This window comes from Microbacterium neimengense, from assembly GCF_054782995.1.
Window position 1 is genome coordinate 279369 of record NZ_BAAGRK010000015.1, and the last position, 113819, is coordinate 393187.

The following is a 113819-nucleotide window of genomic DNA, read 5'->3' on the forward strand; positions in this document are numbered from 1 at the left end:
CGGGAAGGCGACGCCGAGCGGGTAGTCGGAGTCCGCGACCTCGAGCGTGTCGAGCACGCTGCGCACCGCATCCAGAACGTCCTTCGGTTCTGCGCCCGAAGGTGTGGACACCTTGATCCGGTCGCTGATCAGCTCGCCCTTCTCGAGGTCGACGATTCCACCCTTGATGCCGGTTCCGCCGATGTCGATACCCACCGCGCGAGACTTCTCTGCTGCCATGAGTTCAGCCTATCCAGCACACGGGTCACGATCAGTAGGATCGTCTCGAGAGCGATGAGGAGTCTGCCGTGAGCGAAGACAGCGAGAAGTATTGGTACAACCTCACCACCGGCGAGGTGGAGCGAGGTTTCGAGTCCCCGGCGATCGACCGCGCCGGCCCGTTCGACACCGCCGAAGAAGCGGAGAACGCCCCCGAACTGATCAAGCAGCGCTCCGCGCAGTGGGCGGCTGACGACGCCCGCGAAGACGACTGACGCGCCGCTCGGAGCGCACCCCCACCACGTGATCGGGCCCCGCGGGGCCGGGAGGAACAGCATGGACAAGCAGCGCGATTTCGTACTGCGCACGATCGAAGAGCGCGGCGTCAAGTTCATCCGGCTCTGGTTCACCGATGTGATCGGAACGCTGAAGTCGGTGGCGATCGCCCCCGCAGAGGTCGAGGGTGCCTTCACCGAGGGACTCGGCTTCGACGGTTCCGCGATCGAGGGCCTCACGCGCACCTTCGAATCCGACCTGCTCGCTCATCCGGATCCCACGACGTTCCAGATCCTCCCGTGGCGCGGTGAGATCGACCCGACCGCGCGCATGTTCTGCGACATCACGACCCCCGACGGGCAGCCCGCGGTCGCCGATCCGCGCCACGTCCTCAAGCGCACGCTCGCGAAGGCCTCGGACGCCGGATTCACCTTCTACACGCATCCCGAGATCGAGTTCTACCTGCTCAAGTCCTCGACCTACGGTCCGGGCGGGCCCGAGCCGGTCGACTCCGCCGGTTACTTCGACAACGTGCCCGGGGGAACCGCCCACGACTTCCGTCGCCGCTCGGTACGGATGCTGGAAGACCTCGGCATCTCGGTCGAGTTCAGCCACCACGAGGGCGGTCCGGGTCAGAACGAGATCGATCTGCGCTACGCCGACGCGCTGGCCACCGCCGACAACATCATGACGTTCCGCACGGTCATCAAGGAGGTGGCGATCGAGCAGGGCGTCTACGCGACGTTCATGCCGAAGCCGCTCAGCGGGCAGCCCGGTAGTGGCATGCACACGCACATGTCGCTGTTCGAGGGGGACCACAACGCCTTCTACGAAGAGGGCGCGCAGTACCAGCTCTCCAAGGTCGGCCGTCAGTTCATCGCCGGCCTGCTGCGTCACGCCAACGAGATCTCGGCGGTGACGAACCAGTTCGTGAACTCCTACAAGCGCCTGTGGGGCGGCGACGAGGCGCCCAGCTTCATCAGCTGGGGCCACAACAACCGCTCTGCCCTCGTACGCGTGCCGCTGTACAAGCCCAACAAGGGCGGTTCGTCGCGGGTGGAGTACCGCGCCCTCGACTCGGCCGCCAACCCGTACCTCGCGTACGCCCTCATGCTCGCCGCGGGTCTCAAGGGCATCGAGGAGGGCTACGAGCTGCCGCCCGAGGCCGAGGACAACGTGTGGTCGCTGACCGATTCCGAGCGCCGCGCGCTCGGATACGCGCCGCTGCCGGCGAGCCTCGACCAGGCGCTGCAGTACATGGAGGAGTCCGAGCTCGTCGCCGAGACCCTGGGCGAGACCGTCTTCACCTATGTGCTCGCCAACAAGCGCCGCGAGTGGGCGGGCTACCGTTCGCAGGTGACGCCCTTCGAGCTGCAGAGCAACCTCGAGATGCTCTGAGCCGGCGATGGCCGGCACGGAGCGCTCCTCGAGCAGAACGGACCTCGTCCGGCTCGGACTCGGTGACCTCGAAGCGGCCGAGCAGGCGTTCGACGAGCTCGTCGAGCTGCTGACTCTGAGTCGCGCAGAGGTCATCACCGACCTCGGCCTTGCCGCCGACCCCGACGGCGCGCTGCGCAGCGCGAGCAGGATCGCACGACGAAACCCGGACGCGGTCACGGCGACGCTGCGCGATCCGCACGCGCGCCGGGTGTTCTGGCTGCTGCTGGGCGCGTCGGACGGCTTCGGCGAGTTCTACCTGCGGCACCCGGAGGAGCTCGCAGACCTCGCGACGGCGGGAGAGATCCTTCCACGGGCGGATGAGATGCAGCGGGAGCTGCAGGAGTCGGTCGGCGCCCAGGACGGCTTCGCCGCATCCGGGGACGAATCCGCCTGGGTCGCGCTGCGCGTTCGTTACCGTCGACTGCTGGCCCGCATCGCGGCATTCGATCTGCGGGCGTCGGATGCGATCGATGTGCTCCCCGAGGTCGCTGCGGCACTCGCGGATGCGGCAGGCGCCGCCCTCGAGGCGTCGCTCAGCGTCGCCCGCGCGCGCATCTCGCAGGGCCGACCGGGAGGGCTGTTTCCTCGGGATCAGGTCGCGGCCACGCGCCTTGCGATCATCGGCATGGGAAAGACCGGCGCCCGTGAGCTGAACTACGTCAGCGACGTCGACGTCATCTTCGTCTGCGGTGCCGCCGAGGGCGCCGAGGAGGAGTGGGGTGCGAGTCGCCTCATCGACATCGCGACGCGCCTCGCCGTGCAGACGATGCAGGGAATCTCGGGGATCGAGGTCGAACCGCCGTTGTGGGAGGTCGATGCGAACCTGCGCCCGGAGGGCAAGCAGGGGGCGCTGGTACGCACACTCGAGTCCCACCTCTCGTACTACGACCGTTGGGCGGGCAGCTGGGAGTTCCAGGCGCTGTTGAAGGCGAGGCCGCTCGCCGGCGACTTGGCACTCGGACGCGACTACGTCGCCGCTGTGCAGCCGAAGGTGTGGACGAGCGCGGCGCGCGAGAACTTCGTCGACAGCGTGCAGCGGATGCGGGAGCGCGTCACGGATCACATCCCCGCGCACGAGGTGCCGCTGCAGATCAAGCTCGGGCCGGGCGGTATCCGCGACATCGAGTTCACCGTTCAGTTGCTCCAGCTCGTGCATGGGCTCACCGACGACCGCATCCGCCAGCGCGGCACGCTGGACGCGTTGGATGCACTCGTCGCAGAGGGGTACATCGGACGCGCCGAAGCCGCTGCCTTCGCCCGCGACTATCGGTTCCTGCGTGTGCTCGAGCATCGGCTGCAGTTGCGCGGGCTCCGCCGCACGCACCTCATGCCGGAGAAGGACGATGACCGCCGTGTGCTCGCGCGCGCCAGCGGCGTCGCCGATAGTGCCGCCGCCGTCACGGCGGAGTGGGAACGGGTCAAGCGGGAGGTGCGCGACATCCACGTGCGCCTGTTCTACCGGCCGCTCCTCTCCGCCGTTGCAGCGCTCCCGGAAGGCGAGCGCACCCTGTCCGCCGCTCAGGCGCACGATCGTCTGGCAGCGATCGGTTTCCAGGACCCCGCAGGTGCGCTCCGACACATCGCGGCGCTGACGAGCGGTATCAGCCGCAAGGCGACGATTCAGCGGCATCTCATGCCGATCATGATCCGGTGGTTCGCCGACGGGGTCGACCCCGACTACGGTCTGCTCGCCTTCCGTCGCATCAGCGAGCGGCTGGGGGACACCCCGTGGTTCCTGCGACTGCTGCGCGACTCGTCGGCCGCGGCTGAGAGCCTCACCCGCGTGCTGTCCGGCTCGCGCTACATCGGCGAGCTGATGGAGTGGATCCCAGAAGCGGCGGCCTGGCTGGACGACCCCGAGTTGCTGCGCCCGCGCAGCGGTGTCGCACTGCAGACCGAGGCCCGCGCGATCCAGACACGGCACGACAGTCTGGATGACGCGATGCCGTTCGTGCGCGCCCTCCGACGTCGCGAGCTGCTGCGCACCGCAATGGCCGCCGTTCTGGGTGTGCTCACGATCGAAGAGCTCGCCGATTCGCTCAGCACGATCACCGAGGTCACGATCCAGGCGACGCTCCGGGCCGTGCGCCGTGAGGTCGTCCCGCCGGAAGACGACGCCCTCGACTTCTCGGTCATCGCTATGGGGCGCTTCGGCGGCCGGGAGCTGGGCTTCGGCTCGGATGCGGACGTGCTGTACGTGTACCGGCCGAACGGCATCGACCCGGAACGCGCGCACGCACTGTCGCTCAAGCTCGTCCAGGGGCTGCGCACGCACTCCGAAGACCACCGCCTTCCGCTCGATCTCGACGCAGACCTCCGCCCCGAGGGGCGCAACGGCCCGCTGGTGCGGTCGCTGGACTCGTACGCGGAGTACTACGGCCGCTGGTCGCTGTCGTGGGAGGCGCAGGCGCTCCTGCGCGCGCGGGGCGTCGCGGGCAGTGTGAAGCTCATCGACGCGTTCACGGAACTCGCCGACAAGGTGAGGTATCCCGAGCGTGCCGATCCGCAGGGTGTGCGCGAGATCAAGCGCATCAAGGCGCGCGTCGAGAGCGAGCGGCTTCCGCAGGGCGTCGACCCCTCGCGTCACCTCAAGCTCGGACCCGGCGCCCTCAGCGATGTGGAGTGGCTCGTGCAGCTGCTGCAGTTGCAGCACGCCCATGCCGTGCCGGCGCTGCGCACGACCTCGACGACGGATGCGCTGCGCACCGCCGGAGAGGCGGGGCTGCTGCCGGAGAGCGCGGTTCCCCGCCTCCACGAGGCCTGGCGTCTCGCCAGTCGCCTGCGTTCGGCGAATACTCTGCTGTCGGCGCAGACGAGTGACGTCCTCCCTGCGGACCGCCGGCGCTTGGACGGCATCGGTCGTCTGTTGGAGTATCCGCCTCGCTCCGCCTCCCGCGTCGAGGAGGACTGGATGCGGGTGGCCCGGCTCTCACGTCGCGTGTTCGAGAAGCAGTTCTACGGGTGAGCGGCGGCGCGGGTCGAGCGACGCGTCGAGGGCTGCGACAATAGGGTCGTGCGTCGCTCCCGTCTTCCCCGCCTGCTGCGCGGGGCGACGTCTGCGGCCGTGGCGACCTTCGTTGCGTTGCTCTCGCATGTGAGCGCAGGCGGGGCCGTGCCGGGCTTGCTCGGCATCGTGATCCCCTTCGTCCTCTCGCTCGCCGTCTGCACGGTCCTCGCGGGCAAACGCCTCTCGGTATGGCGCCTGTCGGTGGCTGTCGTGCTCAGTCAGGCTCTGTTTCACACCCTCTTCGTCGTGGGCTCGTTCGCTCTGCCTGGCGTGGGGCAAGAACATCACGCGATGCACGGCATGGGTGACGCGATGCCATCGGCGAGCGTCGGTATGGCCGATGCGCTGCACGCCGATCCGGCGATGTGGCTCGGCCACGCGATCGCCGCGGTCGTGACGATCCTCGCGCTGCATCGCGGTGAACGCTGCGTGCGTGCACTGATCGAGCTGACCCGCACTCTGATCGGGCGCCTCCGCATCCGCTTGGCGCTCGTCGTCGCGGACGTCGACGTCGACGCTCCGCGCTTCCCGTCTGTCGCCTGCGCACGGCAGTGTCCGCCCCGTCAGAGACTCTTCCTTCGAGACATCGCCCGCCGCGGCCCGCCGCGACTGCACCCGGTCTGATCACGCTGTCACGACGCGCTCGCGTCGTGTGCTGCGCTTCCGCCTGTCGTTCCAGGCGTCCCGTGTGGTGCGGCGCGTCCGCGCGCCGCTGTCGAAAGGTGTCCCATGTCCCTGTCGCGACGTATCGTCGCGGGGATCGTGGTGGCGTTCGCCGCAGTCTTGGCGGTGGCCGCTCCCGCGTCCGCTCACGATGAACTTCTCTCTTCCACGCCCGAGACCGGGCAACGACTCACCGAGGCTCCGACGCAGGTCACGTTGACCTTCTCCGCCGACGTGCTCGACACCGGTGCGGCGCTGATCGTCGCCGATGCCGAAGGGCACGACTGGGCGGCCACCGAGCCGGTGCTGGACGGCCCGACCGTCACCGTCGAGCTGCAGCCGGACATGCCGGCCGCAGGGTACGAGGTGCGGTGGCGCGTGGTGTCGTCGGACGGGCATCCGATCGCGGGCACCGTCCCGTTCACGATCGGCGATGGAACGCCTCTCGAGCACACGGCGCAGCCGACGGCACCGAGTGCCGACGGCCAGACAGCCCAGTCAGACGAGCCGACGGCCGATGAGGCCGGTCAGGAGAACGCCGGAGCGCTGCGTATCGCGTTCGTCGGCGTCGCCGGCGCCGGCATCGCCGTCGCGGTCTTCGCACTCATCCTCTTCCTTCGCCGCCGCTCTGACGCGCGCGGCTCGGACGACGCCGAGCACTGAGCTCGCTCGTCCCGCTTTTGAAAGGCACAACCCCGTGAACATTCCCACCACCCGTATCCGCTTCACCGCAGCTCTCGCTCTCACGGCACTCGCCCTTGCGGGCTGCGCCGCCCAGAGTCAGTCGACCTCGAGCTCCGTCGCCGCCGCTGAGGCGATCTCCGTCTCCGACGCCTGGGTCAAGTCCGCCGACTCCGGAATGTCGGCCGCGTTCGGCGAACTGAACAACGACGGCGACGCCGACGTCACGGTGACATCCGCGACGACGCCCGCATCGTCCGCGGTCGAGCTCCACGAGACCGTCGAGAACGAGTCGGGGCAGATGGTCATGCGTCAGATCGAGGGCGGCTTCGTGATCCCCGCGCATGGCAGCCTCACCCTCGCCCCCGGCGGCAACCACATCATGCTCATGGACCTGACCGCTCCGCTCGTCGCGGGCGACGACGTCACCCTCACCCTCACGTACTCGGACGGCACGAGCTCCCAGATCACCGCTCCGGTCAAGGACTACGCCGGGGCGAACGAGAACTACGAGGGCGGCGACATGGACATGAGCGGCGACAGCGGGATGAGTCACTGATGGCGCGGCGCGAATCCGACGACGCCTCCGTTCGATCTCGCGCCACCCGGCGACAGTTCCTCCTCGGGGGAGCTGTCGCCGGTGTGGGCGCGGCGGCCGCGATCGCCTTCGATACCGCCCTTCAGACGTCGCCGTCGGCTCCCTCGTCCGTTGCGCCGCTCAACGGCGATGCCACCGTGCCGTATTACGGTGTGCATCAGGCCGGGATCGACACGGATGCGCAGTCGCACGCGGCCTTCCTCGCCCTGGACCTGAAACCTGAGGTCGACCGCGACGGCCTGCGGCGGTTCATGCGCACGCTGAGCGACGACGCCGCTCGGATGACGCAGGGGGAGCCGGCCCTCGCCGACTCCGAGCCCGAGCTCGCGCTGGCACCCGCCCGCCTCACCGTGACGTTCGCGTTCGGCCCGCGCTTCGTCGCGGTGGCGGGCGGGTCCGCTCCCGCGTGGCTGGCGCCTCTACCTGCTTTCGGGATCGACCGCCTGCAGCCGGAGTACTGCGATGGGGACCTGCTGATCCAGGTGGCATCGGACGATCCGGTGACCCTCGCCCACGCGTCGAGGATGCTGCTGAAGGATGCGCGCAGCTTCGCGACCGTCCGGTGGACGCAGAACGGGTTCCGCCGTGCACACGGCACGGTGAAACCCGGCACCACGATGCGCAATCTCTTCGGACAGGTCGACGGCACGGCCAACCCCGAACCCGGAACGGCCGACTTCGACGAGCTCGTATGGCATCAGCGCGGATGGCTGGCCGGCGGCACCGGGGTGGTCGTTCGTCGCATCGCAATGGACCTCGACAAATGGGACCGGCTCGATCGTCCCGGGCGCGACCAGTCCGTCGGGCGATTCCAATCGAACGGCGCGCCGCTGACGGGGACGAACGAGCACGACGAGCCGGACTTCGAGGCGAAGACACCCATCGGCTTCCCCGTCATCCCGGAGTTCTCGCACATGCGCCGTGCGCGCAGCGATGACCGCCGGGAGCGCATCTTCCGGCGCGGCTACAACTACGACGACACTCCCGCGGGTGGCGAGATCTCGCGCGCGGGCCTGGTGTTCGTCGCCTTCCAGGCGGATGTGGCGAGTCAGTTCGTTCCGCTGCAGCGGCGTCTCGACGAGCTCGACCTGCTGAACCAGTGGACGACACCCATCGGCTCTGCGGTGTTCGCGGCACCGCCTGGTTGCGCCGAGGGCGGGTTCATCGGCGAGACCCTGCTGTCGTGAGGAGCGAAACGGTGACCGATACACTCGTCCCTCCGCAGCAGGCCCGCCCGCGCTCGGCCCGTTCCCGCGGCGGCTGGTTCGGCTCGCTGCTGCTGCGTCTCCACTTCTACGCGGGGCTGTTCGTCGGCCCCTTCATCCTCGTCGCGGCGACGAGCGGGGCCCTGCACGCGACCGCCCCGACGCTCGATGAGCTCTTCTACGGGCATGAGCTTCATGCACCGGCGACTGCCACGTCGCTGTCGCTCGCGGAGCAGATCACCGCGGCGGAGTCGTATGCCGGCGAGAGGGCGGTCCTGACGGCCGTACGACCCGCTCCTGAGTCGGGCGATACGACCCGTGTCATGTTCGCCGGGGATGACCTCGGGGCCAGCGAATCGCGCGCCGTCTTCGTCGACCCCGGGACAGGGGAGATCCGCGGAGACCTCACCGCGTATGGCACAAGCGGCTCGCTCCCCGTGCGCACGTGGATCTCCAACCTCCACCGCAATCTGCACCTCGGTGAACCCGGACGCCTGTACAGCGAGCTGGCCGCATCCTGGCTCGCGATCATCGTGCTCGCGGGGGCGGCGCTGTGGATCCAGCGCATCCGCAAGGCGCGCGTCAAGCGGGAGCTCGTGGTGCCCGCCGTGCGACGAACCGGGTACCGGCGGCTGTTCAGCTGGCACGCATCCGTCGGTATCTGGGTCCTTCTCGGCGCTCTCATGCTCTCGGCGACGGGCATCACATGGTCGACCTACGCCGGCGCGAACGTCTCCGCGGCGCGTGCGGCGGTCGGCGGTGCCACGCCGGTGCTGCAGACGGATCTCTCGGGTGCGCAGGAGGCGCCGGACGACCACACTGCGCACCACGGTGGGGCAGCGCCGATGCCGACGGGGGAGGCGAATCCCGCGACGTTCGACGCCGTGCTCGCGATCGCGCGCCGGATCAACGTCAACACGGGCGAAGTCGAGATCAAGCCTCCCGCCGCGCCTGGGCAGGCGTGGACGGTGACCGAGATCAAGCGCTCTTTCCCGACGGCGGCGGATGCGGTCGCAATCGACGGTGCGACGATGCAGATGGTCTCGCGCGTGGACTTCGCCGATTTCCCGTTGCTGGCCAAACTCGCCCGCTGGGGCATCGACCTGCATATGGGAGTGCTGTTCGGGTGGGTGAACCAGCTGGCGCTTCTGTTCATCGCCATCGGCATCGGAACGCTCGTGGTGCTCGGCTACGCGATGTGGTGGAAGCGGCGACCGACGCGCGGCGGAAGGCAGATGGGCTCTGCGCCAGCGCGTGGCGCGTTGCGCGCGGCTCCCTGGTGGGGCCTGCTCTTTGTCGTCGCGGCTGCGGGTGTGGTCGGTTGGTGGCTCCCGCTGGTCGGCTATCCGCTCGTCGCATTCGTGGTGGTCGACATGCTGTTCGGTTTGCGGGTGCGACGGCGAGCTCGCTGAGTCGACCGTCGGCGTCTCTGGTGGCCGTGGTGCGCGCCCACGGCCCCCAGAGAGACCTTCGTCCCCGTCTGTCTGCAAGGGCCGGTCGTCCCCGCATCCTCATCCGTATGCTGGACGGCAACCGCTGAGCGCGCTCGCGCGCCTCGGCGCGATGCACAGCGACACGATGAAGACCGGGGAAACGATGTCCGATCCGCAGCAGCCGTCCGAGCCGCACGTTCCGACGCCCGACGCCGTGGCCCAGCCCGGGCCCGTCGCGAGCGAGCAGCCGGGGGCGCCGCAGCCGGGCGATGCGCCGCAGCCGCCCGCCGCAGCGGTACCCCAACCGAGCTATCCGTCGTACGGTGCCCCGCCGCAGCCTTACGGCGTCCCGCCGCAGCAGGGCTACCCCGGATACGCGCAGGAACCGGGCTACCCGCCGGCCCCACAGGGGCACGGCCAGCCGTCGGCGCAGGAATACGCCCTGCCGCCGCAGCAGGGCTATCCCTCGGCGCAGGGATACGGTCAGCCGCCGCAGGCGCCCGGATGTCTGCAGCAGCCCGCCTACGCGCCGCATCCCGGCTACCAGCCTCCGCTCCCCGGACAGCAGCCGGCCGTCGCGTCGTCGACGGCGGGAGCAGCGCCGGTTGTCGCGGGCCCACGCACCAACAACCCCGCGTTGTGGTCGATGATCCTCGGCGCGATCTCCGCCGCATCCCTGCTCAGCCTGCTGATCCCCTTCTTCGGGTTCTTCATCGTGATCATGACGTTCCCGCTGAGCATCTGCTCCGTCGCACTCGGCTACGCGGGGCTCTCGAAGGCGAAGCGCTCGGGCGGTGTCGGTCGTACGAACGCGATCATCGGCATGATCCTCGGCCACATCGTGCTGCTGCTCGCGATCGCGGTCGGCATCTTCCTGCTGGTCGCGCTCGTTGCGGCCATGAGCAGCGGCTCGTTCGGCTGACCCGTACACACGAAGAACCGCCCCGGCATTCGCCGGGGCGGTTCTTCGTGTGGAGCGCGAGGCTCTCGGCGTCAGACGCCGAAGTAGAGCTCGTACTCGAAGGGGTGCGGGCGCTGAGCGATCGGCTGGATCTCGTTCTCGATCTTGTACTCGATCCAGGTCTCGATGAGCTCCTCGGTGAAGACGCCGCCCTGCAGCAGGAACTCGTGGTCGGCGCGCAGCGCCTCGAGCGAGTCGAGCAGCGAGTTCGGCACCTGCGGGATGCCCTTGGCCTCCTCGGGGGGAAGCTCGTAGAGGTCCTTGTCGACAGGCTCGTGCGGCTCGATGCGGTTCTTGATGCCGTCGAGGCCGGCCATGAGCTGCGCGGCGAAGGCGAGGTACGGGTTGCCCGAGGCGTCGGGTGCGCGGAACTCGATGCGCTTGGCCTTGGGGTTGGTTCCCGTGATCGGGATGCGGATGGCGGCCGAACGGTTACCGGCCGAGTAGACCAGGTTGACCGGAGCCTCGAAGCCCTTCACCAGGCGGTGGTAGCTGTTGAGCGTGGGGTTCGTGAACGCAAGGACGGCGGGCGCGTGCGCGAGGATGCCGCCGATGTACCAGCGGGCGATGTCGGACAGCCCGCCGTAGCCCTTCTCGTCGTAGAACAGCGGCTTGCCGTCGTTCCACAGCGACTGGTGCGTGTGCATGCCGGAGCCGTTGTCACCGAAGAGCGGCTTGGGCATGAAGGTCGCGACCTTGCCCCACTGCTCGGCGGTGTTCTTGACGATGTACTTGAACTTCAGGATGTCGTCGGCCGCGTGCACCATGGTGTCGAAGCGGTAGTTGATCTCCTGCTGTCCGCCCGTGCCCACCTCGTGGTGCGCGCGCTCGAGGATCAGGCCCGCCTCGATGAGACGCAGGCTGATGTCGTCGCGCAGGTCCGCCGTCTTGTCGACGGGGGAGACGGGGAAGTAGCCGCCCTTGTACGGGGTCTTGTTGGCAAGGTTGCCGCCCTCTTCGGTGCGGCCCGTGTTCCAGGCGCCCTCTTCGGAGTCGACCGAGTAGAAGCTCGAGTTCTGCTTCACCTCGTAGCGCACGTCGTCGAAGATGTAGAACTCGGCCTCGGGGGCGAAGAATGCGGTGTCGGCGATGCCGGTGGAGGCGAGGTACTTCTCTGCCTTCTTGGCGACCTGGCGGGGGTCCTTCGAGTAGATCTCGCCGTTGCGCGGGTTGTAGATGTCGAAGACCATGACGAGGGTCTTCGCCTCGCGGAACGGGTCGAGGTACGCGGTCGACACGTCGGGGATGAGCTGCATGTCCGATTCGTGGATGTTCGCGAACCCGCGGATCGACGAGCCGTCGAACAGCTGACCGACGGTGAAGAACTCCTCGTCGACGGTGGAGGCGGGGATGTTGAAGTGCTGCTGCACACCAGGGAGATCCGTGAAGCGGATGTCGAGGAACTTGACGTCCTCGTCCTTGATGAACTTCAGCACCTCGGATGAATCACTGAACATGGAGACTCCAGAGGTAGGGCATTTCGGGAAGTTCCGCCCGCCACGGCGGGCTGATCCGACGCTATCGATCGAGCGTTGCTCGCCAGTGTCCCATATGTTTCCGGGATGTTACGGGTCCCCGATTAGGGTTGATGCATGTCCGAGACCCCCGTCGAGTCCAGCTATCCCGGTGAGCGCCTCGGGCTGCCCCGCACCGGATCGACGTCGGTTGCGCGTGTCGGCAGGCGCCTGCTCGCACTGCTGATCGACTGGACGTGCGCCACGATCCTGGCGGTCGCATTCCTCCGGTACGACCCGTGGGCCCTGCCGGGGGAGGCGGGGTTGTCGGCCTTCGCGCCGATGCTGGTGTTCGCGCTGGTGCAGATCCTGTTCATCCCGCTGATCGGCGGGAGTCCGGGGCACCGCATCCTCGGGATGCGACTGGTTCTCGTCCGCGGCGGATGGATCGGTCTCTGGCGGCCCATCGTCCGCACGGTGCTACTGCTGCTCGTCATCCCCGCGGTGGTCTGGGACGCCGATCAGCGGGGACTGCACGATCAGGCCGCGGGCAGCGTCCTCATCCGCGGCTGAGGATCAACGCGGGCGCTGGGCGCGCACGCGGTTGGGGTCGACGCCCTTCGGGATCGGCAGCGACGTCAGCGACTGCGACACCGACTCGATGCGCTTGATGACGGCGGCCATCGTGGTGCGGTCGATCTTCTTGGGGAGAGCCTTGATCGTGCTCGCGAGCTTCGCGATCGGAACCTCGTCCTCGCCGTGGCCGACGTAGAGCACGGTCACGGGCACGCCGGACGCCACGCGCTGCGCCTTCGAGCGCTCGTCGGCGATGAGACGCGTCAGACGACCGCGCGCTCCCTCTCCCACGAGGACGATGCCGCCGCGGCCGACGGCACGGTACACGGCCTCCTGGGTGCGGGGGTTGATGCCGACGGGCATCTCGCTGGCCTGCCAGCGGCGTCCGAGCGAGACCGACATCACGCGTCCGGCGGCACCTGGCATGCCGTCGATCTGCTTGTACATCGCGGTGGTCGACAGGCGGGTCGTCAGGATGAGCGAGCCCAGGATGCCGGCGAACAGGCCCGTGATGCCCCAGAGGATCACGCTCCAGACAGCGAACGGCGGGATGAGGAAGCCGACGCCAGCGCCGAGCGCGATGCCGAGCAGCACGATGCCGATCAGGGCGTACGGCAGCCAGGAGTACGCGTCCTTGGTGTAGCGGTACAGGGTCTTCAACTGCGAGAAGAATCCGGGGCGCTTCTCGGGGGCGGAATCGCGGGCTGCCATACCCTCCAGCCTACCGGTGCCGTCCGATCTCTTCTCCCCACCTCGGGGCAGTGCACCGAGCGTCCTCCGCTCTGGGAAACGCGGCGGTGCCTGCCGCTCCGGCGGACACGATCAGAACATGTCCTCGTCCCTCCTGCCCGCCCCGCCGCCGCTGCGTTCGCTCCTGGAACCCGTCGTCCTGCGCTCCGTCGGAGCCGATACGGCCCCGTTCGGCGGGGACATCGTGGTCCACGAAGGTGAGCCGGTACTGGCGGTGCCGGTCGCCGCGGTCGAGGGCACGGGGATCTGGGCGGCCTCAGGCGAACACGTCCTGGCCCCACTGGATGTCGTCGGTACGGCCGAGGGGCCGCTCGTCCTGCTCCCGGCGGTCCGCTGCACACTGGAGTCCCTGGTTCGTCGGCGGGCAACGGTGGCACCCGGTGAGGCCGTCACCATCGCCGTGAGCCTGCTCCGCGGCGTCGCGGCCGAGACCACCGCGCATCCGCGAGGCACATGCGTCGGAAACTGGTGGCTGGATAACGCCGGTGCGCCGCTGTTCGTCCACGGTCACGAGGGGGCCGCCGCGGCGGCCGGAGCCGCGGATCTGCTGACGATGCTGGATAGCGGTGACCACGATGTCGCCGCACGCGCGATCGCCGCCGCCGCCGTCGCCGTTCGCGACACGAGACGTCTGCTCGGAGGGCTCTGCGCCCTGGAGGACGACTTGTTCGCTGCGGCGCGGCCACAGGCGGTGCGCATCGAGGAACCATCCATCGCGACCTCGATCACCCGCGCGCAGGCGCGTGCGGAAGTGAACCGGCCGACACCGACGTGGCGCCGATTGACCGTCGCGATGGACGGTTCGCTCAGCGACCTGGTCGCAGAGCGTGTCGACGCCCTGCGTCAGCGCTGGCGGCGCTCGACGCCGGCGCAGAAGCCGCCGCGCTCTCGTCGTCCCGTGCTGCTGGTCGGGCTCGGCGTCGTGGCTCTCGTTCTCGCCGTCGGGCTCCTGTGGCCGGAGCCCGGAGACACGGCACCGCTGCCGGCGTCGTCGGGAGCTTCTCTCCCCGCGGAGGTTGCCGGCACCATGGCGCCACCCGTCGAATCTCCTGCCGCGCCGGTGCGGGACGACCCCGTCGACGCGGCGCGCGCATTGCTCGCCGAATGGAAGGCGTGCGAGGAGGAGTCCTGTCGGCAGAAACTCCAGGAAGCGCGGATCGACGCCGACCCAGCGGGTGCGGCCATGGTCGCGGACGTGGCACTGACGCTCATCGACGATCTCGGCGGTCTTACGCTCGTGCGCGCCGACGACCCGAGGGGTTCAGCGGCGTCGCAAATCGTTGCGATCGTGCGTCAGAACGACGAATGGGTGCTGCGCGGCATCCATGATGTCGCGCAGCACCCATAAGGTGCGGGAGGGTCAGATCCCGAGGTCTCCGGCGAAGTCGGCCGTCTCGAGGCGCGTCTTCATCGCTGAGAGGAAGCGTGCCGCGTCCGCGCCGTCGATGATCCGGTGGTCGTACGAGAGCGCAAGGTAGACGTAGGAGCGGACGGAGAATGCGTCCTTGCCGTCCACCGTCACGACACCGGGGCGCTTGACGACCGTGCCGGTGCCGAGGATGGCGGACTGCGGCAGGAACACGACCGGGGTGTCGAACAGCGCACCGCGCGAGCCGGTGTTCGTGACCGTGAACGTTCCGCCGGCAAGCTCGTCGGGCTTCAGCTTGTTGTCACGCGTGCGGGCCGCGAGGTCGGCGATGTCGTGGGCGATCTGGGCGAGGTTCTTCTCGCCCGCCTCGCGCACGACAGGCGTCAGCAGACCGCGCTCGGTGTCGACCGCGATCGAGATGTTCTCGCTCGGCGGGTAGACGATCTGGTCGCCATCGACGGTCGCGTTGATGACGGGGTAGGTCTTCAGCGCCTCGGCGGCGGCCAGCACGAAGAACGGCAGGAAGGAGAGCTTGTCGCCCGTCTTCTGCTGGAACTCGTTCTTGACGCCGTCACGGAACAGCGCGACCTTCGTCACGTCGACCTCGACCACGGTCGTGAGCTGAGCGGTGGCCTGCATCGACTCGACGGCGCGCTTCGCCAGCACCTTGCGAAGACGCGACATCGGCTGGGTCGTGCCGCGGAGCTCGGACACCTCGACGGGAGCCTTGGCCGCGGCCGGAGCCGCGGGTGCGGATGCCGCGGCGGGGGTGGCAGCAGCCTCTGCGGCCTTCAGTACGTCCTCCTTGCGGATGCGGCCGCCGACGCCCGAACCGGTGACGGTGGCGAGGTCGACACCCTGCTGAGCGGCGAGGCGGCGCACGAGCGGCGTCACATACCCCGAGCCCTCGTCGCCGGAGATCTCGGCCGCGGGGGCCGGTGCCGGAGCAGCGGCGGGGGCCGGTGCGGGTGCCGGGGCAGCGGCCGGAGCCGGCGCGGCAGCGGGGGCGGGCGTCGCGGGAGCCTCGGCTTCGGTCTCCTCGACCTCGACGGGCTTCTCGGTGGACGGAGCCTCCGGAGCGGCCTCGGCGGCCGGCGCGGCGCCGTCGCCGATGCGTGCGAGCGGGCTGCCGACCGCGACCGTCTCGTCCTCCTGGACCAGGATGGCCTGCAGGGTACCGGCGAACGGCGCGGGGATCTCGGTGTCGACCTTGTCGGTGGAGATCTCGAGCAGCGGCTCGTCGACGGCGACCTCGTCGCCCACGGACTTGAGCCAGCGGGTGACGGTGCCCTCGGTGACGCTCTCGCCGAGCTCCGGCAGAACGACGTCACGGCCACCGGATGCGGCGGGCGCCGCTGCGGGCGCGGCCTCTGCGGCCGGTTCGGGTTCGGCGGCCGGAGCAGTCTCGGCGGCGGGCTGCGCGGCCGCAGCCACCTCGGGCTCTGCGGCGGGAGCCGCTGCTCCCGAGCCGTCGCCGATCTTCGCGAGGACGGCTCCCACCTCGACGGTGTCGTCCTCCTGGAAGAAGATCTCTTCGATCACGCCGCTGACCGGCGAGGGGATCTCGGTGTCGACCTTGTCGGTGGAGATCTCGAGCAGACCCTCGTCCGCCTCCACCGTGTCACCCACATTCTTGAGCCAGCGGGTGACCGTTCCCTCGGTGACGCTCTCGCCGAGAGCGGGGAGGACAACGGAAGTGCTCATGGGATTTGCTCCTTCGAACTGCGATATCAGTGTCTAGCTTAGTGAAGCCGAAGCCTCATAGCGTGTGCAGGGGCTTGCCTGCCAGGGCCAGGAACGCCTCGGACAGCGCCTCGCTCTGCGTGGGGTGCGCGTGGATGAACGGGACGACATCCTCGGGGTGCGCTTCCCAGCCGATCACCAGCTGGGCCTCGGTGATCAGCTCGCCCACTCGCGGACCCGCGAGATGGACGCCCACCACGGGACCGTCGATACGTCGGATCACCCTCGCGACGCCGCCGCCGCCCAGGATCTCACTGCGTGCATTGCCCGCGAGGTTGTAGTCGACGACGCGGATGCCGTCGGCACCGTAGCGCTGCTCGGCCTCCTGGCGCGTGATGCCGACCGACGCGAGCTCGGGCGAGCTGTACACGACGCGCGGCACGAGTTCGTCCGACACGATCGTCGGCTCCTGACCTGCGATCCGCTCGGCGACGGCTATGCCGTGCTGGAACCCGCGGTGCGCGAGCTGCGGGCCCGCGACGATGTCCCCGACGGCCCAGATTCCAGGGACGGACGTGCGCAGCCGGTCGTCGACGACGACGAAGCCGCGGTCGAGGACGACCCCGACCTCTTCGAGTCCGATCCCGTCGGCCGCGGGTTCACGCCCCACGGCCACCAGCAGGTAGTCGCCGGTGAGGACGGTGCCGTCCGCCAACTCGACCCGCACATGCTCCGCATCCTGCGTGACGGCGGAGAAGGGAGAGCCGAGCCGGGTCTGGATGCTGCGGCGGCGGAAGGCGCGGGCGAGCTGCTGGCGCAGGAGCTCGTCCTCCGCGGGTACGAGGGTGTCGGCGGCCTCGACGACTGTGACTTCGGCTCCGAGGGAACGCCACAGGCTGGCGAACTCCACGCCGATGACTCCTCCGCCCAGCACGATCACCTGCGACGGCACCTCGTCGAGCTCGAGCGCCGTCTCGCTGGAGAGGATGCGGCCGCCGAGCTCGATTCCGAGAGTGCGGGTGCGGGCGCCGGTGGCGACGATGATGTCGGTCGCTGCGATGGTGTCGCTGTCGACCTCGACGACGCCGGGGGAGGCGATCCGGCCGCGGCCGGGCACGATCTCCACGCCGCGTGCCGCGAGCAGGCCCTGCAGTCCCTTGTATTTCTTTGCGACCAGATCGGTACGGAATGCGTGCATCGCGGGGACATCGATCGCCTCGAGCGTCGCCTTCACGCCCAAGGACGGCCCTTCACGGACCGCATCCGCCGTCTCGCCGACGTGCAGGAGCGCCTTCGTGGGGACGCATCCCCGGTGCAGGCATGTGCCGCCGACCTTGTCGGCTTCGATGACGACGACCTTCTTCCCCAGCTCCGCGGCGCGCAGCGCGGCCGCGTAGCCGCCGCTGCCGCCGCCGATGATGGCGACGTCAGTGCTGCGGGCGGTCACCGCGAAGATCCGGTGACGAGGTCGATGAGGCTGCGGACGGTGGCAGCCGTGGGGCCCTTGTCGGTGAAGCCGTAACCGGCGCCCTTGTTCATTCCGACACCAGCGATGTCGAGGTGCACCCATGGGATGCGGGGCGAATCCGGGCCGTCGGTCCTGCCGACGAACCGCTGCAGGAAGAGGCCCGCGAACAGGGAGCCGGCCGCGGGGTCACCGATCTTGGCATTGACCATGTCGGCGATCGGGGAATCGAGCTCCTCCTCCATGTGCGCGGGGAGCGGAAGGCGCCAGGAAAGCTCCGAGACCCGCTCGGCCGACGCGAGGTACTCGGCGACCGCGTCGTCGGAACCCATGACGCCGGTCAGACGGTTGCCGAGCGCGACGGTGATGGCGCCGGTGAGGGTGGCGACGTCGACGATCAGGTCGGGGTTCTCGCGGCTCGCGGCGACGAGGCCGTCGCCCAGGACGAGGCGGCCCTCCGCATCCGTGTTCAGCACCTCGACGGTCGTGCCGTCGGCCATGCGCAGCACATCACCCGGGCGAGTCGCGCGGCCGGACGGCATGTTGTCGGCGATGCAGAGCCACGCGGTGACGTGGACGTCAGCGGAGAGCTGCGCCGCCGCTCGGACGACCGCGAGCACGGTCGCGGCGCCGCACATGTCGTACTTCATGCCGACCATGGAGGCGGCGGGCTTGAGCGAGAGGCCGCCGGTGTCGAAGGTGATGCCTTTGCCGACGAGCGCGATGTGACGCTTCGCATCGGCGGGGGAGTAGTCGAGGCGGACGAGTCGGGGCGGGCGGTCGGAGCCCTGACCGACGCCGAGGATCCCCCCGAAGCCCTCTTCGCGCAGCCGCACCTCGTCGTAGACCTCAACCGAGATCGGGAGATCGGCGACGAGCGCGGTGGCCTGGTCCGCGAGATCGGCAGGCCCCAGCCACTCGGCGGGCGTGGAGACGAGATCCTTCACCACGGCGGCGGCGGACGCGTTCGCCCGCGCGGCGGCGAGGTCTGCCTCGGAACCTTCGGCGTGCACGGTCACCGATTCGGCGCGTGTCTTGCCCACCGAACTCTTGTAACCCGCGAAACGGTAGCCGCCCAGGCCCGCACCTTCCGCGAGCTCACGCGCCCCGCCCTCGACCGACGGTGCGGCGACCGAGAGCGAGGCGAAGCCGACGAGGGTGCGCACGCCGGCGCCCGCGGCGAAGCGCAGTGCGCCACCGTCCGGCGAGGCTCCGGTGCCGACGACAGCGACCGGAACCGAGGGAAGCTCGCTCGCTCCCGGGAAGACCACGCGCTGCACGGCCCCGGCAGCGCCGGTGAAGCTGACCGCCTCCAGCGTGTCGCGCATCGCGGCGCCGAGCCCGTCCTCGTAGAACGCGTCGTCGAGGGGAGGCAGCGCCAGCAGCAGCGCGTCCGCGGTGCTGTCGGTGAGGGGGGCCGAGGTGAAGTGCAGATCCGGGAACGGCATGACTCCATCCTAAGGACGCCGACGCGAGTAGAGACGGCCCACACGGGCCTTCGCGTGTTCGAGGCCTCGTACCATGGAGGAATGTCCTGGACCCCGCCGCTGTATGAGAGCGTCGACGACGCGCCCGCGGTGCCCACCGGGTTGCCGCTCGTGATCCTGCTCACGGGTTTCACGGATGCGGGCTCCGCCGTGTCGCAATCGATCGGGTATCTGCGTGACGAGGCGAGCCCCACCGTGCTCCTGCGCTTCGAGAACGACGTCCTGCTCGACTACCGCGCGCGCAGGCCCCAGATCACCTTCGACGCCGACCACCTCACCGACTACCGTCCGGCGCGCCTCGAACTCTCACTCGCCTATGACGCGCTCTCGCGTCCCTTCCTGCTGCTGGCCGGCTACGAGCCCGATTTCGCGTGGGAGGCGTTCGCCAACGCCGTGCTGGGCGCGGCGACGGCCTTCGCGGTCTCATCGGTCACGTGGGTGCACGCGATCGGCATGCCTGTGCCGCACACGCGCCCCCTGGGTACGACGGTCTCGGGAAACCGCTCCGCGCTCACCGAGGCGCATTCGGTCTGGAAGCCGCACACGACCGTGCCCGCGACGGTGGGACACCTACTCGAGTACCGCTTCGTCGCATCCGGCCACTCCGTCGCCGGTTTCGTCCTGCTGGTGCCGCACTATCTGAGCGACACCGAGTATCCGGCGTCGGCCATCACCGCACTCGACAGCATCACGGCCGCCACGGGCCTCGTGTTCGCCGTCGACGATCTGCGCGAACAGAACGAGGACTTCCTGTCGAAGGTCGGCGAGCAGGTGAGCGCGAGCGACGAACTCACCACGATGCTCACGGGCCTGGAGGAGCGTTACGACGCCTACATGGCAGGCGCGACGCTGGCGACACCGCTCCTCCACGAGGCGGATCTGCCCAGCGCCGACGAGATCGCGGCGGAGCTGGAACGCTTTCTCGCCAACGGCTCCCACGACGACGATCAACGAGGACCGAGTTTCGGCTGACGCCAGGCGTCTGGGGAATGCAGGGGGATTCGGGGGCGTTGTCAAGAGGAACAGGCCGCGTGTGCAAAGCCGCGGCCGGGGGTATGAGACAATAGAGCACCGGCCCGTTGTCGATCAAGGAGTTTCCCGCTCCGGACTTGACAAGGGTCTTACTCGTGTTCGAGAACGACCGGCGTGATCGCGTCGGTGAAAGGTGAACCGTGACTCCTGGCACGAAGACCGAATCCCGCTCGCGGAAGACCGCGGCGCCGGGTGACGAGGAGGTCGTCGACACGGCGACCGAGACCGCGGCGCCGGCCAAGAAGGCGCCCGCGAAGAAGGCTCCGGCCAAGAAGGCTCCGGCGAAGAAGGCGCCCGCCAAGAAGAAGGCAGCGGCCGAGGACGAGGAAGAGTTCGAGGACGACGTCGATGTGGACGTCGAGGTCGACGACAGCGACGACAGCGACGACGCCGAAGAGGGCGACGAGCAGGAGGCCGCGGGCGACAAGAAGACCGCCAAGGCTTCTGACGACGATGCAGACGACGAGGATGGCGAGAACACCAAGCCCGCCTTCAGCGAGCCGCTTCCGACCGGCGCGATCGTCATCTCCTCGAGCGACGAGGACGACGTTCCCGTCTACTCGACCCAGATCACTGGCGCCACCGCCGACCCCGTCAAGGACTACCTCAAGCAGATCGGCAAAGTCCCGCTCCTGAATGCGGCCGAAGAGGTCGAGCTGGCCATGCGGATCGAGGCGGGTCTGTTCGCCGAGGAGAAGCTGTCGAAGATGTCGGCGGCCGAGAAGTCGACGCAGCTCGGGCTGGACCTGCAGTGGGTCGCACGCGACGGGCAGCGCGCCAAGAGTCACCTGCTGGGTGCGAACCTGCGCCTGGTCGTCTCGCTCGCAAAGCGGTACACCGGACGCGGCATGCAGTTCCTGGATCTCATCCAGGAGGGCAACCTCGGTCTCATCCGTGCCGTTGAGAAGTTCGATTACACCAAGGGCTTCAAGTTCTCGACGTACGCGACGTGGTGGATCCGTCAGGCCATCACCCGCGCCATGGCCGACCAGGCGCGCACCATCCGCATCCCGGTGCACATGGTCGAGGTCATCAACAAGCTGGCCCGCGTTCAGCGTCAGATGCTCCAGGACCTGGGTCGCGAACCCACGCCCGAAGAGCTCAGCCGCGAGCTCGACATGACCCCCGAGAAGGTCATCGAGGTGCAGAAGTACGGACGTGAGCCGATCTCGCTGCACACGCCGCTGGGTGAAGACGGCGACAGCGAGTTCGGCGACCTCATCGAGGACACCGAGGCCGTGGTCCCCGCCGATGCGGTAGGTTTCACCATGCTGCAGCGCCAGCTCGAGTCTCTGCTGGACTCGCTGAGTGAGCGCGAGGCGGGTGTCATCCGCATGCGTTTCGGCCTCGGCGACGGCCAGCCCAAGACCCTCGACCAGATCGGTGACACGTTCGGTGTGACCCGCGAGCGGATCCGCCAGATCGAATCGAAGACCATGGCGAAGCTGCGGCACCCCAGCCGCTCGCAGTCGCTGCGCGACTACCTGGAGTGATCGGGGCGTGAGCGGCAGCATCCGTTATGTCCCCGCGGTGCTCGCAGGCAAGGCCGCCCGTTTCGCCACGCGTCTGCGTGGCGGCGGGTCGGCCTTCCCGGGCTACCTCGCCAACCGGCTCGCGCCGACTCTGCTGAGCAGTCTGGCGGCGCAGTTCCCGTACGGTGTGGTCTTCGTCCTCGGCTCCAACGGCAAGACGACGACCACGCACATGGTCAGCGAGGTGCTGCGCGCCCACGGTCTGCGCGTGTTCACCAACCCGACCGGCGCGAATCTGCCCCAGGGCGTGACCAGCGCGCTCCTGGCCGAAGCGACGCCCACCGGCAAGGTCCGGGCCGACGTGGCCGTGCTCGAGGTGGACGAAGGGTACGCGGCGGATCTCGCCGACATCCTCTCGCCTCGCGTCATCGTCGCGCTCAATGTGCAGGTCGACCAGCTCTACCGTTTCTACGAGACGGAGCGCGTTGCCGACATGATGCTCGACGCGGCGACCCGCGCGTCTGTGCGCGTGGTGGTCAACCGCGACGATCCGTACCTCAGCAAGATCGACGCTGCGGCACTGCGGTCGCCGGTGTCGTTCTTCGGCGCGTCGAGCGAGGTCGTCGCCGCGTCGGCGCACGGACTGAACAACGCCGCCGACACCCGTAGCGGCATGGTCGGTGCACTCGATCATCCGGCCGAGAGCGAGGTCACCGCGGTGGCCGGGCGCAATGTCGAGATCACCCTCGACGGTCGGCCGATCGCTGTGACATTGCCTGCTCGCGGGCTGCACTACGCCGTGGACGCGGCAGCCGCGATCAGCACCGCGCGCCATGTTCTCGGCGAGGACTTCCGTGCAGATGCGGCCGCTGCGGGCTTCTCGAAGATGACCCCGGCCTACGGCCGAGGCGAGCTCGTTCCGCTACGTCGCGATCGTTCGGGCGAACAGGTCGAGTTCGTGATGTTCAAGAACGGTCCCAGTCTGCAGCTCAACGTCGATGCGCTCGACGGCGCGCCCGAGCGCATTCTCATGGCCATCGACGAAGGCACCCCCGATGTGTCGTGGCTCTACGACGTCGATCTCAGCGCGTTCGATCACGTCGACGTCGTCACGGGGGAGAAGGCGCACCAGATCGCGACGCGACTCGCGTACGCGGGCATCCCGATCGGCGTAGTGGAACCTGATATGGAGAAGGCGGTCGAACTCATGCGGGCATTCGCTCCCACCTCGGCCGGCCGCCAGATCTGGTTCGTGAACTACGAGCTCATGATGATCGGTCGCCGCATCCTCGGCTATGGCGACCAGGAGGTGGCTCGACGATGACGGCGCTGCGAATCGTTCAGCTCTACCCTGATCTGCTCGGCGTGACGGGCGACCGCGGGAACGTGGAGGTCCTCGCCGCACGTGCGTCGCTGGCCGGCCACGAGACCGAGGTGACTCTTGTCGGCCTCGGCGAAGACGCTCCGGCGGAAGTCGACATCGTCGTGATCGGCAACGGTCCGCTCTCCGCGCTGCGTGTGGTGCGAGACGACCTCGAGAGCCGCCGAGAGTGGCTCGCGGCGCTCATCGGAGCGGGGGCGGTCGTACTCGCCGTGGGTGGGGGATCCGAGCTGCTCTCGGAGGGCATCGATCTCGTCGACGGCACGCACCTCGACGGGCTCGGACTCATCCCTGCCCGCGTGGGCCGGACCAAGCAGCGCCGTGTGGGCTATGTCGTCGCCGATACCGCCGATGGGAAGCTCATCGGATTCGAAGACCACGCGTCGCTGTGGCGTCTGGGCGACCCCGGCTTCGCGTACGGGACCGTGACTGCCGGCAACGGTGGCATCGAGGGCGGTTTCGAGACCGTCCGCATGGGCACGGTCTACGCGACGAATGTTCAGGGGCCGGTGCTGCCGCTGAATCCCCACCTGGCCGATGCACTGCTCTCCCAGGCGTTCACGCGCCTGGACACCACATATTCGCCGGGGCCGGCGCATGCCGAGATCGACGCTCACGCCCTCGCGGCGCGCGCAGAGATCGAGCGCCTGGCTGTCGACAAGCGCTTCACCGCCATCCAGCTCTGACCGTATGAGCGACGACGGCGCACCCGTGGCACGCATCCGCACGTCGGCCATCGTGGCCAACGTGCGATCGGCCGGTGTCACCGTGCCGGTCGTCGATCTCCGACGCGATGCCTATGGGCACGGGCTCATTCACGTTGCCGACGCGCTGCGGGCAGGCACGGACGCCCTACTTCTCGTCGATGAGACCGCCGAGCTCATCGATCGCGATCGCACGGTGACGGCCGGAGCCGCGACCCTCGCGCCGGACGTCGTGTTCGGATGGGCGCAGACTCTTCCGGCAATGACACTCGTGGGTACCGTTCTGTCCACCAAAGCTCTGCGGGCGGGTGAGGGCGTCTCGTACGGCTACCTCCACCGTGCGTCGGAGGACACGCGCGTGGCGCTCGTCACGGGCGGCTATGCGCAGGGCGTGGTGCGCGAACTCGGCAATCGAGCGTCTGTCGTCATCGGTGGTTCCTCGTATCCGATCGTGGGTCGTGTCGCGATGGATGTGTGTGTCGTCGACATCGGCGCCGCGTCCGTCGCGAGAGGCGAGCGCGCAGTGTTCTTCGGCGACGACGGACCGCGTGTGGCTGACTGGGCGCACGTGACCGGATGGCGAGCGGACGAGATCGCCACTGCCGTGGGACTGCGAGCCCGTCGGGTGGTGACGACGTGAGTTCTGTGCTGCACGTCGACCTCGATCGACTCGCCCGCAACATCGATGTCGTGCGCGCTCGCGTGGAGCCGGCCGCTCTCATGCTCGTGGTCAAGGACGACGCGTACGGGCACGGTGTGGCGCAGGTGGTCCGCCGCGCCGTCGCCGAGGGCATCGGCTGGATCGGCGCCTTCGACGTGGCGACGGCGCTCGAGGTGCGGCGGGCCGTGGGGCAGGAGGCACGTGTCTTCGTCTGGATGATCGCGGGCGAGGGCGCGATCCGCTCGGCGCTCGATGCCGACCTCGACCTCGGCGTCGGCGATGCGGCCCTTCTCGAGGAAGTCGCGGAGGTCGCCCGCGTGCGGGGCCTTCGCGCCCGCATCCATCTGAAGATCGACACCGGTCTGCACCGCAACGGCATCCGGCCCGAGGAGTGGACGGATGCGGTGAGCCGCGTCGTCGCGCTGGCGCGTGAAGGCGTCGTGCAACTCACCGGCGTGTGGAGCCACATCGCCGAGGCCTCCGACGAGGAGGACGATCTGTCGCGGGCCGCCTTCGAACAGGCGGTTGCGGCCGTGACGGCTGCGGGATTCGACCGCCCGCTCCGCCATCTCGCCGCGAGCGCTGCGTCGTCGGCCCGCGCGGAGTTCCGGTACGACCTCGTCCGGGTGGGGGCGTTCTGCTACGGAATCCGCCCCGCGGGCGGGCCGGCCGACGCCGAGCTGGGGATCGCGCCGATCGGCTCGTGGGAGGCAGAGGTGCTCTCAGTGGACGGCGACCGGGTACGCATCGGTGCGGGAGCGCTCGACGGGCTGGTCTCGGCGCTGGCGGGGCGTGTCGACGTTACGACGCCCGCAGGGCCTCGGCGTTTGGTGGCGGTGGATGGCGTGAGCGCACTTGTCAACGGATGGGACGGTGCGCGCGTGGGGGACGTGGTGCGCATCTATGGCACGGATGCGGCGAGCCCCACCGATCTGGCCGAGGCGATCGGCACGATCGGTGAGGAGATCGCGCTGCGGGTATCGCCGCTCGTGGAGCGGCGATACCGCTGAAGCGGATCAGACCGCGTCGACCAGGCGAGCAGTCTCGTCGTGCCAGCTGGTGGCGACGGCGCGAAGCTTCTCTTCGTACTTGCGGCCATGGTGCGCGCAGAACAGCAGTTCACTGCCGTTGACCTCGGCGGCGATGTAGGCCTGCGCTCCGCATGAGTCGCAGCGGTCGGCAGCAGTCAGCCGGTGTTCCAGTACGGCGGACTGCTCGGTGGGTGTCGACATCGTGCTCATCGGAGACCTCCTCGGTGCGTCGGGCGAGTACGGATATGACATGTAACCATGCGCACCTACGACCCATGCCCGCTGTGCGGCGTGTTTCGCTGACCGCGTACGGCGGCCCTGGCGATGTCGTGTCTGTGCAGAGCCGCGGGGGTGGCCCCGGATACCCTTGAGGATTGTGACTGCCGAGTACTCCGCCCACCATCTGCAGGTCCTCGAAGGCCTCGAGGCCGTCCGCAAGCGCCCGGGCATGTACATCGGCTCCACCGACTCCCGCGGACTGATGCACTGCCTGTGGGAGATCATCGACAACTCCGTCGACGAGGCCCTGGACGGGCACGGTTCGCGCATCGACATCCTGCTCCACGCCGACGGCAGTGTCGAGGTGCGGGACCGCGCGCGCGGCATCCCCGTCGACGTCGAGCCGCGCACCGGACTGACCGGCGTTGAGGTCGTCTTCACGAAGCTGCACGCCGGCGGCAAGTTCGGGGGCGGCTCCTACGCCGCATCCGGCGGTCTGCACGGTGTCGGCGCGTCCGTCGTGAACGCGCTCTCGGAGCGCCTGGACGTCGAGGTCGACCGCGGCGGCAAGACCTACGCCATGTCGTTCCACCGGGGCGAACCCGGTACGTTCGCCGGCGATTCGCCGGACGCGCCGTTCACTCCCTACCAGCGCTCGTCGGAGCTGCGCGTCGTGGGCAAGGCGCCGCGCGGAGTGACGGGAACCCGCATCCGCTACTGGGCGGACCGGCAGATCTTCACGAAGGACGCGACGTTCGGGCTCGACGAACTCGTGCAGCGCGTGCGCCAGACCGCGTTCCTGGTGCCCGGGCTCGAGATCGTGGTCGACGACCAGCGCGGCGAGGAGCGGGTGGAGACCAGCTACCGCTTCGACGGCGGCATCTCCGAGTTCGCCGAGTTCCTGGCGCCCGATGCGCCGATCACCGATACCTGGCGTCTGGCCGGCGAGGGCACGTTCACCGAGACGGTTCCCGTGCTGCAGCCTTCGGGCGCGATGGTGCCGACCGAGCTCGAGCGCTCGTGCGAGGTCGACGTCGCGCTGCGCTGGGGAACCGGCTACGACACGACCATGCGCTCGTTCGTGAACATCATCTCGACCCCGAAGGGCGGAACGCACCAGGCGGGCTTCGAGGCCGGCCTGATGAAGGTCGTCCGCAGCCAGGTCGAGCAGAACGCCCGTCGGCTCAAGGTGGGCAACGACAAGCTCGAGAAGGACGACATCCTCGCGGGGCTCACGGTCGTTCTCACGGTGCGTCTGCCGGAGCCGCAGTTCGAGGGTCAGACGAAGGAGATCCTCGGCACGCCGGCCGTCCGCCAGATCGTGGCCAACGTGGTCTCGCGTGAACTCACGGCGAAGTTCACCTCCACGAAGCGCGACGACAAGAACCAGACCGCGCAGCTGCTGGAGAAGGTCGTCTCGGAGATGAAGGCGCGAATCTCCGCACGCACCCACAAAGAGACGCAGCGTCGGAAGTCCGCTCTCGAGTCCTCGTCCCTGCCCGCGAAGCTCGCTGACTGCCGTACGAACGAGGTCGCCGACTCCGAGCTGTTCATCGTGGAGGGCGACTCGGCCCTCGGTACCGCGAAGCTGGCCCGCAACAGCGAGTACCAGGCTCTGCTGCCGATCCGGGGCAAGATCCTCAACGTGCAGAAGGCATCGATCAGCGACATGTTGTCCAACGCCGAGTGCGCCGCGATCATCCAGGTGATCGGTGCAGGTTCCGGCCGCTCCTTCGACATCGACGCCGCGCGTTACGGCAAGGTCATCCTGATGAGCGATGCTGATGTCGACGGCGCCCACATCCGCACCCTTCTGCTCACGCTCTTCTTCCGTTACATGCGTCCGCTGGTCGAAGCCGGACGCGTCTACGCCGCCGTGCCTCCGCTGCACCGTGTGGTCGTGATGAACCCGGGCGCGAAGCCGAACGAGACGATCTACACGTACAGCGAGAAGGAGCTGCACACGCTGCTCGCCAAGCTGCAGAAGGCCGGCAAGCGCTGGCAGGAGCCTGTCCAGCGTTATAAGGGCCTGGGCGAGATGGACGCCGACCAACTCGCGACCACGACGATGGACCGCGCCGGTCGCATGCTCCGTCGCGTGCGCGTGGAGGACGCGGATGCGGCGAACGCGGTCTTCGAGCTCCTGATGGGCAACGAGGTCGCCCCGCGCCGCGACTTCATCGTCACCTCGAGCGACCGGCTCTCTCGCGACGCCATCGACGCCTGACCCGCCGCATCCGACCGGTCTCGGGTTCCTTTCCCGCGAGACTGCATTCGCGCCACGAGATCACGGGTAATACCCGTGATCTCGTGCGGGAGATGCAGTCTCGCGGGGCGAACGGGGGAGGTTAGGCGATGACGGTGCCGACGGCGCCGATCACGTCGTCGAAGGGCTGACCGGATGCGTCGCGCTTCGCGCCCGCCTCGGGGAGCGTACGCACAGCGCCGTCGGGACCGACGGCGCGCGGCTGGTCGCCGACCCACGCGAGCATGAGGGTGTCCTCGCCCTTCAGGAAGCGCTGCGCACGCACTCCGCCGGTCGCGCGCCCCTTCGCGGGGAACTCGGAGAGGACGGAGACCTTGCCGCTGCCGCCGGCGGTGCCCGCGAGCGCCTGCGAGGAGTCCGCGATCGTCACGACCACGGACTCTTCGGATGCGGTGACGGCGGTGAACATGATCACCTTGGCGCCCTCGGCGAGTCGGATGCCGGCCATGCCGCCGGCGCTCTTTCCCTGCGGACGCACCGCGGTCGCGTCGAAACGCAGCAGCTGCGCGTCCGAGCTCACGAAGACGAGTTCGACGTCGTCGGGTGCCATAGCCGCGCCGACGACGCGGTCGCCGGGCTTCAGGGCGATGATCTCCGCATCCGGCTTGCCGGGCGCCAGCTCGGTGACGGCGACGCGCTTGACGACGCCCTGGGCGGTGCCCAGGGCGATCGGGGCGGCCGCGTCGAGCGGGACGAGCGCGAGGACATGCTCGTTCGCGCCGAGACCGAGGTACTGATCGGCCTTCGCGCCGGCCGCGGGCTGCACGCTGTTGCCGGGGACCGAAGGGAGGTCGACCGGCGAGAAGCGCACGAGGCGTCCGGCGCTGGTGACGGCCCCCAGATCGCCGCGGACCGTCGCATCCACCGCGCTGCGAATGGCGTCGTGCTTGCTGCGCCGCGCGGGCGGGACGATGCCGCCGTCGAGCGCATCCGCGACGAGCTCGGCGCGCAGCATCCGGCCGGTCGCCGTGAGGAACACGCGGCACGGTGCATCGGCGATCTGCAGGTCAGCGGAGGCCGCGGCCTTCGCGCCGCGGGGGGTGACAGGACCGCCGTTCAGCAGCAGAGTGCGACGCGGCGTGCCGTACGTGTCGGATGCGGCCTCCAGCTCGCGAGCGACCTGGGCGCGCAGGAGCACATCGCTGCCGAGCAACTCCTCGAGTGCCGCGATGTCCGCGTGAAGCTGGTCGCGCTCGGTCTCGAGCTCGATGCGCGAGAAGCGGGTGAGGCGTCGCAGGCGCAGCTCGAGGATGTACTCCGCCTGCAGCTGCGAGAGGTCGAACACTTCGATCAGGCGTGTGCGCGCCTGCTCGCTGTCGTCCGAGGACCGGATGACCTGGATGACCTCGTCGATGTCGAGGATCGCGATGAGCAGGCCCTCGACGAGGTGCAGTCGTTCCTGCTTGCGTGCGAGACGGTAGCGACTGCGGCGCGTGACGACGGAGATGCGGTGGTCGAGATAGACGCGCAGCAGCGGCTTCAGACCGAGCGTCTGGGGCTGACCGTCGACGAGGGCGACGTTGTTGATGCCGAACGAGTCCTCCAACGGCGTCAGCCGGTAGAGCTGGTCGAGGACGGCCTTGGGATCGAACCCCGTCTTGATCGTGATGACCAGGCGCAGCCCGTGGTTGCGATCGGTGAAGTCCGCCACATCCGCGATGCCGGTGAGCTTCTTCGCGTTGACGGCGTCCTTGATCTTCTCGATCACGCGCTCCGGACCCACCATGTACGGCAGCTCGGTCACGACCAGGCCGGTGCGACGGGGGCCGAGCGACTCGACCGACACCTTGGCTCGGGTCCGGAAGCTCCCGCGGCCCTGGGCGTAGGCGTCCTTGATGCCGTCGAGGCCGACGATGACTCCGCCACCGGGCAGGTCAGGACCCGGAACGAACTCCATGAGCTCTTCGAGCGTCGCATCCGGGTTGTCGAGCAGGTGAATGGCGGCCGCGACGACCTCGTTGAGGTTGTGCGGCGCCATGTTGGTCGCCATGCCGACCGCGATACCGGTCGTGCCGTTGACGAGCAGGTTGGGGAAGGCGGCGGGGAGGACTTCGGGCTGCTGGAACTGGCCGTCGTAGTTGGGGATGAAGTCGACGACGTCCTCGTCGAGGTTCTCGGTGAGCGCGAGCGCGGCCGGCGCCAGACGCGCCTCCGTGTAGCGGGCGGCGGCGGGACCGTCGTCGAGGGAGCCGAAGTTCCCGTGTCCGTCGACGAGCGGCACCCGTAGCGCGAAGTCCTGGGCGAGGCGCACGAGCGCGTCGTAGATGGGGGAGTCGCCGTGGGGATGCAGCTTTCCCATGACCTCGCCGACGACGCGTGCGCTCTTCACATGTCCGCGGTCGGGGCGAAGCCCCATGTCGGCCATCTGGAACAGGATGCGTCGCTGCACGGGCTTGAGTCCGTCGCGCGCGTCCGGGAGAGCACGCGAGTAGATGACCGAGTACGCGTACTCGAGGAAGGACCCCTGCATCTCGGCAGACAGGTCGATGTCTTCGATGCGGCCTTCCTCGGCGGGCGCAGAATCGGACGTGGCTCGGGACATGCAGAACACCTCGGGTCGGAAAGGGCCTGGCGCGGGTATGCGAGACTGGGCCCGATGACCCTCAGCCTACCGGCGGACCCCTCCGGCGCCCCGAGGCTCACCGGTGTGCTGCCCGACGCGATCGCGGCCCTGGACGGCGGCTCGACCCGCTGGCCCGCCGTGCAGAGCCTCATCGTCTTCGTCGTCGACGGACTCGGCGCCGCCAACCTCGCCGAGAACGTCGCCTATGCGCGCTTCCTCGCGGAACATCGCGGCAAGAAGCGGGTCGCGACATCGGTGTTCCCGAGCACGACGGCGGCCGCTCTGACGAGCCTGCTCACCGCATCCGAGGTCGGCCAGCACGGACTCGTCGGCTACCGCGCGCGCGACCCGCTGACGGGACTCGTGCACAACCAGCTCACGGACTGGGGCCCTCGCGCGCTCGACCCGCTCACATGGCCTCAGATCGCCCCGCTGAGCGCGACCGACACCGCGCACCGCTGGGTCGTGGCCTCCAAGCCCGAGTACGCCGGCACGGGTTTCACGGAAGCCACGCTCCGCGGGGCGGAGAACTTCGGCGAGAAGCGGCTGGACGACCGTGTCGAGCGCGCGATCACCGAGGCGCGCAGCGCGCCGGGAACGATCGTCTACCTCTACGCGCCCGAGCTCGACGCGGCCGGTCATCGGCACGGCGTCGCCTCAGATCGGTGGACAGCCGCGCTCGAGGCCGTGGATGCGGCCGCCCGCCGCCTGCACTCCGGTGCCGGTGCGGGTGTCGGGGTGATCCTCACCGCGGATCACGGGATGGTCGACGTCCCGAGACACCGTCAGATCGTCATGACGGAGGGCGATCCCCGACTCGAGGCGGCTGCCGTGGTCGCCGGGGAACCTCGGATGCTGCATCTGTACGCGCATCCCGGTGGCGAAGCGTCCTTGATCCGTGCCTGGCGTGAGGAGCCGACGGCTTGGGTCTTCACTCGAGAGGAGGCGATCGCCGCCGGCCTGTTCGGGGGCCCCGTCTCCGCCGCGGTAGCCGCGCGCATCGGTGACGTGATGGTCGCTTCGCGCGGGCGCGTCGCCTACTACGACGGCCGCCTCGCTGACACGTCTGCGCAGCACATGGTGGGCCAGCACGGCTCGCTCACCACGGAGGAACGGGTCGTCCCCCTGATCGGACTGGGGGGCTTCGCCGGCTGAGGGCGCTCAGCTCTCGTCGGAACGGGCTCCGAAGACGATCTCGTCCCATGAGGGCATCGATGTCCGCCCCTTGCGGCGCCCCGCGTCGGAGGCGGTTTCGGTGCGGGAAGGCTCCGTGGGTGTGGATTCGTTCGACTCGCTGTAGCCCGGCTCCAAGGCATCGAAGAGCGCGACCGGCGCCGGCGAGCGGGTGGGCTCCTCGGAGCTCTCTGCCGTGGGAGCGGCCGTGCGCTGACCGCGTCGGCGGCGCAGCGCCTCCAGCAGATCCGCTGTCTCCGCGGAGGTCTGCACGGCTTCTGGCGCACGCTTGATCGCGGCATCCTGCACGGCCGGGCTCGCCGGTGCCGGCAGGGTCGGGCGTTCCGTCGCGTCGTGGCGGGGTCCGAACGCGCCGCTGTCGAAGCGCGTGTCGTCCTTGATCCCGGGGGTGTCGAGTGCGCGCAGGCGCGGGATGAGTCCCTCGGGGAGCGAACCCTGACGGGAAAGCTGCGTGGCATCGGCGTTCAGCGGCGACAGCGAGCTGCGGCGCGGCTCGAAGCTCCAGCGTGCATCACGTTCGACCTCACCGGCGACGAAGCCCAGCTTGACGACCCACCCGGTGGGCTCCTTCCAGCTGGTCCACCGCTCGCCCGTCGCGCCCGCTTCCGCCAACTTGGCCCGCACTGCGTCGCCGAAGCTGGTCTGGTTGTCGCCGTCGAAGTCGGATCCGAGCAGCACAGGAACCGCGAGCGCCTGTCCGACGATGAACTCGCGTTCGGCGAGCACGGGCGGCTCGAACCGGACGACGTCCTCGAGAGTCGCTCCGAGCACCTCGGCGACCTCGCGTGCCGACAGGCCTGCGCGGATCTGCGCCTGGATCTCGCGGGGGCTGGGGCGGTTCGCCTTGGCGGGCTCTTCGCGCTCCTTGCGCGCCCGACGAAGCTCTGCGCGCAGCACTTCGTCGACGGCCAGGGAGTAGCGCTGCCCGGATTCGGTGGAGACCACCAGCACACCGTCTTCGGTGCCGATCACTCTGAGTTGTTCCATGCGACACACGCCTCCCATCCGCCGTGTGGGCCCATGCTGACACAGGGCATCGCCGCGGGCGGGAATATCCGGGGCGTGGCGCGAGTTTCGATGCGTGCCGACCCCGATGAGAGCACCATGCATCCGCATTTGCTAAATGCCACCCGGTCATGCAAACTATCGCCGCCTGCCCGACGGCGGGAGATCCACAACGCGACAAGAGACACGAGAAGAATGGCTACGGACTACGACGCCCCCCGCAAGACCGAAGACGACAGCGAGTCCATCGAAGCGCTCAAGGAGCGCGTTCCGGACAAGATGTCCGGGGCCGTCGACGTCGAAGACGCCGACAACCCGTCGGGCTTCGAGCTGCCCGGCGCCGACCTTTCGGACCTGGAGCTCGACGTCGTCGTGCTCCCCGCGCAGGAGGATGAGTTCACCTGCGTCAGCTGCTTCCTGGTGAAGCACCGCTCACAGATCGACCACGAGGAGTCGCTCGGCGCTATCTGCGTGGAGTGCGCTGCCTGACCTGCGCTCTGCGCACAGCCGCGGCGAGTCGGTCGGGGGTCCGAGAGGACACCACCCACGCCGGTGTCGGATCGTCCGCATCCTCGACAGGAATGACGACCGCCCCACCGATTCCGCCGCGCACCAGCATCCATGACCGAGGGTCAGCATCCCGGCCACGCGCGAACCGCGCGTCCTCGCCCGTATAGGCGACCGGCGCTCCCAGAAGGTCGACCGGGATGTGGGCGCGACCCGCGCGAAGCTCTCCTTCGCTGACCTCGACGCGAGGAGCGGACGCCATCAGCGCCCAGATGATCAGCGCCGCGACCGCGGCACCCGCCACCAACGCGATCGTGGTGTCGACGGGAGAGAGGGCGAGTGCCACCATCGGAGCGCAGACCGCGGCGGCGACGAGCGTCCGAAGCGAGGGGCTCAGGCGTTCGCGATAGACAACGTCGGAAGTCATGTTCTGCATTACCCTCGTGAGGTGGCCGAAAGCGTGGACATCCCCATTATCGCGCCCGTCGTCCCTGCGTTCGCTCATCCGGGCGACGCCGGGGCCGACCTGATCGCCGCAGAGGGGGTGCGACTCGGACCGGGCGAGCGTGCGCTCGTGGGAACCGGTGTGCGCATCGCGCTGCCCGAAGGGTACGCGGCTTTCGTCATGCCCCGTTCCGGGCTTGCGGCCAAGCACGGGGTCACGGTGGTCAACGCGCCCGGGACCGTCGATGCGGGCTACCGTGGCGAGATCAAGGTCGCGCTCTTGAACACCGACCGCACCGAGGCCTACGAGGTCTCGGCCGGGGATCGGATCGCACAGCTGGTGGTTCTTCCCATCCCGCCGGTTCGCTTCTTCCCGGTCGATGAGCTGCCCGCCAGCGTGCGCGGCGAAGGGGGCTTCGGCTCCACCGGATACGACACTTCTGCGAGGACGACCCGATGACCGACGCATCTCTGGAACCGAGCGGCAAGAGCGCTCCGATCGACCGCGAGACCGCGGGGCCCTTCGACGAGTCCGAGGTGAACCCGGTCCGTCCCTACATCGACCTGGGCGCGATCAAGGTGCTTCCGCGAGAGGGACTGAACCTGCGGCTCGAAGTCGAGGAGCAGACCAAGCGCATCGTCGCCGTCGGACTCGATTACGCCGACTCGACACTCCAGGTGCAGCCGTTCGCCGCACCCCGCTCGAGCGGGCTCTGGGAGGAGACGCGCGAGCAGATCCGTCAGCAGGTGCGCCAGCAGGGCGGTCGGGTCGAGGAGCGGGAAGGTCCGCTCGGTCCGGAGCTCCTCGCCGAGGTTCCGGTCGTCGTGGCCGGTGACGCCGGCAGCGGCGCCAAGCGACTCGCACGCTTCGTCGGGGTCGACGGCCCCCGTTGGTTCCTGCGCGGCGTGATCGGGGGAGCGGCGACGTCCAACGTCGAAGCCGCTGCTCAGATCGAGGATCTGTTCCGCTCGCTGGTGGTGGTGCGAGGCGGCACGCCGATGCCCCCGCGCGATCTGATCCCCCTCAAGATGCCGGCGACCCCGGGCGCGGCGTGAGCTCCGACGAGACGCACGGCGAACGGCCGTCGCTGGAGCCGCCCGCTCCCGCCGAGCCCCGCGCGTCCGAGCTCATCGGTTCCGCGCTGGGCGCGGCCGCGCGACGCGCGGGGATCGATCCTGCGCAGGAAGCGAGCACCGGCCACGTCGTGTGGCACGCCATGGGCGGTTGGCGCGGTGTCGTCGAGTCCGTGCTCCCGAGCCTCCTCTTCGTCATCGTCTACACCGCGACGACGAACCTCGTTCTCTCCCTCGCGACCTCCGTCGGCATCGCCGTCGTGTTCACTGTCGTGCGCTTGCTGCAGAGGTCGCCGGCATCCGCCGCGCTCGGCGGACTGGTCGCAGCCGGTGTCGCCGCTGTGCTGGCTCTGATCACGGGCAATCCCTCCGACAACTTCGTGCCGGGGCTGCTGACGAACGCAGGTTACGGTCTGGCGATGCTCGTCTCGGCACTCATCGGCTGGCCGATCATCGGGCTGGCAGCCGGATATCTGCTGGGCGAGGGCACCTCATGGCGGCAGCTCAAGGCGAAGCGCCGCGCCTACTTCTGGCTCACCATCGCCTGGGCGGCGCTCTTCTTCCTGCGGTTGGGGGTGCAGCTCCCGATCTACTTCTCGTCGCTCGATCCCGCGAATCGGGAGAGCGCGGTGGCGCTGCTGGGAACCCTCAAGATCGCCATGGGCCTGCCGCTTTTTGCGCCTCTCGTGGCAGTCACCTGGCTGACCGTCCGCGCCGTGCACGCGCGGGCCTCGCAGGGCAGCGCCCCCGTCGAGGAGTCCGACGCCCGGTGATACCATTTATCTCGACATCGAGATAAATTTCCGGGCGACGGGGTAAGGCTTACCTTCCTAGCAACCCCTTCCGGACGCGGGGAAGATGGGCAGATCGGGCCCCGCGACGACGCCCGTGAACGCCGACGAAGGAGACAGACGTGTCCACGGTTGACAGCTTCGGTGCGAAAAGCACCCTGACGGTCGGCAGCACCGACTACGAGATCTTCCGTATCGACACGGTCGCCGGTTACGAGAAGCTCCCCTTCAGCCTCAAGGTGCTCCTGGAGAACCTGCTGCGCACCGAAGACGGCGCCAACGTGACAAAGGAGCAGATCCAGGCACTCGGGTCATGGAACCCGGATGCGGAGCCCGACACCGAGATCCAGTTCACGCCCGCGCGCGTGGTGATGCAGGACTTCACGGGTGTGCCCTGCATCGTCGACCTCGCCACGATGCGTGAGGCCGTCACCGCACTCGGCGGCGACCCGAACCGCATCAACCCGCTCTCGCCCGCGGAGATGGTCATCGACCACTCGGTCATCGCGGACCTGTTCGGCTCCGAGAACGCACTCGAGCGCAACGTGGAGATCGAGTACGAGCGCAACGGAGAGCGCTATCAGTTCCTCCGCTGGGGGCAGACGGCCTTCGACGACTTCAAGGTCGTCCCGCCGGGCACCGGCATCGTGCACCAGGTGAACATCGAGCACCTCGCCAAGGTCATCTACGACCGCCCGGTCGACGGCGTGCTGCGCGCGTACCCCGACACGTGTGTCGGCACCGACTCGCACACCACGATGGTCAACGGCCTCGGCGTGCTCGGCTGGGGCGTCGGCGGCATCGAGGCAGAGGCCGCCATGCTCGGTCAGCCCGTCTCCATGCTCATCCCGCGCGTCGTGGGCTTCAAGCTCACCGGCGAGATCCCGGCGGGTGTGACCGCCACCGATGTCGTCCTCACGATCACCGACATGCTGCGCAAGCACGGCGTCGTCGGCAAGTTCGTCGAGTTCTACGGCGAGGGTGTCGCCTCCGTGCCGCTGGCCAACCGCGCCACCATCGGAAACATGAGCCCGGAGTTCGGCTCCACGGCTGCCATGTTCCCGATCGACGACGTGACCCTCGACTACCTGCGCCTCACCGGCCGCAGCGACGAGGCGATCGCCCTCGTCGAGGCGTACGCCAAGGAGCAGTCGCTCTGGCACGACCCCTCGCGCGAGCTGGTCTTCAGCGAGTACATGGAGCTCGACCTCGGGACCGTCGTCCCCTCGATCGCAGGTCCCAAGCGTCCGCAGGACCGCATCCTGCTCTCCGAGGCCAAGGCGCAGTTCGAGAAGGACATCCTGAACTACGCGGCGGCGTCCACCTCGGACTCGATCGTCGACCTCGAGGGCGACCAGTCGTTCCCCGCCTCCGACCCCGGTCCCGTGCCCGGCGACGAGCACGTGCACACAGGTGAGATCCTGATCTCCAGCGGAGGACCGGCGGCGGCGTCCAAGCCCGTCAAGGTCACGCCTGCCGAGGGAGCGCCCTACATCCTGGACAACGGCGCGGTCACCCTCGCGGCGATCACCTCCTGCACGAACACGTCCAACCCGTCGGTCATGATGGCGGCGGGCCTGCTCGCGAAGAAGGCCGTGGAGAAGGGCCTGACGCGCAAGCCCTGGGTCAAGACGACGCTCGGCCCCGGCTCGAAGGTCGTGACCGACTACTACGAGAAGTCGGGCCTCGACAAGTCGCTCGAGGGTCTCGGCTTCTACACCGTCGGCTACGGCTGCACGATCTGCATCGGCAACTCGGGTCCGCTCATCGAAGAGGTCTCCGAGGCCATCAATGAGAACGACCTCGCCGTGACGGCCGTCCTCTCGGGCAACCGCAACTTCGAGGGTCGCATCAGCCCGGACGTGAAGATGAACTACCTCGCGTCGCCGCCCCTCGTGGTGGCCTACGCGCTGGCGGGTTCGATGAACTTCGACTTCGACAACGACCCGCTCGGCAAGGACCAGAACGGCGAGGACGTGTTCCTCAAGGACATCTGGCCTTCCACCGAGGAGGTACAGGCCGTCATCGACACCTCGATCTCGCGTGAGCAGTTCATCAAGCAGTACGCGACCGTCTTCGACGGCGACGACCGCTGGCGGAACCTGCCCACGCCCACCGGTCCGGTCTTCGAGTGGGATGCGGACTCCACCTACGTGCGCAAGGCGCCCTACTTCGACGGCATGTCGATGGAGCTGACTCCCGTCACCGACATCACCGGTGCGCGCGTGATGGCGACTCTGGGCGACTCCGTGACGACCGACCACATCAGCCCGGCCGGCAACATCAAGGCGGGCACCCCCGCCGCGCAGTACCTGACTGAGCACGGCGTCGCGCAGAAGGACTTCAACTCCTACGGCTCGCGCCGTGGAAACCACGAGGTCATGATCCGCGGGACGTTCGCGAACATCCGCCTCAAGAACGCGATCGTCAGCGCGGTCAACGACGGCGCTGTCGTCGAGGGCGGCTACACTCGCGACTTCACGCAGCCCGGCGGTCCGCAGTCGTTCATCTACGACGCCTGCCAGAACTACGCCGCGCAGGGCACGCCTCTGGTCGTCTTCGGCGGCAAGGAGTACGGCTCCGGCTCGTCGCGCGACTGGGCGGCAAAGGGCACGAGTCTCCTGGGCGTGAAGGCCGTCATCACGGAGAGCTTCGAGCGCATCCACCGCTCGAACCTGATCGGCATGGGCGTCGTCCCGCTGCAGTTCCCCGAGGGAGAGAGCTGGTCCTCGCTCGGTCTCGACGGCACGGAGATCGTCTCGATCACGGGCCTGGAGAAGCTCAACGAGGGCGTCACGCCCAAGACGGTGACCGTCACGGCCGAGCCGAGCGAGTTCTCGCCGGAGGGCAAGCAGACGATCACGTTCGAGGCGAAGGTGCGCATCGACACCCCCGGCGAGGCGGACTACTACCGCAACGGCGGCATCCTGCAGTACGTGCTGCGTTCGCTCGTCTGAGCGTCGGCGCCGCAGACGGGTCGGTCCTGGCAAGGGACCGGCCCGTCTTCTGCTGCAGCGGCTAACCTGTGGAGATGAGCCGGATCTTCGCGACGCCGTTCGCCGACATCTACCCGCTCTACGTGGCGAAAATCGAGCGGAAGGGGCGCACGAGCGCCGAGCTCGACGAGGTCATTCGATGGCTCACAGGGTTCGACGACGAGGAGATCTCCCGTCACCTCGCCGAGCGGACGAGTCTCGAGGACTTCTTCGCGCAGGCTCACCTGAACCCGCGTGTCAATCGGATCACCGGCGTGATCTGTGGCATCCGGGTGGAGGAGATCGAAGACCCTCTGATGCAGCAGATCCGCTACCTGGACAAGCTCGTCGACGAAATCGCGAAGGGGCGCCCGATGGCGAAGGTGTTGCGGCAGGAGCCCGCGTACGCCCGGGGGACCCGACCATGACCGCCTCGCCCGAGAGCAAGGGAGACGATATGTCGCTGTTGTCGCAGGTGGCACAGCCCAGCGATCTGCGCACCCTCACGACGGCTCAGCTAGAGGAGCTCGCGGGGGAGATCCGCGCCTTTCTTATCGAGAACGTCGCCCGCACGGGCGGGCACCTCGGACCGAATCTCGGGGTGGTGGAGCTGACCATCGCGTTGCACCGCGTCTTCGACTCCCCGAACGACCCGATCGTCTTCGACACGGGGCACCAGTCGTACGTGCACAAGCTGCTCACCGGGCGTCAAGACTTCGCTGCGCTGCGCTCGCGCGGGGGTCTGGCCGGCTATCCGCAGCGTTCGGAGAGCGAGCACGACATCGTCGAGTCCTCTCACGCCTCGAGCTCGCTCAGCTGGGCGGACGGCATCTCCCGCGCTTTCGCGCAGACGGGGCGTCGGGATCGACACGTCGTCGCCGTCGTCGGAGACGGCGCGCTCACCGGCGGCATGACCTGGGAGGCGCTCAACAACATCTCCGACGACAACGACCGCAACCTGGTCATCGTTGTCAACGACAACGGCCGCTCCTATGCGCCGACGATCGGCGGGATGGCACGCTACCTGAACCGCGTACGCACCGCCGACGCCTATCAGAGCCTGCATCGTGGCTCGCGGAATCTCATCACCCGTCTCGGGCCCGCCGCACGAGCGTTCTACCGTGGTGTGCGCGGCGGAACCCGCGGGTTCCTGTCGAGGTTCACCAACAACGAGGCGCTGTACTCCAATCTCGACATCAAGTATCTGGGCCCGATCGACGGTCACGACATCCGGGCGCTCACGGAGACGCTCGAGCTCGCGAAGCACTATGGCGCCCCCGTGATCGTCCACACCATCACCGAGAAGGGCCGCGGCTACCAGCCCGCCGTCGAGGACGAGGCCGACCAGTTCCACGCGGTCGGCCGCATCGACCCGGTGACCGGCGCGACGCTCGGCACGGATGCAGGAACCGCGTGGACCGATGTGTTCGCGGAGGAGCTCACGCGCATCGGAGCGGAGCGGTCCGACGTGATCGCCGTCACCGCCGCCATGCTGCGCCCGACGGGTCTCCTGCCTTTCGCGCAGCAGTTCCCCGACCGGGTCTACGACGTCGGCATCGCCGAGCAGCACGCGGCCGCATCCGCGGCGGGTCTCGCCTATGGCGGGCTGCACCCCGTGGTGGCCATCTACGCGACGTTCATGAACCGCGCCTTCGACCAGGTGTTGATGGATGTGGCATTGCATCGCGCCGGCGTCACGTTCGTCCTCGACCGCGCCGGCGTCACGGGCCCCGACGGCCCGAGTCATCACGGCATCTGGGACCTCGCGATGCTGCAGCTCGTGCCCCGCATCCGGATCGCCGCTCCACGTGACGCGGCGCGGCTGCGTGAGGAGCTGGCGGAGGCCGTGGAGGTCGCGGATGCGCCCACCGTCCTGCGCTATCCGAAGGGAGCCGTGGGCAAGGAGCTTCCCGCCGTCGAGCGTCTGGACGACGGCGTCGACGTTCTCGTGAAGCCCCAGGCGGCCGATGTGCTCATCATCGGCATCGGACCCATGGCACACACAGCCGTGGAGGTCGCCGATCGACTGTCCGCGCAGGGCATCGGCGCGACAGTCGTCGATCCGCGCTGGGTCGTCCCTGTGGCCGGCTCTCTCGTCGAGTTGGCCGCCGCGCACCGACTGGTGATCACGATCGAGGACGGTATCCGGGTGGGTGGCATCGGTACCCGCATCCGTCAGGTACTCCGCGAGAACGGCGTCGATACGGCTGTCGACGAACTCGGAGTCCCGGACGAGTTCATCGATCACGCCTCTCGCGACCAGATCCTCGTGGACGCGGGGCTGACCGCCGCCAAGATCGCGCAGGATGTCGTCGCGCAGGTGCTGGGCACCCGGGTCCCCGTCGCTCGAGGATCGAAGGATGCGGCCGATCTCCGTGTTCCGGACGACGAAGGCGTCGGCTCGCACAAGGCGTGACGTACCGGAACGACGAAGGGGTGGCCCACCGATCGGTGAGCCACCCCTTCGTCGTTCGTCAGTCGCCGACGCCGCGGATCGGGGGATTGTGGAATGTCGCGCCGAACACGCGCTCCGAGGCGCCTTCTCGGTCGAGGTAGGGTGATGCCCCTCCGTCGATGAACGGCCAGCCCGCGCCGAGGATCAGGCACAGATCGATGTCCTGCACCTCTGGCACGACCTCGTCGTCCAGCATGATGCGGATCTCCTGAGCCAGACCGTCCTGCACGCGGCGGAGGATCTCCGCCTCCGCGACGGGCGTCGTGCCCACGGCAGGCTTCAGCACCTTCTCGGCCGCCTTCGTCCAGCCGGTGACCCGTCCGTTCTTGTCCTTCTCGACGATCTCCGGCAGCTCGGCGAGCTTGTGGAAGTTCTCGGACGCGAAGAACCGGTCGGGGAACGCGTGCGCCATCGTGTCCTGGACGTGCGCCGCTACCTTCCAGCCGACGAGATCGATCAGCTGGAACGGTGTCATCGGCAGGCCGAGAGGGGCGAACGCCTTCTCTACGGTCAGTAGCGGCGTGCCCTCGTACACGGCGCGCGCCGCTTCGCCCATGACCTTGGCCAACAGTCGATTGACGACGAAGCCAGGAGCGTCGGCGGTCAGTACCGCGTTCTTGCCGAGCCCCTTTGCCACGACGAAGGCCGTGGACAACGCCGCATCCGAGGTCGCATCCGTCTTGACCACCTCGATGAGCGGCATGACGGCCACGGGGTTGAAGAAGTGGAAACCGACCAGACGCTCGGGGTGGGCGAGCTTCGACCCGATCTCGGTGACCGGCAGCGATGAGGTGTTCGTCGCGAGGATCGCGTCGTCGGCGACGATCGACTCGATCTCCGCGAACACCTGCTGCTTGACGCCGACCTCCTCGAAGACCGCCTCGATGACGAAGTCGCAGTCCGCGTACTGCGACTTGTCGGTCGTGCCGGTCACGAGCCCGCGCAGCTGGTTGGCGGCGTCGGCGTCGAGCCGACCCTTCGCCTCGAGCTTGCCGATCTCCTCGTGGATGTGCGCGACGCCCTTGTCGACCCGAGCCTGGTCGATGTCGGTGATGAGTACCGGCACTCGGAGCTTGCGCACGAAAAGCAGCGCGAACTGGCTGGCCATGAGGCCTGCGCCGATGACGCCGACCTTGGTGACCCTTTTCGCGAGCGCCTTGTCGGGTGCGCCGACCGGGCGCTTGGCGCGCTTCTGCACGAGGTCGAACGCGTACATCGACGCCGCGAACTGGTCGCCGACGACGAGGTCGGCCAGCGCCTCATCCTCTCGCGCGAAAGCTTCGGCCTTCGTGCCGCCCCTCGCCTTGTCCAGCAGCTCGAGAGCGACATACGGAGAGCGCGGAACGGTGCCGATGCGGCTCTCGAGCATGCCGCGCGCCATCTTGATCGCGATGGGCCACTTGGTGAGGCGCTCGATCTTGCCGGGCTCGTTCTTGCGTTCCACCCTGATCGTGCCGCCGATGACACCGTCGGCCCAGACGAGCGACTCCTCGAGGAAGTTCGCCGGCGAGAAGATCGCGTCGAACATGCCGAGCTCGTACGCCTGGCGGGGCTTGAGAGTCCGGTTCTGCTTCAGCGGGTTCGAGATGACCACCTCGAGCGCCTTCTCGATGCCGATGAGGTTGGGGAGCAGGTAGGACCCGCCCCAGCCCGGGATGATGCCCAAGAACACCTCGGGCAACGCGATCGCGGCCGCGGACGCGTCGACCGTGCGGTAGGTGGAATTGAGCGCGATCTCCACGCCGCCACCGAGCGCCAGACCGTTCACGAAGGCGAAGGAGGGCACGCCGAGCTCGGAAAGGCGGCCCAGCACCTGATGACCGCGCTGCGCGATGAGCTTGGCGGCATCCCGAGAGGGGACCTTCGAGACATCGGAGAGGTCGGCGCCTGCGGCGAGGATGTACTGCTTGCCCGTGATCCCGACGGCCTGGATCTCGCTCGCGGCGGCGCGCGAGGCGAGGGCCGTGAGAGTGTCGCCGAGCTCTTTCAAGGTCGCCGGTCCGAGGGTGTTCGGTCGTGTGTGGTCCCGGCCGTTGTCGAGAGTGATGAGCGCGAGCACCTTGCCGGAGGGTAACCGGATGTCGCGCACGGGGGAGTGCGTGACCACTTCGTCGCCGCTGAACTGGTCGAGCGGGGAGAAATCGATCGCGTCGTAATCGGTCATGGTCGCACTCACTTCCGCTTCTTGCCGTCGAAGAACGGGTTCTCCCAGATGACCGAGCCGCCCTGCCCCAGTCCCACACACATCGCCGTGAGCCCGTAGCGGACATCCGGCCGTTCGCGGAACTGCGCGGCGAGCTGGATCATCAGACGCACACCGGATGCGGCCAGCGGGTGGCCGAGGGCGATCGCGCCGCCCCACGGGTTCACACGCGGGTCGTCGTCGGCGATCCCGAAGTGGTCGAGCAGCGAGATGACCTGGATCGCGAACGCCTCGTTCAGCTCGAACAGGCCGATGTCGTCGATCGTCAGCCCCGCCTTGCGCAGGGCCTTCTCCGTCGCGGGGATCGGCCCGATGCCCATGATCTCTGGTTGCACGCCGGCGAAGGCGAAGGAGACGAGACGCATCTTCGGCTGCAGGCCCAGCTCCTTCACCGCGCCGCCGCCGGCGAGCAGACCCATCGTCGCGCCGTCGGTGAGCGGCGACGACGTACCAGCCGTCACGCGGCCGTGCGGGCGGAACGGGGTCTTCAGAGTGGCCAGCTGCTCGAGCGTCGTCTCGGGGCGGCGTCCCTCGTCCTCCGTGGCCAGGCCCCATGCCCCGTCGGCGTCCTTGATGGCGACCGGAACAAGGTCGGGCTGGAACTTGCCGTTCTCGTACGCAGCCTGCGCCTTGTGCTGGCTGAGCATGCCGAACATATCGCTGCGTTCGCGGGTCAAGTGGGGGAAGCGGTCGAAGATGCGCTCCGCGGTCACGCCCATGTTCAGCGCTCCCGGGTCCACCATCCGCTCGGCGACGAATCGTGGGTTCGGGTCCGCGTTGGCGCCGATGGGATGACGCCCCATGTGCTCCACGCCGCCGGCCAGGGCGACGTCGTACATGCCGACGCCGATCGAGCCCGCCATCGTGGTGACGCTCGTCATCGCTCCGGCGCACATGCGGTCGATCGCGAAGCCGGGAACCGTCATCGGCAGGCCCGCCAGGATCGCCGCCGAGCGGCCGAGGGTCAGGCCCTGGTCGCCGGTCTGGCTGGTCGCGGCGATGGCAACATCGTCGATGCGGTCCGCGGGGACCTGCGGATTGCGCTCCATGACGCCGATGATCGTCTTGACCACCAGATCGTCCGCGCGGGTGTTCCAGTACATGCCCTTCTCGCCGGCGCGCCCGAAGGGCGTACGCATGCCGTCGACGAAGAAGACGTCCGAAATCTCGGCCACTCTGCCTCCAATGATCGGGGTTTCCTCCAACGTAGGAGGGGCTCGTGGCCGGAAAAAACCGGTTGGATCGAACCTACGAAGCGTTCTCCGCCGCGTTCTCGACCGATTGCATGGAAGCCACAAAAGCATCGGCGATCACCTGTGCGGTCTCTCGCACTTGCCAGTGCCGAGCGCCGAGCGCCAGCAGGGCCGCTCCTACCGTGTCCTCGGCGATCGGGGCCGGCGGCTCCCACGCCACGCGTCGTAGGAGTTCTGGCGTCAGCAGGTTCTCCGTCGGCATCGTCAACTCTTCGGCACGCGCCTCGACGAGCGGGCGCGCGGCCTTCAACCGGGCGTCGGCCTCGGGGTTGCGGTCGATCCACGCGCGGGGCGGAGGCAACGCGTCGCTGCCGACGCGCTCGAGGGGAAGATCCGTCGTCGCGCGCCCCTGCTCGATGGCTGCCCACCAGCGATCGAGCTCAGACCGGCTGGCGCGACCGGTGAACTCCTTCACAGCGGCGAGGGCGCGCTTGCTCTCGGGGGCGGCCGCGACAGCCGCCACGAGCGCGCGGTCCGGTACCAGCCGTCCCGGGGACACGTCCTGCGCGATGGCGAGTTCCTCGCGTGCCTCCCAGAGAGCGCGCGCCACGGCGAGATTACGGCGCCCACGGAGCGTGTGCAGCCCGCTCAACCGTCGCCACGGATCCGTGCGCGGCGGCTTCACCGGCCGATCGAGGACGGCTTGGAACTCCTCCTCGGCCAGTTCCGTCTTGCCCTGCTCCGCCAGCTCCGACACCAGTGCGTCACGCACATCGATCAGATGCACCACATCCAGTGCGGCGTACTCGAGCCAGGACTGGGGGAGCGGACGCGTCGACCAGTCCGCTGCGGAGTGCGCCTTGGCGAGGGCGATCCCGAGCGTGTCCTCGACGACAGCCCCGAGCCCGACGCGCGCATGTCCGAGCAGCCGTGAGGCGAGCTCGGTGTCGAAGATGCGCGGCGGCTCCAGTCCCAGCTCACGCAGCGAGGGCAAGTCCTGGCTGGCAGCGTGGAGCACCCAATCCGCCGTGCCGAGAACGGCCTGCAGTGGGGAGAAGTCGGAGAGTGCCGGCGGGTCGATGAGGAACACACCCGCCCCGCGTCGATAGATCTGCACCAGGTAGGCGCGTTGCGAGTAGCGGAAGCCGGATGCGCGTTCCACGTCGACAGCGAACGGACCTTCACCCTCGGCGAGTCTCTCGATCGCCGACGTGAACTCTGCTTCGTCGGCGATGACGGAGTACTCAGGCACGGGATGAACCCCTTCCCCGGATCTGTGTGATCCCTTCCGAGCCGGGTGGGAGCCCGGCGAGCATGCATACCAATTCTGCCCACGCTTCCACATGCCGTTCGATCTCGCCCTCCGGAGACCACGACGCGCGCAGCTCGATCTGGGCGCCGTCTCCCTCCGCCGCGAGCGAACCGAACCCCTTGGACAGGGTCTTCGTGGCGGTGCCGGAGGCAGCGTGGTAGCCGGCTCCGCGCGTCTGCAGTGCGTCGACGAGCCACGACCAGGCGACATCCGCGACGAGCGGATCCGCGCCGATATCGGTGTCGAGAGGCGCTTGTGCGAAACACACGATGCGCCACGGGGAGCCCCAGGGCTCGGGCTCGCTCGCATCGTGCAGGAGCAGGAAGCGACCCGTACCGAAGGCGGACTCGTGCTCACCGGGTTCGGGGCGTACATCTCCTGCCAGCGCGAAAGAGGCGGGGGCGATTCCGGACGGAGCGGGAATCTGACGCACGACGAGGTCCTCGCGAAACGACACCTCGAGGATCCGCGCGACGGCGTCATCGAGTGCAGACGCGGGTGCGGCTGGGTCGGAGGGCACGGCGACAGACTAGAGTGAAGCCACGATGTTGGACTCCAGGCGCGCCGCCCGCCATGGCGCCTCACCCACCGCCTTCGCCCTCTTCCGCGGCGCAGCCGTCGCTCTCGCGACCGCGACCGCGCTGTGCTCCGCGCTGATCGGAGCCGTCGCCATCCGGGTCGCGCGTCAGGTCGTGACGCCCGCCGGACGTCGCGCCGACACCCGCATCCTCGCGCTCGATCCGGCGTCGCAGACGATCACCCTGGAGCGCAACGAAGACACCGAGCTGCCGGGGCGCTACGGTCTGTTCACGCGCGGCACTGAGGATTACGTCAAGCTCGGCAGCGTCCTCGCCGAGAACGAAGCGGGCGTCAAGCGCAAGTTGCTGACGCACGTCGGTCAGGACGCACGGCTCTCTGCCGAGGCTGCGTTCAGCGGCTGGTACTTCGACCGCCCCGATCAGCTGCAGCTGCCCTTCAGCTCGCAGCTCATCGGTTCGGCCGTCGGACCGTGCCCGGCGTGGCTGTTCCCGGCGGAGCAGGAGACGGATCTCTGGTGCATCCAGATCCACGGCCGCGGCACGACGCGCGCGGAGTGTCTGCGGGCAGTCCCGCTCATGCACAGTCTGGATATCACCACGCTGGTCGTCTCCTATCGCAACGACGGTGAGGCGCCGCGCAGCCGCACGGGAACCTACGGGCTCGGTGCCACGGAGTGGCGCGACGTCGATGCCGCGATCGGTTTTGCTCGACGTAACGGCGCCCGCCGCATCCTGCTCATGGGGTGGTCGATGGGCGGCGCGATCGCACTGCAGCTGGCCCTCAGCTCGGCGCACCGGGACATGATCGCCGGTGTCGTCCTGGATTCACCCGTCATCGACTGGCGCGTCGTGCTCGACTACCAGGCGGGCCTCATGAAGCTTCCGCCTACGGTCACCAAGCTCGCCATCTCGGCGCTCGAGTCGGACTGGGGCACGGCATTCACCCGCACCGGGACGCCGATCCCGTTCGATCGCCTGGATGTCGTCGCTCGCGCGGATGAGCTGCGGGACCCGATCCTGATCCTGCACAGCGACGACGACGGCTTCGTCCCCTCAGACGCCTCTCACGATCTGCGGCAGGCCCGCCCCGACCTCGTCGAACTCGAGGTCTTCGAGGTGGCTCGACACACGAAGCTCTGGAACTACGACGAGCAGCGGTGGAGTGCCCGCATCCGGGACTGGGTGCGGGCGCAGGGACTCACGCCGACGGCCGAGCCCGCAGGTAGCTGAACCCGGAGTCGTCGACGATCAGGCCGTGCGGCGCCGCCAGCGCGTGACCGTCGGGAACACGGATGAACGGCGCAGCCGCTGGCACGAGTTGCGGCGCGACGGAGACACAGAATTCGTCGATGACACCTGCCCGCGCGAACTGCGAGGCGAGCGTCGGTCCGCCCTCGCAGACGACACGCAGCCAGCCGCGATCCGCGAAGGCAGAAAGGACGCGGGAGGGCGCGAGCTCGTCGCCCGGAACGGCGATGACCTCGAGCCCCAGACTCTCGCTATTGCTTCTCACGGTGTCGACGTCGTGCTCGGCGCACACGAGGAAGACACGGGCGGTGTCGTCGTCGGGCGCCAACTGGTGTCCCTCGAGACGTCCCGTCCGGGTGACGATCGCCAGTCGGGTGCGCTTGGGCACGACGTATCGCTCGGCGCGCACGCTCTGCGCACCCACCACCACGACATCGCTCCACCCGCGGATCACCCCGAGGATGCGTCGATCGACGGGACTCGAGAGCGTGTCGCTGGTGCCGTCCGTGCCCGTCGCGGAACCCGTCAACGACGTGATCATGTTGAGCCGCACCGAGTGTTCAGTGTGCGGCTCGTACTCGGCTCGGAGCCACCCGAGCCCGGCGTCGTCACCGGCGTCGATGCGCTCGACCGGACGGGGGATCACACGCGTAAGGTGCATCCTCACGCGCCGCTCTTGCGCTGAATCTGTCGCTTTGCGCGCAGCAGCATGCCCGTCATCCCCGCGATGCGAAGGGGAGAGACCGCGCGGGTCAGGCCGAGGCTCTGCGGGTAGTCGTCAGGAACGGCGAGGGCGTCCGCGACCGTGAGGCCGGTCAACCCCTGGGCCAGGATGCTCGCGAAGCCGCGGGTGGTCGGAGCCTCCGCCGGAGCGGTAGCGTGCATCGCGACGATGCCGTCGTCGTCCACATCGACGACGATGTACACGGGGGACTGGCACTCCGCCACCCGCTCGCACAACTCCGGATGCCCCTCATACTCCGCCGGGATCGGCGGAAGCTCCTGCGAGAACTCCAGGAGCAGCTGCAGGCGTTCGGGTTCGGCGAGGGCGAGGAAGTCCTCGCGGATCTCGGCGAGCTTCTCGGGGAGGGCGCTGTCGGTCATCCGCGACATTCTCGCACGCAGCGCCTAGCGGCCGGGCACCTCGCCCGGCTCGGAGCCGGTGATGATGGGAACGCGCACTGCGCTGCCCCATTCGGTCCAGGACCCGTCGTAGTTGCGGACGTCCTCGAAGCCGAGCAAGTGCTTCAGGACGAACCAGGTGTGGCTGGAGCGCTCACCGATCCGGCAGTACGCGACGACCGGCTCGCCGTCGGTCAAGCCGGCCTCATCTCGGTAGATGGCGTCCAGGTCGGCACGCGACTTGAACGTTCCGTCCTCGGCTACTGCGCGCGCCCACGGCACACTCTGCGCCGACGGGATGTGGCCGGCACGCAGCGCGCCTTCCTCGGGGTATGCGGGGGCGCTGGTGCGCTCGCCCGAGTACTCCTCGGGGGACCGTACGTCGATCAGCGGGTGACCCAGATGCGCGAGGACGTCTTCCTTGTACGCGCGCAGCACGCTGTCGTCGCGCTCGATGACGGGATACTCGGTGCGCGCGCGGTTCGCGGGTTCCGTGGTGATCTCGCGCCCCTCTGCGATCCAGCGGTCGCGACCCCCGTCCAGCAGTCGGACGTCCTCGTGGCCGAACAGTGAGAACACCCACAGGGCATAGGCCGCCCACCAGTTGTTCTTGTCGCCGTAGATGACGACGGTGTCCCCGCGCGAAATGCCCTTGCGGCTGAGGAGGTCGGCGAATCCGGCCCCGTCCACGTAGTCGCGCACGACAGGGTCGTTCAACTCGGTGTGCCAGTCCACCTTCACCGCACCGGGGATATGGCCCGTCTCATACAGGAGGACGTCCTCGTCGGATTCGACGACGACGAGTCCGGGAGTGCCCAGGCGCTCCTGCAACCACTGGGTGGTGACGAGTCGTTCGGGGTGCGCATAGGCGGCGAACTTCTCGGAGGTGGAATCGAGGTCGACGGGCACGGGATTCTCCTGTTCAGTCGGGACGCGACCGAGCACGTAAAGTGGGGAAGTCGCCTGATCGAGCCTAGGTTCGAGTCGCCGCGTCCGCATCCGCCCCGTAACCGTGTGACACAGGATCCCGCATGACTTCGCCTGCTCATCAGAACGCGCTCGTGCACCTCGCCGAGCGATCTCCGCAGGTGTCCGGTGCGGACATGGTCGCTTCCCTCGTACCGCCGCCGCAGTTCGCCGACGCGAGCTTCGACACGTACCGCGCGGATGACGCCTTCCCCTCGCAGGCCGAGGCCAAGCAGACCCTCCGCGAGTTCGCCGGAGCGGCGGTGGAGGCGCCGAAGCGCGGCCTTTTCCGCCGTGCCCCCCGCGCGCCCGAGCGCAAGCCCGGCGTGTACCTGGACGGCGGTTTCGGTGTCGGCAAGACCCACCTCCTCGCATCGATCTATCACGCGATGCCCGCGCGCAGGAAGTACTTCGGCTCGTTCATCGAGTACACGGCTCTCGTCGGCGCGCTCGGGTACCAGCAGACCGTGGAACTGTTCCGAGGTTCCGATCTGCTGTGCATCGACGAGTTCGAGCTGGATGATCCGGGCGACACGATGGTGATGACGCGACTGCTCGGTGAGCTCGTCGCATCCGGCACGAAGCTCGCCGCCACCTCCAACACGCCGCCGAACGCACTGGGCGAGGGGCGCTTCGCCGCGCAGGACTTCCTGCGCGAGATCCAGGCGATGTCGGCCTCGTTCGAGACCCTGCGGATCGACGGTGTCGACTACCGCCAGCGTGCGGTCGACGGTCACGCGGTTGTTCTGGATGCGGGGGCATACGAGAGTGCACTGGCCGAGGCCGCCGCATCCGGCGTCGTCTCCGATGACGATTTCTCGACGCTGATCGCCCATCTGGCGAAAGTCCACCCCTCGCGCTACATCCGTCTGATCGACGGCGTGACGACCATCGGGTTGCGTGACGTGCACCAGTTGACCGACCAGTCCGCGGCCCTGCGTTTCGTCGCCTTCGTCGATCGCGCTTACGACGCGCAGATCCCGGTACGGTCCACCGGCGCGGCTCTCGACCAGGTGTTCGGCGACGAGATGCTCGCGGGCGGCTACCGCAAGAAGTACCTCCGCGCCATCTCACGACTGATCGCGCTCACCCACTCCTGAGCCGCGATCCCTGGCGGGTTCTCGGTGTGGGGAAACCTGTTGTTTACCGTGGTGGGCTCGCTGTAACAAAGTCGAAACACCATTCGCGCACCACTGGAACTCCTTCTCGACAAACTGTGGACGTCCTGAGGAGCTGCGACCCGATCTGCGGCCCTGGGATACCTCGAGTAACACGACATGGATGAGGAATTTCATGGATAGCGGAAATCTCGCCTGGTCCGTCGCTGCGACGGCACTTGTGCTCTTCATGACGCCGGGCGTCGCGTTCTTCTACGGAGGACTCGTCAAGGCCAAGAGCGTCGTCAGCATGATGATGATGAGCTTCGGCGCGCTCGGCCTGGTCAGCGTTCTGTGGATCCTCTACGGGTTCAACATGAGCGTGGTCGACAGCGCGTGGGCCTTCGCCGGTAACCCGTTCTCCGACTTCGGTCTGGGCGGACTGGACGACAACGGCCTCGTGGGAGCCACCTACGGTGCGACCTTCGCCATCATCACCGTTGCGCTGATCTCCGGCGCGATCGCAGACCGCGCCAAGTTCGGCGCCTGGATGATCTTCGCCGGCGTGTGGGCCACGGTCGTCTACTTCCCTGTCGCCGCCTGGGTCTGGGGTGGCGGCTGGATCATGAAGCTCGGTGAGACCTTCGGCTTCACGACCTCGGTCATCGACTACGCCGGTGGTACCGCCGTGCACATCAACGCCGGCGCCGCAGCGCTCGCGCTGGCGCTCGTCCTCGGCAAGCGCATCGGCTTCCAGAAGGGCATCACGAAGCCGCACAACGTGCCGCTCGTCATGCTCGGTGCAGCGATCCTGTGGTTCGGCTGGTTCGGCTTCAACGCCGGCGCTGAGGGCACCTTCGGTCTGCTGGGCACCGAGGACTCCTCGGTCGGCCTGATCATCATCAACACCCTCGGCGCTACGGCTGCTGCCATCATCGGCTGGCTCGTCGTCGAGAAGCTCAAGGACGGCAAGGCCACCTCGGTGGGCGCCGCCTCGGGTGCCGTCGCCGGTCTCGTTGCCATCACCCCCTCGTGCGCCGCGCTGACGCCGGGCTGGGCTCTGCTGCTCGGTGTCGTCACCGGTGCCGTCTGCGCCCTTGCGATCGAGCTGAAGTGGAAGCTCGGCTACGACGACTCGCTCGATGTGGTCGGTATCCACCTCGTCGGCGGTCTGATCGGAACGATCTACCTCGGCTTCTTCGCGACCGAGACGGGCCTGTTCGTGGGCGGCAACTACGAGCAGCTCGTGCTGCAGGTCATCGCCGCTGTGGGCGTGCTGGTCTACTCCTTCGTCGTCGCCTGGATCATCGGCTTCGCTATCGAGAAGACCATCGGCTTCCGCATCAAGAACGAGGACGAGCTCGCCGGCGTGGACTCCACGGTTCACGGCGAGGAGGGCTACTCGCTCGCCGAGCAGTCCTGACACATCGTTTCCAGCAGGAGAGGGCGTCGCGGGTCACCGCGGCGCCCTCTCCTTTCGGTGCCTGCGGCGTCGATCGGCTGGATAGGCTGGCGCGATGGGTCTGCTCTCCCGCCTCGGCCGCGGTGTCCTGCGCCTGGTGCGCCCCGCAGCGTCGTCGCAGACGTACGAGGTGGACCCCCGTTCGGTCGGTCGACTGAGACTTGCCTACGCGCCGCGTCCCGATGGGATTCCGGATGCGGGGGAGATCGTATGGACGTGGGTGCCGTACGCCGAACGAGACGGCCGCGGGAAAGATCGTCCGGTGCTCGTGGTGGCTCGTCAGAGCCGCGACCGCGTGTACGCGGTCAAGCTCACCAGCCGCGCGCATCCGGGGGTCGATGCCTACGTTCCTCTGGGCGCGGGTGGATGGGACCCGCAGCGTCGGCCGTCGTGGGCCGACATCGATCAGCTATACAGCGTGTCCCACGCGGGATTGCGTCGTGAGGGAGCGACTCTCGACGCGGCGCGTTTCGCCCGCGTCGTCGACGCCCTGCGCGCGCGCTTTGGGTGGCGATGAACGTCAGTCGCCGGCGATCGACAGGCCGACGTGCGCCGCGAGCAGCGGTGCCAGCTGGAGAGCCTGCTCGTGGGTGATCGTGGCGCCGGACAGTTGGCCGACGCCGGACACGGCTGAGAGCTCTGCGTGTCTGAGATCGACATCTACGAGGACTGCGCGAGGCACCTCGAGTGAGGCGATCCTCGTGTCCGTGAACCGCATCCGGCGGCATCGCGCTTCTCCCAGATCGAGTTCGTCGATCGAGCAGTCCGTGAACTGGACGTCGAGCAGCTCCGAGCCGCGGAGGTTGACGAAGCCCAAGCGGCATCCGAGGAAGTGGACGCTGCGCAGCGAGCTGTCGTACGCGGTGAGAGCCCCGACACGGCCGCTCAGACGCGCGTCGGACCAGTCTGTGCGAGCGGCATCCATCACGGGGACATCCAGCGCGTCGAGCGCGACCTCGAGCAGACCCGCGCCGCGAAGGCGCAGCTCGGGGGCGACGAATCGGTCGAAGCGTACGCCGTCCAGCCGGGCATCGGTGAGATCAGCGGGGGAGTGCGTCTCGACAGTCAGGCTCATGCCTGTCAGCATCGCCCCGGCGCGCAGCTGGGTTCGGCTGCCGTCGGCGAGGTCGTCCAGGTGCAGGAGGTTCAGCTGCGGGGGCTTCGGGGGAGGCGCCATGCATCCATCTTGGTGCGTCACGGCTGGTCTCGCGGGGCGAGTCGTCTCCCCGCATCTGCTCACCTGTAGCCTCGGGCCATGAGCGCGAGCACCCGGCGAACACGGAGGTGGGCTGTTCGCGGATTGGCCTGGGTGGCGTTCGTCCTCATCGCCGCCGCGGTCGTCGCCCTCGTGACGACCTCCACCCAGGGAGCGTGCTACGACTCGGGTACCGACCCCGACGCGAGTTACTGCACGAGCGGACCGGTCGTGGGTGTGGCGGGTGTGTGGATCCTCTGGACTCTGTGGGCGCTCCTCGCCGCCGCTACCGGTTACCGGATACTTCGCGAAGGACTCCGTGACAGAGCCGCGGGGCGGGGCGGGAAACGCGAAACCCCCGGCTGAACCGGGGGTTTCGATGGTGGGCGATACCAGACTCGAACTGATGACCTCTTCCGTGTGAAGGAAGCGCGCTACCAACTGCGCCAATCGCCCATGACCCGTGGGGCCGAGAATCGAGCATACCGGATGCGGACGCGCTCCGTTGACCAGACGGCAAGACACGCGCGGGTCCGTCTCGGTTTTGCGAAGCGCTGGAGTTGGGATAATGTTTTCCAAGTGCCCGAGAGATCGGGAACGAAATGCGGATGTAGCGCAGTTGGTAGCGCATCACCTTGCCAAGGTGAGGGTCGCGAGTTCGAGTCTCGTCATCCGCTCGAGTGCGGGGATCTCCCTCCGGGGAGATCACGTCACGTGGGTCGAACCACACACGGTGGCGTGGCCGAGCGGCTAGGCACCGGCCTGCAAAGCCGTTTACACGGGTTCGAATCCCGTCGCCACCTCGCCCATAACTGAACAGCCTGTACAGGCGCGATTGGCGCAGCGGTAGCGCGCTTCCCTGACACGGAAGAGGTCACTGGTTCGATCCCAGTATCGCGCACCGAAGAACCCCCCGGCCCTCCGGGGGTTTTCTCGTTTCTGAGGTGGCTTGAGCAACGCGTCGACACGTCTCCCACCGCGTGTGGGGCGCGCGAGGGTGCGACGTGTGCACGGCGCGTGGTGAGAATGTGCTCCGATGTGACCGCTGTGGCTCGGCACTCCCCATCCGCCGTGCAGATGTCGCGCCATCGGCGCTGCCCACGCACGGCGCGCCATTGCCGTGCCGGTACATTCGGAGCATGGATCCCGCACCGTCGACCACTCGCCGCGATGCTCTGCCCTGGGTCGGATTCGGCCTCGCCGTGGCGCCCTTGGCGCTGATTCTTCTCACCCTGACGACCGGTGTGTCGACGGGCGGCTTGAGCGCCGTCTTCGTTCCCGCCATCGTCGCGGGGTTGGTCCTCTCGATCGTCGCCCTCGCGAAGAAGAAGCGACCGCGCTGGCCCGCGATCACGGCAATCGTCCTGATCGGCATCGGTTTCGTCGCGTGGGGTGCGTTCGCGATCTGGGCCATCGCGGGCTTCGTGCAGATCATGATGCTCTGATCCATCCCGATTCGGATGCGGCGAGCCCGCCCGGCGCGGCGAGTCCGCCCGGCGCCAGACGGGCTCGTGAGTCAGGCGAGTTCCGCGAGGGCGGTCTTGATCAGCTCGGCGACGGCGCCGGGGTTGGAGACCATCACCGAGTGCGACGCACCGTCGATCACGCGGGTGCCGCGCGAGCCCGCACGCTCCGCCATGAACGCGAGCCCCGCTTCGGGAATGTTCTTGTCGCCCGTGCCGTAGACGAACCAGGAGGGGAGCGTCTTCCAGGCCGGAGTCGCGGCGGGCAGGCCTTCGCCGAGCGCATAGTCGCGGATCGGACGCTGGGTGAGGGCGGACAGCTTCGCGACCTCGAGCGGCACATCGGCGGCGAACTGGTCGGGGAAGAGCGCGCGGTCGACGACGAGATCGTTCGTGCCGTCGCCGAGCGGATACGGGCGCACGCGCTCACCCAGGGTGCTGCCCGGGAACTGACCGGTCAGGTCGAGCGCGTTCTCGCCGTGGTCGGGTGCGAAAGCCGCCACGTAGACGAGGCCCTTGACCTTGTCGTTCCCGGCGCCGGCTTCCGTGATGACCGCTCCACCGTACGAATGGCCTACCAGCAGCACGTCGCCGGGCAGCGAGTCCACGAGGCGACGCACGTTTTCGGCATCCGTGGTCACGCTGCGCAGCGCGTTCGGCGTCGCGATCGCGTCGATGCCCGCATCCTGCAGCAGCGTCAGGACGCCGTTCCAGCTCGAGGACTCGGCGAACGCGCCGTGGACGAGGACGACAGTGATATCGGACATGGGTGGTTCTCCTCAGGTTCCTGTGCTCGCTCGCGAGGCGCCCGGCGGCGCGGCGCGGCGAGTACGGCCCGAACGTATAAGCGGTGCCGGTGACCCGCATCCGCTCTGAGTCGGAAGCCGCCCCGCTCCCTGACGAGGCGCGTCCGGGCCTCGACGCGCGTCGAAGTGACTTCCGTCACCACGCGGTGCCAGGCCGGGCCGCAGCTCGGCGAGACTCACCGGCATCCACTTCACGGGACAAAGGAGCACCACCATGGAAACCCCGGACAGCACAGCGCCGCACCACGAGGCGCCCACATTCGGCAATCCTGACCTTCCACCGGAGGGCGAGATCAACACGGTCGACCGGCCGCAGAGCACCGTGATGACCGGTCCGCAGAACCCCGCCATCGCGTCGCAGTTCCCGAACCAGATCGATGCTCCGGCCACCGACATCTCGACGCAGCCGTTCTTCTGGTCCTCGTTCAACATCTCCCCGCGTCGCGTGCAGCGCGGGGGGTGGGCGCGTGAGTTGACCAGTAGCGACTTCCACATCTCGGACGAGATCGCCGGCGTCAACATGTACCTCGAGCCGGGTGGGATCCGCGAACTGCACTGGCATCAGACGGCGGAGTGGGCCGTCATGACGCGCGGCAAGGCTCGCGTGACGACGCTGAGCCGTTCGGGACTGCCGGCGGTAGAAGACGTGGAGGAAGGGGACCTGTGGTTCTTCCCCGCGGGGACCCCTCATTCGTTGCAGGGACTCGGGCCGGACGGCGCGGAGTTCGTGCTCGCCTTCGACGATGGGCAGCAGTCGGAGTCGAACACGCTGCTGCTGACGGACTGGTTCGCGCACACGCCTCCGGAGGTCCTGGCGAAGAACTTCGGGGTCGCGCAGGAGGTGTTCTCCGACATCCCGCTGCACAACCTCTGGATCTTCCCCGGCGACGAGCCGCCCGCCCTGGAGGTCGATCAGGCCGCCGCGGGCGTCGAGTGGGGGATGGAGCCGGTCATCTTCCGTCTGTCGCGCTCCCAGCCGCGGTATCAGAACTCGGGCGGCAGCGTTCAGGTCGCCGACTCGACCAACTACGCGTACTCGAACACCGTCGCGGCGGCTCTCGTGACGGTCGAGCCGGGCTCGATGCGTGAGTTGCACTGGCATCCCAACGCGGACGAGTGGCAGTACTACTTGCGCGGCTCCGCCCGCATGACCGTCTTCAACACCGGCCCGCACGCCAACACGACGGACTTCCGTCCGGGTGACGTCGGCGTGGTGAAGAAGAACTACGGCCACTACATCGAGAACACCGGCGACGACGTTCTGCAGTTCCTCGAGGTGTTCCGCACCGACAGGTATGAGGAGATCAGCCTCGCCAACTGGCTGGCGCACGTGCCGCCCCAGCTCGTGTCCGCCCACCTCAACATCGATCCCGCCGTGCTCGCCACCTTCCCCCGCACAGCACAGGGCATCACACCTCTGCGCGGATGAGCGGGTGCGTGCGCCGAGACCGGGCCGACGTCGGCAAAGTCCCGGCGCACGCGTCGTTCAGCGTCCCGCTTCGGGAGGCAGTGCCAGCCACGCGGCGCGGCGCTCCGCCTGCGCCACCGGGTCCGGCACCGGCAGCGACGTCAGGAGACGCTCGGTGTAGGCGTCCTGGGGGTGCAAGAGGACCTGCGCCGTCGTCCCCTGCTCGCGCACCTCTCCCTGACGAAGCACGACGACACGGTCGGCGACGGCATCGATGACAGCCAGATCGTGGCTGATGAACAGCGACGCGAAGCCGAGCTCGCGCTGGAGCGCCGCGAACAGCTCGAGCACTGTCGCCTGGACCGACACGTCGAGCGCGCTCGTCGGCTCGTCGGCGATCAGGAGCTTCGGGTCGAGCGCGAGGGCGCGTGCGAGCGAGGCGCGCTGGCGCTGGCCCCCGGACAGTTCGTGCGGAAAACGGTCACCGTATGCGGCGGGCAGGCGCACCGCATCCAGCAGCTCGTCGACCCGCTTCCGCGCCTGAGCGGCGCTGCGCACCCGCTTGTGTACCACGAGCGGTTCGGCTATGCACTCCGCGATCGTCAGCAAGGGATTGAAACTCGTCGCCGGATCCTGGAAGACGAATCCCACCTGCGGGCGGAGTGCGGCGAGCGCCCGTGGCTTCACGTCGCGCATCTGGGTGCCGAGAACCTCCAACGACCCGTCGACGACGGAGGTCAGACCGACGATCGCACGGCTGATGGTGGTCTTCCCGGAACCGGACTCACCGACCAGGCCGAGGACCTCACCCGGGCCGATCCAGAAGTCGACGCCGTGCACGGCCACGACGCCCGTGCGGCCGAAACGACCTGGGTAGGCGATGTGAAGGTTGCGAGCGACCACGAGACTGCCCGCCGGCGGCTCGGACGGCGCCGCGGCGGCCGCATCCTGCGCGGCGCTCTTGCCGGCACCGACGTGAGGCACGGCGGCCAGCAGCTGCCGTGTGTAGGGCTGCTGCGGATCGGCGAAGAGCTCGCGCACCGGCGCCTGCTCGACGATCTCCCCGCGATACATGACCACGACACGATCCGCGAGGTCGGCGACCACGCCCATGTTGTGCGTGATGAGCACGATCGTCGCGCCGAACTCGTCCCGACAGGCGCGCAGCAGTTCCAGGATCTCCGCCTGCACGGTGACATCCAGAGCCGTCGTCGGCTCATCCGCGATGATCAGGCCCGCGTTGAGAACGAGCGCCATCGCGATAACGACGCGCTGCTTCTGCCCGCCGGAGAACTGGTGCGGGTAGTCGTCGACGCGCCTCTCCGGGTCGGGGATCCCCACTTTGCGAAGGATCTCGATCGAGCGGCGTCGCGCCTCGGCGCGCGTGACGCGCTCGTGGGCCCGGATCCCCTCCGCGATCTGCCAACCCACGGTGAACACGGGATTCAATGCCGTCGACGGCTCCTGGAACACCATCGCGGCATCGCGACCGCGCATGGCGCGCAGCTGGGATGCGGATGCGTGGACGATGTCCGTCTCGCCGCCGTTCCGAGCCTGGATCACCACAGCGCCGGACGTGGTCGCGGTCTCCGGGAGCAGGCCGAGCAGGGTGTTGGCCGTCACGGTCTTTCCGGAACCGGATTCCCCGACGATGGCGAGCACCTCGCCTGCGTGAGCGGCGAGCGAGATACCGGCGACCGCGACGACGGGATCGCCGTCGGTCGCGAAGGTCACTCTGAGGTCGTCGATGCGTGCGATGTCGCTCATGCGGTCGCCTCCTTCGTGCGCGTGCGCGTCGCACGCCGCCGGGTGCGCAGACGCGGGTCGCTGAGGTCGTTGAGGCTCTCACCGACGAGCGTGATGCCGAGGACGACGAGGACGATCGCGATGCCCGGCGGAATGGCGGTCCACCAGATGCCGCTCGTGACATCCGAGACGGCGCGGTTGAGGTCGTAGCCCCACTCCGCGGCCGCCGTCGCCTCGATGCCGAATCCGAGGAAGCCGAGACCCGCGAGCGTCAACAGCGCCTCTGACGCGTTGAGGGTGACGACCACCGGCAGCGAGCGGGTGGAGTTGCGCAGCACATGCCGGAGGAGGATCCGCGAGGTCGGCACGCCGATGACCTGCGCGGACTCCACGAACGGCTCCGCCTTGACCCGCACGACCTCGCTGCGCACCACGCGGAAGTATTGCGGGACGAAGACAACGGTGATGGCGATGGCAGACGCGAGGATGCCGCCCCAGAGCGTCGACTGCCCCTGGCTGATCACGATCGACATCACGATCGCCAGCAGCAGCGAGGGGAAGGCGTAGATGGCGTCGGCGAGGACGACGAGGATGCGGTCGAGCCAGCCCCCGAAGTACCCGCCGAGCAGGCCCACCAGTACACCGAGGAAGATCGAGAACGCGATCGCGCACACGATGGCGAGCAGCGCCGTCTGCGCGCCCCAGATCGTCCGCGACAGGACGTCGAAGCCGCTGACGGTCGTTCCGAGGAGGTTGACGGCGTTCGGTGCCTGGAGGGTGCCGAAGTCCTGACCGTCCACCGAGCGCTGGGCGAAGCCGTAGGGCGCGATCCACGGGGCGAGGGCGGCGGTCAGGATGAACAGGGCCGTGATGACGAGTCCGGTCACGAGCATGCCCCGCTGCAGCCCCACGCTCCGGCGGAGCTGCGAGAGGACGGGAAGTCGGTCGATCAGGGGACGGCGGCGGTCGGTGACGGCGGCCGGGGAGGAGACGGTGGACATCAGTACCTCACTCGCGGGTCGATGAGGGCGGCGACCACGTCGACGATGAAGTTCGTGACCGCCACGACCACGGCGATCATCACCACGATGCCCTGAACGGCCACGAAGTCCCGCGCCTTCAGGTACTCGGAGAGCATGAAACCGATGCCCTTCCACTCGAACGTCGTCTCGGTGAGGACGGCGCCCGAGAGGAGCACGGCGATCTGCAGGCCGATGACGGTGACGATCGGGATGAGCGCCGGGCGGTAGGCGTGCTTCGTGACAAGCCGGTATTCGCCGACGCCGCGGGCGCGTGCGCTCGTGACGTACTGCGAGCCCAGCGTGCCGATCACGTTGGTGCGCACGAGGCGCAGGAAGATGCCGGCCGTGAGGATGCCGAGGGCGAGCGCCGGCAGCACTGCGTGCCACAAGACGTCGCCCACCGCATCCGCTCTGCCGAGTCGGATGGCGTCGATGAGGTAGATCCCGGTCTGGCCGTCAAGGCTCTGCAGGGCGAGCTCGGTGCGCGTACCCGCGCGTCCGGAAGCGGGAAGTACGCCGAGCGCGACGGAGAAGATGAGTTTGAGCACCATCCCGAGGAAGAAGATCGGCGTGGCATAGCCCAGGATCGCGGCGATCCTCAGGGCCGCATCCTGCCAGCGGTCGCGGCGGTAGGCCGCGAGCAGACCGAGCGGGATGCCGAGGACGAAGGCCACGATCAGCGCGTACAGGGCGAGCTCGAGCGTCGCGGATCCGTACTGCAGCAGGATCGTGACCACAGGGCGTCCGTCGGTGATCGTGTTGCCGAAGTCGCCGCGGAAGACACCGCCGATGTACTCCGCGTACTGGACGATCAGCGGGCGATCGTATCCGGCCTCGTGGATGCGTTCTGCGAGTTGATCGGGTGGGAGTTTGCCGCCGAGGGCGGCCGTAATGGGGTCTCCGGTCACCCGCATCAGGAGGAAGACCACGGTGACGAGGATGAAGACGGTGGGGATGATCAGAACGAGTCTGATCAGGATGTAGCGCCAGAGCCCGCCCCGCTGGGGAGCGACGGGCTTGACGACGGCGGCGGCGTCTACCGCTGTGACCATGCGGATACCTTTGAACGGTCGGAGTCCACCGCCCGCGTCCTGACGACGCCGCCACGATGGGGCGGCGTCGTCAGGAGCAAGGGGGACCGGTGGGGTCCTACTTGTGGAGCGGGGCGTAGCGGAACTTGAACGAGCCGTCGAGCACGGCGCCGTCCACGTCCTTGCCGACGACGGCGACCTGCGTGCCCTGCAGCAGCGGCAGCGTCGAGAGGTCCGCCGCGACGAGCTCCTGGATCTTCTCGATGTCCGACTGGCGCGCGGCCGCATCCGTCTCGGACGCCTGAGCCGTGATGAGTTCCTGCACCTCGCTGTTGTCGTAGTGGTTCGCGAGGAAGTTGTCCGCGGCGAAGAACGGCGTGAGGTAGTTGTCGGCGTCGGAGTAGTCGGGGAACCAGCCGAGCTGATACATCGGGTAGACGTCGGCGGTGCGGTCCTTGGAGTACTGCACCCACTCGGTCTGCGCGAGGTTGACGGTGAACAGACCGCCCTCTTCCAGCTGGGACTTGACCGCGGCGTACTCGTCACCCGAGGAGGGGCCGTAGTGGTCGCCGTTGTACTGGAGGTTCAGCGTGACCGGGGTCGATACACCGGCGGCTTCGAGCGCGGCCTTCGCCTTGTCGAGGTCGGGCGCTCCCGCGCCGTCCCCGTAGAGGTCCTTGAGGGGCTCGGTTGCTCCGGTCAGGCCCTGCGGCACGTAAGAATACAGCGGGGTGTAGGTGCCCTTGTACACGTCCTCGCTCAGCGCCTGGCGGTCGACGAGGTCGGCCATCGCCTGTCGTACCGCGAGCGACTTAGCCGGGTCGGCCTCCGGCGTCGCGGCACCGAACGGCATCGTGTCGAAGTTGAACACGATGTAGCGGATCTCGCCGCCCGGACCGTCCACGACCTTGACCGCGTCGTTCTTCGACAGGTCGTCCACATCGGTGGCGGAGAGGCTGCGGAAGGCGACGTCGATGTCACCACCGGCGACGTCGAGCTTCAGGTTCGATGAATCGGCGTAGTACTTGACCGTGACGCTGCTGTTCTCCGCGGCGCCGAGCGCGCCCTTGTAGTCGGGGTTCGGCTTGTAGGAGATGAGCTCGTTGATCTTGTACGAGTCGATGACGTACTGACCGCCGAAGGCGTTCCCGGCGACGATGTCGTCGTCGCTCGTGAGGGCATCGGGCGAGAAGACCTCTTCGTCGACGATGGGGCCCGCGGGGCTGGAGAGGATCTGCTCCCACGTCTGGTCGTTGCCGTTCTTCAGGGTGAAGACGACCGTGGTGTCGTCGGGAGCCTCGACAGATTCGAGGTTGCCGAGGAGCGAGGAGGGTCCGTTCGGATCGGCGATCTTCAGCTGCCGGTCGAAGCTGAACTTCACATCCGACGAGGTGAGCGTGTGACCGTTCGCGAAGGTGAGGCCGTCCTTGAGCTTGACGGTGAACTCCGTCGGCGAGGTGAACTCGCCCGATTCGGCGATGTCCGGGGTCACATCCGCGGTGCCGTACTGGCTGTTGAAGAGGAAGGGGTAGACCTGGTTCATCACCGCGAACGAACCGTTGTCGTACGAGCCCGCCGGGTCGATGAACGTGATCTTGTCGGTGGTGCCGACGATGAGATCGCCGCCTTCGCCACCGCCGCTCGACTCGCCGCTGCCACCGCTGGAGCAGGCGGCCAGCACCACGGCCGTGCCGGCCAGAGCGGCGAGTGCGAGCGCGGTACGGCCGCGCCTGATGTGAACAAGAGACATAGTGGTATCCCTGCTGTGAATGGTCGCCGGGCGCACTTCGCCCAGCGCATGCAGGTCATTCTCACCTGATCGTGAGCGAACACCCAGCAACATGGCGATCTTTTAACGCACCCGAAACGCCTTCCGTGACGCGTCGTCGGTGAACAGATCGCTCAGGTCTGAGCCTCGAGATCGCCGGTTCTGCGCGCGCCTAGACCACCGCCGGGGTCGTCGCAACCGCCCCGCGCCACGGCGGACGGGAGCGCATGGTGGATGCATGAGACGCATCACCTACGCCGGCGAGAACGTTCTGACCACCGACGATGTGGCGCGCCTCCTCGTCGAGCTGACGGCGGAGCTCGCCAAGCGTGGTGAAGCGGCTGCGGTGCGGATCCCGATCGATCCTGACGGCGCCGCTGAGCTCGTTGTCGGCCTTGGCAACGACGTGCTCTCGGTGCCCGTCGCGTGGGAGGGCGACGATCCGGACTTCGACGTCTCCGAGCTCGAGGCCCACCTCGCGCGGGTGCGCCCGACGCCCGAGCGGCATCTGCGAGCGGTCGAGGGCTACAGCGAGCCCGATGACGGGTATGACCCCGACTACGACATCACCGAGGCTTGAGCTCACCGCATCCAGATCAACGGGACCGTGGCGAGGCCGACCACGAGGGGAGCGGCGAGCGCACCCCAGAGGACGAATCGTCCCCACGACACCTCGATGCCCTCGGACTGAAGCCGCTCGTGCCACAACAGCGTCGCCAGCGATGCCCATGGCGTGACGAGCGGACCGGCGTTGACGCCGATGAGCAGGGCCGCGAGATGGACGGGGGACGTGGCGACCGCCGGTTCGAGAGCCAGATAGGCGGGCAGGTTGTTGATGACGTTCGCCCCGACGGTGCCCGCACCGGCGACCGCGAACACTGTCCACGGCTGGTCTGAGGCATTGAGGACGGCCGATACGGGATCGAGCAGGCCCGCCGCATCCGCCGCCGAGGCGACCAGCAGCAGCCCGCTCGCGAAGACGAGCAGCTGCCACGGGATGAGCCGCAGCGAGAGCAGGCGGGGTGAGCGCCACGAGACGAATCCGACGAGGATGACCGCCGCGACCGTCGCCGGGATCCAGGGCTCGAGGCCGGAGACCAACAGCGGCAGCATGATCGCGACGATCACTCCGGCGGCGATCAGCAGCGCCTTGTCGGCGACCTGTGGTGATCGGGCGGGGGAGAAACGCCCGCGCAATTGACGACGGTCGCGCAGCCACAGCAGGACGACGGTCACGAACACGGCGATCAGTGCGGAAGGTCCGAGCAGCCCGATGAACGCTCCCGTGCCTCCCTCGAGATTGTGGGCGGCGAGCAGGTTCGTGAGATTGGACACCGGCAGAAACAGCGATGCCGTGTTGGCGAGCCACACCGTGGCGAAAGCGAACGGCAGCGGCGGAAGCCCGTTCGCCCTCGCGACGGCGACGACGACGGGGGTCAGGAGGACCGCCGTGGTGTCGAGCGACAGGAAGGCGGTGGACACGAGCGCGAGCGCGACCACGAGCAGCCAGAGCAGGATGGTGCGCCCGCGCGAGAGACGGGCGAGGAAAGCACCCAGCACATCGAACAGACCGACACGGGTCGCGAGCTCTGCGACGACGGTGATCGCGGTGACGAAGCCGAGGACGGGGAGGATGCGTTCGGCCACCGCGACAGCCGCATCCGGGGGGAGGACGCCGAAAAGGACCGCGGCGATGCCGACCAGCAGCAGCGCGCCGCCGATGAGAGCCAGCTTCACGACACCATCTTGCCGCCTCGCAAGCTCGATAGGATCGATTGAGACCCACTTCAGGAGCGTCCTTTGACTGATCTGACCCCGGCAGCCGTCGCCTACCCCGCAGACGGATTCGCCCTCTTTCCCGACCGCTCCGTTATCGCGCTGCGCGTGAACGGCGAACTGAAGGACCTCGCGACGACGATCGCTGCGACCGACGTCGTCGAGCCGGTCACGATCTCGTCCCAGGACGGCCTCGCCATCCTCCGCCACTCCACGGCGCACGTGCTCGCCCAGGCGGTGCAGCGCATCAAGCCGCAGACGAACCTCGGTATCGGTCCGCCCGTCACCGACGGCTTCTACTACGACTTCGGCACCGACACTCCCTTCACGCCGGAGGACGTCAAGGCCATCAAGAAGGAGATGGAGCGGATCGTCCGCGAGAACCAGCGTTTCGTGCGCCGTGTCGTCACCGACGACGAGGCGCGCGCGGAGCTCGCCGATGAGCCCTTCAAGCTCGAGCTGATCGGTCTGAAGGGCGCCAAGAAGGAAGCGGCCGAGGGGGCATCTGTCGAGGTCGGCGCGGGCGAGCTGACGATCTACGACAACGTGAACCGCGACGGTGAGACGGTCTGGAAGGACCTCTGCCGTGGGCCCCACGTGCCGAGCACCCGCGTCATCGGCAACGGCTGGGATCTGCAGCGCATCGCCGGCGCGTACTGGCGCGGAAGCGAGAAGAACCCGCAGCTGCAGCGCATCTACGGCACGGCGTGGGCGACCAAGGACGACCTGCGTGCCTACCAGCACCGACTGGAGGAGGCGGCGAAGCGCGACCACCGCAAGCTCGGCAAGGAGCTCGATCTGTTCTCGTTCCCCGACGAGATCGGCTCCGGTCTCAGTGTGTGGCATCCGAAGGGCGGCATCGTCCGCGGCGAGATGGAGCAGCACGCCCGGCGTCGGCACGTGGAAGGCGGCTACACCTACGTCTACACCCCGCACATCTCGAAGGAAGACCTCTTCATCACCTCGAACCACCTGGTGACCTACCGGGAGGGCATGTTCCCCCCGATCACCATGGACGAGGAGCGAGACGCCGAAGGCAACATCACCAAGGTCGGTCAGGAGTACTACCTGAAGCCGATGAACTGCCCGATGCACATCCTGATCTACAAGGAGCGCGGCCGCAGCTACCGCGACCTGCCGATGCGGCTCGCGGAGAACGGTACCGTCTACCGCAACGAGCTCTCGGGGGCGCTGCACGGTCTCACCCGCGTGCGCGGATTCACTCAGGACGACTCGCACCTGTTCGTCACCCCCGAGCAGCTCGAGTCGGAGGCGACCCGCGTGCTGGAGTTCGTCATCTCGATGCTGCGCGACTTCGGTCTCGAGGACTTCGAACTCGAACTCTCGCTGCGCGACGACGAGAAGTCGAAGTGGATCGGCTCCGACGAGTTCTGGGAGTACTCGACGAACGCACTGCGGCACGTTGCCGTCGCGAGCGGTCTGAAGCTGACCGAAGTGCCCGGCGAGGCCGCGTTCTACGGGCCGAAGATCGACCTCAAGACGAAGGACGCCATCGGTCGGACCTGGCAGCTGTCCACGGTGCAGGTCGACGTCAACCTCCCCGAGCGCTTCGGCCTCGAGTACACGGGTCCCGATGGCGAGAAGCACCGCCCGATCATGATCCACCGGGCGCTGTTCGGCTCCATCGAGCGCTTCTTCGCCATCCTGCTGGAGCACTACGCGGGGGCTTTCCCCGTGTGGCTCTCGCCTGTGCAGGTCGTCGGTATCCCGGTGGCCGAGCAGTTCGCGGACTACCTGGACGGCATCGTCGACCGCCTCAAGGCATCGGGCGTCCGGGCGGAGGTCGACCACTCCGACGACCGGATGCAGAAGAAGATCCGTACACACACGACGCAGAAGGTCCCGATCCAGCTGATCGCAGGGGAGCAGGACCGCAGTGCCGGCACCGTCTCGTTCCGCTTCCGTGACGGGACGCAGACCAACGGGATTCCCGTCGACGACGCGATCGCGATGATCCAGCGGGCGATCGCCGAGAAGGTCCTCGTCAACACCGCGGAGGACCTCGCGTGACGACAGAGCCGGAGCAGACGGATGCGGCGTTGATCGCCGCGTCCGATCTGCCCGGCGTCCCGGATGAGTTCCAGCGGTTGTGGACTCCGCACCGCATGGCGTACATCCAGGCCGGCCCCGAGCCGCACTCCGAGCAGTGTCCGTTCTGCGCGGCGCCGCACAAGAGCGACGAGGACGGACTCATCGTCCATCGCGGGGTCCGCGCCTACGTCCTGTTGAACCTGTTCCCGTACAACTCCGGCCATCTGCTGGTCTGCCCGTACCGCCACATCCCGACCTACGACCAGGCGGATGCCGAGGAAGTCGCCGAGATCGGTGCGCTCACCCAGACGGCGATGCGCGCGCTCCGCGAGACGTCCCGGTGCGACGGGTTCAACATCGGGATGAACCAGGGCGCCGTCGCCGGCGCCGGAGTGGCGGGGCATCTTCATCAGCACGTCGTCCCGCGATGGGCGACCGACGCGAACTTCTTCCCCATCATCGCGCGCACCAAGGCACTGCCGCAGCTGCTCGGCGACGTGCGCCGCTCGCTCGCGGACGCCTGGCCGCTCTGAACGTTCTCCACAAGCCCCCGGCACGGACCGGACCCTCTCGATAGCGTGGCGGGCATCGTTCCACGAGCCCGGGGGTCTCTCATGCGCACACGTTCCGTCCGCCTCATCGCACCCATGTTCCTGCTGGCTCTGGTGCCGTTGGCGGGGTGCCAGTTCACCCCGCTGCCAGAATCCAGCGGGCCGGACGAGGCACTCGCTCCCTCGGGCGAGCCCACCCAGAACACCGACGAATCCGGCTCCGACGATCTGATTGACGGTGACGTCTTCGCCGAGCGCGATGCCTTCTTCGAGGCTCAGCAGCAGATTCCCGGAGACCCGATGCTGACGCCGAAGACGCCGGAGCAGCAGGAGTTCATCTCGCAGCAGCGGGCCTACACCGAGTCGCAGGGCGGCACGTGGTCACCGGAGATCGAGAGCATCACCCTGGCCCTGGCGCTGGACGCCTGCGAGACCTCGATCCTCAACGGGCACGATGTCGACCAAGACCTGTACGCCACGCACGTGGCGACCTCGCCGCTGATCTCCGCACTCACCAACGGCGATCCGACGACCGAGCGCAACGTCACCAGCATCATGGTGTTCGGGACGGGATTCCTGTGCCCGGCCGACGCTCCCCAGTGGGAGAGCGCCTTCCGTGCCGCCACGGGCGGCTGAGCCTACTCAGCGCACCTGACGCACGGCGAACTGCAGGCGGGGGTGGGCGTAAGCCTCCTGCGACTCGACCAGCTGCAGCTCGCGCTCGCCCGAGCGGTGCGTCGCCTCGAGCAGGTCGAACACGCTGGATGCGGTGCGAGCCAGGGCGTCCGCGGCATCATCGGTGCGCGTGTAGTGCGCGGTGAACAAGGCCGCGGTCACATCGCCGGAACCGTTGGCCTTCATCGGCAGCAGGGGTGTCGTCACGATCCAGGCGCCCCGGGGCGTCACGGCCATCATCTCGATCGTTCCCTCCTCGCGGTCGGGGCGCTCGACGCTCGTGACCAGTACCGTGCCCGGTCCCATCGCGCGGGCAGCGTCCGCCGAAGCGAGGGTCTCCTCGACCGTGTGAGGATCGGTGCCGGTGAGAAAGCCCAGTTCGAACTGATTGGGCGTGATGATGTCCGCCACCGGGACGACCTTCTCGCGCAGGAGCTCGGGAATCGCGGGAGCGACGAAACAACCGGACTTGGCGTTGCCCATGACGGGATCGCACGCGTAGACGGCGTTCGGATTGGCCGCCTTGACGCGCGCCACGGTCTCCACGATCACATCGGCGATGCCCTCCGAGCCCTGGTATCCCGACAGGATGACGTCGATCTTGTCGAAGACCCCGCGCTCCTCGATACCTGTGATGACCTCGCGCACGTCGTCCGGTGCGATCAGCGGTCCGCGCCAGGCGCCGTACCCGGTGTGGTTCGAGAAGTTCACCGTGTACACCGGCAGCACCTCGACGCCGATGCGCTGGAGCGGGAACACTGCGGCGGAGTTGCCGACGTGACCGTAGGCGACGGCGGACTGGATCGAAAGTACCTTCACGGCGGAATCATCCCATCTTCGAGGTGGCGGCGACCGCATCCACGGCCGCGGCGAGGTCGGCGATGAGCCGGTCGGCATCATCGTCGGAGAGATCGTGCACCGTCAGGCGCACATGGTGCGTCGCTCGGGCGTCGGCGAGGACGAACTCGTCGCCGGTGCGCGCGAGCCAGCCGCGTCGCATGAGCTGCTCGGCGACCGCGCGGGCGGACACGCCCAGCGGGACCCACAGGTTGAGACCGTCGCCGGCCTCGAGGGCAAACCCGTGCTCGCGCGCCCGCTCGGCGAACGCGCGGTTGCGGTCCGCGTAGTGCCGTCCCGTCGATCCGATGGCGCCGCGGACCGCGTCATCGGCGAGGAGAGCGACGGCGAGTCGCTGCAGGAGGTGGCTGACCCAGGTGGTGCCGGGGCTGAGCCGGAGAGCGAGTCGGTCCGCCGTCTCCGGATCCGAGGCAGCGACGGCCAGACACATGTCGGGCCCGAGAAACTTGGACACCGACCGCACGAGCGCCCAGCGCCGGTGGTCGCCGCCGATGATCGAGTGGTACGGCTGCGCGGAGAGGAGCGAGAAGTGGTCGTCCTCGACGATCAGCACGTACGGGTGATTCTCCAGCACCGCGCGCAGCTCGGCGGCTCGGCGGGCGCTCAGACTCGCGCCGGTCGGGTTCTGGGCGCGTGGCGTGCAGACGATCGCACGAACGCCGGCAGCGAGCGCTGCGCGAAGCCCGTCCACGGTCATCCCCTCGGCGTCCACAGGTACCGGAACGGCGCGATAGCCGCCGAGACGCACCGTGTGGATGCTGGCCAGGAAGCAGGGGTCCTCGAGGGCGACGGCGTCGTCCCGGGTCAGTGCCTGCGCGAGCAGGCGCTCCACGGCATCGACTGCCCCGCTCGTGATCGTCAAGCGCACCGTCGACGGCGCCAGGTCGGCGCTGACCCACTCTCGGGCCCAGGCCTCGAGATCGGGGTCGATGACAGGCTCGCCGTAGAGGACGGGCCGGCGTGCGATGCGTGTCAGCGCGGGAACGGCATCCGGGATGCGGTCGGGATCGGGATTGCCGGTGCCCACGTCGCGGAGCACGGTGCCGGAGGCGAAGCCCTCTTGCGCGACGGGTGCAGCCTCGGCGACGAGCGTGCCGCCGCGCCCGCGGGTGACGACGGTGCCTGCCTGGGTGAGCAGCCGATACGCCGCCGCGACCGTGTTGCGGTTGACGTCCAGCGACTCGGCGAGCGCCCGGACCGGCGGAAGCGACTGCCCGGGCGCGAGCTCGCCGCGTTCGACGAGTGCGCGGACGCTGTCGGCGATCTCCGCGGCGGAGGAACCGCGGATCTCGGGACGCGTGTCAGACAGAGACATCAAGATCAGCCTACGCGGTAGGACATGCTACTTTCTGGCCTAGGACAAAACGTCGCTCGATGCGACGTCGACGAAGGAGCACCCGATGACCGATTCCCTCACCGGTTCCACGCGCGTCAAGCGCGGACTCGCCGAGATGCTGAAGGGCGGCGTGATCATGGACGTGGTCACCGCTGAGCAGGCACGAATCGCGGAGGACGCGGGGGCCGTCGCCGTCATGGCCCTCGAGCGCGTCCCCGCCGACATCCGTGCGCAGGGCGGAGTGGCGCGGATGAGCGATCCCGACCTGATCGACGAGATCATCGCCGCGGTGTCGATCCCGGTCATGGCGAAGGCGCGGATCGGCCATGTCGTGGAGGCTCAGGTACTACAGGCGCTCGGTGTCGACTACGTCGACGAGTCCGAGGTGCTCTCGCCCGCGGACTACGTGAACCACATCGACAAATGGGGCTTCACCGTGCCCTTCGTGTGCGGCGCGACGAACCTCGGTGAGGCGCTGCGCCGCATCACCGAGGGTGCGGCGATGATCCGGTCCAAGGGGGAAGCCGGCACGGGAGACGTCTCAGAGGCCACGAAGCACATCCGCACGATCCGGGGCGAGATCGCGGCTCTCGGCGCGAAGAGCGCCGACGAGCTGTACGTCGCCGCGAAGGAGCTCCAGGCGCCATATGAACTCGTGGCCGAGGTGGCCCGCACCGGTACGCTGCCGGTCGTCCTGTTCACCGCCGGCGGCGTCGCGACGCCGGCGGATGCCGCCTTCATGATGCAGTTGGGAGCCGACGGCGTGTTCGTGGGCTCCGGGATCTTCAAGTCCGGCAATCCCGCCCAGCGGGCGGCGGCCATCGTGAAGGCGACCACCTTCTTCGACGACCCCGCCGTCATCGCCGAAGCCTCACGAGGACTCGGCGAGGCCATGGTCGGCATCAACGTGGCCGACCTGCCCGCTCCGCACCGCCTCGCCGACCGTGGCTGGTGAGGCGCCGCGTATCGGGGTCCTGGCACTGCAGGGCGACGTGCGCGAGCACGTGCGCATCCTCCGCCTCCTCGGCGCGGCGGTGCGCACGGTTCGCCGGCCCGCCGAGCTCTCGGAGGTGGACGGCCTGGTGATTCCGGGCGGCGAGTCGAGTGTGATCGACAAGCTGAGCCGGGTGTTCGGGATGCGCGACCCGCTGCGCCGGGCGATCGCGGCGGGGCTGCCTGTCTACGGGACGTGCGCGGGGCTCATCTTGCTCGCCGACGAGGTGCTCGACGGTCTGCCGGGGCAGCAGAGCTTCGGCGGAATGGATGTGGCCGTGCGACGCAATGCGTTCGGCTCGCAGCTTGATTCGTTCGAGAGCGACCTGCGCGTCGAGGCGTTCGGCGGACCTCCGGTGAAGGCCGTCTTCATCCGCGCCCCCGTGGTCGAACGTGTCGGCGCGGGCGTCGAGATCCTCGCGACCCTCGACGACGGGCGGGTGGTGGCCGTGCAGCAGGGCAACCTGCTCGGGACCTCGTTCCACCCCGAGGTCTCGGACGAGACGCGGTTCCACGAACGTCTCCTCGAGCGGGTCCGCGCGCGGCTGAACTAAGATCGACGCTGGACTTTCCAGCCGCTGAACACGGGAGACTCATGTCCGGTCACTCCAAATGGGCCACCACAAAGCACAAGAAGGCCGTCGTCGACGCCCGCCGTGCGAAGTCGTGGGCGAAGCTCATCAAGAACATCGAGGTCGCCGCGAAGCTGGGCGGCGCCGATCTGGCGGGCAACCCGACGCTCTTCGACGCGGTCCTCAAGGCGAAGAAGACCTCGGTACCCAAGGACAACATCGATCGCGCCATCAAGCGCGGAGCCGGCATCGGCGGCGAGTCGGTCGAGTACTCCTCGATCATGTACGAGGGCTACGGTCCCAACGGCGTCGCCCTCATGATCGAGTGTCTGACCGATAACAAGAACCGTGCCGCCGCCGAGGTCCGCACGGCCCTGTCGCGCAACGGCGGCACGCTCGCCGACCCCGGCTCGGTCGCCTACAACTTCACCCGCAAGGGCGTCATCGTGGTCGCCGAGGAAGGCACGAGCGAGGACGACGTCATGATGGCTGCTCTCGAGGCGGGCGCGGAGGAGATCGAGCCGCACGCGCAGGGCTTCGAGGTCATCACCGAGGCCTCCGACCTCGTGTCGGTCCGCACCGCGCTCACCGACGCGGGCATCGAGTACGAATCCGCCGATGTCGAATTCGTCCCGAATCTCAAGGTCGAGGTCGACGCCGAGACGGCACGGAAGGTGTTCCGTCTGATCGACGCTCTCGAGGACAGCGACGACGTGCAGAACGTCTTCAGCAACTTCGATCTGACGCCCGAGGTGCAGGCGGAGCTCGAGGCCGACGAGTAAGCGTCGGGCGTCGCGGGCGCGTCGGGGGGCCGGCTCGCCCTGAGGCACGTAGCGTGACGGGGTGGGTTCTTCTCTGCGTGTGCTCGGTGTCGACCCGGGTCTGACGCGCTGCGGCGTGGGCGTCGTGGACGTCGGGGCCGACCGTCGCGCGAGTCTGGTGCACGTCGGCGTCATCCGCTCGTCGCCCGACCTGCCGGTCGCCGAACGGCTTCATCTCATCGCGCAGGGGCTCCGTGACGCCGTGCGGGAGCATCGCCCCGATGTCGTCGCCGTCGAGCGTGTGTTCGCGCAGCAGAACCGCAGCACGGTGATGGGGACGGCGCAAGCCAGCGGCATCGCTCTGCTCATCGCGGCCGAGCACGGTCTGCGCACGGCGACCCATACGCCCAGCGAGGTCAAGGCGGCGATCACCGGATACGGTTCCGCCGAGAAGCTGCAGGTCCAGACGATGGTGGCCCGGGTTCTCAGACTCGACGCGCTCCCGCAGCCCGCCGACGCCGCGGATGCGCTCGCGCTCGCGCTGTGTCACGCGTGGCGCGGCGACAGTGCTGGGGGAGCGTCGGCCTCGGATGCGGCTCTCACTCCGGCACAGCGCGCGTGGCGAGCGGCGGAGAAGGCGCGACGCTGAGCGTGTCGAATCGAACAAAGGTGCGAAGCGGGATAGGCTCACAGCCATGATCGCCTCGCTCCGCGGCTCCGTCGTGTACGCATCCTCCGACGGCCTCGTTCTCGAGGTCGCCGGCGTCGGCTACAGCGTGGCCGTGACCTCGGACGTCTCGCGCTCCGTGCACGTGGGTGACGAGGTCCTGCTGCACACGCACATGATCGTCCGCGAGGACGCCCTATCGCTGGTGGGCTTTCGTACGCGAGAGGAGCTGGCCGTGTTCGCGGCGCTCATCGCGGTGTCCGGTGTCGGACCCAAGTCCGCGCTCGGTGTGCTGGCGGAGCTCAGCATCGACCAGATCGCGCAGGCGGTGGCCGACGAGGCCGATGGTCCCTTCCGCAAGGTCTCCGGCATCGGACCCAAGACGGCCAAGCTGATCGTGGTGCAGCTCGCCGGCAAGCTGGCGCCGCCCACCGCATCCGCCACCGGCTCCTCGGCCTCCGCCGCGTCGCCCGACCTCGCCGATCAGCTCGCGCAGGCACTCGTCGGCCTGGGGTGGTCCGAGCGCGTCGCCGCCGAGACGGCTGCGATCGTGGTCGCCGACGCGCCCGACGAGCGCACGGTCGCCGCCCTCCTGCGCCGAGCCCTCGCGGCGCTGGGCCCGGCTCGCGGGGAGGTGCTGCGTGGATGAACTGAGAGATGCGGGCAGTCCCGCGGACGAGAGCGAACTCGCGATCGAGGGCGCGTTGCGCCCCGACTCGCTCGCCGACTTCGTCGGACAGCAGAAGGTTCGCGGCCAGTTGCAGCTCCTGCTCGACGCGGCGCGCATCCAACAGCGCCCACCCGACCACATCCTGCTCTCCGGCCCTCCCGGGCTCGGCAAGACGACGCTCGCCATGATCGTGGCGCATGAAAGCGGACGCGCGCTGCGCATGTCGAGCGGGCCTGCCATCCAGCACGCCGGCGATCTCGCGGCGCTCCTGTCGTCGTTGACGCCCGGCGAGGTGCTGTTCATCGACGAGATCCACCGGATGGCGCGCTCCGCGGAGGAGATGCTCTACCTCGCGATGGAGGACTTCCGCATCGACATCATGGTCGGCAAGGGCGCCGGCGCGACCAGCATCCCCCTCGATCTCGCGCCCTTCACCCTCGTTGGTGCCACCACGAGATCCGGGTTGCTCCCCAATCCGCTGCGCGACCGCTTCGGTTTCACAGCACACCTCGAGTACTACGAGCCCGAGGAGCTCGAACGGGTCATCGCCCGCTCGGCCACGATGCTCGGCGTCGATCTGCCGGCCATGGCGCGCTCCGAGATCGCCCGGCGCTCGCGCGGAACCCCGCGTATCGCGAACCGACTGCTGCGACGAGTCCGCGACTACCTCATCGTCTACGGCGATGGAGGATCGGGGACTCTCGCCAGCGTGGATGCGGCTCTCGAGCTGTACGACGTCGACCCGATCGGCCTCGACCGGCTCGACCGGGCCGTGCTGGACGCGCTCATCCGTCGCTTCCGCGGCGGTCCCGTCGGTCTGAACACCTTGGCTGTCGCGGTGGGCGAGGAGGCAGACACGATCGAGTCGGTCGTCGAGCCCTACCTGGTGCGGATCGGTTTCATGGGGCGCACGCCGCGCGGACGCGTGGCGACTCCGGAGGCCTACGGTCACCTGGGGGTGCCGCATCCGACCGGAGCGCTGCGGCTCGATGACCTATAATCGCTAAAGGCTTTCGCCGCAACTGACTCGACCAGCGCTGGACCCGGTTCGCGCTGCCCCGGAAAGGGCCCCTCCGCTTCATGGACTTCGCGACCTTCTTCACCAACTACGGTCTGATCATCCTGCTGGTGATCCTCCTGATCTTCATGTTCTGGAGCTCGCGTCGCCGCATGCAGAAGGCGAAGGCCGAGCAGGAGCAGAAGGCCCGCCAGACCGTTCCCGGCGCCGAGGTGCTGCTGCAGGGCGGTCTGTACGGAACCATCGTCGAGTTCGACCCCGAGAACCTCGACCAGCCGGCACTCATCGAGATCGCCCCGGGCGTCGAGATCAAGGTGCACAGCCAGGCCATCCTCCGTGTCGTCGACCCCGTCGAGGGCGTCGTGACCGAGGACGAGTTCATCGAAGCCGAGGCGAGCGAGGCCGAGTACATCGCCGGCGTCGCCGACGGTGACATCACTTCGATCAGTGACGACCACAAGTACTCGTCGCACAGCGACGAGGTCGAGAACGACAAGAAGGACAAGCCCGAGGCCTGACACCTCCGTCCCTTCCTGCACGAGAAAGCTGATCGTCCGTGGCGACATCCACTCCCGTCCGTCACGCCTGGCGCGCCCTCATCGGGCTCCTCGCGGTGACCGCTGTGCTCTTCGGCGTCAACGCCCTGGGCGTCTACGTCTTCAAGACCTCCGCAGGGGCTCCCGCGAGCTCCTGGTCTCCGGAGCTCGCCCTGGACCTGCAGGGCGGCACGCAGATCATCCTCGCGGCCCAGACCGCCGACGGCGCCGCTCCGAGCGGTGAGCAGATGACCCAGGCCGTCACCATCATCCGCCAGCGCGTCGACGCCTCCGGCGTCGGCGAGGCGGATGTGACGACCGAGGGCGGACGCAACGTCGTCGTCCAGATCCCGGGTGAGGCCGACGAGGAGACGCGTCAGCGCATCCAGGACTCTGCGCAGTTGCAGCTGCGACCCGTGCTCGTCGAATCGGGCGAGGTGAGCGGCAGCTTCATCGGTCAGGACGGCACGGCCACGCCGTATCCGACGCCGGATCCCTCGCTCGAGGCCACGCCCACCGCGTCGCCCACGAACGGCAGCGACATTGCGTGGATCACCCCCAAGCTGCAGGCGGAGTTCCAGGCCTACGACTGCGCCAATCCCACGAACGATCCCGCGAACGCTCCCGACGGCGACCCCCTGATCACCTGTTCGACGGACGGCACGGCGAAGTACATCCTCGGCCCGGTCGAGATCAAGGGCGACGACGTCTCCGACGCGAGCTCGGGGGTCGTGCAGAACAACGGCCAGTGGGCGGTCAACCTCGTCTTCAACGCCGAGGGCACCGCGAAGTTCACCGAGATCAGCCAGCGACTGTATCCCCTCCAGCGGCCGCTGAACCAGTTCGCGTTCGTGCTCGACGGCACCGTGCTGTCTGCCCCGTCGATGAACGGCATCATCACTGACGGAAAGCCGCAGATCACCGGATCCTTCACGCAGGAGAGCGCGAAGACGCTGGCCGACCAGCTCAAATACGGCGCCCTGCCGTTGAGCTTCACGGTGCAGAGCTCCGACACGATCTCGGCCACCCTCGGCTCTCAGCAGCTGATGATCGGTCTGATCGCCGGCCTCATCGGTCTGGCTCTCGTCGCGGTCTACTCGCTGACGGTCTACCGAGCGCTCGGCACGGTGATCATGGCGTCGCTCGTGGTCATGGGCGTGCTGACCTACATCACGCTCTGTGTCCTCGCTTGGCGCATGGGCTACCGCTTGTCGCTGGCAGGTGTCGCGGGTGTGATCGTGTCGATCGGATTCACCGCGGACTCGTTCATCATCTACTTCGAGCGCATCCGCGATGAGCTGCGCGACGGCAAGTCGATCACCGCGGCCGTCGAGGACGGTTGGAGCCGTGCGAAGCGCACGATCTACATCTCGAAGTCGATCAACGTGCTGGCCGCCGTCGTGCTCTACATCCTCGCGGATGCGACAGTGAAGGGCTTCGCGTTCACGCTGGGCCTCACGACCGTCATCGACGTGCTCATCTTCATCCTGTTCACGCACCCTGTGATGCAGTTGCTGGCTCGCACCCGGTTCTTCGGCTCCGGCCACCCGCTCTCGGGACTGGACCCGACGGCACTCGGCGCGGTCTATCGCGGTCGCGCGCAGTTCCGCGCCCCGGTGGCCCAGACGGGACGCGTCGCGCGCTCCCGCGGCGAGGCTGAGCGTCGCCAGACCATCGCGGAGCGCAAGCGCGCCGCGCAGCAGGGGGATGCCGGTTCCACATCCGCGGACGAAACCGCGTCCCAGTCGAAGGGCGGTCGCAGCTGATGCGCTCGATGTCCCAGGTCGGTAACGACCTCTACACCGGCAAGACCTCGTTCCCGTTCGTCGGCCGTCGCCGACTCTGGTTCCTGATCGGTGCCCTGCTCGTCATCGCCTCCGCGTTGGTGCCGCTGTTTCGCCCGATCGAGTTCTCGATCGAGTTCACCGGCGGGTCCCAGTTCACGATCAACGAGCTGAGCAACCCCGACCAGGCCATCGCCACGAGTGCCGTACAGTCCGTCGTGCCGAACGCCGAGACGCGCGTCACCACGGTGGGGGCGGACTCGGTCCGGGTGCAGACCGACCAGATGTCCAACGACGAGACGCAGCGCGTGTCCGAGGCGCTCGCGGAGGCCTACAACGTGCCCGCCGCAGACGTCACGTCATCGTTCATCGGCCCGAGCTGGGGCGAAGGAGTGACCCGGCAGTCCCTGTGGGGCCTGGCGATCTTCCTCACGTTGACCTTCGTGATCCTGGCCCTGTACTTCCGCACCTGGAAGATGTCCGCGGCCGCCATCATCGGCGTGGTCGACGTGCTGGTCGTCACGGTCGGCATCTATGCGGTGTTCGGATTCCCGATCTCGCCGGCCGCCGTCATCGGATTCCTCACGATCCTCGCGTATTCGCTCTACGACATCACCGTCGTCTTCGACAAGATCAGGGAGAACACAAGGGATGACGGGGAGATCTCTGCCCGCACGTTCGGTGAATCCGTGAACCTCGCGGTCAATCAGACCCTCATCCGCTCGATCAACACGACCATGGTCGCCATTCTGCCGACCGGTGCGATCCTGTTCATCGGTGCCTTCTGGCTCGGTGCGCAGACGCTCACGGACATCTCGCTGTCGATCTTCGTGGGAACCATCGTGGCCGCGTACTCGACGCTGTTCCTCGCGGCTCCGCTGTACAGCCTCTTCCGCGAGGGCGAGGCGAAGGTCAAGGCGAGCGATGCGCGGGTGCGGTCTGCACGCGAGCGCGCCGTGGTCGAAGCCTGATCGGGTCGCACACGCGTAAACTGATCCGACCGGGCGAAGGATGGTGATCGAGGCATGGCCGAGACGCTTCCCGCGGGCGCCCAGAGTTCATCTCTGCGTCGCCTGATCCCGCGGATCTTCTCGCGCGCCGCCCGCCGCGACGATGTCGACAAGCTCGTCCGCACGGTTCGGACGCACCATCCCAAGGGCGATCTCGCGATCGTCGAGCGTGCGTACGTGGTGGCCGCGCGCGCGCACGAGGGACAGAAGCGGCAGAGCGGCGAGCCGTACATCACGCATCCGCTCGCGGTGGCCCAGATCCTGGCTGATCTCGGGCTCGGGCCGAAGGCTGTCGCCGCAGCTCTCCTGCACGACACGGTCGAGGACACCGGGTACCGGCTCGACGAGCTGAGCGCCGAGTTCGGCGACGAGGTCGCGATGCTCGTCGACGGCGTCACGAAGCTCGACAAGGTCAAGTACGGCGAAAGCGCGCAGGCAGAGACCGTCCGCAAGATGATCGTGGCCATGTCTCGCGACATCCGCGTGCTCGTCATCAAGCTCGCCGACCGCCTGCACAACGCCCGCACGTGGGGCTTCGTGCCCCCCGAGAAGGCAACCAAGAAGGCGACCGAGACTCTCGAGATCTACGCGCCCCTCGCGCACCGGCTCGGTATCCAGGCCATCAAGTCCGAACTCGAAGACCTGTCGTTCGCGGTGCTCCACCCGAAGCTCTACGTGGAGATCGACAGCCTCGTCAAGCAGCGCACGCCCCAGCGCGAGCAGTACCTGCAGAACGTGATCAACGCGGTCGAAGAGGATCTGCGCGAGCTGCGCATCCGCGGACGCGTGGCGGGCCGACCGAAGCAGCTGTACTCGGTGTACCAGAAAATGGTCGTGCGAGGTCGTGAGTTCGACGACATCTACGACCTGATCGGCATCCGGGTGATCGTCGCGACCGTCCGGGACTGCTACGCCGTGCTCGGCGCGCTCCACGCGCGGTGGACCCCGCTCCCGGGGCGCTTCAAGGACTACATCGCGACGCCCAAGTTCAACCTCTACCAGTCGCTGCACACGACCGTCATCGGCCCGAACGGGCGCACGGTCGAGATCCAGATCCGCACGAACGAGATGCACCAGCAGGCCGAGTTCGGTGTCGCAGCGCACTGGAAATACAAGGAACGCATGTCGGGCGCCAAGACCGACACCAAGGCGGTCGATGCCGACATGGCCTGGCTCGCCCACATCTCGGACTGGCAGGCGGAGACCGCTGACCCGGGCGAGTTCCTTGATTCGCTCCGGTTCGAGATCGGCGCGAAAGAGGTCTACGTCTTCACGCCCAAGGGGCGAGTGATCGGGCTACCCGCCGGCGCGACGCCGGTGGATTTCGCGTACGCGGTGCACACCGAGATCGGGCATCGCACGATGGGCTCGAAGGTCAACGGCCGGCTCGTGCCTCTCGAGTCCGAGCTCCATTCGGGCGACGTCGTCGAGGTCTTCACCTCGAAGAATCCGGATGCGGGACCCAGCCAGGACTGGCTCGGGTTCGTCAAGAGCACCCGTGCGCGCAACAAGATCCGCGGCTGGTTCACCAAGGAACGCCGCGAAGAGGCCATCGAGCAGGGGCGCGAGTCGATCGCGCGAGCCATGCGGCGCCAGAACCTGCCGCTGCAGCGTTTGATGAGCCAGGACTCGTTCACGCAGGTCGCGCAGCAGCTGCGCTACGAGGACGTGTCTGCGCTGTACGCAGCGGTCGGTGAGGGACACGTCTCCACCCAATCGGTGATCGAGAAGGTGACGGCGCTCGTCGCCGCGGACAACGACACCTCCACTGGCCCGATCGACATTCCCCACATCGGCCGCGGTCGCGCACCGCGCGACGGCGATTCGGGCGTGCTCGTGCGCGGTGCGCCCGACATCCTCGTCAAGCTCGCCAAGTGTTGCACCCCCGTGCCGGGAGACGAGATCGTCGGCTTCGTCACACGGGGGAGCGGCGTCTCGGTGCATCGCGCCGACTGCACCAACGTCAAGTCGCTCGAGTCCGACCCCGAGCGCATGATCGATGTCGAATGGGCACCGACGACGAAGAGCGTGTTCCTCGTTCAGATCCAGGTCGAGGCGCTCGATCGTTCGGGGCTGCTCAGCGACGTGACGCGGGTGCTGAGTGAACACCACGTCAACATCCTCTCCGCGACGGTTTCCACCTCCAACGATCGTCTGGCTCTCAGCCGTTTCGTGTTCGAGATGGGCGACACGGTCCACCTCGACCGGGTGCTGAACGCGGTGCGCCGCATCGACGCCGTCTACGACGTGTACCGCGTCACCTCTTCCTGACGAGCTCGTCCAGGAGAGCGAGCGCGGCCAGGCGACGGGGCACGCGTCGTTTTGCCGCCAGCCACGCGATGGCCCCGTGGGCGGCGTGTGGTGCCCGCTCCGCGCACTGACCCAGGAGGTCATGTACCGTCTCGTCGGTGCCTCGCGCGAGGTCGGCGATGGTGCGAGCGGGCGTGGTGACGGGAACGCCGCCGAGGCGGACCAGGTCTTCGTCGGGGATGCGCGGATCGCGGTAGACGAAGCGTCGGTCCACCGGCTCGTGCAGGCGGTGCGCGCTGATGCGCTGCAGGTCGTGACGGACGGGGACTTCGTCGATCATTCCGTGGACCCAGGCCGCGCTGCGGTGGGTGGCCGCCATCCGCTCACCGACGAGCGGGCGCAAGGATGCGGCCCGCATCGCTGCGGTCTCGATCGTGTCCGCGGGGACGAAGCCTTCGCCGAGTCCGACGAGATCGCCGTCGAGGCAGGCAGCTGTGAGCTCGGCACGACTGAGCAGCTCGCTCGGGAAGTAGAGGAAACGGGAGCCCATCGCCTCAGTGTGCCGCGATTGCACGCGAAGACGCGCGGGGCCCATCCGATCTGTGGACAGGCCCCGCGCGTCGAGGTCGGGAGGGGGAGCGGTCAGCCGCCGATGGCGCGCAGCCAGGCCTTGCGGGCCTCGAGGGACTCGCGCGCCGTCTTCGCAGCCTTCGTATCCTTGCGGGCTTCCGCCTCGGCCAGTTCGCTCTCGAGCTTCTCGATGGCATCGGTCAGCTGGCGGGTCATGTCGTTCGCACGGGCCGTCGTCTCCGGCTCGTTGCGCTTCCACTCGGCGTCCTCGCGGCCGCGCACATGCTGCTCGATCTTGCGCAGCTCGTCATCGAGAGCACGCTCGCGATCACGCGGGAAGATGCGTCCGATCTCGTCCCACTCGCGCTGGATCTCGGTGAGACGCTGACGGGCGGCAGACAGGTTCTTCTCGTCGACGATGGGCTTCGCGGTCTCGAGCAGCGCCTGCTTGGCGACGATCCGCTCCTTGGACTCCTCGGCCTCGGCAGCCTCGCGGCCCTGTCGCGCACCGTAGAGCGCATCACCGGCGGCCTTGAAGCGTGCCCAGAGCGCATCGTCGACGCGCTTGCCGGCGCGCCCTGCGGCCTTCCACTCGTCGAGGAGGTCGCGGTAGGCGGGGATCCCGTCCTCGCCGCGCGGGGCAAGAGCCTCGGCGCGCTCCACGAGACGCGTCTTGCGGTCCTTGGCGGCCTTGTGCACCTCGTCGAGCTCGGCGTAGAAGGCGCGACGATGACGCTCGAGCGCGCTGCGTGCGTCGCGAAAGCGCGTCCACAGCTGCTGCGACGCGGACTTCGGCAGGCGCGGGCCGTTCTGCTGCTGGCTCTGCCACTGATCGAACAGCTCCGACAGCTCTGCGGTGACCTGCTTCCACTGCAGCGACTTCGGGTCGCGCGCGGCGAGTGCCTCGGCACGCTCGACCAGCACAGTGCGCTGGGCGACTGCCTCGTCGACAGCGGCCTTCGCCGCCTCCGCCTCGTTCGCGGTGGCTTCGGCGAGGGAGGCGACTAGGGCGTCGAGCCGAGCACGCAATGCCTCGAGGTCGCCGACGGCCGCGGCGTCCGTGACCTTCTCCCGCAGGGTGTTCGCCGTGTGCCGAAGGTCCGAAGCCGATGCGCCGCCGCGGCGGTGACGCACCTCGAGGAGCGTCAACTCGCTCGCGAGGTCGGTGTACTTGCGCACGAAGTACGCGAGTGCCTCGTCCGGTGTTCCGTCGGGATACTGGCCGACGACGCGCCAGCTCTCTCCCTCGCGCACGGCGACGGTGCCGTCGGCATCCACCCGACCCCAGGGCTCGTCAGCGGCCCCGGTGGTGTCGGGCTGGTCAGGGGTGTGGTCTGTCGCGGCAGTCACGGGGCACCTCGAGCGTCTCGCGTCGGCGGGGGAAATCGGATTCAGCCTAGTACGCCAGCCGGTCGGGCGCCGTGCAGGTCAGGACGTGGGCTCCGGTGTCGGCAGCGGTGTCGCGGCGGGAGCAGAGTCTGAGGGTGCCGGGCTCGGCGTCTCGACGCCAGGGGAACTCGCGCCGGGGCCGACCGTGTAGTACGCGACCTGGCCGCCGAGGATGGCGAGGACGAGCACTCCGCCACCGAGTCCCGCGAGCAGGTTGTCGCGGCGACGCCGAGCGACCTGAGCGTCGTGGTGGGCGCGGCGCGCCTGATACAGCCGAGCGCGCTCGCGCTCGGCGCGCTGCTGCTTGCTTCCCGTTGCCACGGTTCCTCCTCGTCGGCCGGACCAGCCGATCTTATGCGGCGGTGCCGGCGGTCATCAAAGCCGGCGTCGTCGGGCGCCGTTAGCCTGGGGGAGTGACCTCCTCCGGTGCCCTCTTCCAGGGCCAGACGCCTCTCGCTGTGCGTATGCGCCCGGTGTCGCTGGCAGAGGTCGCGGGCCAGGGACACCTCTTGAAGCCGGGTTCCCCGCTCGTCGCGCTGGCCGATTCCGAGCGCCAGACCTCCGGCGCGGTGTCCGTCATCCTCTGGGGGCCGCCCGGCACCGGCAAGACCACCCTCGCGCAAGCCATCGCGCGCTCCTCCGGGCGTCGCTTCGTCGAGCTCTCCGCCATCACGGCCGGCGTGAAGGACGTGCGCGAGGTGATGCAGGAGGCGCTCAATCAGCGCGATCTGTACGGGCAGTCCACCATCCTGTTCCTGGACGAGATCCACCGCTTCACCAAGGCGCAGCAGGACGCATTGCTGCCCGGTGTCGAGAACGGATGGGTCGTTCTGATCGCGGCGACGACGGAGAACCCGTCGTTCTCGGTGATCTCGCCGCTCCTGTCGCGCTCTCTTCTGCTGACCTTGAAGCCGCTGGGCGACGACGATCTGGGAGCACTCGTCGATCGGGCGGTGAGTGATCCGCGGGGATTGGGCGGGCGCGTCGCGCTCGAGGCCGAAGCCCGCGACGCGCTCGTGCGCCTCGCGTCCGGCGACGCCCGGCGTGCCTTGACGGCGCTGGAGGCCGCGGCTGCCATGACGGACGGTGAGCAAGAGCCGCGGATCTCGGCCGCGCTCATCGCACAGGCGGTCGACCGTGCCCTTCTGCGCTATGACCGCCAGGGAGACGAGCACTACGACGTCATCAGCGCGTTCATCAAGTCGATCCGCGGGTCGGATGCGGACGCGGCGATCCATTACCTCGCGCGCATGATCGAGGCGGGCGAGGACCCGCGGTTCATCGCGCGGCGTCTGGTCATCTCCGCCGCGGAGGACATCGGGCTCGCTGACCCGCAGGCTCTGCAGATCGCCGTGGCTGCGGCGGACGCGGTGGCCTTCATCGGAATGCCCGAGGGCCGCATTCCTCTCGCGGAGGCGACCGTATACCTGGCGACGACCGCCAAGTCGAACGCCGCCTATAACGCCATCAACGCCGCGATCGCCGATGTCAAAGCCGGCGGCTTCGGGCGGGTCCCCACGCACCTTCGGGACGCGCACTATCCGGGCGCCAAGCGTCTGGGGCACGGCAAGGGTTACATCTACCCCCACGACCTCGACGTTGGCGTGGCGACCCAGCAGTATCTACCCGACGAGCTCCGCGGGCGGCGGTACTACCAGCCCACTCAGCGGGGCATCGAGCGCGACATCGCTGCGCGCGTCGAGAAGATCCGCCGGATTCTCGAGGGATGACCAGTTCGCGCGCCCAATTGCGCCGGACGACCGTCTGATAGGATGAGTCGGCTCGAAACCGAGTTTTCGGGCATCCCCCTCCTTCTGCACCACCGTCCTACGCGCCCCGGCGTGCGCGTCATCGGGAGAAGTCGGGTGATACGCCCGTGAGCCGCGAAAGGCGCGGCCACGTCATCGGAAGGACATCTTCGTGACCACGAAGTCCCAGGACCGCCGCAAGGTCCGCCTGTCGCGCGCGCTCGGCGTCGCGCTGACCCCCAAGGCCGCCCGCTACCTCGAGAAGCGTCCTTACGCTCCCGGCGAGCACGGCCGCACGAAGCGCAAGGCTGACAGCGACTACGCCGTCCGTCTGCGCGAGAAGCAGCGTCTGCGCGAGCAGTACGGTATCCGCGAGAAGCAGCTGCGCATCGCGTTCAACGAGGCCCGTCGCACCGACGGCCTGACGGGTGAGAACCTCGTCGAGCTGCTCGAGATGCGTCTCGACGCCCTCGTGCTGCGCTCCGGCTTCGCCCGCACCACGGCGCAGGCGCGTCAGTTCGTCGTGCACCGCCACATCATGGTCGACGGCCAGATCGTGGACCGCCCGTCGTTCCGCGTGAAGCCCGGTCAGCTCATCCACGTCAAGGCCCGCTCCGAGGGCACCGAGCCGTTCCAGGTCGCGGCCGCCGGCGGTCACGCCGAGGTCCTGCCGAACGTCCCCGGCTACCTCGAGGTCGAGCTCGACAAGCTCCAGGCCCGCCTGGTGCGTCGTCCCAAGCGCGCCGAGGTCCCCGTGACCTGTGACGTGCAGCTGGTCGTCGAGTACTACGCCGCGCGCTGAGTCGTTCGCGCACGAAGGGCGCCGGGGTCATCCCGGCGCCCTTCGTCGTCCACCCGTCGCCGGCATCCGTTCTCGCCTACGATGGAGGGTGCTCGCGACAGACGCGGACACGATGAGGAAGAGGTCACGGTGAGAAGTCTTCTGTGGTTCGCGGTCGGAACGACGGCCGGGTTCGTGCTCGCGCACCTCGTCAACAAGGATCCGCGTGGACACGAGGTGCTCGCCGAGATCGACGCCCGTATCACCGAGTTCACCGACCGCATCCAGGACGCCTACCGCGAGCAGCAGGCCCGGTTCGACACCGAGCCCGACGCCGCGGGCTCCGCCGCCGACGATCGCTGACCATCCGCGAACTCCGAACGGCCGCTCCGGCGGCCTTCCTGTCCTGCCCGAGGAAGACACCGCATGAAGACCGCCGAGATCGCCCAGCGTTACCTCGACTTTTTCGAGAAGAACGATCACACCATCGTTCCTTCCGCCTCTCTGGTCAGCGATGACCCGACGCTCTTGTTCACGGTCGCCGGCATGGTGCCGTTCGTCCCGTTCCTGAACGGCACCGTCCCGCCGCCGTTCCCGCGTGCCGCCGACGTGCAGAAGTGCATCCGGACCAACGACATCGAGGAAGTCGGTCATACGGCGCGGCACGGCACGTTCTTCCAGATGCTGGGCAACTGGTCGTTCGGCGACTACTTCAAAGAAGGCGCCATCACCTACGCGTGGGATCTGCTGACGCGCTCCGAGGCCGACGGCGGGCTCGGTTTCCAGGAGAAGGACCTCTGGGTCACGGTCTACGAGACCGACGACGAGGCCGCGGACCTCTGGCGTCGCATCGCCGGGCTGCCCGAGCACCGCATCCAGCGGCTCGGCCGCGAGGACAACTACTGGTCGACCGGGCAGCCGGGACCGGCGGGACCCTGCTCCGAGATCTACTTCGACCGGGGCCCTGCCTACGGTCGCGACGGCGGCCCCGCCGTCGACGATTCGCGGTTCACGGAGATCTGGAACCTCGTGTTCATGCAGTATGCGATCACGAATGTGCGCTCGAAGATCGATTTCGACATCGTCGGTGAGTTGCCGAACAAGAACATCGACACGGGTATGGGACTCGAGCGCGTCGCCTTCATCAAGCAGGGCGTCGACAACATGTACGAGACCGACCAGGTGCGTCCGGTCCTCGACCGTGCTGTGGAGCTCTCTGGGCGCCCGTACGGCAAGGAGCACGAGGACGACGTGCGCTATCGCGTCATCGCGGATCACGTGCGCTCCTCCCTCATGCTGCTCTCCGACGGCGTGACGCCGTCGAACGAGGGCCGCGGCTACATCCTTCGTCGCCTCATGCGCCGCTCCATCCGCGCGATGCGGCTGCTCGGCGTCGACGGCGCGACCTTCCCGGAGCTGTTCGCCGCGTCGCGCGACGCCATGGCCGCGTCGTACCCCGTCGTGGCCGAGGACTGGGGCCGCATCTCGCAGTACGCCTTCGCGGAGGAGGAGACGTTCCTGCGTACCCTCGCGTCCGGCTCGTCCATCCTCGACCTCTCGATCGCCGAGACGAAGAAGACCGGTGGTTCGTCGATCTCCGGCGACCAGGCGTTCCTCCTGCACGACACCTACGGCTTCCCGATCGATCTCACGCTCGAGGTCGCCGAAGAGGCCGGGCTCAGCGTCGACCGCGACGCGTTCGACAGCCTGATGCAGGAGCAGCGCACCCGCGCCAAGGCCGATGCGAAGAGCCGTCGTCGCCAGCTCGCCGACCACAGCGTGTACCGCGACTTCCGCGCGCAGGGTGAGACCGTCTTCACCGGATACACGGACCTTGCGACCGAATCGCGCGTGCTGGGCATCCTGCACGACGGCGTCTCGGTCGACCGAGCGCGTCAGGGGCAGGTCGTCGAGGTGATCCTGCCGGCGACCGCGCTGTACGCGGAGTCGGGTGGGCAGGTCGCCGACAAGGGCACCATCGTGGGTTCCGGTTTCGAGTTGGATGTCCTGGACGTGCAGAAGCCCGTACCCGGACTCATCAGCCACACCGTCGAGGTACTCACGGGAGAGGTCGGCGTGGGCGATGCCGCGACGACGGTCGTGGATGCGGCGAACCGCCGCGCCGCGCGTCAGGCGCACTCCGCGACCCACCTCGTCCACGCGGCTCTTCGCGACACCCTGGGAAGCTCCGCCACCCAGGCGGGATCGCTGAACCGTGCGGGGTACATGCGCTTCGACTTCAACTGGAGCCAGGCGCTCTCGCCCGCGACGCGCGGCGAGATCGAGGAGATCGCCAACAACGCCGTGCGCGACAACCTCGAGGTCACGACGCGCGTGCTACCCCTCGACGAAGCCAAGGAACTGGGCGCGATGGCGCTGTTCGGTGAGAAGTACGGGACCACCGTGCGCATGGTCGACATCGGCGGACCGTGGTCGCGCGAGCTGTGCGGCGGTACGCACGTCTCCTCCAGTGCGGAGGTGGGACTCATCAACCTCGTGGGGGAGTCCTCGGTGGGAGCGACTGCTCGCCGCGTGGAGGCGCTCGTCGGACTCGACGCGTTCCGTGATCTCGCAGCCGAGCGAGCCATCGTCTCCCAGTTGACCTCGGACCTGAAGGTTCCGCGCGAGCAGATTCCCGCAAGGATCGCCGATCTCGCCGCGAGCCTGAAGGCGGCGGAGAAGAAGATCGCGGCATTCGAGGCGCAGGCTCTCGCGCAACGCGCCCCTGAGCTCGCGACCCAGGCGCGTCGCGTGGGACAGGTCGGTGCCGTCGTCGCCTCGATCGGTGCCGTCGGATCGGCCGATGATCTGCGCACGGTCGCTCTGGCGGTGCGCGATCGTCTCGGTGAGGACGCGAGCGTCGTCGCGCTCGGTGCGACGGCCGGCGGGCGACCGATCGTCATCGTCGCCACGAACGAGGCGGCACGGCGCGCGGGCGTCAAGGCGGGCGTTCTCGCCAAGGGTGCCGCGGGCGTGCTCGGCGGCGGCGGCGGCGGCCGCGATGACGTGGCTCAGGGCGGCGGTTCGGATGCGGCTGCTCTCCCCGACGCCCTCGACGGCATCGTCCGGTCGCTGGAGGCCGCGTCGGCGTGAGCGACTTCCGCAGGGGCGTCCGGCTCGGCATCGATGTCGGCAGAGCGCGGGTCGGTGTCGCCCGGTGCGATCCCGACGGGATGCTCGCGACGCCGGTGGAGACCGTGGCGCGCGCGGAGGATTCGCCGCAGCGCGTGCTCGCGATCGCTGCGGAGGAGAGCGCGGTCGCGCTCTATGTGGGTCTTCCGATCAGCCTGAGCGGCAACGAGACGGCGTCGACACAGGACGCCCGCGAGTTCGCGCGCGCCCTCGCCGCGTCCGGATCCCTTCCCGTGCGACTGGTCGATGAGCGATTGAGCACGGTGTCGGCGCATGCGGCGCTCCGGCGCTCAGGGCGTTCCCAGCGGTCTTCGCGTGGGATAGTGGACCAGGTCGCCGCCGTGATCCTGTTGCAGAACGCCCTCGACGTCGAGAAGCAGACAGGGCGGGCGCCCGGCACTCCCGTTGACCCGGACCAGGAGACCGACTGATGTCCGACACTCCCTCTTCCCGCCGCGAGGCGCGCGAGGCGGCTGAGCGCGAGCGCGCGAATGCGCCGGAGACCGCTTCGGCCGCTCAGTCGACTCCCTCGACGCCGGAGCCCATCTTCCGCCCGCCTGCGGAGCCTGCACCGGTGGCTGCTGCGCGCCCCTCGCTGGACGACCTGTTCACGGGTGAGGCGACGACGGATGTCCTGGGTGCGCCGCCGCCCCCGCCGGACAAACGTCGCCGCCGTAAGGGCGGGTGGATCGCCCTCGCAACCGTGGTCGTGCTGGTGGGCGGCGTGGCCGCGGGCGGACTCTGGGTGTGGAACACCTACGAGGATAAGATCCGAGCGGTGCTCGGCTGGGAGGAGCCCACCGAGTTCGAGGCCGGACAGGCGCACGGCGAGGCGACCATCACCGTCGTCAGCGGCGACGCCGGCCCCCAGGTCTCCCAGAAGATGTTCGACGCAGGGGTGACCCGCACGGCGAACTCGCTGTACAGCTACATGATCGACAACAACATCGCCTTCACCTTCCAGCCCGGGACGTACAAGCTGCAGCAGGAGATGACCTCGGCGGCGGCGCTGGAGGCGCTCGGAGATCCGGCCAACCGGATGGAGGGGCGCGTCGTGCTCCCCGAAGGGCTGACGGTCGATGTGTCGCTGCAGCGGATCTCCGACGGCGCCGGCGTGTCGCTCGACGATCTGACGGCGGCGGTCGCCGATCCTTCGGCCTACGGCGTCTCGGCGTCGAGCCTGGAAGGCTGGCTCTTCCCCGCGACGTACACGATCGAGCCCGGCACCAGTGCGACGGCGATCATCCAGATGATGGTCGATCGCACCATTCAGTCGCTCGACGCTGCCGGCGTCCCCGCCGACCAACGAGAGCGTATCCTGACGATCGCGTCGATCATCCAGCGCGAGGCGCGCTACGAGGCGGACATGCAGAAGGTGTCGCGTGTCATCCTCAACCGTCTCGATCCGTCCAACCAGGAGACGTTCGGTCTGCTGCAGATGGACTCGACCGCGCAGTACGGCTATGGCGAGCTCCATGCGGGTTCGGTGAGCACCTCCGAACAGGCGCAGCACGATGACAACCCGTGGAACACGTACGTGCATCCCGGTCTGCCCGTCGGACCGATCTCGAACCCGGGCGATGTGGCCATCGATGCGGCGATGCACCCCGCTGACGGCCCGTGGCTCTATTTCGTCACGGTCAATCTGGACACCGGGGAGACGGTGTTCACGACGACGTACGCCGAGCACCAGAAGTACGTGAAACAGTTCCAGCAGTGGTGCAGCGAGCACCCGGATTCGGGATGTTGAGCGGCACGCGTCTCGCCGTATGGGGCGATCCCATCGCCCACAGTCGTTCGCCGCGGCTGCACGCGGCCGCATACGACGTGCTGCATGCGCCGTGGACGTACGACAGGCGACGCGTCGATGAGGCGGGGTTCCCGGCGGCACTCTCGTCGCTCGACGCGTCGTGGCGGGGCCTCTCGCTCACGATGCCCCTCAAATCGGCGGCCTTCCGTGCGGCCGTCGCGCTCGACGCGAGGGCGCGGTCGACCGGTGCCGTGAACACGCTGCTGCTCGGTTCCCGCGGTCCGCGCGGGTACAACACGGACGTCGGCGGCATCGTGGCCGCGCTCGGTGAGGCGGGCGTGGGTCAGGTGTCGTCGGCACGCATCCTGGGCGCGGGAGCCACCGCCACATCCGCGTTGGTCGCACTGTCGGAGATGGGCGTCGCTTCCGTCGAGATCCTCGCCCGCCGCCCGGATGCGGCCGACGAACTCGTGGCCCGGGGCGCCGAGCTGGGGCTGCGCACCACTGCTCGTTCTCTGGACGGTCCGCACCGTGCCGTCGAGGTCACCGTGGCAACCCTTCCCGGGGACGCCGTCCTTCCTTCGCCGACGGTGTCCTCGTTGGCGGATGCGGGCGGCACCCTCATGGACGTCGTCTACGGCACGTGGCCGACGCCTCTGTCGGCGGCATGGTCCGAACGCGGTCTGACCGCGGTGTCCGGGCTTCCCATGCTGCTCCATCAGGCCCTCCGACAGGTGCGCGTGTTCGTGGGCGGGGAGCAGGACCAGCCGCTCGATGACGAAGCCCGGGTACTGGCCGCAATGCGCCGGGCGCTCGTGGGAGAATAGACGAATGCTCCGCGTGCTCACGGCCGGCGAATCGCACGGCCCCGAACTCGTCGCCATCATGGAGGGTCTGCCTGCCGGCGTCCCGGTCTCCCGTGAGGCGATCCAAGCCGACCTCGCCCGCCGCAAGCTGGGCTACGGCCGCGGCTCGCGGATGAAGTTCGAGGAGGACGAGCTTTCGATCTCCTCGGGTGTGGTGCACGGATACTCCATCGGCAGTCCCCTTGCGCTGCGCGTAGGCAACACCGAGTGGCCGAAGTGGGTCGAGGTCATGAGCCCCGACCCCGTGGAGCTCACCGAGCGCTCGCGCGGTCGGGGGGCGGCTCTCACGCGGCCTCGCCCCGGTCACGCCGATCTCGTCGGAATGCAGAAGTACGGGTTCGACGAGGCGCGTCCGATCCTCGAGCGCGCCAGCGCCCGAGAGACCGCGGCGCGCGTCGCCCTGGGCGCCATCGCGCGTTCCTTCCTCGGTGAGCTCGGCATCCGCCTCGTGAGCCACACGCTCTCGATCGGCCCGGTGCGCGTGCCCGAGGGCGCAGCGCTTCCGACGCCGGACGACGTCGACGCACTGGATGCGGATCCGCTGCGCTGCTTCGATGCGACGACGTCCGAGGCCATGGTCGCCGAGGTCGACGCCGCGAAGAAGGACGGCGACACCCTCGGCGGCATCGTCGAGGTTCTCGCCTACGGCGTCCCGCCGGGGCTGGGCTCGCACGTGCAGTGGGATCGCCGTCTCGACGCCAAGCTGGCGCAAGCGCTCATGAGCATTCAGGCCATCAAGGGCGTGGAAGTCGGCGACGGCTTCGAGACCACTCGTCGACGCGGCTCAGCTGCGCACGACGAGCTGTTCGCGACCGACGGCGGCATCACGCGCGGCACCGACCGTGCCGGCGGCACCGAGGGCGGCATGTCCACCGGGACCGTGCTGCGGGTGCGGGCGGGGATGAAGCCGATCGCGACCGTCCCTCATGCGCTCCGCACGATCGACGTCGCCACGGGCGAGACCGCTTCGGCGCACCACCAGCGTTCGGACGTGTGCGCCGTGCCTGCGGCCGGCGTCGTTGCCGAAGCCATGGTCGCCATCGTGCTCGCCGATGTCGTGCTGGAGAAGTTCGGCGGCGACAACATCGTGGAGACCCGTCGCAACCTGCACTCTTACCTGACGGCGATCCCGGACACCTTGCGCACGGCGGACGCCAGCGATCCCGATCTGGATCGATGACGGCGCCCGCCGACCCGGCGATCGTGCTCGTCGGCCCCATGGGTGCCGGCAAAACCAGCATCGGCAAGCGGGTCGCGAAAGCGCTGGAGGTCGGCTTCGTCGACACCGACGCCACCGTGGTGCGATCGCACGGTGCGATCTCGGAGATCTTCTCCACGCACGGCGAAGCACGCTTCCGGGAACTCGAGCGTGATGCCGTCGCGCAGGCGCTGGCACGCGGTGGTGTGGTCTCGCTCGGCGGTGGTTCCGTCCTCGACTCTGCGACGCGTGCCGATCTTCGGGCCCACCGCGTCGCGCTGCTGACGGTCTCACCCTCGGTCGTCGCCGGTCGGATCGGCGGCGGGCACCGTCCGTTGCTCGCCGAGGAGGGTGAGGATCCCGTCGCGCGCTGGCGCCGCATCCTCGAGGAACGAATGCCGCTGTACACCGAAGTCGCCGACGCGACCTTCGACACCTCACACGGACCGCTCTCCGACGTCGTCGACAAGATCGTGGCGTGGGCGCGCACAGCCGTACCGAAGGGACAATCATGACCGAGACGACCGAGATCACCGTCGCCGGCGACAACGGGTACACGATCCACCTCGGGCGCGACATCATGGATCGGGTGGGCGAGGCGCTGGCGCCTTCGGTACGCAAGGTGCTCGTGGTCCACCCGCCTACGCTGGCCGCGGCTGCGACCACGCTCCGCGAACGACTCCTGTCCGACGGTGGACGCGAGGTGCTGTTGGCGGAGATCCCCGACGCCGAGCAGGGAAAGCGCGTCGAGGTGGCCGCGTTCTGCTGGCAGGTCATGGGCCAAGCGGACTTCACGCGGACGGATGCGGTCGTCGGGTTCGGCGGGGGAGCGGTGACAGATCTGGCGGGCTTCGTCGCCGCGACCTGGCTGCGTGGTATCCAGGTCGTTCAGGTTCCCACGACCGTCCTCGGCATGGTGGATGCAGCGGTCGGCGGCAAGACGGGCATCAACACGGCAGAGGGTAAGAACCTCGTCGGTGCCTTCTGGGCGCCGCAGGCCGTCGTCTGCGACCTGTCGATGCTGGACGGGCTGTCCCAGAACGAGGCGACCGCCGGCTTCGCCGAGGTCGTCAAGGCGGGTTTCATCTGGGCACCCGAGATCCTCGACCGCATCGAGGCCGAACCGGAGGCGATCGTCGACCCGTCATCGGCATCCTTCAGACGCTGCCTCGAGCTCGCGATCGACATGAAGGCGCGCGTGGTGGGTGAGGACTTCCGCGAGGCGGGGCTGCGGGAGATCCTCAACTACGGTCATACGCTCGGCCATGCGATCGAACACGCGGAGCGCTACCGGTGGCGTCACGGTGCGGCCATCTCCATCGGGATGGTGTACGCCGCCGAGCTCTCGCGCCTGGCAGGGCGACTGTCGGATGCGGCTGCGGCGCGCCATCGCGAGATCCTCGAGTCGCTCGGGCTCCCCACGAGCTATCGCGCCGGCGCCTGGCCGCAGCTGCTGGCGACGATGCAGCGCGACAAGAAGTCGCGCGGCGGGATGCTCAGGTTCATCGTGCTGGACGACATCGCTCGCCCCACCGTCTTGCAAGCTCCCGACGAGTCATTGTTGTTCGCGGCGTACCAGGAGGTCGCCGACTGAGGGCGTCTCGTTCGACTCGTCCTCCTGGTAGCGTGCGAACGTGACCACCGCACGTCGTCTGCTGCTCGTCAACGGCCCGAACCTGAATCTGCTCGGTGAGCGTGAACCCGGGATCTACGGCACGGCGACGCTGGCCGACGTCGAGCGGATCGCATCGGACGCCGCGGCCGCGCATGGCTTCGAGACGCGCGCGGTGCAGAGCAATCACGAGGGCGTCCTGCTCGACGCGATCCATGCCGCGCGCCAGGACTGCGCGGGGATCGTGATCAACCCGGGCGGGCTCACCCACACCTCGGTGGTCCTGCGCGATGCGCTCAGCGGCGTCTCCCTGCCGGTCGCGGAGGTGCACATCTCGGATGTCATGGCTCGCGAGGAGTTCCGGCACCACTCCTACGTCCGCGACGTCGCGATCGTCCACGTGATCGGCGAGGGCGTACAGGGCTATGCCACGGCGGTGGACCGCCTCATCCGGGTGATCGCCGGCCAGGCCGACGGTTGAAAGCTCGTTCCGGCGCAGAGGGAATGAGTCGACTCATTTTTGAGTTGACTCATTCGTGTCGAACGATGCGGGGCGCCGTGAGCGCGGGAAGCAGCTGAAGCAGGAGCGGATCTCCGCTGCCGCGCGTGATCTGTTCGACGAGTTCGGCTACGCGCGGGTCACGACTCAACAGGTCGCGGATCGCGCTGATGTCGCGGTGGGAACGGTCTTCCGTTACGCGGCGACGAAGGCGGAGCTTCTCCTCATGGTGCGCAACGAGGAAGTGCGCCAAGCGGTACGTCGAGGGTTGTCGGATGCCCGGACCGTTCCGGATGCGGCCGAGGCGGTCCACGCCGCTCTCAGCCCGCTCTTCGACATGGCGGCGCGGCGCGCATCGGATGCGGCCGTGTACCAGCGCGAGCTCATGTTCGGCGATGCGGACGACCCGCACCGCGCCGAGGGACTGTCGGTGGTCGCCGAGCTGGAGGATGGCATCGCCAGGATCCTCACCGGCGGCCAGACGAGTGCCGCAGCCCGCAGCGCGGCCCGCGCGGTCTTCGCCTGCGCGCACATCGTGCTCGTCCGACCCCGGGGCGAAGAGAGCTTCGACACGACCGACCTGCCCAGGCAGATCGCGCAGATCGTCGCCGGCTACCGTGCCGGCGCCGGTGAGATCGCGGCCGACCCGACCGCGGAGTGAGCGACGGGAGACCCCCGTCAGGAAGAAGAGATCATGACTGACATCACGACTGTCGCCGTTCTCGGAACAGGCGTTCTGGGTTCGCAGATCGCCTTTCAGAGTGCCTATCGCGGATTCCCCGTCGTCGCGTACGACATCAGCGAACAGGCGCTCTCCTCGGCGCGCGAGCGGTTCGAGCGCCTCGCGGCCACCTATCGGGCCGAGGTGCCCGGAGCTGCCGAGGGAACGCGTGTCGACGACGCGCTGGCGCGCGTGAGCCTGACCACCAGTCTCGCCGACGCAGCAAAAGCCGACCTCGTCATCGAGGCCGTGCCGGAGGTGCTCGATCTGAAGCGCGAGGTGTACTCGCGCCTGTCCGAGCTCGCGAGTGAGAACACGATCTTCGCGACCAACTCGTCCACACTCCTGCCGTCCGACATCGTCGACTTCACAGGTCGCCCGGATCGGTTCCTGGCGCTTCATTTCGCGAACCGCGTGTGGAAGTTCAACACCGGTGAGGTCATGGGCACCGAGCGCACCGCCCCCGAGGTGTTCGACGCGGTGATGCACTTCGCCGAGGCCATCGGCATGGTGCCGATCGCCATCCGCAAGGAGAAGGCGGGCTACGTGCTGAACTCGCTCCTCGTTCCGCTGCTGAACGCTGGTATGGGACTCGCAGCCGGCGGATACGCGTCCGTCACCGACATCGACAAGACGTGGCGCATCGCCACCGGCGCCCCCATGGGGCCGTTGCAGATGCTCGACGTCATCGGCCTGAACACGCCCTACAACATCCTCACGCACTCGAGCACAGGGGATCAGGCGCTGGCTGCCTGGTTGAAGGAGAACTACATCGACCAGGGCAAGCTCGGTGTCGCCACCGGCGAGGGCTTCTACCGTTACGCATGACACTGCCGCCGGCCGCGCCGCGCCATCGTGTGCCCGGCGCGACCGGCGACCATCCCGTAAGATGGGTCGCTGGGTCGTCGCCTGAAGCGTCGGGCCCGCAGATCTCACGACGAACGGAACTTCCACCCCCATGGCATCTACCGCAGACATCAAGAACGGCGTCGTCCTCAGCATCGACGGACAGCTGTGGAACGTCGTGGAGTTCCAGCACGTCAAGCCCGGCAAGGGCGGCGCGTTCGTGCGCACGAAGTTGAAGAGCGTCATGACCGGCAAGGTCGTCGACAGGACGTTCAACGCCGGCGCCAAGGTCGACATCCAGAACGTCGACCGCCGCGACTTCACCTATCTCTACAACGACGGTGAGGGCTTCGTCTTCATGGATGTCGCCGACTACGACCAGATCACGGTGGGTGCGGCGACGGTCGGCGATGCGGCCAACTACCTGCTCGAGAACCAGCAGGTGCAGATTGCGCTCCACGACGGCAACCCGCTCTACATCGAGCTGCCTGCCTCCGTCGTTCTCGAGATCACCTACACCGAGCCGGGTCTCCAGGGCGACCGCTCGTCCGCCGGAACGAAGCCGGCAACGGTGGAGACCGGTCACGAGATCCAGGTCCCGCTCTTCGTCGAGACGGGCACCAAGGTCAAGGTCGACACGCGCACGGGCGACTACCTCGGCCGCGTCAGCTGACGGGTGAGCGCTCGTAGCAAGGCGCGTAAGCGCGCCCTCGACATCCTTTTCCAGGCCGACGTCCGCGGCGATGACCCCGCGGCGATCCTCGCCGCAGAGGCCTCCCGCGCGGCGGGCGAACCCGACCGTCAGAGCTCCTGGCTCTACGCGCGCGACATCGTCGATGGCGTCATCGACCATCGCGACGAGATCGACGAGCAGATCGTCACCCACGCGCGCGATTGGAAGATCGAGCGGATGCCGGCCGTCGACCGCGCCGTCCTGCGCATCGGCGTGTGGGAAGCCGTCTTCAACGATGAGGTTCCCGTCGCCGTCGCCATCGACGAGGCCGTGGAGTTGGCAAAGGAGTACTCGACCGACGAAGCCGGGGCCTTCGTCCACGGCGTGCTCGCGCGGATCGCCCGCTCCGCCTGAGGCACGAGCGGCGGGCCCGATCCGCGAGCGGTGGGCCCCCGGCGGTGCGGACGGGACACACAGCCGCGGCTGCCTAGACTCGAAGGCGGAAAGGACTCTTCTATGCGCATCACGGGTCTCGGCCACGCGGGCATGTTCATCGAGACGGCAGGCGGCAGCATCCTCTGCGACCCCGTCATCGGCCCCTCGTTCTTCGGGTCGTGGTTCCCGTTCCCCGACAACCGCGCGCTCGACTGGGAGCGTTTCGGACAGGCGGATTTCCTGTACATCTCGCACCGGCACCGCGATCACTTCGACCCCCGGCTGCTCCAGCGGTACGTGCGCCCGGACATTCCCGTGCTCCTTCCCGACTATCCGACGGACGATCTCGAGCAGGATCTGCGTGCCCTCGGCTACGAGAACATCGTCTACACGCAGGCGGGCGTTCCGCTGCAGTACGGCGAGCTGTCCGTCATGGTCACGCCGCTGCGGGCGCCCAGTGACGGTCCTATCGGAGACTCGTCCCTGAGCGTGGCCGATGGATCCGCTTCCGTCCTGAACCAGAACGACTCGCACCCGCTCGATCTCGAGAAGCTGCTCTCGTTCTCGAAGCCCGATGCCTACTTCACGCAGGTCTCCGGAGCCATCTGGTGGCCGATGGTCTACGACCTGCCACAGGATGCGAAGCAGAACTTCGCGAAGCTCAAACGCGACGCGCAGAACAAGCGCGCGATGTACTACATCGAGAAGGTCGACGCCGAGCACGTGTTCCCGATGGCCGGTCCGCCGATGTTCCTGCGCGAGGAGTTGTTCCGCTACAACGGTCTCGGTCTCGAGAACGACTCGATCTTCACCGATCAGAGCGAGTTCCTCGCGCACATGGCGGAGCATCGCCCCGAGCAGAAGGGCTATCTGTTCATACCCGGCACGCAGGTCGATCTGAACCACGGTGCGATCGAGGTCACGCAGACCCTGTACACCGAAGCCGAGATCGAGCGCATGTTCGCCGACAAGTGGGCCTACCTCGCCGAGCAGCGCGACAGTCGTCAGCAGGAGATCCGCGACGAGGAGGCGAGTCGGTCCGAGGTGCTGCCGCCGGCCGAGATGCTTACCGCCATCAAGGAGTGGTGGGAACCGCTGCTGCGCCGTGCACGTACGATCCGCAACGGAGTGGGGGGCAATGTCCGGTTCCGCATCGGCGAACTGGATATGGTGGTGGACTTCCCGAAGGCGAAGGTCCGCGAGTATGCGGGGGAGGAGTGCATCTACTGGTACACGATCCCGGCCGACCTCGTCTCCACCAACATCGCCGATCATGAGATCGACTGGTCCAACTCGATCTTCCTGTCCATGCAGTTCGAGGTCGGACGCAGCGGCAAGTTCAACGAGTTCCTCACCACATTCCTCAAGTGCCTCTCACGCGACCGCATCGAGTACGTCGAGAACTGGTACGCCGAGCAGTCCGACCAGACCGAGGATGCCCAGTTGGGCGACTGGGTGGTGCAGCGCCGCTGCCCCCATCTGCGCGCGGACCTCACGAAGACCGGCAAGATCGAGGACGGTGTGCTGACATGCAGTCTGCACGACTGGAAGTGGGATCTCGCGAGCGGACGCTGCCTGACGACGCAGGGACACCCGATCCGCGCGTCGCGCGCGGCCGCCGAGCTCGCCTCCGGCGTCTGAGCCGCCGTCGCCTCGTTCCTCCCGGCTCCGCGAGCGGGGAGGAACGAGGCGACGGGGATCAGGCCTGGTCGACGGTGTACTGGCGGGCGCGACCCCGCACGCCCGCGAAGTGGTACGGCCACGGAGACTGCGCCGGTACGGCCACATCCTGACGGCTCCCCAGGTGGGCTGCCGCATGCAGCGCACGGTACGCAGGAACATCCACGCGCGTGCGCGCGGCGAGCAGCTCCGCGGTCTCATCGGCGCGGGTGTGCCCACGGTAACCGGGCTGGACCACACCCGCGAAGAACTCGCTGACGCTGCCGGAGCCGTAGCTGAACATGCCCACGCGCTTGCCGGTGAGGTCATCGTCGCCGTCGAGAAGAGCGGCGAGTCCGAAGTACAGCGATGCGGTGTACGAGTTGCCGATGCGCCGGTTGTAGAGCGTGGAGCGCAGATAGCGCTCGTCTGCGAGTTCCGTACCCAGGTGGTCGGCGAGACGGCGATGCGCCTTGGCCGCCATCCGCGTGAAGGGCTGGTGATGGGTGAAGACGTCGATCTTGGCGGCGTCCACCCCGCCGTGGGCACGATAGTCGTCCCATGCACCGACGAAGCCGTCGAGATACGCGTCGATGGACAGCTTGCCGTCGACGACAGCGGTCACGCTGTCGTTCGGCCGCCAGAAGTCGTCGACGTGAGCGGTGTGCAGTCCCGTCGCCGGCTCGATGCTCAGCAGGGCGGGAGCCGCGGTGACGAGCATGGCGACAGCGCCCGCGCCCTGAGTGGGCTCGGCGGCCGAGTCGAGCTCGTAACGCGCGATGTCGCTCGCGATGACGAGCACTTTCGATCCCGGCTCACGAGCGACCAGCCCTGCCGCCGCCTGCAGTGCGGCGGTGGCGGAGTAGCAGGCCTGCTTGAGCTCGATGACGCGGCTCGTGGACGGCAGCTGCAGCAGATCGTGCACCCAGACGCCGGCGGACTTGGACTGGTCGACGCCGGACTCGGTGGCGAAGAAGACCGTGCGGATGCCGTCGACGCCATGCCGGTCGATGATGCGCCGGGCGGCCGTCGCCCCCATCGTGACGATGTCCTCATCCGGACCGGGGACGCTCATCTGGTCCTGGCCGAGCCCGATGTGGAACTTGCCGGGGTCGACCCCGGTCGCCACCGCCAGGTCGTCGAGCTCCAGTACGTGGCCGGCGGTCGCGACCGCCAGGTCGTGGATACCGATCAGGGGCGCCGTCATCGCGTGGCCTTTCCGTTGCGCTCCAGCTGGAGGTGGGAGGTCATGAGTTCTCCGGGGTTGGTCTGGGCGGCCAGGAGCGAGAGCTCGCCGCAGAGCACCGTCGCTGCCACGAGAGCGGCCAGGCGCCGGGCGTTCTCACCCGGCTCGCGCTCCTCGCGGCATCCGAGGCGAGTGAGCGCCTCCTCGACCTGGGGGAGGTCCTTGCCGTTGCCGACCGTGCCTACGATGAGGGTGGGCAGCGTGCATGAGAAGTACAGGTCGCCGTCGCCGCGGACCTCGGCCCACGTGATTCCCTGCGACCCTTCCACGATGTTCGCGGCGTCCTGACCGGTCGCGAGGAAGATCGCGAGCAGCATGTTCGCGTAGTGGGCGTTGGCCGAGCGCAACGCGCCAGCGATCGTGGAGCCGACGAGGTTCTTGCGGGTGTTCAGCTCGACGATCCGCGCTGCGGTGGAGCGCAGCTGCGTCTGAACGAGCTCGGCGGGGATGAGGATGTCGGCGACGACATTGCGCCCGCGGCCGAGGATGCCGTTGACGGCGGTCGCCTTCTTGTCGGAGCAGTAGTTGCCGGAGATCGATCCGTACTCCAGCTCGGGATGCCACTGCAGGATCTGGGTCATCAGCGACTCGGCGGCCAGGGTCACCATGTTGTGCCCGGAGGCGTCACCGGTCGACAGGGCGAAGCGCACGAAGAGCAGGTTGCCGACGACCTCGGTGTCGACATCGAGCAGTCGAGCATGGCGGCTCTGAGCGGCCACGGTCGCCGCGAGCTCGGCGAAGCGGCCTCGGATGTCGCGTCCGGCGCGGACGGCGGTCGCGGCGTCGATGGCGGTGAACAGCGAGGAACGCGTCATCCGCTCATCCACGACCGTCACCCGGATACCGTCGTCGACCAAGCGCGACACGCGCGCGCCGCGCCCGACGGAGGGCCAGAGCGGGCTCTCGTAGGTGGCGAGGGGAACCTCCTGCTCGCCCGTGACGTCGCCGCTCAGGCGTAGCGGACCCACCCAGCGTGTGGGGACGGTCGTGAACTCACCGGTCATTCCGGCTCCTTCCAGGTGCGCCGAGCGCATCGGAGCGATGCGCCAGCGAGGTGATATCGATCGCGCGTGCCCGCGCGAACTCGGCGGTCGCGCCGCCGATGATCAGGTCCGTCCGGGTCAGGTCGGTGCTCGTGCGCGCCCCGAGCACGGTCATGACGTACCGCAGCTGCGTCTTCCACGCGTCGAGCGCCGTGGAGAGAGCATCCGCGCCGCCGTCGAGCACCGTCCGCAGGAAAGTGCCGGAGACACCGACGGCGCCCGCTCCGAGGGCGAGGCTTCGGATGACGTCGAGGGGCGTGCGCACGCCTCCGGAAGCGAGCAGCGACGGCGCGTCGGAGGGCGCGTCGAGCAGGCACTCGACGGCGCTCTGCCCCCATCCGGACAGGTAGCCGAAATCGGCGTCCGTCCGGCGCGCGTTCTCGATCTGCACGAAGTCCGTTCCGCCGCGCCCGGCGACATCCGCCGCGGAGACCCCGATCTCTCCGAGGACGGACAGCGTGCTCCGGCTGAGGCCGAAGCCGACCTCTTTGACGATGACGGGGACGTTCACGGCGGCGACGATGAGCTCGAGGGACGAGACCCAGTGCCCGAACGATCGCCCGCCTTCGGGCATGACGATCTCCTGTACGGCGTTCACGTGGATCTGCAGCGCATCTGCGTCGATGAGGGCGACGGCGCGTCGCGCATCGTCCGCGGATCGCTCGATTCCGATGTTGGCGAACAGAAGTCCGTCGGGGTTCTGCTCGCGCAGTACGCGGAATGTGGGGGCGGCATCCGGGTCGTCGAGCGCGACGCTCATCGAGCCGGACGCGATCGGCACGCCCGCTGCGGCGGCGGCGGCGGCGAGAGCGCGATTGATCTCGCCCGTGCGGCTGCTGCCGCCGGTCATCGCGTTGATGTAGAACGGAGCCGACCAGTGCAGCCCGGCCACTTCGGTGTCCAGCGTCACGTCGGCGGCGTCGATGCCGGACAGGGCGTGATGGAGCAGGCGCACGTCGTCGAAGGCATTGCCGGCCACGAGCGGATGCTGGGCCGCGGCGAGCCGGACGTGATCGTCTTTGCGGTCCGCGGCGCTCACGGCGCACCTCCCTCGGCGGGGGACACCGACAGGGTCAGGTGCCGGATGTCGCGTTCCTCCCAATCGCGGAGCATGCCGGCGATGTCGGCATCCTCCGGAGCCAGCACGATGCCGCAGTCCCCACCGCCGGCGCCCGACGACTTCGCGGCGGCCCCGGCAGATTCGGCGGTGTCGCAGAGCGCCGCGAGCGCGTCCGTCTCGATGGCCACGCCGGCGCTTCGTCCGAGCCGACGCAGCAGGCGCCTGGCCCGACGGACGGCGTCGAGCGTGGCGGTGTCGTCGCCCTCGTCCAGGGCGCGCGCCAGGTCCGTCACGCACGCGCGTGAGTCGAGCAGGAACGCGGGGTAGTCCATGGCACCGGAACCGTCGCGCACCGCGTCGACGAGCCGCGCGGTGGATGCGGGACGACCCGTCCACCCGACGAGGAAACGGAGGGATGCGGGCGGCGTGAGGCGGGCGATGTCCAGCGGCTCCCACCCGTCCGACGCCAGCAGTTCAGCGACCGGCGCGCCTTCGTCGAGGGCCTTTCGCAGCAGTCGCCGGTCGGGGGAGCGGTAGGAGATCCAACCGCCGAATGCACTCGCGGCCAGGTCACCGCCGGACGCCTGCGGTGCGACCTGGACCGTGGCCAGCAGCGCGAGGCGGTACACGTCGCGACGGGAGAGTCCGAATCCGTAGAACTCGTCGATGGCGCGGATCGTCGCGATCGTGACGGCTGCGGAGGATCCGAGGCCGAACTTGCGGCCGGACGCGTCGTCCAGTCCGCTGTCGATGCGGAGGTCGTAGTAGTGCGCGGTCAACCCGCGCTCGGAGCGCAGACGTTCGGCGAGGGTGATGGCTGCGAGCACGTATTCATAGGGATGGTGCTCGGTGTCTATCGTGAGGCCGTCGCCCGTACGGCCCCAGACCAGGGGGGTCCGGCCGAACTCGGGCGAGTGGATGCTGCCCGAGTGGGCACTGGGCGTGAGGCGGACCGTCAGGTAGCGATCGACGGCGACGAGCACCGCCGGCTCTCCGGGCGTCACGACCGCGTACTCGCCCGCGATGAAGAGCTTGCCGGGCGAGCGGACGATGATCGGGGCGGTCATTCGACGGACCGCCCGCCGACCACCAGCCCCGGCCCGGGCAGCGCCACGACCGTCTCAGCGAGGGCGCCGAGCTCACCCGCGACGGCTTCCGCGTCGGCGGCGCGGCACAGCGCGACGACGTTCGGGCCTGCGTCCGCCGTCGCATACGATTCGAGGCCCGCGTCGCGCAGCGCCGCCACGCGGTCGAACAGCGCGATGCTCGTCGGAGCCAGGTAACGGATGGAGGGCGCGGCAGCCTGAATCACGGCGTGCATCCGCAGCGCGTTGTTCTCGGTGAGTCGTCCGAGCTCGGCGACGTCGCCCTCGACACAGGCACGCCGTGCCTCCTCGAGCGTCAGGGCGGTCGAGGTGATCCACGCGGGGTAGAAGGGAGACGTGGCGGCGGTGCGACGCATCGCCTCCCGGCTCGAGACCTGCTTCTCGCCGCTGTCCACGATCGCGACGACCATGGCAAGATCCGCCGGTGCCGGCAGCGGTTCAGCGTACGACTGCTCGTCGTCGCCGGCGTGCCAGAGGGCGAAGCCGCCGAAGATCGAACGGGCGGCGGAACCCGAGCCGCGGCGGGCGAGTCTGCTGAGCTCCCGTGCGCTCAGCTGCAGTCCGTAGGCCGATGCGGCCGCACCTGCGAGCGCGGCGAAGCCGGCGGCGGAGGAGGCGAGGCCCGCCGCGGAGGGCACGGTGTTGTGCGACTCCACCCGTGCTCGCAGCCCGGTGCCGGCGAGCACGCGCACGAGATCGAGGAACCGCGCGGTGCGCTCGGCGGGAACGCCGGACTGCTCTCGGCCGTTCAACACGAAGACATCGGCATCGAGGGAGTCGTCCACGACGACCGTGGTGGTCGTGGGGAACACGCCCAGGGTCATCGACAGACTGCCGGTCGCCGGGAGGTTGAGCCCGGTGTCCTGCTTGCCCCAGTACTTCACCAGGGCGATGTTCGGATGCGCGATTGCGCGGGCCTCGGTCATGTCGTCGCCTCCACCGTGGTGGTCCAGGTCGCGGCCGCTCCCGCGGCACGCAGGGCGCCGGCGATCTCGGCAGCGCTCTCGTCGTCTCGGGTGAGCACGAGGATGCAACCGCCGCGCCCTCCGCCGGTCAGTTTCGCGCCCCAGGCGCCGTGTGCGCGCGCGGTCGTCGCGAGCTCGTCGAGCGCCGGATCGCCCACGCCGAGGAGGTCGAGCGCCGCGTGGCCGCGGTCCATGACCGCACCGAGGCTTCGCGCGTCGCCCGCGGCGAGGTGCGCGCGCGCCTCGCGCGTGAGTTCGCCCAGTTCGTCGAGCAGCGCGGTCGTGCCCGCCGGGTCCTCATCGTGACGTGCACGCACGCCGGCGACCGCTTCCCTTGTGCGGCCGGCGACACCGGTGTCGGCGATCACGAACGTGAGCGGGGCGGCCACGACGACGGGCGATACGGCTCCGCCCTCGAACCAGATCGGTGCGCCGGCGCGTACGGCGTGCGCGTCGAGACCGCTCGGTGCCACATGTGCGACCCGCTCGGCACGCTGGATCACCTCGTGCTCCTCGGCCGCATCCAGGACGATCCCGTAGGCCGCGGTCACGGCCCGCACGACGGCAGCGGCCACGGCGGCAGAGGATCCGACACCGCGCTCCGCAGGCAGGTTGCTCTCGATGCGCAGTTCGATCGAATCGCCGGTGGCGCCGACCACCTCGAGCGCCGCGGCTGCCGCCATGGCCGTGGGCCCCAGGCGTGCGGGCGCCGCGGCGAGCGGACCGTCGTAGAGCGCGCTGTGCAGAACACTCGGACCACTCGTTCGGCGAACGTCCGCTCGTACCTGCAGCGCGGAGAGCGGGATGGCCAGCGCCGGCCGTTCGTAGACGACGGCATGCTCGCCGAGGAGGATCGCCTTGCCGGATGCCCGCCCGCTCGCGGCGGCAATGGGGGTCGGCGTCGCCGGCGCGTCGGATGGGCGCGCGGGACGGGCGGAAGAACTGGTCATAGGAACGCACGCGAGCCTAACAGCGTCCGCACCACCGAGCGCGGAGCGGACTCTCTGGGATAGTCTGTCTGCAAACCACAGCAACCTTTAACACCGTCCCGTGAGGCGGAGAAGGGAGCGGCGGATGAGCACGCGCACCGTGCTGCATGAGGCCGACATCGCCAGAGCCCTGACTCGGATCTCCCACGAAATCCTGGAATCCAACCGCGGTCCGGAGGGACTGGTGCTCCTCGGTATCCCGACCAGAGGAGTTCCGCTGGCACGTCGCATCGGCGCCCTCGTGTCCGACTTCGGCGGCGCACCGGTACCCGTGGGGGCCCTCGACGTCACGATGTACCGCGACGATCTCGCGAGCAACCCCACCCGGGCTCCGCATCGCACCGATATCCCCGCGGAAGGCATCGACGCGCGCACGGTCGTCCTGGTCGATGACGTGCTCTTCTCCGGGCGCAGCATCCGCGCCGCCCTCGACGCGCTCCAGGACATCGGACGCCCCGCCGCGGTACGGTTGGCGGCCCTCATCGACCGAGGACATCGCGAACTCCCGATCCGCCCAGACTTCGTCGGCAAGAACCTCCCGAGCGCGCGCGACGAGCGCGTCAACGTCCGGCTCGCCGAGACCGACGGCGTCGAGGAGGTGACGATCGAGTCATGAGGAATCTCCTCGACACCCGCACGCTCGGCCGCGAGCAGGCCCTGCGCATCCTCGACGTCGCCGAAGACATGGCCGACACGCAGCAGCGCGAGGTCAAGAAGCTGCCGACACTGCGGGGAAAGACGGTCGTGAACCTCTTCTTCGAAGACTCGACCCGCACCCGGATCTCGTTCGAGGCGGCGGCGAAGCGCCTGTCCGCCGACGTCATCAACTTCTCTGCCAAGGGTTCAAGCGTGTCGAAGGGGGAGTCCCTCCAGGACACCGCCCAGACGTTGCAGGCCATGGGAGCGGATGCGGTCGTCATCCGGCACGGCGCCTCCGGCGCACCGCGCACACTCGCCACCAGCGGCTGGATCACCGCGGGTGTGGTCAACGCCGGCGACGGTACTCACGAGCATCCGACACAGGCGCTGCTGGATGCGTTCACGCTCCGCAAGCGCCTCTTCGGCCGAGACAGCCGGGGGCGCGACCTCTCGGGTGTGTCGGTCGCGATCGTCGGCGACATCCTGCATTCCCGTGTCGCGCGCTCCAACGTGTGGCTGCTGCACACGCTGGGCGCGCGGATCACTCTCGTCGGGCCGCCGACTCTCATCCCGCAGGACGTCTCGGCGTGGCCCGCCACGGTCGAGTACGACCTCGACCGTGCCATCGCCGCCGGTCCGGCTGCTCTCATGATGCTGCGCATCCAGCTCGAGCGGATGAACGCGGCGTATTTCCCGACGGAACGCGAGTACGCGAGAGCGTGGGGCCTGGACGGCGAGCGTCTCGACGCGCTGCCGGCCGATAGCATTGTGATGCACCCTGGGCCGATGAACCGCGGTCTGGAGATCTCCGCTGCGGCGGCGGATTCGCCGCGCTCCACGGTGCTCGAGCAGGTCACCAACGGCGTATCCGTGCGGATGGCCGTGCTGTACCTGCTGCTTGCGGGCGAACGCCCCGCCTCCGAGAAAGAAGGTGCGTCATGAGCGGAACGTACGTGATCCGCGGTGTGCGACCGGTCGGTGCCGCTGCGGTCGATCTCGTCGTCGCGGACGGCCTCATCCAGGAGTTGGGGAGCGGCCTCAGCCGCGCCGGGGCCCAGATCATCGACGCCGACGGCCTCATCGCCCTGCCCGGTCTGGTCGACCTGCACACACACCTGCGCGAGCCCGGCTACGAGGCGTCGGAGACCATCCTCACCGGCTCCCGGGCCGGCGCCGCGGGCGGGTACACCGCGCTGTTCGCCATGCCGAACACCTCGCCCGTCGCCGACACGGCAGGAGTCGTCGAACAGGAGCTCGCGCTCGGCGAGGCCGCGGGCTTCGTCGACGTGCAGCCCATCGGCGCGGTCACGGTCGGACAGAAGGGCGAGCGCCTGGCGGAGCTGGGCGCGATGGCGCACTCCCGTGCACGCGTTCGCGTTTTCAGCGATGACGGCTTCTGCGTCTTCGATCCGCTCATCATGCGTCGCGCCCTCGAGTACGTGAAGGCTTTCGACGGTGTGATCGCGCAGCACGCGCAGGATCCGAGGCTGACCGAAGGCGCCCAGATGAACGAGGGCGCCGTCTCCGCGGAGCTGGGCCTCACCGGGTGGCCCGCAGTCGCGGAAGAGTCGATCATCGCGCGCGACGTCCTGCTCGCCGAGCATGTCGGTTCCCGCCTTCACGTATGCCACCTCTCCACGGCCGGCAGCGTCGACATCATCCGTTGGGCGAAGAAGCGGGGGATCGCGGTGACCGCGGAGGTCACCCCGCACCACCTGCTGCTGACCGAGGAGCTCGTGCGCGGGTACGACGCGCGGTTCAAGGTGAACCCGCCGCTGCGGCGCGACGAGGACGTTCAGGCGGTCCGGGAGGGCCTCGCCGACGGCACGATCGACATCGTCGCGACGGATCACGCACCGCATCCGGCCGAGGCCAAGGCCTGCGAGTGGCAGGCGGCAGCCAATGGCATGGTCGGACTCGAAAGCGCGCTGCGCGTCGTGCACCACGCCATGGTCGAGACCGGTCTGCTCGACTGGACGGATGTCGCGCGGGTCATGAGCAGCGCCCCCGCGGCGATCGGCCGTCTGCAGGGTCACGGTCGCCCCCTCGCCGTCGGCGAGCCCGCGCACCTGGCGCTGTACGACGACACGGTGCGCACGAGGTTCGCCGTCGACGACCTGCGCGGACGCAGCACCAACTCGCCCTACCTCGGGCGCGAGCTGCCGGGCTCGACGCGGTGGACGTTCCGCGCCGGCACGGCGACCGTGCGCGACGGCGTCGTGGCGGATGCGGCGGAGGTGCACGCATGAGCCGGGAGAGCGCGCTGCTGGTCATGCTCGCCGTCGCACTGCTGCTGATCGGCCTCACCTTCTGGGGCTGGCGGCGTCGAGTGCGACGAGACAGCGGCCTTGCCGCGCCGCTCGGATCGCCGCCCGCCGGGGCAGAGGTGCTCGCACGCTTCGTCGGCCTGTACGTCGCGACGACCGCGCATGACACCGCCCTGGAACGTCTCGCCGTTCGAGGACTCGGATTCCGCGCCAAGGCCGACCTTCTGATCACCGACGCCGGCGTGGCGCTGCTCGCTCACGGCGGCGAGCCGGTGTTCATCGACAGAACGCGCCTGGAGTCCGCTCAGCAGGCCACCGTCACGATCGACCGCGTGGTCGAACGCGACGGGCTTGCCCGCCTCACCTGGCGCATCGACGACGACACGCTCGTCGACTCCTACTTCCGCCCGCAGGACGCCTCGGCGCGCGCGGTCGCCGCCGCCCTCGACGCGATCCTGCCCCACCCCACCTCGACGGGAACCGACGTATGACTCTCTTCCGCACCGGACCGGCCGTCCTCGTCCTCGAAGACGGCACACGCCACACCGGCCGCGCTTACGGCGCCACCGGCACGACCCTCGGTGAGGTCGTCTTCGCCACCGGGATGACCGGCTACCAGGAGACCCTCACCGATCCCTCCTACGCGGGACAGATCGTCCTGCAGACCGCGCCCCACATCGGCAACACGGGTGTCAACGACGAGGACCCCGAGTCGCGTCGCATCTGGGTCGCCGGATACATCGTGCGCGACCCCTCGCGGATCGTGTCCAACTGGCGTGCCGACGAGTCGCTCGACGAGGCACTGACCAACGACGGGATCGTCGGCATCAGCGGGATCGACACCCGGGCCGTGACGCGCCACATCCGCTCCGCCGGCAGCATGCGCGGCGGGATCTTCTCGGGTGACGCCGCATCTATCGACCCCGAAGAGCAGCTGCGCATCGTGCGCGAGGCGCCGGCGATGGCGGGGCAGAACCTCTCCGCCGCGGTGTCCGTCTCCGAGACCGAGGTCACGCCTGCGACCGCGGAGCGCGTCGGCAACCTCGCCGTGCTCGACCTCGGTGTGAAGCAGGCGACGATCGACAACCTCGCCGCCCGCGGATTCGACGTGCACGTGCTGCCGCAGACCGCCACGATCGACGAGATCCGCGCGATCGAGCCCGTCGCCGTGTTCTACTCCAACGGCCCGGGAGACCCGGCCGCATCCGCCGGCCACGTGGAGCTGCTGCGCGCGGTGCTCGATGACCGCCTGCCGTTCTTCGGCATCTGTTTCGGCAATCAGCTGCTGGGGCGCGCGCTGGGCTACGGCACCTACAAGCTTCCCTTCGGCCACCGCGGCATCAACCAGCCCGTCATGGACCGCACGACGGGCCGCGTGGAGATCACCGCTCACAACCATGGGTTCGCGGTCGACGCGCCCCTGGACGGCGTGAGCGACAGCCCCAACGGCTACGGCCGCGTCGAGGTGAGTCACGTCGGCCTAAACGATCAGGTCGTCGAGGGCCTGCGCGCTCTCGACATCCCCGCGTTCAGCGTGCAGTACCACCCGGAGGCCGCTGCGGGCCCGCACGACGCGAACTACCTCTTCGACCGGTTCCGGGACATGGTCATCGCCGAGCAGAGCAAGAAGGACACCAAGTAATGCCCAAGCGCGACGACATCCGCTCCGTCCTCGTCATCGGCTCCGGCCCGATCGTCATCGGTCAGGCCTGCGAGTTCGACTACTCGGGCACCCAGGCGTGCCGCGTGCTGCGCGCCGAGGGTGTGCGAGTGATCCTGGTCAACTCCAACCCGGCCACGATCATGACCGACCCCGACTTCGCCGATGCGACCTACATCGAGCCCATCAACTGGCGGGTCATCGAGACCATCATCGCCAAGGAGCGCCCCGACGCGATCCTGCCGACGCTCGGTGGCCAGACGGCGCTCAACGCGGCGATCGACCTGCACAAGAACGGTGTGCTGGAGAAGTACGGCATCGAGCTGATCGGCGCCAACTTCGAGGCCATCAACAAGGGCGAGGACCGCCAGATCTTCAAGGAGCTGGTGATCGAGGCCGGCGCGGATGTGGCCGCCTCCGTCATCTGTCATTCCATGGACGAACTGCTCGCCGGGGCGGAGAAGCTGGGATACCCGCTCGTTGTTCGCCCCTCGTTCACGATGGGCGGGCTCGGCTCCGGCTTCGCGTACGACGAGGCCGACCTCCGCCGCATCGGGGGCGCGGGGCTGCACGACTCGCCCACGAACGAGGTACTCCTGGAGGAGTCCATCCTCGGGTGGAAGGAGTACGAGCTCGAGCTCATGCGCGACACCGCCGACAACACGGTGGTCGTCTGCTCGATCGAGAACGTCGACCCCGTCGGCGTGCACACGGGCGACTCGATCACCGTCGCCCCCGCGCTCACGCTGACCGACCGCGAGTACCAGAAGCTGCGCGACATCGGGATCGAGATCATCCGGCGCGTGGGCGTCGACACCGGCGGCTGCAACATCCAGTTCGCCGTCGACCCCGTGACCGGGCGCATCATCGTGATCGAGATGAACCCGCGCGTGTCGCGCTCCTCGGCGCTGGCTTCCAAGGCCACGGGCTTCCCGATCGCCAAGATCGCTGCCAAGCTCGCGATCGGCTACCGCCTCGATGAGATCCCGAACGACATCACGAAGGTGACGCCGGCGAGCTTCGAGCCGACGCTGGATTATGTTGTCGTCAAGGTCCCGCGCTTCAACTTCGAGAAGTTCCCCGCGGCAGACACGACCCTCACGACCACTATGAAGTCGGTCGGCGAGGCGATGGCGATCGGCCGCAACTACGCGACGGCCCTGCAGAAGGCGCTGCGCTCGCTCGAGAAGCGCGGCTCCAGCTTCCACTGGGGTGAGGAGACGCGCTCGGTCGACGAGCTGCTCGAGATCGCGGCCACCCCGACCGACGGCCGCATCGTCGTGCTGCAGCAGGCCATGCGCAAGGGCGCCACGATCGAGCAGGCCTTCGAGGCGACGGCGATCGACCCGTGGTTCCTCGACCAGATCGCCCTCATCAACGAGGTGGCCGAGTTCGTGCGCGCAGCCGGCGAGCTCGACGCCGAGGTCCTGCGGGTCGCGAAGGAGCACGGCTTCAGCGACGTGCAGATCGCCGAGCTCCGCGGGATCGGCGAGGCCGAGGTGCGCGGCATCCGCCACGCACTGGGACTCCGGCCCGTCTACAAGACCGTCGACACGTGCGCGGGGGAGTTCCCCGCGCTCACGCCGTACCACTATTCGAGCTACGACGCCGAGACGGAAGTGTCGCCCTCGGAGCGCACCAAGGTCGTCATCATCGGCTCGGGTCCCAACCGCATCGGTCAGGGCGTCGAGTTCGACTACTCATGCGTGCACGCGAGCTTCGCGCTCTCGGACGCGGGCTACGAGACGGTCATGATCAACTGCAACCCTGAGACGGTCTCGACCGACTACGACACGAGCGACCGGCTGTACTTCGAACCTCTCACGCTCGAAGACGTGCTCGAGGTGCTGCACGCAGAGAGCGCGTCGGGTGAGATCCTCGGAGTCATCTGCCAGCTCGGTGGTCAGACCCCCCTGGGTCTCGCGAAGGGCATCGAGGCGGCCGGCTACCGCATCCTGGGCACGAGCCCCGCCGCGATCGACTTGGCGGAGGAGCGCGAGCTGTTCTCGCGTCTGCTGGACGACGCGGGACTGGTCGCACCGCGCAGCGGTACGGCGATCGACGTCGAGGGCGCGGTGAGCGTGGCCGAGGAGATCGGGTACCCGGTGCTCGTGCGTCCGAGCTTCGTGCTCGGCGGCCGCGGCATGGAGATCGTCTACTCGACGGACGCGCTTCGCGACTACTTCGTCCGCATCGCCGAGGCGGCCATCATCGGCCCAGGGCTCCCCCTTCTCGTCGACCGGTTCCTGGACGACGCGATCGAGCTCGACGTGGACGCTCTGTTCGACGGTGACGAGCTGTACATCGGCGGCGTGATGGAGCACCTGGAGGAGGCGGGCATCCACTCCGGCGACTCTTCCTGCACCCTCCCGCCCGTGTCACTGGGCCGCACGGACGTGGACCGGGTCCGCGAGGCGACGCTCGCCATCGCGCAGGGCGTGGGCGTCCGGGGTCTGCTCAATGTGCAGTTCGCCATCAGCGCGGGCGTGCTCTACGTGATCGAGGCGAACCCGCGGGCGAGCCGCACGGTTCCCTTCGTCTCCAAGGCGCTCGGCATCCCGCTGGCGAAGGCGGCGAGCCGCATCATGGCGGGCAGCTCGATCGCCGAGCTGAAGGCCGAGGGGATGCTGCCCGAACAGGACGGCTCCCGTGTCCCGCTCGACGCACCGGTCGCGGTCAAGGAGGCGGTACTGCCCTTCAAGCGGTTCCGCACGAAGGACGGCCAGACCGTCGACTCCGTGCTCGGCCCCGAGATGCGCTCGACGGGTGAGGTCATGGGATTCGACCGCGATTTCCCGACAGCGTTCGCGAAGAGCCAGCAGGCCGCGTACGGCGGGATGCCCCTGTCGGGCACGGTGTTCATTTCCGTCGCAGACGCGGACAAGCGCGCCGTCATCCTGCCTGCTCACCGTCTCCAGGAGCTCGGCTACGAGCTCGTGGCCACGGAGGGCACGGCGGAGATCCTCGCCCGCAACGGCATCGCCGTGCGCACCGTCAACAAGTACTCGGCGACGCAGGAGACGGGGGAGACGAACATCGTCGACCTCATCAACGCGGGTGAGATCGACATGATCGTCAACACGCCCAGCGGCGGCCTGGCCCGCGCGGACGGCTATGAGATCCGCGCGGCCGCGGTGGCCGCGGACAAGGCGTTGTTCACGACGATGGCCGTCCTCGGCGCTGCCGTGAGCGCGCTGCCGGTGCTGCGAGAGGGCTTCGACGTGAAGAGTCTGCAGGAGTACGCGGTGGAGCGGGCGGCGCGCGCGTGAGCGCAGCCGGCTTCGGAACGCGGCTGCAGGCCGCGCTCGACGAGTACGGGCAGCTGTGCGTGGGGATCGACCCCCACGCACAGCTCCTGCGCGCCTGGGGTCTCGGCGAAGACGCCGCCGGAGTGCGCGAGTTCGGGCTGCGCGTCGTGGATGCGGCTCGCGGGCGGGTGGGCGTCGTCAAGCCGCAGGTCGCCTTTTACGAGCGGTTCGGATCGGCGGGCTACGCCGCTCTCGAGGACGTGCTCGCGGCGGCGCGGGATGCGGGACTGCTCGTGATCGCCGACGCGAAGCGCGGAGACATCGGCACCACGATGGACGGTTACGCCGCCGCGTGGCTCGAGCCGGGTGCGCCCTTGGAAGCCGACGCCCTCACCCTGAGCCCGTATCTCGGACCCGAGTCCCTGCACGAGACGATCACGCGCGCGATCCGGGCGGACAAGGGCGTGTTCGTCCTCGCTGCCACGAGCAATCGCGAGGCCGCCGTTGTGCAGACCGCCATCCCGGTGGATGCGTCCGCCGGCGACGACGAGCCGCTCGCAGCCCGCGTCGCACGCGAGGTGGGCTCCTACAACGTGGGAAGCGCGGGCGCCCTCGGACCCGCCGGCGTCGTCGTCGGGGCGACGTTGGAGCGTGCGTCGTTCGGACTCACCGACACGGTGCTGGCCGGAACACCGATCCTGGCGCCGGGCTTCGGCGCGCAGGGCGCCCAGCCGTCCGACCTCGGCGCGCTCTTCGGCTACGTGGCGTCGCAGGTGGTCGCCAGCGAGAGCAGAAGCATCCTCTCGGCGGGTCCTGCCGGTCTCGCCGCTCGCATCGACGAGAGGCGCGCACTCTATTCGGAGGTTCGCCGTGGTTGACAGTCGAACGCCGCCCGAGGTCGACCGGGCCGCTGCATCGCGCCGAGCCGTCGAGGCCCGTCGCGCCCGCGCATCGCTCAAGCGCGACCTTTCGACACGCGTGATCAGTGGCCAGGAGGTGCTGCGACGGGCTCTGGTCGACCCCGCATCCGCGGCCGGGACCCTGCGCGTCCCGGAGTTCCTCACCTCGCTCCCGGCCATCGGCGAGGGCAAGCGGGACCGCATCCTCGCCGACCTCGGTATCTCGCCCGTGAAGCGTCTCGGCGGGCTCGGGGTGCGCCAGCGTGCCGCGCTGCAGGAGTGGCTCGACGGGCGGCTCCCGGAGCCGCAGCCACGAGCCGCCCGCAGCCGCCTGCTGGTCCTCGCCGGGCCCACCGCCGTCGGCAAGGGCACCGTCGCCGCCCATATCCAGGAGCACTACCCGGAGATCCTTCTCTCCGTCTCTGCGACGACGCGCCCGCCGCGTCCCGGTGAGGTCGACGGCACGCACTACTTCTTCGTGGACGACGCCGCCTTCGATGAGCTCATCGAGCGCGGCGAACTGCTGGAGTGGGCGACCGTGCACAACAAGTACCGGTACGGAACGCCCCGCGGACCGATCGAGCGTGCCTTGGCCGATGGTCGCACGGTTCTGCTGGAGATCGATCTGCAGGGAGCCAGGCAGGTGCGGGCTGCCGCGCCGGACGCCGCGCTCGTGTTCCTGCTTCCGCCGAGCTGGGACGAGCTCGT

Annotated in this window: 106 protein-coding genes and 4 tRNA genes (2 of these 110 cut by a window edge); 74 read left to right on the forward strand and 36 right to left on the reverse strand. The window is 68.6% G+C overall.

From position 1 onward, the window contains the following. Window positions 1-219: the beginning of a polyphosphate--glucose phosphotransferase gene (gene ppgK, locus ACYVJS_RS11905; RefSeq protein ID WP_344230791.1), read on the reverse strand. Its footprint begins 579 nt before the window's first position; the window shows 219 of its 798 coding nt (coding positions 1-219); it begins with the start codon at window positions 217-219; its stop codon lies beyond the left edge, outside the window. Between the two features lie 68 nt (window positions 220-287). Here ppgK and ACYVJS_RS11910 point away from each other — a divergent pair, with 68 nt between their 5' ends. The 9 genes from ACYVJS_RS11910 (at window position 288) to ACYVJS_RS11950 (ending at window position 10423) form a co-directional block, all read left to right on the forward strand. Next, window positions 288-473, forward strand: a complete 186-nt coding sequence (locus tag ACYVJS_RS11910; RefSeq protein WP_460740137.1) for an SPOR domain-containing protein — start codon at window positions 288-290, stop codon at window positions 471-473. A gap of 61 nt (window positions 474-534) precedes the next feature. After that, window positions 535-1872 carry a glutamine synthetase family protein gene (locus ACYVJS_RS11915; RefSeq protein WP_320434502.1) on the forward strand — a complete coding sequence of 446 codons (1338 nt, stop codon included), beginning with the start codon at window positions 535-537 and terminating at the stop codon, window positions 1870-1872. Between the two features lie 7 nt (window positions 1873-1879). After that, window positions 1880-4879 (forward strand): bifunctional [glutamine synthetase] adenylyltransferase/[glutamine synthetase]-adenylyl-L-tyrosine phosphorylase, encoded by a 3000-nt coding sequence (locus tag ACYVJS_RS11920; RefSeq protein WP_460740138.1) that lies wholly within the window; start codon window positions 1880-1882, stop codon window positions 4877-4879. Between the two features lie 48 nt (window positions 4880-4927). Next, a complete protein-coding gene (locus ACYVJS_RS11925) occupies window positions 4928-5545 on the forward strand; it encodes a hypothetical protein (protein ID WP_460740139.1) in 618 nt (205 codons plus the stop codon). 105 nt (window positions 5546-5650) lie between these two features. Then, entirely contained in the window at window positions 5651-6247 is a 597-nt protein-coding gene (locus ACYVJS_RS11930) for a copper resistance CopC family protein (RefSeq protein ID WP_460740140.1), read from the forward strand. A 34-nt stretch (window positions 6248-6281) separates the two neighbouring features. Continuing rightward, on the forward strand, window positions 6282-6824 hold the full coding sequence (locus tag ACYVJS_RS11935) for a copper chaperone PCu(A)C (RefSeq protein ID WP_460740141.1): 543 nt from the start codon (window positions 6282-6284) through the stop codon (window positions 6822-6824). Continuing rightward, window positions 6824-8050, forward strand: coding sequence for a Dyp-type peroxidase (locus ACYVJS_RS11940; protein ID WP_460740142.1), 1227 nt, complete (start codon window positions 6824-6826; stop codon window positions 8048-8050). Before ACYVJS_RS11935 ends, ACYVJS_RS11940 begins: the two co-directional genes overlap by 1 nt. Window positions 8051-8061: 11 nt before the next feature. Continuing rightward, window positions 8062-9480 (forward strand): PepSY-associated TM helix domain-containing protein, encoded by a 1419-nt coding sequence (locus ACYVJS_RS11945; RefSeq protein ID WP_460740143.1) that lies wholly within the window; start codon window positions 8062-8064, stop codon window positions 9478-9480. Between the two features lie 166 nt (window positions 9481-9646). Continuing rightward, window positions 9647-10423 carry a DUF4190 domain-containing protein gene (locus ACYVJS_RS11950; RefSeq protein WP_460740144.1) on the forward strand — a complete coding sequence of 259 codons (777 nt, stop codon included), beginning with the start codon at window positions 9647-9649 and terminating at the stop codon, window positions 10421-10423. Between the two features lie 71 nt (window positions 10424-10494). On the opposite strand, the gene glnA is transcribed toward ACYVJS_RS11950, so the two are convergent. Further along, the gene (glnA, locus tag ACYVJS_RS11955) at window positions 10495-11919 is read right to left on the reverse strand and encodes a type I glutamate--ammonia ligase (RefSeq protein WP_243227950.1); all 1425 of its coding nucleotides are present in this window, start codon (window positions 11917-11919) and stop codon (window positions 10495-10497) included. A gap of 135 nt (window positions 11920-12054) precedes the next feature. Between glnA and ACYVJS_RS11960 the strand changes: the two genes are divergently transcribed. Next, a complete protein-coding gene (locus tag ACYVJS_RS11960; protein ID WP_460740145.1) occupies window positions 12055-12489 on the forward strand; it encodes an RDD family protein in 435 nt (144 codons plus the stop codon). A 3-nt stretch (window positions 12490-12492) separates the two neighbouring features. Here ACYVJS_RS11960 and ACYVJS_RS11965 read toward each other — a convergent pair whose 3' ends face one another. Continuing rightward, a complete protein-coding gene (locus ACYVJS_RS11965; RefSeq protein ID WP_460740146.1) occupies window positions 12493-13203 on the reverse strand; it encodes a DUF4191 domain-containing protein in 711 nt (236 codons plus the stop codon). 118 nt (window positions 13204-13321) lie between these two features. On the opposite strand from ACYVJS_RS11965, the gene ACYVJS_RS11970 reads away from it, so the two are divergent. Continuing rightward, window positions 13322-14590 (forward strand): hypothetical protein, encoded by a 1269-nt coding sequence (locus ACYVJS_RS11970; protein ID WP_460740147.1) that lies wholly within the window; start codon window positions 13322-13324, stop codon window positions 14588-14590. Window positions 14591-14602: 12 nt separating this feature from the next. Here the strand turns inward: ACYVJS_RS11970 and sucB are convergent, their stop codons facing one another. From sucB to ACYVJS_RS11985, 3 genes are read right to left on the reverse strand one after another with little or no spacing between them, the layout of a single operon-like run. Beyond that, entirely contained in the window at window positions 14603-16315 is a 1713-nt protein-coding gene (gene sucB / locus ACYVJS_RS11975; RefSeq protein ID WP_460740148.1) for a 2-oxoglutarate dehydrogenase, E2 component, dihydrolipoamide succinyltransferase, read from the reverse strand. 55 nt (window positions 16316-16370) lie between these two features. Next, window positions 16371-17741 carry a dihydrolipoyl dehydrogenase gene (gene lpdA, locus ACYVJS_RS11980; RefSeq protein ID WP_460740149.1) on the reverse strand — a complete coding sequence of 457 codons (1371 nt, stop codon included), beginning with the start codon at window positions 17739-17741 and terminating at the stop codon, window positions 16371-16373. Continuing rightward, window positions 17738-19207: a leucyl aminopeptidase gene (locus ACYVJS_RS11985; RefSeq protein WP_460740150.1), complete on the reverse strand. Its 1470-nt coding sequence runs from the start codon at window positions 19205-19207 to the stop codon at window positions 17738-17740. Before ACYVJS_RS11985 ends, lpdA begins: the two co-directional genes overlap by 4 nt. 81 nt (window positions 19208-19288) lie before the next feature. Here ACYVJS_RS11985 and ACYVJS_RS11990 point away from each other — a divergent pair, with 81 nt between their 5' ends. The 6 genes from ACYVJS_RS11990 to ACYVJS_RS12015 all read left to right on the forward strand — a co-directional run bounded on the left by ACYVJS_RS11990 (window position 19289) and on the right by ACYVJS_RS12015 (window position 25506). Further along, window positions 19289-20218, forward strand: coding sequence for a proteasome assembly chaperone family protein (locus ACYVJS_RS11990; RefSeq protein ID WP_460740151.1), 930 nt, complete (start codon window positions 19289-19291; stop codon window positions 20216-20218). A gap of 200 nt (window positions 20219-20418) precedes the next feature. After that, a complete protein-coding gene (locus ACYVJS_RS11995; RefSeq protein WP_460740152.1) occupies window positions 20419-21771 on the forward strand; it encodes an RNA polymerase sigma factor in 1353 nt (450 codons plus the stop codon). Window positions 21772-21778: 7 nt separating this feature from the next. Continuing rightward, complete coding sequence (locus tag ACYVJS_RS12000) at window positions 21779-23074, forward strand: MurT ligase domain-containing protein (RefSeq protein WP_460740153.1); 1296 nt, start codon at window positions 21779-21781, stop codon at window positions 23072-23074. Continuing rightward, window positions 23071-23817 carry a type 1 glutamine amidotransferase gene (locus ACYVJS_RS12005; RefSeq protein WP_460740154.1) on the forward strand — a complete coding sequence of 249 codons (747 nt, stop codon included), beginning with the start codon at window positions 23071-23073 and terminating at the stop codon, window positions 23815-23817. The genes ACYVJS_RS12000 and ACYVJS_RS12005 overlap by 4 nt, the downstream gene beginning before the upstream one ends. Window positions 23818-23821: 4 nt before the next feature. Then, window positions 23822-24475: an alanine racemase gene (locus tag ACYVJS_RS12010; protein WP_460740155.1), complete on the forward strand. Its 654-nt coding sequence runs from the start codon at window positions 23822-23824 to the stop codon at window positions 24473-24475. Beyond that, on the forward strand, window positions 24472-25506 hold the full coding sequence (locus ACYVJS_RS12015; protein WP_460740156.1) for an alanine racemase: 1035 nt from the start codon (window positions 24472-24474) through the stop codon (window positions 25504-25506). Before ACYVJS_RS12010 ends, ACYVJS_RS12015 begins: the two co-directional genes overlap by 4 nt. A 6-nt stretch (window positions 25507-25512) precedes the next feature. Here ACYVJS_RS12015 and ACYVJS_RS12020 read toward each other — a convergent pair whose 3' ends face one another. Further along, on the reverse strand, window positions 25513-25737 hold the full coding sequence (locus tag ACYVJS_RS12020) for a DUF7455 domain-containing protein (protein WP_344230746.1): 225 nt from the start codon (window positions 25735-25737) through the stop codon (window positions 25513-25515). Window positions 25738-25903: 166 nt separating this feature from the next. Between ACYVJS_RS12020 and ACYVJS_RS12025 the strand changes: the two genes are divergently transcribed. Next, entirely contained in the window at window positions 25904-27973 is a 2070-nt protein-coding gene (locus ACYVJS_RS12025; protein ID WP_460740157.1) for a DNA gyrase/topoisomerase IV subunit B, read from the forward strand. A 121-nt stretch (window positions 27974-28094) separates the two neighbouring features. Here ACYVJS_RS12025 and ACYVJS_RS12030 read toward each other — a convergent pair whose 3' ends face one another. Continuing rightward, window positions 28095-30554: a DNA gyrase/topoisomerase IV subunit A gene (locus ACYVJS_RS12030; protein WP_460740158.1), complete on the reverse strand. Its 2460-nt coding sequence runs from the start codon at window positions 30552-30554 to the stop codon at window positions 28095-28097. 54 nt (window positions 30555-30608) lie between these two features. Here ACYVJS_RS12030 and ACYVJS_RS12035 point away from each other — a divergent pair, with 54 nt between their 5' ends. Further along, window positions 30609-31730, forward strand: coding sequence for an alkaline phosphatase family protein (locus ACYVJS_RS12035; RefSeq protein ID WP_460740159.1), 1122 nt, complete (start codon window positions 30609-30611; stop codon window positions 31728-31730). Between the two features lie 6 nt (window positions 31731-31736). Here the strand turns inward: ACYVJS_RS12035 and sepH are convergent, their stop codons facing one another. After that, window positions 31737-32756, reverse strand: a complete 1020-nt coding sequence (sepH, locus tag ACYVJS_RS12040; protein WP_460740160.1) for a septation protein SepH — start codon at window positions 32754-32756, stop codon at window positions 31737-31739. Between the two features lie 213 nt (window positions 32757-32969). On the opposite strand from sepH, the gene ACYVJS_RS12045 reads away from it, so the two are divergent. Beyond that, entirely contained in the window at window positions 32970-33263 is a 294-nt protein-coding gene (locus ACYVJS_RS12045; RefSeq protein WP_137416906.1) for a DUF4193 domain-containing protein, read from the forward strand. Here ACYVJS_RS12045 and ACYVJS_RS12050 read toward each other — a convergent pair. Further along, window positions 33238-33708 carry a DUF3093 domain-containing protein gene (locus ACYVJS_RS12050; RefSeq protein ID WP_460740161.1) on the reverse strand — a complete coding sequence of 157 codons (471 nt, stop codon included), beginning with the start codon at window positions 33706-33708 and terminating at the stop codon, window positions 33238-33240. The two genes, ACYVJS_RS12045 and ACYVJS_RS12050, sit on opposite strands and share 26 nt — an antisense overlap. A 21-nt stretch (window positions 33709-33729) precedes the next feature. On the opposite strand from ACYVJS_RS12050, the gene dut reads away from it, so the two are divergent. From dut to dxs, 6 genes are all read left to right on the forward strand, one after another. After that, window positions 33730-34185, forward strand: coding sequence for a dUTP diphosphatase (gene dut, locus ACYVJS_RS12055; RefSeq protein ID WP_460740162.1), 456 nt, complete (start codon window positions 33730-33732; stop codon window positions 34183-34185). Beyond that, window positions 34182-34781, forward strand: a complete 600-nt coding sequence (locus ACYVJS_RS12060; RefSeq protein ID WP_243227932.1) for a DUF3710 domain-containing protein — start codon at window positions 34182-34184, stop codon at window positions 34779-34781. The genes dut and ACYVJS_RS12060 overlap by 4 nt, the downstream gene beginning before the upstream one ends. Further along, window positions 34778-35572 carry a DUF3159 domain-containing protein gene (locus ACYVJS_RS12065; protein ID WP_460740163.1) on the forward strand — a complete coding sequence of 265 codons (795 nt, stop codon included), beginning with the start codon at window positions 34778-34780 and terminating at the stop codon, window positions 35570-35572. The genes ACYVJS_RS12060 and ACYVJS_RS12065 overlap by 4 nt, the downstream gene beginning before the upstream one ends. 140 nt (window positions 35573-35712) lie before the next feature. Then, complete coding sequence (locus ACYVJS_RS12070) at window positions 35713-38547, forward strand: aconitate hydratase (protein WP_460740164.1); 2835 nt, start codon at window positions 35713-35715, stop codon at window positions 38545-38547. A 74-nt stretch (window positions 38548-38621) separates the two neighbouring features. Beyond that, on the forward strand, window positions 38622-38993 hold the full coding sequence (locus tag ACYVJS_RS12075; protein ID WP_460740165.1) for a DUF2200 domain-containing protein: 372 nt from the start codon (window positions 38622-38624) through the stop codon (window positions 38991-38993). A gap of 29 nt (window positions 38994-39022) precedes the next feature. Then, window positions 39023-40981, forward strand: a complete 1959-nt coding sequence (gene dxs / locus ACYVJS_RS12080) for a 1-deoxy-D-xylulose-5-phosphate synthase (protein ID WP_460740812.1) — start codon at window positions 39023-39025, stop codon at window positions 40979-40981. A 58-nt stretch (window positions 40982-41039) separates the two neighbouring features. Here the strand turns inward: dxs and ACYVJS_RS12085 are convergent, their stop codons facing one another. The 4 genes from ACYVJS_RS12085 to ACYVJS_RS12100 form a co-directional block, all read right to left on the reverse strand. After that, window positions 41040-43184: a 3-hydroxyacyl-CoA dehydrogenase NAD-binding domain-containing protein gene (locus tag ACYVJS_RS12085; RefSeq protein ID WP_460740166.1), complete on the reverse strand. Its 2145-nt coding sequence runs from the start codon at window positions 43182-43184 to the stop codon at window positions 41040-41042. A gap of 8 nt (window positions 43185-43192) precedes the next feature. Next, window positions 43193-44398: a thiolase family protein gene (locus ACYVJS_RS12090; RefSeq protein WP_460740167.1), complete on the reverse strand. Its 1206-nt coding sequence runs from the start codon at window positions 44396-44398 to the stop codon at window positions 43193-43195. A 73-nt stretch (window positions 44399-44471) separates the two neighbouring features. Continuing rightward, entirely contained in the window at window positions 44472-45668 is a 1197-nt protein-coding gene (locus ACYVJS_RS12095) for a ribonuclease D (protein WP_460740168.1), read from the reverse strand. Next, window positions 45661-46248 (reverse strand): DUF3000 domain-containing protein, encoded by a 588-nt coding sequence (locus ACYVJS_RS12100; protein ID WP_460740169.1) that lies wholly within the window; start codon window positions 46246-46248, stop codon window positions 45661-45663. Before ACYVJS_RS12100 ends, ACYVJS_RS12095 begins: the two co-directional genes overlap by 8 nt. Window positions 46249-46273: 25 nt before the next feature. Between ACYVJS_RS12100 and ACYVJS_RS12105 the strand changes: the two genes are divergently transcribed. Next, window positions 46274-47497: an alpha/beta hydrolase family protein gene (locus tag ACYVJS_RS12105; RefSeq protein WP_460740170.1), complete on the forward strand. Its 1224-nt coding sequence runs from the start codon at window positions 46274-46276 to the stop codon at window positions 47495-47497. Here the strand turns inward: ACYVJS_RS12105 and ACYVJS_RS12110 are convergent. Genes ACYVJS_RS12110 through ACYVJS_RS12120 form a run of 3 tightly spaced genes read right to left on the reverse strand, consistent with a single transcriptional unit; the run spans window position 47466 to window position 49546 of the window. Beyond that, window positions 47466-48161 carry a dihydrofolate reductase family protein gene (locus ACYVJS_RS12110; protein WP_460740172.1) on the reverse strand — a complete coding sequence of 232 codons (696 nt, stop codon included), beginning with the start codon at window positions 48159-48161 and terminating at the stop codon, window positions 47466-47468. The genes ACYVJS_RS12105 and ACYVJS_RS12110 overlap by 32 nt on opposite strands. A gap of 17 nt (window positions 48162-48178) precedes the next feature. Continuing rightward, window positions 48179-48619: a SufE family protein gene (locus tag ACYVJS_RS12115; protein ID WP_344230715.1), complete on the reverse strand. Its 441-nt coding sequence runs from the start codon at window positions 48617-48619 to the stop codon at window positions 48179-48181. 24 nt (window positions 48620-48643) lie between these two features. Then, window positions 48644-49546 carry a sulfurtransferase gene (locus ACYVJS_RS12120; protein WP_460740173.1) on the reverse strand — a complete coding sequence of 301 codons (903 nt, stop codon included), beginning with the start codon at window positions 49544-49546 and terminating at the stop codon, window positions 48644-48646. 122 nt (window positions 49547-49668) lie between these two features. Between ACYVJS_RS12120 and zapE the strand changes: the two genes are divergently transcribed. The 3 genes from zapE (at window position 49669) to ACYVJS_RS12135 (ending at window position 52679) form a co-directional block, all read left to right on the forward strand. Beyond that, entirely contained in the window at window positions 49669-50703 is a 1035-nt protein-coding gene (zapE, locus tag ACYVJS_RS12125; protein WP_460740174.1) for a cell division protein ZapE, read from the forward strand. A gap of 193 nt (window positions 50704-50896) precedes the next feature. After that, window positions 50897-52123 (forward strand): ammonium transporter, encoded by a 1227-nt coding sequence (locus ACYVJS_RS12130; protein WP_460740175.1) that lies wholly within the window; start codon window positions 50897-50899, stop codon window positions 52121-52123. 94 nt (window positions 52124-52217) lie between these two features. Continuing rightward, a complete protein-coding gene (locus tag ACYVJS_RS12135; protein WP_460740176.1) occupies window positions 52218-52679 on the forward strand; it encodes a type II toxin-antitoxin system PemK/MazF family toxin in 462 nt (153 codons plus the stop codon). 3 nt (window positions 52680-52682) lie between these two features. On the opposite strand, the gene ACYVJS_RS12140 is transcribed toward ACYVJS_RS12135, so the two are convergent. Continuing rightward, window positions 52683-53339, reverse strand: coding sequence for a pentapeptide repeat-containing protein (locus ACYVJS_RS12140; RefSeq protein WP_460740177.1), 657 nt, complete (start codon window positions 53337-53339; stop codon window positions 52683-52685). Window positions 53340-53417: 78 nt separating this feature from the next. Between ACYVJS_RS12140 and ACYVJS_RS12145 the strand changes: the two genes are divergently transcribed. Then, window positions 53418-53723 (forward strand): hypothetical protein, encoded by a 306-nt coding sequence (locus ACYVJS_RS12145; RefSeq protein WP_460740178.1) that lies wholly within the window; start codon window positions 53418-53420, stop codon window positions 53721-53723. A 14-nt stretch (window positions 53724-53737) separates the two neighbouring features. On the opposite strand, the gene ACYVJS_RS12150 is transcribed toward ACYVJS_RS12145, so the two are convergent. After that, window positions 53738-53813, reverse strand: a tRNA-Val gene (locus ACYVJS_RS12150). A 148-nt stretch (window positions 53814-53961) separates the two neighbouring features. Here ACYVJS_RS12150 and ACYVJS_RS12155 point away from each other — a divergent pair. From ACYVJS_RS12155 to ACYVJS_RS12170, 4 genes are all read left to right on the forward strand, one after another. Then, window positions 53962-54034 (forward strand) — tRNA-Gly (locus tag ACYVJS_RS12155). 55 nt (window positions 54035-54089) lie between these two features. Continuing rightward, window positions 54090-54160 (forward strand) — tRNA-Cys (locus ACYVJS_RS12160). A gap of 26 nt (window positions 54161-54186) precedes the next feature. After that, window positions 54187-54258 (forward strand) — tRNA-Val (locus ACYVJS_RS12165). Between the two features lie 238 nt (window positions 54259-54496). Then, window positions 54497-54802 (forward strand): hypothetical protein, encoded by a 306-nt coding sequence (locus ACYVJS_RS12170; protein ID WP_460740179.1) that lies wholly within the window; start codon window positions 54497-54499, stop codon window positions 54800-54802. A gap of 71 nt (window positions 54803-54873) precedes the next feature. Here ACYVJS_RS12170 and ACYVJS_RS12175 read toward each other — a convergent pair whose 3' ends face one another. Beyond that, a complete protein-coding gene (locus ACYVJS_RS12175) occupies window positions 54874-55587 on the reverse strand; it encodes an alpha/beta fold hydrolase (RefSeq protein WP_460740180.1) in 714 nt (237 codons plus the stop codon). Window positions 55588-55840: 253 nt separating this feature from the next. On the opposite strand from ACYVJS_RS12175, the gene ACYVJS_RS12180 reads away from it, so the two are divergent. After that, window positions 55841-57055, forward strand: a complete 1215-nt coding sequence (locus tag ACYVJS_RS12180) for a cupin domain-containing protein (protein ID WP_460740181.1) — start codon at window positions 55841-55843, stop codon at window positions 57053-57055. A gap of 57 nt (window positions 57056-57112) precedes the next feature. Here the strand turns inward: ACYVJS_RS12180 and ACYVJS_RS12185 are convergent, their stop codons facing one another. The 4 genes from ACYVJS_RS12185 to ACYVJS_RS12200 all read right to left on the reverse strand — a co-directional run bounded on the left by ACYVJS_RS12185 (window position 57113) and on the right by ACYVJS_RS12200 (window position 62583). Then, a complete protein-coding gene (locus ACYVJS_RS12185; protein ID WP_460740182.1) occupies window positions 57113-58801 on the reverse strand; it encodes a dipeptide ABC transporter ATP-binding protein in 1689 nt (562 codons plus the stop codon). Beyond that, a complete protein-coding gene (locus ACYVJS_RS12190) occupies window positions 58798-59781 on the reverse strand; it encodes an ABC transporter permease (protein WP_460740183.1) in 984 nt (327 codons plus the stop codon). The genes ACYVJS_RS12185 and ACYVJS_RS12190 overlap by 4 nt, the downstream gene beginning before the upstream one ends. Further along, window positions 59781-60854, reverse strand: coding sequence for an ABC transporter permease (locus ACYVJS_RS12195; RefSeq protein WP_320434458.1), 1074 nt, complete (start codon window positions 60852-60854; stop codon window positions 59781-59783). The genes ACYVJS_RS12190 and ACYVJS_RS12195 overlap by 1 nt, the downstream gene beginning before the upstream one ends. A gap of 97 nt (window positions 60855-60951) precedes the next feature. Then, window positions 60952-62583, reverse strand: a complete 1632-nt coding sequence (locus ACYVJS_RS12200) for an ABC transporter substrate-binding protein (RefSeq protein ID WP_460740184.1) — start codon at window positions 62581-62583, stop codon at window positions 60952-60954. Window positions 62584-62839: 256 nt separating this feature from the next. Here ACYVJS_RS12200 and ACYVJS_RS12205 point away from each other — a divergent pair, with 256 nt between their 5' ends. Beyond that, window positions 62840-63181 carry a hypothetical protein gene (locus tag ACYVJS_RS12205; protein WP_460740185.1) on the forward strand — a complete coding sequence of 114 codons (342 nt, stop codon included), beginning with the start codon at window positions 62840-62842 and terminating at the stop codon, window positions 63179-63181. Window positions 63182-63183: 2 nt separating this feature from the next. Here the strand turns inward: ACYVJS_RS12205 and ACYVJS_RS12210 are convergent, their stop codons facing one another. After that, window positions 63184-64338 (reverse strand): ArsB/NhaD family transporter, encoded by a 1155-nt coding sequence (locus ACYVJS_RS12210; protein ID WP_460740186.1) that lies wholly within the window; start codon window positions 64336-64338, stop codon window positions 63184-63186. A gap of 63 nt (window positions 64339-64401) precedes the next feature. Between ACYVJS_RS12210 and thrS the strand changes: the two genes are divergently transcribed. The 3 genes from thrS to ACYVJS_RS12225 all read left to right on the forward strand — a co-directional run bounded on the left by thrS (window position 64402) and on the right by ACYVJS_RS12225 (window position 67616). Next, the gene (gene thrS, locus ACYVJS_RS12215) at window positions 64402-66408 is read left to right on the forward strand and encodes a threonine--tRNA ligase (RefSeq protein WP_460740187.1); all 2007 of its coding nucleotides are present in this window, start codon (window positions 64402-64404) and stop codon (window positions 66406-66408) included. Next, window positions 66405-66962, forward strand: a complete 558-nt coding sequence (locus ACYVJS_RS12220) for an HIT family protein (RefSeq protein WP_460740188.1) — start codon at window positions 66405-66407, stop codon at window positions 66960-66962. The genes thrS and ACYVJS_RS12220 overlap by 4 nt, the downstream gene beginning before the upstream one ends. 81 nt (window positions 66963-67043) lie before the next feature. Further along, window positions 67044-67616 carry a hypothetical protein gene (locus ACYVJS_RS12225; protein WP_460740189.1) on the forward strand — a complete coding sequence of 191 codons (573 nt, stop codon included), beginning with the start codon at window positions 67044-67046 and terminating at the stop codon, window positions 67614-67616. A 6-nt stretch (window positions 67617-67622) separates the two neighbouring features. On the opposite strand, the gene pdxY is transcribed toward ACYVJS_RS12225, so the two are convergent. Beyond that, complete coding sequence (pdxY, locus tag ACYVJS_RS12230) at window positions 67623-68474, reverse strand: pyridoxal kinase PdxY (RefSeq protein ID WP_460740190.1); 852 nt, start codon at window positions 68472-68474, stop codon at window positions 67623-67625. Window positions 68475-68481: 7 nt separating this feature from the next. Then, on the reverse strand, window positions 68482-69828 hold the full coding sequence (locus ACYVJS_RS12235) for an aminotransferase class I/II-fold pyridoxal phosphate-dependent enzyme (protein ID WP_460740191.1): 1347 nt from the start codon (window positions 69826-69828) through the stop codon (window positions 68482-68484). 85 nt (window positions 69829-69913) lie between these two features. Here ACYVJS_RS12235 and pdxS point away from each other — a divergent pair, with 85 nt between their 5' ends. The 10 genes from pdxS (at window position 69914) to ACYVJS_RS12285 (ending at window position 80131) form a co-directional block, all read left to right on the forward strand. Beyond that, window positions 69914-70804, forward strand: a complete 891-nt coding sequence (gene pdxS / locus ACYVJS_RS12240) for a pyridoxal 5'-phosphate synthase lyase subunit PdxS (RefSeq protein ID WP_137416937.1) — start codon at window positions 69914-69916, stop codon at window positions 70802-70804. Next, window positions 70794-71396 (forward strand): pyridoxal 5'-phosphate synthase glutaminase subunit PdxT, encoded by a 603-nt coding sequence (gene pdxT, locus ACYVJS_RS12245; RefSeq protein WP_460740192.1) that lies wholly within the window; start codon window positions 70794-70796, stop codon window positions 71394-71396. Before pdxS ends, pdxT begins: the two co-directional genes overlap by 11 nt. 41 nt (window positions 71397-71437) lie before the next feature. Then, on the forward strand, window positions 71438-72196 hold the full coding sequence (locus ACYVJS_RS12250) for a YebC/PmpR family DNA-binding transcriptional regulator (protein WP_243227903.1): 759 nt from the start codon (window positions 71438-71440) through the stop codon (window positions 72194-72196). 61 nt (window positions 72197-72257) lie between these two features. Then, window positions 72258-72824, forward strand: a complete 567-nt coding sequence (gene ruvC, locus ACYVJS_RS12255; RefSeq protein WP_460740193.1) for a crossover junction endodeoxyribonuclease RuvC — start codon at window positions 72258-72260, stop codon at window positions 72822-72824. A 46-nt stretch (window positions 72825-72870) separates the two neighbouring features. Then, window positions 72871-73491 carry a Holliday junction branch migration protein RuvA gene (gene ruvA, locus ACYVJS_RS12260; RefSeq protein ID WP_460740194.1) on the forward strand — a complete coding sequence of 207 codons (621 nt, stop codon included), beginning with the start codon at window positions 72871-72873 and terminating at the stop codon, window positions 73489-73491. Then, complete coding sequence (ruvB, locus tag ACYVJS_RS12265) at window positions 73484-74512, forward strand: Holliday junction branch migration DNA helicase RuvB (protein WP_460740195.1); 1029 nt, start codon at window positions 73484-73486, stop codon at window positions 74510-74512. The genes ruvA and ruvB overlap by 8 nt, the downstream gene beginning before the upstream one ends. An 80-nt stretch (window positions 74513-74592) precedes the next feature. Next, the gene (locus ACYVJS_RS12270; protein WP_460740196.1) at window positions 74593-75048 is read left to right on the forward strand and encodes a preprotein translocase subunit YajC; all 456 of its coding nucleotides are present in this window, start codon (window positions 74593-74595) and stop codon (window positions 75046-75048) included. Window positions 75049-75086: 38 nt separating this feature from the next. Continuing rightward, window positions 75087-76832, forward strand: a complete 1746-nt coding sequence (gene secD, locus ACYVJS_RS12275; protein WP_460740197.1) for a protein translocase subunit SecD — start codon at window positions 75087-75089, stop codon at window positions 76830-76832. Next, on the forward strand, window positions 76832-77821 hold the full coding sequence (gene secF / locus ACYVJS_RS12280; RefSeq protein WP_460740198.1) for a protein translocase subunit SecF: 990 nt from the start codon (window positions 76832-76834) through the stop codon (window positions 77819-77821). Before secD ends, secF begins: the two co-directional genes overlap by 1 nt. A 54-nt stretch (window positions 77822-77875) precedes the next feature. Further along, the gene (locus tag ACYVJS_RS12285; RefSeq protein WP_460740199.1) at window positions 77876-80131 is read left to right on the forward strand and encodes a RelA/SpoT family protein; all 2256 of its coding nucleotides are present in this window, start codon (window positions 77876-77878) and stop codon (window positions 80129-80131) included. Here the strand turns inward: ACYVJS_RS12285 and ACYVJS_RS12290 are convergent. From ACYVJS_RS12290 to ACYVJS_RS12300, 3 genes are all read right to left on the reverse strand, one after another. After that, entirely contained in the window at window positions 80118-80660 is a 543-nt protein-coding gene (locus ACYVJS_RS12290) for a type IV toxin-antitoxin system AbiEi family antitoxin (RefSeq protein WP_460740200.1), read from the reverse strand. The genes ACYVJS_RS12285 and ACYVJS_RS12290 overlap by 14 nt on opposite strands. A gap of 92 nt (window positions 80661-80752) precedes the next feature. Continuing rightward, window positions 80753-82030 (reverse strand): DUF349 domain-containing protein, encoded by a 1278-nt coding sequence (locus tag ACYVJS_RS12295; protein ID WP_460740201.1) that lies wholly within the window; start codon window positions 82028-82030, stop codon window positions 80753-80755. Between the two features lie 78 nt (window positions 82031-82108). Beyond that, the gene (locus ACYVJS_RS12300) at window positions 82109-82390 is read right to left on the reverse strand and encodes a dioxygenase (RefSeq protein ID WP_460740202.1); all 282 of its coding nucleotides are present in this window, start codon (window positions 82388-82390) and stop codon (window positions 82109-82111) included. A 92-nt stretch (window positions 82391-82482) separates the two neighbouring features. Here ACYVJS_RS12300 and ACYVJS_RS12305 point away from each other — a divergent pair, with 92 nt between their 5' ends. From ACYVJS_RS12305 to ACYVJS_RS12380, 16 genes are all read left to right on the forward strand, one after another. Then, window positions 82483-83799 (forward strand): replication-associated recombination protein A, encoded by a 1317-nt coding sequence (locus ACYVJS_RS12305; RefSeq protein WP_460740203.1) that lies wholly within the window; start codon window positions 82483-82485, stop codon window positions 83797-83799. 190 nt (window positions 83800-83989) lie between these two features. Then, entirely contained in the window at window positions 83990-84619 is a 630-nt protein-coding gene (gene rpsD / locus ACYVJS_RS12310) for a 30S ribosomal protein S4 (RefSeq protein ID WP_243227891.1), read from the forward strand. Between the two features lie 129 nt (window positions 84620-84748). Continuing rightward, entirely contained in the window at window positions 84749-84961 is a 213-nt protein-coding gene (locus ACYVJS_RS12315; protein ID WP_460740204.1) for a hypothetical protein, read from the forward strand. 63 nt (window positions 84962-85024) lie between these two features. Beyond that, the gene (gene alaS / locus ACYVJS_RS12320) at window positions 85025-87691 is read left to right on the forward strand and encodes an alanine--tRNA ligase (protein ID WP_460740205.1); all 2667 of its coding nucleotides are present in this window, start codon (window positions 85025-85027) and stop codon (window positions 87689-87691) included. Beyond that, window positions 87688-88161, forward strand: a complete 474-nt coding sequence (gene ruvX, locus ACYVJS_RS12325; RefSeq protein WP_460740206.1) for a Holliday junction resolvase RuvX — start codon at window positions 87688-87690, stop codon at window positions 88159-88161. The genes alaS and ruvX overlap by 4 nt, the downstream gene beginning before the upstream one ends. Continuing rightward, window positions 88161-89480: an endolytic transglycosylase MltG gene (mltG, locus tag ACYVJS_RS12330; protein ID WP_460740207.1), complete on the forward strand. Its 1320-nt coding sequence runs from the start codon at window positions 88161-88163 to the stop codon at window positions 89478-89480. Before ruvX ends, mltG begins: the two co-directional genes overlap by 1 nt. Further along, entirely contained in the window at window positions 89447-90307 is an 861-nt protein-coding gene (locus ACYVJS_RS12335; RefSeq protein ID WP_460740208.1) for a shikimate dehydrogenase, read from the forward strand. The genes mltG and ACYVJS_RS12335 overlap by 34 nt, the downstream gene beginning before the upstream one ends. Window positions 90308-90311: 4 nt before the next feature. Continuing rightward, window positions 90312-91526 (forward strand): chorismate synthase, encoded by a 1215-nt coding sequence (gene aroC / locus ACYVJS_RS12340; RefSeq protein WP_460740209.1) that lies wholly within the window; start codon window positions 90312-90314, stop codon window positions 91524-91526. Continuing rightward, window positions 91523-92059 (forward strand): shikimate kinase, encoded by a 537-nt coding sequence (locus ACYVJS_RS12345; RefSeq protein WP_460740210.1) that lies wholly within the window; start codon window positions 91523-91525, stop codon window positions 92057-92059. The genes aroC and ACYVJS_RS12345 overlap by 4 nt, the downstream gene beginning before the upstream one ends. Then, the gene (gene aroB / locus ACYVJS_RS12350; protein ID WP_460740211.1) at window positions 92056-93138 is read left to right on the forward strand and encodes a 3-dehydroquinate synthase; all 1083 of its coding nucleotides are present in this window, start codon (window positions 92056-92058) and stop codon (window positions 93136-93138) included. Before ACYVJS_RS12345 ends, aroB begins: the two co-directional genes overlap by 4 nt. A gap of 40 nt (window positions 93139-93178) precedes the next feature. Further along, on the forward strand, window positions 93179-93637 hold the full coding sequence (locus ACYVJS_RS12355) for a type II 3-dehydroquinate dehydratase (RefSeq protein ID WP_460740212.1): 459 nt from the start codon (window positions 93179-93181) through the stop codon (window positions 93635-93637). Window positions 93638-93692: 55 nt separating this feature from the next. Then, window positions 93693-94316, forward strand: coding sequence for a TetR/AcrR family transcriptional regulator (locus tag ACYVJS_RS12360; RefSeq protein WP_460740213.1), 624 nt, complete (start codon window positions 93693-93695; stop codon window positions 94314-94316). Window positions 94317-94349: 33 nt separating this feature from the next. Continuing rightward, on the forward strand, window positions 94350-95204 hold the full coding sequence (locus ACYVJS_RS12365) for a 3-hydroxyacyl-CoA dehydrogenase (protein ID WP_460740214.1): 855 nt from the start codon (window positions 94350-94352) through the stop codon (window positions 95202-95204). 130 nt (window positions 95205-95334) lie between these two features. Further along, a complete protein-coding gene (gene efp / locus ACYVJS_RS12370; RefSeq protein ID WP_344228046.1) occupies window positions 95335-95895 on the forward strand; it encodes an elongation factor P in 561 nt (186 codons plus the stop codon). A 3-nt stretch (window positions 95896-95898) separates the two neighbouring features. Further along, entirely contained in the window at window positions 95899-96309 is a 411-nt protein-coding gene (nusB, locus tag ACYVJS_RS12375; RefSeq protein WP_460740215.1) for a transcription antitermination factor NusB, read from the forward strand. Window positions 96310-96411: 102 nt separating this feature from the next. Then, on the forward strand, window positions 96412-97971 hold the full coding sequence (locus tag ACYVJS_RS12380) for a Rieske 2Fe-2S domain-containing protein (RefSeq protein ID WP_460740216.1): 1560 nt from the start codon (window positions 96412-96414) through the stop codon (window positions 97969-97971). Window positions 97972-98029: 58 nt separating this feature from the next. Here ACYVJS_RS12380 and ACYVJS_RS12385 read toward each other — a convergent pair whose 3' ends face one another. Genes ACYVJS_RS12385 through mvk form a run of 6 tightly spaced genes read right to left on the reverse strand, consistent with a single transcriptional unit; the run spans window position 98030 to window position 104359 of the window. Further along, on the reverse strand, window positions 98030-99196 hold the full coding sequence (locus tag ACYVJS_RS12385; protein WP_460740217.1) for a hydroxymethylglutaryl-CoA synthase: 1167 nt from the start codon (window positions 99194-99196) through the stop codon (window positions 98030-98032). Then, window positions 99193-100239: a hydroxymethylglutaryl-CoA reductase gene (locus tag ACYVJS_RS12390; protein ID WP_460740218.1), complete on the reverse strand. Its 1047-nt coding sequence runs from the start codon at window positions 100237-100239 to the stop codon at window positions 99193-99195. Before ACYVJS_RS12390 ends, ACYVJS_RS12385 begins: the two co-directional genes overlap by 4 nt. Beyond that, window positions 100229-101317, reverse strand: a complete 1089-nt coding sequence (gene fni / locus ACYVJS_RS12395) for a type 2 isopentenyl-diphosphate Delta-isomerase (RefSeq protein WP_460740219.1) — start codon at window positions 101315-101317, stop codon at window positions 100229-100231. Before fni ends, ACYVJS_RS12390 begins: the two co-directional genes overlap by 11 nt. Next, window positions 101314-102405: a phosphomevalonate kinase gene (locus ACYVJS_RS12400; RefSeq protein ID WP_460740220.1), complete on the reverse strand. Its 1092-nt coding sequence runs from the start codon at window positions 102403-102405 to the stop codon at window positions 101314-101316. Before ACYVJS_RS12400 ends, fni begins: the two co-directional genes overlap by 4 nt. Then, the gene (gene mvaD / locus ACYVJS_RS12405; RefSeq protein WP_460740221.1) at window positions 102402-103370 is read right to left on the reverse strand and encodes a diphosphomevalonate decarboxylase; all 969 of its coding nucleotides are present in this window, start codon (window positions 103368-103370) and stop codon (window positions 102402-102404) included. Before mvaD ends, ACYVJS_RS12400 begins: the two co-directional genes overlap by 4 nt. Beyond that, window positions 103367-104359: a mevalonate kinase gene (gene mvk, locus ACYVJS_RS12410; RefSeq protein ID WP_460740222.1), complete on the reverse strand. Its 993-nt coding sequence runs from the start codon at window positions 104357-104359 to the stop codon at window positions 103367-103369. The genes mvaD and mvk overlap by 4 nt, the downstream gene beginning before the upstream one ends. A 124-nt stretch (window positions 104360-104483) precedes the next feature. Between mvk and pyrR the strand changes: the two genes are divergently transcribed. The 8 genes in view from pyrR to gmk are tightly spaced (each overlapping or abutting the next) and all read left to right on the forward strand, a layout consistent with a single transcriptional unit that may run on beyond the window. Continuing rightward, complete coding sequence (pyrR, locus tag ACYVJS_RS12415; protein WP_460740223.1) at window positions 104484-105014, forward strand: bifunctional pyr operon transcriptional regulator/uracil phosphoribosyltransferase PyrR; 531 nt, start codon at window positions 104484-104486, stop codon at window positions 105012-105014. Next, window positions 105011-105979 carry an aspartate carbamoyltransferase catalytic subunit gene (locus tag ACYVJS_RS12420; RefSeq protein ID WP_460740224.1) on the forward strand — a complete coding sequence of 323 codons (969 nt, stop codon included), beginning with the start codon at window positions 105011-105013 and terminating at the stop codon, window positions 105977-105979. Before pyrR ends, ACYVJS_RS12420 begins: the two co-directional genes overlap by 4 nt. Next, entirely contained in the window at window positions 105976-107286 is a 1311-nt protein-coding gene (locus tag ACYVJS_RS12425) for a dihydroorotase (protein ID WP_460740225.1), read from the forward strand. Before ACYVJS_RS12420 ends, ACYVJS_RS12425 begins: the two co-directional genes overlap by 4 nt. Continuing rightward, window positions 107283-107795 (forward strand): PH-like domain-containing protein, encoded by a 513-nt coding sequence (locus ACYVJS_RS12430; protein ID WP_460740226.1) that lies wholly within the window; start codon window positions 107283-107285, stop codon window positions 107793-107795. Before ACYVJS_RS12425 ends, ACYVJS_RS12430 begins: the two co-directional genes overlap by 4 nt. After that, entirely contained in the window at window positions 107792-108946 is a 1155-nt protein-coding gene (gene carA, locus ACYVJS_RS12435; protein WP_460740227.1) for a glutamine-hydrolyzing carbamoyl-phosphate synthase small subunit, read from the forward strand. Before ACYVJS_RS12430 ends, carA begins: the two co-directional genes overlap by 4 nt. Continuing rightward, complete coding sequence (gene carB, locus ACYVJS_RS12440) at window positions 108946-112233, forward strand: carbamoyl-phosphate synthase large subunit (protein ID WP_460740229.1); 3288 nt, start codon at window positions 108946-108948, stop codon at window positions 112231-112233. The genes carA and carB overlap by 1 nt, the downstream gene beginning before the upstream one ends. After that, complete coding sequence (gene pyrF, locus ACYVJS_RS12445) at window positions 112230-113090, forward strand: orotidine-5'-phosphate decarboxylase (RefSeq protein ID WP_460740230.1); 861 nt, start codon at window positions 112230-112232, stop codon at window positions 113088-113090. The genes carB and pyrF overlap by 4 nt, the downstream gene beginning before the upstream one ends. Next, a protein-coding gene (gene gmk / locus ACYVJS_RS12450) for a guanylate kinase (protein WP_460740231.1) crosses the window boundary here: on the forward strand, window positions 113083-113819 show its 5' portion. It continues 178 nt past the right edge of the window; only the first 737 of its 915 coding nucleotides appear in the window; it begins with the start codon at window positions 113083-113085; its stop codon lies beyond the right edge, outside the window. The genes pyrF and gmk overlap by 8 nt, the downstream gene beginning before the upstream one ends.

What these genes read in the sequence shown, in the direction of transcription:
- ACYVJS_RS11915 (WP_320434502.1), top strand. Translation starts at nt 535, where the DNA reads ATGGACAAGCAGCGCGATTTCGTACTGCGCACGATCGAAGAGCGCGGC.
- ACYVJS_RS11920 (WP_460740138.1), top strand. Translation starts at nt 1,880, where the DNA reads ATGGCCGGCACGGAGCGCTCCTCGAGCAGAACGGACCTCGTCCGGCTC.
- ACYVJS_RS11930 (WP_460740140.1), top strand. Translation starts at nt 5,651, where the DNA reads ATGTCCCTGTCGCGACGTATCGTCGCGGGGATCGTGGTGGCGTTCGCC.
- ACYVJS_RS11940 (WP_460740142.1), top strand. Translation starts at nt 6,824, where the DNA reads ATGGCGCGGCGCGAATCCGACGACGCCTCCGTTCGATCTCGCGCCACC.
- ACYVJS_RS11950 (WP_460740144.1), top strand. Translation starts at nt 9,647, where the DNA reads ATGAAGACCGGGGAAACGATGTCCGATCCGCAGCAGCCGTCCGAGCCG.
- glnA (WP_243227950.1), bottom strand. Translation starts at nt 11,919, where the DNA reads ATGTTCAGTGATTCATCCGAGGTGCTGAAGTTCATCAAGGACGAGGAC.
- ACYVJS_RS11960 (WP_460740145.1), top strand. Translation starts at nt 12,055, where the DNA reads ATGTCCGAGACCCCCGTCGAGTCCAGCTATCCCGGTGAGCGCCTCGGG.
- ACYVJS_RS11965 (WP_460740146.1), bottom strand. Translation starts at nt 13,203, where the DNA reads ATGGCAGCCCGCGATTCCGCCCCCGAGAAGCGCCCCGGATTCTTCTCG.
- ACYVJS_RS11970 (WP_460740147.1), top strand. Translation starts at nt 13,322, where the DNA reads ATGTCCTCGTCCCTCCTGCCCGCCCCGCCGCCGCTGCGTTCGCTCCTG.
- sucB (WP_460740148.1), bottom strand. Translation starts at nt 16,315, where the DNA reads ATGAGCACTTCCGTTGTCCTCCCCGCTCTCGGCGAGAGCGTCACCGAG.
- ACYVJS_RS11985 (WP_460740150.1), bottom strand. Translation starts at nt 19,207, where the DNA reads ATGCCGTTCCCGGATCTGCACTTCACCTCGGCCCCCCTCACCGACAGC.
- ACYVJS_RS11990 (WP_460740151.1), top strand. Translation starts at nt 19,289, where the DNA reads ATGTCCTGGACCCCGCCGCTGTATGAGAGCGTCGACGACGCGCCCGCG.
- ACYVJS_RS12005 (WP_460740154.1), top strand. Translation starts at nt 23,071, where the DNA reads ATGACGGCGCTGCGAATCGTTCAGCTCTACCCTGATCTGCTCGGCGTG.
- ACYVJS_RS12010 (WP_460740155.1), top strand. Translation starts at nt 23,822, where the DNA reads ATGAGCGACGACGGCGCACCCGTGGCACGCATCCGCACGTCGGCCATC.
- ACYVJS_RS12020 (WP_344230746.1), bottom strand. Translation starts at nt 25,737, where the DNA reads ATGAGCACGATGTCGACACCCACCGAGCAGTCCGCCGTACTGGAACAC.
- ACYVJS_RS12030 (WP_460740158.1), bottom strand. Translation starts at nt 30,554, where the DNA reads ATGTCCCGAGCCACGTCCGATTCTGCGCCCGCCGAGGAAGGCCGCATC.
- ACYVJS_RS12035 (WP_460740159.1), top strand. Translation starts at nt 30,609, where the DNA reads ATGACCCTCAGCCTACCGGCGGACCCCTCCGGCGCCCCGAGGCTCACC.
- sepH (WP_460740160.1), bottom strand. Translation starts at nt 32,756, where the DNA reads ATGGAACAACTCAGAGTGATCGGCACCGAAGACGGTGTGCTGGTGGTC.
- ACYVJS_RS12045 (WP_137416906.1), top strand. Translation starts at nt 32,970, where the DNA reads ATGGCTACGGACTACGACGCCCCCCGCAAGACCGAAGACGACAGCGAG.
- ACYVJS_RS12050 (WP_460740161.1), bottom strand. Translation starts at nt 33,708, where the DNA reads ATGACTTCCGACGTTGTCTATCGCGAACGCCTGAGCCCCTCGCTTCGG.
- ACYVJS_RS12060 (WP_243227932.1), top strand. Translation starts at nt 34,182, where the DNA reads ATGACCGACGCATCTCTGGAACCGAGCGGCAAGAGCGCTCCGATCGAC.
- ACYVJS_RS12075 (WP_460740165.1), top strand. Translation starts at nt 38,622, where the DNA reads ATGAGCCGGATCTTCGCGACGCCGTTCGCCGACATCTACCCGCTCTAC.
- dxs (WP_460740812.1), top strand. Translation starts at nt 39,023, where the DNA reads ATGTCGCTGTTGTCGCAGGTGGCACAGCCCAGCGATCTGCGCACCCTC.
- ACYVJS_RS12085 (WP_460740166.1), bottom strand. Translation starts at nt 43,184, where the DNA reads ATGACCGATTACGACGCGATCGATTTCTCCCCGCTCGACCAGTTCAGC.
- ACYVJS_RS12105 (WP_460740170.1), top strand. Translation starts at nt 46,274, where the DNA reads ATGTTGGACTCCAGGCGCGCCGCCCGCCATGGCGCCTCACCCACCGCC.
- ACYVJS_RS12115 (WP_344230715.1), bottom strand. Translation starts at nt 48,619, where the DNA reads ATGACCGACAGCGCCCTCCCCGAGAAGCTCGCCGAGATCCGCGAGGAC.
- zapE (WP_460740174.1), top strand. Translation starts at nt 49,669, where the DNA reads ATGACTTCGCCTGCTCATCAGAACGCGCTCGTGCACCTCGCCGAGCGA.
- ACYVJS_RS12130 (WP_460740175.1), top strand. Translation starts at nt 50,897, where the DNA reads ATGGATAGCGGAAATCTCGCCTGGTCCGTCGCTGCGACGGCACTTGTG.
- ACYVJS_RS12135 (WP_460740176.1), top strand. Translation starts at nt 52,218, where the DNA reads ATGGGTCTGCTCTCCCGCCTCGGCCGCGGTGTCCTGCGCCTGGTGCGC.
- ACYVJS_RS12140 (WP_460740177.1), bottom strand. Translation starts at nt 53,339, where the DNA reads ATGGCGCCTCCCCCGAAGCCCCCGCAGCTGAACCTCCTGCACCTGGAC.
- ACYVJS_RS12145 (WP_460740178.1), top strand. Translation starts at nt 53,418, where the DNA reads ATGAGCGCGAGCACCCGGCGAACACGGAGGTGGGCTGTTCGCGGATTG.
- ACYVJS_RS12170 (WP_460740179.1), top strand. Translation starts at nt 54,497, where the DNA reads ATGGATCCCGCACCGTCGACCACTCGCCGCGATGCTCTGCCCTGGGTC.
- ACYVJS_RS12175 (WP_460740180.1), bottom strand. Translation starts at nt 55,587, where the DNA reads ATGTCCGATATCACTGTCGTCCTCGTCCACGGCGCGTTCGCCGAGTCC.
- ACYVJS_RS12180 (WP_460740181.1), top strand. Translation starts at nt 55,841, where the DNA reads ATGGAAACCCCGGACAGCACAGCGCCGCACCACGAGGCGCCCACATTC.
- ACYVJS_RS12185 (WP_460740182.1), bottom strand. Translation starts at nt 58,801, where the DNA reads ATGAGCGACATCGCACGCATCGACGACCTCAGAGTGACCTTCGCGACC.
- ACYVJS_RS12190 (WP_460740183.1), bottom strand. Translation starts at nt 59,781, where the DNA reads ATGTCCACCGTCTCCTCCCCGGCCGCCGTCACCGACCGCCGCCGTCCC.
- ACYVJS_RS12195 (WP_320434458.1), bottom strand. Translation starts at nt 60,854, where the DNA reads ATGGTCACAGCGGTAGACGCCGCCGCCGTCGTCAAGCCCGTCGCTCCC.
- ACYVJS_RS12200 (WP_460740184.1), bottom strand. Translation starts at nt 62,583, where the DNA reads ATGTCTCTTGTTCACATCAGGCGCGGCCGTACCGCGCTCGCACTCGCC.
- ACYVJS_RS12205 (WP_460740185.1), top strand. Translation starts at nt 62,840, where the DNA reads ATGAGACGCATCACCTACGCCGGCGAGAACGTTCTGACCACCGACGAT.
- ACYVJS_RS12225 (WP_460740189.1), top strand. Translation starts at nt 67,044, where the DNA reads ATGCGCACACGTTCCGTCCGCCTCATCGCACCCATGTTCCTGCTGGCT.
- ACYVJS_RS12235 (WP_460740191.1), bottom strand. Translation starts at nt 69,828, where the DNA reads ATGTCTCTGTCTGACACGCGTCCCGAGATCCGCGGTTCCTCCGCCGCG.
- pdxS (WP_137416937.1), top strand. Translation starts at nt 69,914, where the DNA reads ATGACCGATTCCCTCACCGGTTCCACGCGCGTCAAGCGCGGACTCGCC.
- ACYVJS_RS12250 (WP_243227903.1), top strand. Translation starts at nt 71,438, where the DNA reads ATGTCCGGTCACTCCAAATGGGCCACCACAAAGCACAAGAAGGCCGTC.
- ruvA (WP_460740194.1), top strand. Translation starts at nt 72,871, where the DNA reads ATGATCGCCTCGCTCCGCGGCTCCGTCGTGTACGCATCCTCCGACGGC.
- ACYVJS_RS12270 (WP_460740196.1), top strand. Translation starts at nt 74,593, where the DNA reads ATGGACTTCGCGACCTTCTTCACCAACTACGGTCTGATCATCCTGCTG.
- secF (WP_460740198.1), top strand. Translation starts at nt 76,832, where the DNA reads ATGCGCTCGATGTCCCAGGTCGGTAACGACCTCTACACCGGCAAGACC.
- ACYVJS_RS12285 (WP_460740199.1), top strand. Translation starts at nt 77,876, where the DNA reads ATGGCCGAGACGCTTCCCGCGGGCGCCCAGAGTTCATCTCTGCGTCGC.
- ACYVJS_RS12290 (WP_460740200.1), bottom strand. Translation starts at nt 80,660, where the DNA reads ATGGGCTCCCGTTTCCTCTACTTCCCGAGCGAGCTGCTCAGTCGTGCC.
- alaS (WP_460740205.1), top strand. Translation starts at nt 85,025, where the DNA reads ATGAAGACCGCCGAGATCGCCCAGCGTTACCTCGACTTTTTCGAGAAG.
- mltG (WP_460740207.1), top strand. Translation starts at nt 88,161, where the DNA reads ATGTCCGACACTCCCTCTTCCCGCCGCGAGGCGCGCGAGGCGGCTGAG.
- aroC (WP_460740209.1), top strand. Translation starts at nt 90,312, where the DNA reads ATGCTCCGCGTGCTCACGGCCGGCGAATCGCACGGCCCCGAACTCGTC.
- ACYVJS_RS12345 (WP_460740210.1), top strand. Translation starts at nt 91,523, where the DNA reads ATGACGGCGCCCGCCGACCCGGCGATCGTGCTCGTCGGCCCCATGGGT.
- aroB (WP_460740211.1), top strand. Translation starts at nt 92,056, where the DNA reads ATGACCGAGACGACCGAGATCACCGTCGCCGGCGACAACGGGTACACG.
- ACYVJS_RS12365 (WP_460740214.1), top strand. Translation starts at nt 94,350, where the DNA reads ATGACTGACATCACGACTGTCGCCGTTCTCGGAACAGGCGTTCTGGGT.
- efp (WP_344228046.1), top strand. Translation starts at nt 95,335, where the DNA reads ATGGCATCTACCGCAGACATCAAGAACGGCGTCGTCCTCAGCATCGAC.
- ACYVJS_RS12380 (WP_460740216.1), top strand. Translation starts at nt 96,412, where the DNA reads ATGCGCATCACGGGTCTCGGCCACGCGGGCATGTTCATCGAGACGGCA.
- ACYVJS_RS12385 (WP_460740217.1), bottom strand. Translation starts at nt 99,196, where the DNA reads ATGACGGCGCCCCTGATCGGTATCCACGACCTGGCGGTCGCGACCGCC.
- ACYVJS_RS12390 (WP_460740218.1), bottom strand. Translation starts at nt 100,239, where the DNA reads ATGACCGGTGAGTTCACGACCGTCCCCACACGCTGGGTGGGTCCGCTA.
- ACYVJS_RS12400 (WP_460740220.1), bottom strand. Translation starts at nt 102,405, where the DNA reads ATGACCGCCCCGATCATCGTCCGCTCGCCCGGCAAGCTCTTCATCGCG.
- mvaD (WP_460740221.1), bottom strand. Translation starts at nt 103,370, where the DNA reads ATGACCGAGGCCCGCGCAATCGCGCATCCGAACATCGCCCTGGTGAAG.
- mvk (WP_460740222.1), bottom strand. Translation starts at nt 104,359, where the DNA reads ATGACCAGTTCTTCCGCCCGTCCCGCGCGCCCATCCGACGCGCCGGCG.
- pyrR (WP_460740223.1), top strand. Translation starts at nt 104,484, where the DNA reads ATGAGCACGCGCACCGTGCTGCATGAGGCCGACATCGCCAGAGCCCTG.
- ACYVJS_RS12420 (WP_460740224.1), top strand. Translation starts at nt 105,011, where the DNA reads ATGAGGAATCTCCTCGACACCCGCACGCTCGGCCGCGAGCAGGCCCTG.
- ACYVJS_RS12425 (WP_460740225.1), top strand. Translation starts at nt 105,976, where the DNA reads ATGAGCGGAACGTACGTGATCCGCGGTGTGCGACCGGTCGGTGCCGCT.
- ACYVJS_RS12430 (WP_460740226.1), top strand. Translation starts at nt 107,283, where the DNA reads ATGAGCCGGGAGAGCGCGCTGCTGGTCATGCTCGCCGTCGCACTGCTG.
- carA (WP_460740227.1), top strand. Translation starts at nt 107,792, where the DNA reads ATGACTCTCTTCCGCACCGGACCGGCCGTCCTCGTCCTCGAAGACGGC.
- carB (WP_460740229.1), top strand. Translation starts at nt 108,946, where the DNA reads ATGCCCAAGCGCGACGACATCCGCTCCGTCCTCGTCATCGGCTCCGGC.